The organism is Streptomyces sp. CA-111067 (genome assembly GCF_050956065.1).
Taxonomy (GTDB): Bacteria; Actinomycetota; Actinomycetes; order Streptomycetales; family Streptomycetaceae; genus Actinacidiphila.
Map to the genome: position 1 here is coordinate 1,249,981 of NZ_CP192103.1, position 114,239 is coordinate 1,364,219.

Consider the following 114,239-nt stretch of genomic DNA (forward strand, 5'->3'; position numbering starts at 1 on the left):
GCCTGCTGCTCGACGGCCCGCAGGGGCGGTTCCTCGTCCCGCGTGCCGACGTGGCCGGAACCGTACGGCACGGCTGGGCGATCACCGGCCACCAGGCGGCCGGTGCCCGCTGGCCGGCCGTGGTGGTGGTCGTCCCGGGCGACGCGGGCCCGCTGCTGACCCGCTCGTGGGTCTACAGCGCGTTCGCGCGTGGCGAACGTCACCTGTCGGTGGTCCAGGGCGCGGACCAGGCGCTGGCCGCGGCGGTGGCCGGCGCGCCGGCCAAGGAGCGCACGACCCGGCTGACTTCGGTCCTGAAGGAGCTGGCCGCCGACTCCTGAGGGCCGGCGAAAGGCCCCGCGCGCCAGCGCAAGGGGGCCGGGGGCGGGCCCTCAAGCCCCTCCCCCGGCCCACGCCGCCCACCGGCCGCCCCGCTCAGTCGGGATCGAGCACGCCCAGCTCGTCGTCGAAGACCGCGCTCACGTCGAAGCGGCACACCACCAGCTGCGGGTCGGCCTGTTCGAAGGGCGCGTCCAGCCACTCCCCCGCCTCGGCCGGCTCCGCCGCGGTCACCCACAGCGTGGAGTCGCCCTCCTCCAGGCCGAACTCCTTGTGCCGCTGGGCGATCTCATCGGGCTCGTACTCCCCGAAGATCACCCCGACCGCCGAGTTGACGGTGCTGCCCACCGGCACCTCGTCCGCCTCACTGGCCCGCCTGGCCTGGGCGAACAGCCGCTCGGGCGAGACGATCGTGTAGTCGCGGCGGATCAGCACGCTGATCGCCTCGGGGTCCTCGGGCCCCGCGTACTCGGGCAGCTTGTCGCCGGCCGGCACCTCGAACGGGGTGACCTCGTCGTAGGTGTCGTACAGCAACTCGTCGTAGGACTCGGCCGCCGCGGCCAGTTCCTCGAAGGCCGCGAAGACGGCGGGGTCGTCCTCGCCGGTACGGTTCTCGATCGCCTCAAGGTGCCGGTCCAGGGCGGCCTTGACCGCCTCTACGGCGGCACGGACCTCGGCAACGGTGGGCTGCACGTCATCAGACATGAGGCAGACGCTATCCGCACCGGGGCGCTGCCCGCACAGTAGATACGCATCTGATCCGTCAGCAGTGTGGCGGGAGGGCCCGGGGAAGCGCGCCGGGGCCGTCGCGGCGGGGCGGAGGACCCCGGGGCGGTGCGGCCGGAACCTGCCGTCGGCGAGCCTGTGACCTGGGTGTTGATTTCCCAGGATCGTTGCCGCGCCGGGGTGTTGCCCGCACAATGGGAGGCGATGGCGGAATACGAATTCAGAGAGATGTATGTGGCCCGCGGGGTGTCCCGCAAGGACGCGACGCGGCTGCTGACCGACGAGGCGGAGTACGGGCACTGGGAGCTCGACCGGGTCCGGCTGTTCGCCGACGGCAGCCGCCGGGTGCGGCTGCGCCGGCGGATCATCCGCCAGGTGCGCGCCACCTGGTGACCGCGGGACGGTGGCCGGCGACGGCCCCGCCCCGCGGAGCGGTTCAGCGCGCGGAGCGCCGGGCGCGCCGGTAGAGCACGGTGCCGCCGAGCAGCAGCGCCCCGGAGGCGGGTGCCAGCAGGCCGACACCGCCGGCGCCGGTGTGCGCGAGCGTCTCGGTGCCGGTTCCAGGCGTGCCGGCCGCGGGTGTCACCGCGGAGTGGCCGGTGCTGGGCGTGGCCGCGCGCGGCGCCGCCGGGCTGCCGGCGGTCGCCGGGTGGCCGGAGCCGCCCGGGTTGCCCGACCGGCCGGGGGTGCCGCCGCCGGGGTGCGCCGGGTGGCCCGGTGTCGTCGGCGGGCAGGGCTTGGTCGGCGGGGCCGGGTGGGTCGGCGGCGCCGGATGGGTCGGCGGGGCCGGGTGGGTCGGCGGTACGACCATTTCCGAGCACTTGTTGCCGATCGCCGGGTTCAGCGCGCCGACGACATTGACCGTGTTCCCGCACAGGTTGACCGGCACGTGCACCGGCACCTGGACGGTGTTGCCCGAGCCGACGCCCGGCGAGTGCGAGCTGCCGCCGGTGGCGCCGGAGCCGCCGCGGGGGCCCGCGGTGCTGCCGGAACGGGCGCCGGGGCCCGAGACGTTCGCACACCGGTTGCCGATCGCCGGGTTCAAAGCGCCGACGACGTTGACGGTGTTCCCGCACGCGTTGACCGGCACGTGCACCGGCACCTGGACGGTGTTGCCCGAGCCGACGCCCGGCGAGTCCGCGGCCGTGCCCGCGGCGCCCGCGTCGGCGTGGGCCAGACCGCCGCCCGCGGCGATCACCCCGCCGGTGGCCACCACGGTGAGCAGGCCCTTGGCTGCGACCTGTCGCATCACTTCCCCCAAACTTCCCCTGCCCGCAGGGGCTCAAGAAACGGAGAGCGGCCCCGGAGTGCGTGTCGCACCCGGGGCCGGCCCGGCCCTAGACCGCCGGGAGTCGGCGGTCAGCCAGGGATCACTGGTTGACGCAGGTGTTGCCGAAGGCAGGGTTGAGGAGCCCGATCACCGACACGGTGTTCCCGCACAGGTTCACCGGGATGTGCACGGGCACCTGGATGACGTTGCCGGACAGCACGCCGGGCGACTGCACGGCCGCACCCTGGGCACCGGCATCGGCGGTGGCCAGCCCGGCGCCGGCGAGCACCAGACCACCGGCGGTGGCGGCGACAGCTGCGATCTTCTTGATCATTTTCTTCCTCCTCATCGACAAACGCGGTCCCAAACCCCGGACCACACCCGTCGTAACGACGCTGGAGGAATAGAGCTACGAAAGCACCGGGCCGTTCACCCGTACCGGCGAAATCGAGCGCCGGTACGGGTACACACGGCCGATCCGTCAGCTGTGTTCGATGAAGCGGTCGAGCACCCGCACGCCGAACCGCAGGCCGTCCACCGGCACCCGCTCGTCAACTCCGTGGAACATCCCGGCGAAGTCCAGCTCGGGCGGCAGCCGCAGCGGGGCGAACCCGAAGCAGCGGATGCCCAGGTCGTCGAACGACTTCGCGTCGGTGCCGCCGGAGAGCATGTACGGCACCGCGCGGGCGCCCGGGTCCTCGGCGACCAGCGCGGTCTGCATGGCGTCCACCAGCGCGCCGTCGAAGTCGGTCTCCAGCGCCTTGTCCGAGTGCAGCGTCTCGCGCTTGACCTTCGGGCCGAGGATCCGGTCGAGGTCGGCGAGGAACTCGTCCTCGTAGCCGGGCAGGAAGCGGCCGTCGACATGGGCGGTGGCCTGGCCGGGGATCACGTTGACCTTGTAGCCGGCGCCGAGCATCGTGGGCGCGGCGGTGTTGCGCAGCGTGGTGCCGATCATCTTGGCGATGCCGCCGAGCTTGACGAGGGTGGCCTCCATGTCCTCCGGGTCGAGGTCGGCGCCGTACGCGTCGCCGAGCTCGTCCAGGAAGCCGCGCACCGACTTGGTGACCCGGACCGGGAACTCGTGCCGGCCGAGCCGTCCGACCGCCTCGCACAGCTCGGTGATCGCGTTGTCCTTGTTGGTCATCGAGCCGTGCCCGGCGGTGCCGTCCACGGTGAGCCGCATCCAGTGCATGCCCTTCTGGGCGGTCTCGATCAGATACAGCCGCAGATCGTCGTTGACGGTCAGCGAGAAGCCGCCGACCTCGCCGATCGCCTCGGTGACGCCCTCGAAGAGCTCGGGGTGCTTGTCCACCAGGTAGCGGGCGCCGTAGATGCCGCCCGCCTCCTCGTCGGCGAGGAACGCCAGCACGATGTCGCGCGGCGGCTTGCGGCCGCTGCGCAGCCGGTCGCGGACGACGGCGAGCGTCATCGCGTCCATGTCCTTCATGTCGACGGCGCCGCGGCCCCACACGCAGTCGTCGGCGACCTCGCCGGAGAACGGGTGCCTGGTCCAGTCGTCGGCGTTGGCCGGCACCACGTCGGTGTGCCCGTGGATGAGCAGCGCCGGCCGCGACCGGTCCTCGCCCTCGATCCGGGCGACGGTGGAGGCCCGGCCCTTGTGCGACTCGAAGATCCGCGGTTCGAGACCGACCTCGGCCAGCTTCTCCGCGACGTACTCGGCCGCGGCGCGCTCGCCGGGCCCCGAGTGGTCGCCGTAGTTGCTGCTGTCGATCCGGATCAGCTCACTGCACAGATCGACGACCTCGTCCTCGCCGCTCACCGCCGCGCCACCCGCCCTGCCCACCGACTCAACCACGCTGTTCTCCTCCTGATCACCCTGCCGGACCCCCGGCCCCGCCACCTGCCGCGCCGCGGCGGGAGCCCCAGGTCCCCCATACTCCCCCGGCCACCCCCGCGGCTCCAAGGCTCCATCCCCCTGACCTCGCGGCTGACCTGCCGGAGGCCGCGCGGTGACCTGCCGCGGGCCGCCGAAAGGGCGTGACCGGGCACCTTGGATCTTTGCTATGGTTTACCTCGTCGCCACGGCCCTGAGGCCGCGGTGACACACCCGGTCCGGGTGGCGGAATGGCAGACGCGCTAGCTTGAGGTGCTAGTGCCCTTTATCGGGCGTGGGGGTTCAAGTCCCCCCTCGGACACCAGCAGATAACCCCTCTGAGCAGGGGTTTTTCTGTTTTCAGGGGTCCGCGTGAACAAAACGGCGGCGGCCACACGATGCCGCCGGCGCGGCGACCGGGCCCGGAAGGGGACGAGCCGGTGCGAGGTGCGGGGCGACGGGTGCCGCTGCCGTTGGCCGCGGACAGCGAGCGCTGGCGCAGCGTCTTCGCCGAGCGCACCGTCCTCGCCGTGGCGCACAACGTCACCTCGGCCACCCGGCTGCTCGACCTGCTCGCGCTCTTCGAGGGCGACCGGCGGGTCGAGACCGTCTTCACCTGCACCGGCTCCTCGGCCATGGACAACGGCACGGCGGAGCTGTTCCAGGCGCGGGGCGCGCTGTTCGTCCCGTGGTCAGAGGCGATCCGGCGGAAGTTCGACCTCGCCATCGCCACCAGCCGCGGCGGCGACCTGTTCAACCTGCACGCGCCTTTGATCTGCACGCCGCACGGAGCCGGCTACAACAAGGTGCTGGACGGGGGTCCGGGCGCGTTCGGGCTCACCGAGCAGTCGCTGATGCACGACGGGCGGGTGGTGCCGTCCGCGATCGTGCTGTCGCACGAGGAGCAGCGGGCCCGACTGGCGGTGAGCTGCCCGGACGCGGTGCCCGTCAGCCGGGTCGCGGGCGATCCGTGCTTCGACGAGCTGGTGGCGAGCCGGCCGTTCCGGCAGGACTACCGGCACGCGCTGGGCCTGCGCCGCGGCCAGCGACTCGTGGTGGTCTCCTCCACCTGGGGCAGGGACTCGGTGCTCGACGCCGCCGGTCCCGAGCGGGACACCCTGCGCCGCGCGCTGGCGGAGCTGCCCGCCGACGCGCACCGGGTGGTGGCCCTGGTCCACCCCAACGCGTATTACGGCCATGGCGCCTGGCAGCTGCACACCTGGCTGGCGCCGCTGCTCGCCCGCGGGCTGATGCTGCCCCGGCCGGACGCGGAGACCTGGAAGGCCGCGCTGGTCGCGGCGGACTCGCTGTGCGGCGACGGCGGGTCGGTCACGCAGTACGGGGTGTCGCTCGGCGTCCCCACCGTGCTCGGCTCGTTCGCCGCGGACCGGGCGGCGGCCGGCTCGCCGATGGCGCTGCTGGCGGAGGTGCTGCCCCGGCTCTCGGCGCACCGGCCGCTGCTCGCGCAGTTGCGGGACGCCGACCGCCGGCAGTGCGACGACCCCGGCCTCGGGCGGCTGCGCTCGCTGGTCACCTCGTGTCCGGGGCAGGCCGCCGCCCGGCTGCGCGCGCTGTTCTACGAGCGGCTGGCGCTGCCCGAGCCCGCGGCGCCGACCGGCGTCCGCACCGTCCCCGTACCGGTGGCCGAGGCGGTCTCAGGGCAGCCCGCGCCCGGGCGTTCTCCCGTCGTGCCGCCGATGTACGTGACGGTCGGTGCCGAGGGCGGGCCGCTGACCGTCAGCCGCTATCACGCCGCCCTCCAGCGGCCCAGCCAGGAGGAGCACCTGGCGGGCGCGCATCTCGTCGCCGACATCGACGACCCCGACACGCAGTGGCCGCGCGCGGCCGACGTGCTGCTGGTGCGGCTGCGTCCCGGCGACGGCCCCGTCGGCACCGCCGGGCGCGCGGAGCGCGAGGCGGACGCCGGCGGCTACCCGGGCTGCTCGCTGATCGCCACCGAGACACCGGACGACGGCTGCGTGGCGCTGCTGCCGCGCCTCGGCGTACGAGTGTCGGCACGGTGGTCGGGGCCGCGCCCGTGGTGGGTGTCGGCCGCGTTCGCCGCCTCGGTCCTGTACGACCGGCTGCTGTGCCTACCGCCGGACGATCCTGACGCCGACGGCTCTGACCAGCGGCTCTCGCGGTTCAGCGTGACCATCGGCGCGGACGCGGAACCGGCGCTCCTGGTCGTCACCGCGCTGTGAACCGGTACGCCCGGGCGCGGCCGGCTGCCGGGGGTGGACGGCCCGGGCGCAGGCTTCTCCACCCCTGATTCCACCCGTGGGTCCAGGTGTCGAAAGCCCTGCGACAGCAGGCTTGGGGGCATGACAACAAGCGAGTGGATCACCGACATCGCCCTCCTCCTCGTCGTCTTCCGGCAGCTGCGGGAAGGCCGGCTCGACCTCAAGACCTTCCTGATCCCGCTGGGGATCGTGGCCTTCGTGGCCCATACGTATCTGGACTCCGTTCCGACCGCCGGCAACGACATGGTGCTGATCGGGACGCTCGTGGGCATCGGCGCCGTGCTCGGCATCGCAGGCGGCGTGTACACCCGGGTCAGGACGCTCGACGGGCACGTGCTGATCAAGGCCGGGGCCGTCTCGGCGGCCCTGTGGGTGATCGGCATGGGCGCCCGGATGGGTTTCCAGCTGTGGACCGAGCACGGCGGCGGTGCCGACAACGTCGCCAGGTTCAGCGTCGCCCACCACATCACCAGCGACCAGGCGTGGGTGTCGGCGTTCGTCCTGATGGCGCTCACCGAGGTCGTCACCCGGCTGGCCACCATCTTCATCCGCAGCCGGATGCTGACCGACGGGCAGCCGGCGACGGCGTCGCACCGTGTCGCGGTCCGGCCGTGAGTTATGGTCTGGCCGTGCCCACCGCGGAGACCGACCCCTCGCCCGGGCCGGTCCCGCCGGGGCCGGCCCGGCTGGTGCCGGGCCGGGACACCCGGGTGTGGTGGCTGCTGCCGGTGGCCGCCATCGTCGTGGGGACCGTGACGATCCGGCCGATGGGCGTCAGCGGGCGGGGCCTGGCGGTCGCCGTCCTGTTCGTACTCAACTGCGCGGTGCTGCTGATCCGGGGCGTGCCCGAGGACCGGATCCCCGAGCGCCTCACCGTCGTCTGGCTGTCCTTCGGGGTCCTGGTGGCGGCGGCGCTGATCGGCGTCAGCCGCGAGGGAACGGGCTACCTCTTCGCCTTCTTCCTCGCCGGGCACATCGGATACCGGCTCCCGACGAAACCGGCCGTCGTCCTCGCGGCGGCCTGCAGCCTGCTCTGCGGCGCCGTCCTCTACTTCCACCTCGGGCCCGGCCACCACCTGCTGCCCTGGGTCCTCGGCCTGGCCACCGGAGCGCCCGTCGTGATCGGGATCCTCAACCGGGCGCAGCACCAGGCCGTGCGGTCCACGATCTCCGCGGCGCAGTCCGCGGAGCGGGCCGCCCGGGCCGAGGCGCAGACCGCCGTACTGACCGAACGCAGCCGGATCGCCCGGGACGTGCACGACGTCCTGGCGCACTCGCTGGCCGGGATCAACATGCAGCTGGAGCTGGCAGACGCGCTGATCGACACCGGCGACCTGGAAAAGGTGCGCGAGGCCAACGACAAGGCGCACAGCCTGGTCAAGGAGAGCCTGAAGCAGGCGCAGTGGACCGTGCACGCGCTCCGCGAGGACTCGCTGCCGCTGGTGGAGAGCCTGACCGCGATGCTCGAGTCGTCCGGCCACCGGAACGTGCTCACCGTCTCCGGCACCGTTGGGGACGTGCCGGCGCGGGTGGTCCAGAACCTGCTGCGGATCGCCCAGGAGGCGCTGACCAACGCGGCCCGGCACGCGCCGGGCGGCGGGGTCGCCGCGGAGCTGGAGCTCACCGCCGCGTCGGTCTCGCTGCGGATCCGCAACCGGCCCGCGACCCGCCCGGTGCAGCCGGGTGTCGGCAGCGGGATGGGACTGATCGGAATGCGCGAACGCGTCGCCCTGCTGGGCGGCACCCTCACCGCCGGCCCGGTCGTCGAGGGACCTGACCAGGGCGGCTGGCAAGTGGAGGCAGTGATCCCGGTATGACAGAACCGACCGACAACCCCAGGCCGTTGCGGGTGATCGTCGCCGACGACCAGGCCGCCGTACGGGAACCGCTGGCCGCGGTGCTCGGACTGGCCGACGGCATCGAGGTCGTCGCGGCCGCGGCGGACGGCAGCGAGGTGCTGGCCGCCGTCGCCGCCGGGCCGGTGGACGTGGTGCTGATGGACCTGCGGATGCCCGTGCTCGACGGGATAGACGCCACCCGCAGGCTGAGCGAGGAGCACCCCGAGGTGGCCGTCGTCGTCCTCACCACGTTCGCCGACGACGACTCGATCCTGGCCGCGCTGAGCGCCGGCGCCCGCGGCTACCTGACGAAGAACGCCGGCCGGCAGGACATCATCCGGGCGATCAGGGCCGCCGCCGCGGGCCAGTCCGTGCTCGACCGCGAGGTGCAGGACCGGCTGCTCGCCACCGTCCGCGCCGCCCCGGCGGCCTCGGCTCCCGGGCAGCCGCTGCCCGGTGACCTGACGCCCCGCGAGCGCGAGGTGCTGACGCTGATCGGCCGCGGCCTGCCCAACCGGGCCATCGCCGAGAAGCTCTTCATCAGCGAGGCGACCGTGAAGACGCACATCAACAACCTGTTCGCGAAGGCGGACATCCGCGACCGGGCGGACGCGGTGCGCCGGGCGATTGCGGCGGGACTGGCCTGACCGGGTCTCCGCGCGGCCACCGGGGGGCGGCTTCGGCAGGGGCGCGGGTGGCGGGCGCGCGGCCCAGGACGTGGCCGGCCGGCGAGTGTGAGGCCGCCGGCGCGACGCTTCCGGCAGGCGGACGGTGGCGCGGACGGGGTCGGCGCCACCGCTGGGCGGCCGCTACCGGTCGGCGCCGCCGGGTGACGCCGGGCCCGGGTCCGGGCGGTCAGGGCCGGCCGTCAGGCGGCGCTCCGCGTCCCCCACCCGCTCGCTGCCCGCCGCGCGGAAGAGCTCGGCCGCGGTGCTCCAGTCCGTCCGCGCCCGGCCCGACTCCCCTTGGGCGTGCAGCAGATCCCCCCTGGACAGCAGGATCTGGGCCCGCTGGTAGCCGTGCCGCGGCTTGCTCAGGCCGGCCACGGCCTCGTCGAACGCGGTGAGCGCCTCGGCCGTACGCCCAGCCGCCCACCGGACCTCGCCGTAACGGGCGCTCGCCTTCGCCGCGTTGAAGGCGTCGGGCGGTGTCAGCGCGAGGAAGTCCGCGCGGGCGGCCACCAGTACGGCGTCGGCCTCGTCGAAGCGCAGCAGCTTCCTCAGTACCGGCCCGCGGTGCAGGGCGATCAGCGCCTTGCCGCGCGGGTGGTCGACGCCGTCGAGCGCGGACAGCGCCTCGTCGAAGCGGACGAGGGCCAGTTCGGAGTCGCCGAGCCGGTTCTCCAGCAGGCCCATCCCTTCGAGCACGCTGGACCAGGTGCGCCGCCATCCCTCGGTCTCCTGCGCGGACGCGTCCTCGCGGCGCAGCGCCGGGCCGACGAGTTCGAGGGTCCGCTCGAACTGCTCGCGCGCGGCGGCCGGATCGGCCCGCGCCCACCGGTCGAGGTGGGCGAAGCCGCTCCCGTAGTGCATACGGGCCAGGGCCAGCAGGTCGCCGCACTCCAGCGCGGCCGCGCAGGCCAGGCCGTACACCTCGATCCAGTCGGCGTGGAAGCCGCAGCGCAGGTAGAACGTCCACAGGCCCTGCGCCAGCCGCCAGGTGGCGTCGTAGTACCACTCGGCCTCGGTGCCGGCCGTCTCGGTGCCGGCCTCATGGGCGGCGCGCACCACGGCCTTGAGGATCTGCCGGCGGCGTACCAGTTCCTCGACCATGACGTCCTGGGCATCGGCCGGCAGCAGCCCGTACCGGGTGTAGCCGCCCGCCGGGTCGTGCCGGTGGCGCGGTGAGAGGCTCGCGTCGAACCGCTCGACGAGGTCCACGTAGTAGTTGACGCAGCGCCGCCGCAGCGATGCGCGCTCCTGCGCGGTGAGGCCGGCGCGGGCGCACTCGGCGGCGTGGGCGTGGACGAGTCCGCTGATCAGCCGGTACAGCCCGCCCCCGGTCCGCTCGACCAGGCTGGCGTCCATCAGGGTACGGATGGCCCTGCCGCGGGCGCCGCCGTCGAGGCCGGGTGCCATCGCCGCCACCACGTCCTCGTCGAACTCCCCGGTGGGGTGCGTGCCCAGGCAGCGGTAGACCTCGGCGGCGTCGGGTGCGCGCCGGCACAGGTCGCGGTAGCCCGCGTCGAAGATCTCGGCGCCGGAGCGCTCGTCCATGTCGAAGGCCCCCAGCCTGGTCCCGGGGCTGCGGTCGGCGAGCGCGGTGACGAACTCGCCGATGCTGTACGGCTGGTCGAAGAGCATCTGCGCGCCGGCGATCCGTACGAGCAGCGGATTGCCCGCGCAGGCGCCCACCGCCGTGTCGATCGCCGCCCCGTGCGATGCCGCGTACTGCGCCAGCCGGCCGGAGCGGATGAGCAGCCTCTTGCTGTGCTCCGGCGGCAGCGGCTCGATCCTGAACGGCGTCGCGTGCAGCTCGGCGGCGAGACTGCGCGGGAGCTGCCGGCTGGTGACCAGGACGACGCTCTGCGCCGACGCGGGCAGGAAGTGCTTGACCTGGGAGGCCAGCGCCACGTCTTCGAGCAGAACGAACACCGGCCCGGAGGCGGTGAGTTGGGCGAACTTGGCCATCTTCCCCGGCAGGTCGGCCGGCACCTCGCCGGCGGGCACGTGCAGCAGCCTGAACCAACCGTCGAGCACCGCCTCCGCGTCGGGGAGCCGGCCGTCGGCGTCCCTGGCCAGGACGGCGGAGAGTTCGGGGCCGGCGCCGAACTCGTCGCGGTGCTTGATGAGGAACTGCCGGGCGAGGGTGGTCAGTCCGATGCCGCGCGGACCGTAGGCCACCAGCACGGTGGGCCCCGGCCTGTCGCGCCCCGCCGCCAAGGCCCCATCCATGGCGGAGAGTTCGGCGTCGTGGTTCTCGAAGTCGTCCATGGCGGAGATCGCGATACGGGCGAGCGGCCTGGCCGGTGCGGCGGCCGTCGTCGCCGCGAGCAGTTCCCTCATCTCCGAGACCAGGGAGGTCTGTTCGGCGGCGATGGCGTCGAGCACCGGACGCAGCAGGCCCTCGATCTGCCTGCGGGCCTCGTCCTGGTCCCCCGTCCCGGCGGTGGCCCGCGCCTCCTCCAGCTCGCCGAGCACGCTCTCGTCCTGCCGTCTGCCCCGCAGCCGCAGCAGGACGGCGAGCCGCGGCCTTACCGCCGTCCACGCGTCGCCGAGGATCTGCCCGGCCAGGTTCGACAGCAGCGAAGCGATCTCGGCTTCCAGCACGCCAACTCCTCCGTTCCGCCCCGCCCGTGACCGGCTGCGGGTGCACCGTCACCGTACGGTCTCACCCCACCGGCATCCAGAAGGCGTGAACACCCGGACGGCCGGGTCGCATCCCGGCGGCCCGGTGCCGTTCAGCGGCGGCTGTGCTTCACGAGGCGTTGCTGCATCTCGGGGTACGGGGTGGCGGCCGGGGGTGTGCGGCCGTCGCGGAGGCTGGTGGCGACGTGGACGGCGGCGTCGAGGGCGGCCCGGTAGGGCAGCGAGCCGGTGCTGACCCGACGGATTCCGAGGCCGCCCAACTCCTCGACGGTGAGGGCGGGATGGGCGAGGACGTTGACCGGCAGGCCGACCCCTTCGGCCAGTGCGGTCAGGTCGGCGGGCTCGGTGGCGCCGGGGACGAAGATCCCGTCGGCTCCGGCGGCGGCGTAGGCACGGGCGCGCTCCAGAGTGTCCGCGACGTTGGCGTGCCGGCCGAGCCAGTAGGTGTCGACACGTGCGTTCACGAAGAGACCCGGAGCGCGCTCCTTGATCGCGGCGACCTTGGCCGCGTGCCGCGCCGGGTCGATGAGCTGCTCGTCCGAGCTGTCCTCGATGTTGACGCCGTCGATGCCCAGGCTCTCCGCGTAAGCCGCGACCTCCGCCGGATCGTCGCCGTAGCCGTCCTCGATGTCGGCGGAGACGTAGACGGGCAGGTCAGCGAGCCGGCGGACGAGAGCGCGGGTGGCCTCCTTGGAGGCGCGCCCGCCGTCTGGGCTGCCCGCCGCCGCGGCGACACCGAAGCTGGTGGTGCCGATCGCGGGGAACCCGGCCTCGACGAAGGCGAGCGCCGAGGCGACATCCCAGGCGTTGGGCAGCAGCAGCGGGAGCCCGTCGCGGCGGTGCAGCTCTTGGAACGTCATGGGTGTCGGCCTTTCTGTCGGCGAGACGGCGGGGAGCGGCGCGGAGCGGCGGTGTCAGCCATCCCGGCACCGCCCGTACGTGGACCGTTCTCCGTATGCGGGAACGGTCTACGCGGATTCCATCAGCTCCTTGAGCCGGGCCAGGTCGGCGGCCACCGCGTCGGCGTCCCGCTGGAGGTCGGCCGCACTCATCTGCGGCTGCCGGCGGAGCGTGAACACCACCTCGCTGCCCTGCCCGTCCTGCCCGTCCGCGATCACCCGGACCGGGTTGTAACCGGTCTGCCCCGACGGCAGCGTGACGTCGTGGTCGAGCACGCCCAGCTCGTTGCGCGCCGCGAAAGCGACCGTGACGCGGCCCAGGCCGGTGGATTCGGCGATCCACACGTCGCCGCTGCGCTCGACGGAGCCGCTGAGGCCGTGCGCCCACGCGGGCAGGTTGACCGGGTTCGAGGCGTAGTCGTAGACCTCCGCGACGGGCCGGTCGATGAAGACGCTGACGTGCCGGGACTCCTTGCCGGTGCCGGCTGTGCCGGCTGTGCCGGCCGTGCCAGCCGTGCTGTCGGTGCGGTCTGTGCTGTCCATGTCCGCGACCGTACCGGGCGGCCGCCGCCGTTCTCTTGAACGAATCGGCCATGAGCCCGGCGAGCGGCGTATACCGGCATCTTTCGCTGCGCCGCCGACCGTCCCGTTGCTAGCCTCTTCAACCAATGGGGTGGGGGAGGAACGGATGGGGCCACGGCTGGTGTTCGTCCATGGGATCGGCGGAATCCGCGATCCCGCACACGAGGTGGCCGAGTGGTCGGGGGCGCTGGCGTCCGGCATGCGGGCCGCGGGCCATTCCGCACTCGCCGCCCAACTGACCGCCGCAGACTCCGAGTTGTGCTCCTTCGCCTACTACGCCGACCTCTTCTCGCCCCCGCAGGCCCAAGGCGGCGGCGAGCTGCTGCCGGAGGAGGAGACGGAGGGCGAGATCCTGGGCGCCCTGCTCGTGGAGTTAGTGGACGCCCTCGCCGCCGAGCACGCCGAGGGCGACGCGCCGAGGGACGACGCCTGGCGGGCCCGGAGCAGGGTGCTGGCCCATGCCGCTGCCGAGGCCGCTCCGGACGGGCAGGCCCAAGGCGGCCTCGCGGTGGTGCGCCGCGCGCTGAACGTGGCGACCACCCTGATGGCGCTGCCGCCCTGGGGCGGCATGGCACGCTGGGCGGCTCCCAAACTGCTGGTCGCGGACCTTGCGCAGGTGGCGCGGTACCTGGCCCGCGGGGAGCGCGACGCGTCCGGCCGGCCCCTCGACGAACGGATCAGGCAGCGGCTGCACGCGGCCCTCGGCGGCGAACCCGCGGTGGTCGTCGCGCACTCGCTGGGAACGGTCGTCGCCCTGGAGGCCCTGCACGACCACCCGGCCGGCACACCGCTGCTGGTCACCCTGGGCTCGCCCCTGTCGATGCGTACGGTCGTCCGGCCGAGGCTGCGCCCGCAGCCGCCGAGCACCCCTGAGGGGGTCGTGCGCTGGCTGAACTTCTGGGACCGGGACGACGTCATCGCCGTCCGCCCCCGGCTGGAGGCCGACATCCGGCCGAACGCGGCGGGCGTCGCCGCGTGCAGCCGGCGGACCGACTCCGACGGGGTGTGGGCGCACTCCGCGGTGAAGTACCTGGCGCAGCCCGGCGTCGCGGGACCCGTCGCCGAGGCCCTGTCCGGTGCCGCGCGGCAACCCGCGCCGCGGCCCGATCCCGCCCGCGGGCCCGCCCCGCGGTCCGATCCCGCCGACCGGCCCGCGCCATGACCGGCGACGGCCGCCGCCACCTGCTGGTGGTGGCTCCGCAGTGCGCGTCCATGAGGCACCTCGACCGTCTCAAGGAGGCCGCGACCGCGCTGCACGGCGCCCTGATCGACAGCAGGCTCGGCGGCTGCGAGCCGGGGCTGCCCCACGGCGAGTCCCTCATCACGGGCGACGACCTGACGGACGGCTTGATCAGGGCGGCGGTGAGCGCCGCGATCCGGGGCGCGGCCGAGCACCGCGCGACGCTCGTCCTGGCGCTGCTGGGACACGGTTTCGTGCCCGGCAGCACCAGCACGCTGTACCTGATGGGCCGGGACTCCACGGACGGTGCGACCGACCGGGCGGTCAACGTCGGGGAGCTGCTGGCTGCCGCGGCGAACAACTTCGACATCCCCGGCGTCGTCGGCATCATCGACACCTGCCACGCGGCCGGCGCGCTGCCGCAGGCCCAGGATCTGACGGCCGGGCCGCGCAACGGGCGCAGCCGCCTCGCCTTGCTGACGGCCTCATCGGTGAACCAGCAGGCCAAGGATCTCTCCTTCTCCAGGGCTCTGGCGGGCGTGATCCGCGCGGGACTGCCCGGCGCGGGAGCGGTGCTGGGTGTACGGGAGGTGCTGGGCGCCCTGCGGGGGACGATCGCCGGGCAGGACGTGACCGGGGACGACCACGACGGTGACCCGTTCGGCACCGGACCGCTCTGGATCGCCCGCAACGCCGGCCATCACGAGAGCGTCCCCGGCAGCCTCCTCGGTCCGCTGGCGAAGGAGGAACTCGCCGCGGCCTTCGGCGCGCTCCCGCCCGCGGAGGCAGCCGGGCCCGGCGAACCGGCGGAGGAGCCGCCCTTCGACCTGGAGTCGGCGCGGGAAAGCCTCAACCGCCTGAAGCTGCTCGCCCGTTCACCGGCCGCGAACCGGGCGATGGTCGCCGTGGACTACACGCTGATCGCCCTGCGCACCGTCGAGTTCCTCCGCGAGCACCTGGGCAGCAAGCTGACCACCGCCCGGCTGCGCCGCGCGTTGCGCGCCCAACTCGCCGCGGAGCAGCGCACTCTCACGCCGGCCCCGGCGTTCACCGACGTCGCGATCATCGACCGGCTGGTCTTCGACCACCCCATGAGCCGCGACGGCTGCCGCCCGTCGGTGGCCGAGTTCGTGGTGCGGCTGGTCAAGGACGCCGGCCAGGATCCCGGCTCCCCCGAACTCCGGGCGTGGGCGCAGTCGGTCACCGCGCAGCAGGAGGTCAACGACGCCGTGGAGCGGGCGGCGGAGGGCGGCGACGACAGCCGGCTGCGGCTGGTCATCAGCTTCGCCTCCTCGCTCTCCGGCGGCTGGCCGGAGACCGTGAACTGCTGGCTGTTCCAGGACGATGTGCTGCTGGAACGCCGGGACGCCGACTGCCCCACGGTGGACCGGCGGGGCGGCGAGGCCGCCGTCGAGGACGCGGTGGCGTGGGCACTGGAGCACGCCGAATCGCTCGACGTGACGCTGCGGCGGCTCGACATCGCGCTGCCGAGCGGCCTGCTGCTCGACTGGCGGCCGGAGGAGGCGGGGGACGACGCCCGTTACGGGGTGCAGTACGACGTGGTGCTGCACTGGAGCCGCCGGCTCACACCCGACCCGGTCCTGCGGCGCATCCAGGGAACCGTGCAGGAGCGCTGGCGGCGGATCGACGCGACCACCTCCGAGGTGCCGGTGGACTGGCTGGCGGAGGGCGACACGGCGGCCCGGGACGTCCTGCACGAGAGCCTGCGCAACGGCCGCTACCGGCGCGGGATCGGGCTGATCCACCACGCGGGGCTCGACGACCAGCTGCTGGAGATCCTGCTCACCCACACGCCCGTCCTGCTGTGGCCGCGAGGCGCGAAGGACTTCCTCCGCGAGCGGCACGACTGCCTGAGCACGCACTGGTGGACCATGCCGGAGAGCCTCGGCCACGTCTACCGGCTGCGCTGGCGCGGTGAGGAGGCCGGTGACTTCGCCGATCTGCGTGCCGTGTGGGACGACGGCGACTGGCTGCGCTTCTGCCGGGTCGTGCGGACCGCGATCCCCCCTGTACAGAGCGACTGAGAGCGCTGACCGAGACCCCGACCCAGACCCCTGAATGAGGATGGCCGATGACCTGGAACCCGTACTACCGAGGGGACGGCGTGGTGAGGGACGACGTGCGGCTGCCCGATCCCCCGCCGTGGCGGCGCTTTCCCCGGTCCTCGGCGGCCGAGGAGTTCCACCCGCCCGAGGGCCTTGTCGACGCGGTGAACGCCGCGCTCGCGCTGCGCCGTCCGCTGCTGATCACCGGAAGTCCCGGCACCGGCAAGTCCACGGTGATCGAGCAGGTGGCGGCGGAGCTGGCGCTCGGCCCGGTGCTGCGCTGGCACGTCACCTCGCGCAGCACGCTCGCCGACGCCCTCTACCGCTATGACGTGCTCGGCCGCATCCACGCCCACCGGTTGCAGCAGGAGAAGGCCCGCGCGGGGGAACCGGGCGCCGAGATCGCCGAGGACGACATCTCGGCGTTCATGACGCTGGGGCCGCTGGGCACCGCGCTGCTGCCCTCGCCCCGGCCGCGCGCGCTGCTGATCGACGAGATCGACAAGGCCGACCTGGACCTGCCGGGCGACCTGCTCGACGTGCTGGAGCGCGGCGAGTTCCTGGTGGAGGAACTGCGGCGGGAGGGCCAGGAGGTCGCCCGCCTGCGCATATCCGGCGAGGACAGCACCCATGTGGTCGAGCGCGGCCATGTGCAGTGCACGGAGTTCCCGTTCATCGTGATGACGAGCAACGGCGAGCAGGAGCTGCCGGCCCCGTTCCTGCGCCGCTGCCTGCGGTTCTCGATGCCGCGCCCGACGTCCGCGCTGGTCCGCGAGGTGGTGCGCAAGCACCTGCGGATGGACGTCCCCGAGGACGGCCCGGTCGCCGAGCTGGTGGAGGACTTCGTGCGCCGCGTCCGCGGCGGCGAGAGCATCGCGATCGACCAGCTGCTGAGCACGATCCATCTGCTCGACGGGCCGCCGCGGTCGCCGTCCACCGCGCAGTTGGGAGAGGTGGAGCGCGGCAAGCTGGTCCGGCTGCTGATGAAGGACCTCTCCGGTGCCTGACGAGCCCGTCCGCGCAACGGAGTTGGGCGCGGTGGTCGACGCGCTGCTCGGCCTCGGCCGGGAGCTGGACGCCGTGTCGATCGCGGAGATCCTGTGGCTGGCCGGCCGCGGTGACGGCTTCTCGCCGGTCGGCGCGGAGACGGACGAGGACTCCGGCCTGTCCGCCGGCTCCGGGCCCGAGCAGGAGACGGGGGCGCCGCGGGAGGAGCCCGGCCGGGCGGCCGAACCGCGGACACCGCTGCACGAACCCTGGCAGGCCGGAGCCGGCCTGCCGGGACGGCGGGTCTCGCTCCCCCGGGCCGCGGCCCTGCCCAGGGGGCGGGACCTCGCGCGGGCGCTCAAGCCGCTCAAACGCCCCTGGCGGCACGGGCGCCGGCAGCGTCTGGACATCGCGGCGACGGTGTCGGACTACACCCGCAGCGGCGAGCTCATCCCGGTGTTCTCCGACGCGCCCGAGCGCTGGTTCGACGCGACGCTGGTCATCGACGGATCGCCGACCATGGCGGTGTGGACGGACACCGCCGAGGAGTTGCAGCGGGTGATCTCGCGCACCGGCGTCTTCCGCACGATGCGGGTCCGCGAGCTGTACACCAGCGAAACCCCGGGCAGGGGACCGAAGTTGCACGGTCCGCTGGGGCAGCCGACGGCCGAGGGCGGCCTGCGGTCCGCCGGGCCGCGCAGCCTGATGCTCGTCCTGTCGGACTGCGCGTCGGCCGGCTGGCGGGACGGCACGCAGTGGCAGCGGCTGCGGACCTGGGCGGACTCCACGCCGACGGCTCTGATCAACCCCCTTCCATCGAAGATGTGGCGGCACGCCGGCCTCGACCTGCCGGCCGCCCGGGTCACCTCACCGGGCGTACCGGGGGCGGCCAACGCCCGACTGCGGTACAGCGCGACGCTGTTGCTGGACGAGGCGTTCCCGGCGGCGGACCGGCGCGGCTGGCTGCCGGTGCCCGTACTGTCGCTGTCGCCGTACGCCTTCGGCAGTTGGGCCCGCACCCTCATGCGATCCGATCCCGCCGGGTGCGAGGCGGTACTCGTCCCGGCGCCCGGCCCGGGCGGGCAGGCGCCGGTGACCGGCGGAGTCGAACCCCCGGACGACCGGACGCTGACGGACGCCTACCTGCTGCGCGCCTCGCCGGCCGCGGTGCGGCTGGCCATGCTCTGCTCGATGTACCCGCAGGTGAACCTGGACGTGCTCAGGCTCGTCCAGCGGGAGCTGGTGCCTGACGCCTCCCCCGCCGATCTGGCCGAGTTCGTGGTCGGCGGCCTGGTCACCGTCACGGAGCGCGGCACGCGGCGCGGCCACCCGGTGCTGCGGTTCCGGGAGGGCGCCCGCGAACTGCTGATGGGCCGGCTCGGCGCGCGGGACGCGCACCGCGTGGAGGACGCGGTGGACGGGTTCATGCAGGCCAACTCGGCGTCTCCTGACCGCTTTCCGGCTGTCGTCGGCGGCGGCGCGGACGGCACGGGGGTCTCGGCGAGCCGGGATCCCTTCGCGGCCGTGTCGGCGGGCACGCTTCGCGCCCAGGGGATGGCGGTCGACGCCCCCGGCCTGCCGCGGAAGAAGGCGGCCCCGCCGCCGCGGCGCGTCACCACCCGGCCCCGCACAGCCCGCACGGCCGCCGGCCGGCCGTACTTCTTCCTGAGCTACGCGCACACGCCGATCGCCGACCCGGACGTGCCCGACCCCGACCTGTGGGTGACCCGGCTCTACCAGGACCTCTCCGCGCGCGTGCTGTCCCTCACCGACCTCGCCGCGGACACACCGGCCGGGTTCATGGACCGGGACATCCGCACAGGTGGCCAGGACTGGTCGGAGCAGCTGTCCGACGCGCTCGGGAACTGCCGGGTGTTCGTCCCGCTGATGTCGCCGCGGTACTTCGCCAGCGAGATGTGCGGCAAGGAGTGGTCCGCCTTCGCACAGCGGCAGGTGCGCCCGTACACCAGGAGCGTGCTGATGGACCGGGCGATCGTGCCTGCCTGGTGGGTGCCGGTGCCGTCCACCCGGCTGCCCACGGTGGCCGCACAGCTCCAGTTCGACCATGCCCGGCTCGGCGAACCGTACGTCAAGGAGGGCCTGTACGGGCTGATGAAGCTCAACCGCTTCCGCGGCGCCTACGAGACGGCGGTCCACGAACTCGCCAAGCGCGTCGTCACGGTGGCGGAGAGCCTCAGCGTCGAACCCGGGCGGCCGGTGGACCACCGGCGGATTCCCAGCGCCTTCAGCGCTCCGCGGGTCAGCCGCCGGCTGCGCGTCATCGTGGCCGCGGCCACTCTGGGCGAGCTCCCCGAGGGACGCAATGCCGACTACTACGGGCCGCGAGCGGAGGACTGGAACCCCTTCCACCCGGACTCCGCCGTCCCGCTGGCCCGTTTCACCGCCGATCTGCTGCACGATTCCGCCTACGTCGTGGAGATCCGGTCCTTCCCCACCGGGTCGTGGCCGGCCGACGACATCGCCGCCAGCCGCGCCGGGGGGCCGATCTCAGAGATCGTGCTGGTGGACCGCTGGACGGTGAACGCGCCCGGGTGGCGCAGACGACTGGCCGAGTTCGCGGCCGTCCGGCCCTGGGCTCAGTGGGTCGTGGCGTGGAATCCGGCGGACCCTCAGAGCGGGGCCAAGCAGCGCGAACTGGACCTGCGCGCCGATGAGACGCTGCCGGAAGCGGCCCTTCACGGACCGCCGGTCATCCGGGCTGCGTACCGCCAAGTGCACAGCCTGCTCGAATTGGTGGACAACTTGCCGTCGATGGTGGAGTCGTCGGCACAGGAGCACGCCAGACACGCGCCCCCCGCCCCGCAGTCGGAGGGCGGCTGGTGAGCCCGCGCTCCGCTCGCCGTCCGACCGCCCCGGCATGACGCCGGCCCCGGAGCAGTTGCTCCGGGGCCGGCGTCACAGGTCCGCCGTCAGGCGTCCCGCGTCATGACGTGCTCGTCGTCAGACCGGCAGCACCGTCCGGTCCTCGGCCGGTGCCTTCGCCGGCCGCCGCCAGGCCGCCGGTACGTGCGAGCGCAGCACCTGGTCGAGGGCGGCCGTGCCGGGGCCGTGGAAGACGAGCAGCAGCAGCGCCCAGCAGAAGAAGACGGACGCTTCACCACCGTTCTCGATCGGGAGCAGCGCGCGGTGCTGGTGGACGTCGAAATACGCGAACGCCATCGCGCCCGAGCCGAGGAACGCGGCCGTCCTGGTGCCGAGGCCGACCAGCACGAGCGTGCCGGCCACCAGCTCGATGACTCCCGCGTACCAGTCTGGCCAGGACCCGGCGGAGAGCTCCTCGCCGCCGAACCAGCCGAACAGCGAACCCGCGCCGTGGCAGGCGAAGAGCAGCCCGACGACGATCCGGAAGAGGCCGAGCACGTGCGGCTGGGCCCGGTCGATGCGTGTCTTCATCATGAGCGCCTGCCTCCTTGTCAGCTGTAGACGCCGAACTCGTAGAGGGAGTAGCCGTATCCGGAGCCGCGCTGGGTGCCCTGGATGCGGACGTACCGGCCCGTTCCGTTGACGTCGAGGTCGTCGATGTCGCCGTTGCCGTCCGTCACGGACTTCACCGTGGTCCAGTTGACCGCGTCGTCCGAGGTCTGGATGTCGTAGGACTTGGCGTAGGCCGGGTCCCAGGCCAGCTGGACGTGCTTGAACGTGGTGCTGGTGCCCAGGTCGACCTGGAGCCACTGCGGATCGCTCCAGTCGCTGGCCCACCGGGTGCCGAAGTTGCCGTCCACCGCCTTGGCGGCCTCGCAGGGGCAGCCGCCGGTCGGGTCGGTCTGGAAGGACGAGGCGGTGGCGGGCTTGCCCTGCGAGACGTTGGTGCCGTCCACCTTCGGCGGCACCACCCGCAGCGACTTCGAGCCGATGCCGACGTTGCCGTGGTTGTCGGTCGCCTTGATGTAGACCTTGTAGACGCCGACCTTGTCGGGTGCCTTGACGGTCAGCGAGCCGTCGCCGTTGGTGGTGCTGTCGGCGGGGGTGAGCGCTCCGTTGTTGTCGATGTAGATGCTGCTGAACAGCGCCTGGTAGGTGATCGGGTCGTTCTCCGGGTCGGTGGTGTGGCTGCTGATCGTCACGCTGCCGCCGGCCGGCACGCCGGTGGTGGCGTCGGCGACGTTCATGTCGGTGACCTGCGGCGGCATGTTGTCGCCGCTGGTGTCACCGCCGTACGCCTTCTTCACCGCGTAGTACGACGGCCGCTTCAGGCCGTCGGGCACCAGGTTGAACCAGATGCCGCCGAAGTCGTCCTCGTTCCCGTAGTGGAAGAGGGTGGCGCCGAGCGACACGCCCTGGTGGCCGGTGACGCAGCCCCACGCGTTGGTGTAGCCGTCGGCCTTCTGCTGGTCGGTGGGCTCGTCCGGGACGCCGTTGGCGTCGTTCGGGACCTCCCACGATCCGGCCGGGCCGCCCTCGGTGACGATGTACGGCTTGTCGTAACCGCCGGCCTCCCAGGCGGACTTGACGTTGCAGACGTCCTTGTAGGAGTTGACGGCGTACAGGTCCAGGTCCGGCGCGTTCTTCTTGTAGTACGGCCAGGCGCCGGTCCACGCGTCGGTCGAGGTGACCGGGTGGTTGGGGTCGATCGAGTGGATCTTCTTGGCGATGTCGTTGACGAAGGTGGTGTAGGCGTTGCGCTGCTGCTCCAACTCGTCGCCGCTGTAGCAGTTCTGGAGTCCGAGCACCGACTCGTTGCCGACGTCCCACATCAGCACGCCCGGGTTGTCCTTGTAGGCGTCCACCCACTTGGGGAACTCGTTGAGCATGTCGTTCTTGTAGGTGTCGTCGGTCAGGTAGTTGACGCAGCCGCCCGAGCCGGGGCCGCCGCCGGGCTGCAGCCAGAAGCCGGCGATGACCTTGATGCCGTTGGCCGCGGCGGCGTCGAGCAGCGGGGCGGTGGTGGCGTCGGTGCCCCAGGTGCGGATGGTGTTGACGCCCATCTTGGCCACGTCGGGCAGGTCCTTGGCGGCGTCACCGGGCGGCGGACCCCAGGTCAGGCCCTTGACCTCGTACGGGGCGCCGTCCACGGACAGCTGCCAGGCGCCCTGCGATCCGGTCACCTTGACCACGCTGCCTGCCGCGTGCGCGGCGGGCGCCTGGAGTCCGACCAGGGCGCCGGTGAGCAGTGCCGCCGCGGCGGCGGGAGCGAGTACCTTCTTCGCCGTTCGTGTGGGGGGGTGGTGCATACGGCTCTCCTTCGAGCAGTTTCGAGCGGTGGGGGAACGCACTGTGCGTGGGGGGAGTTGGGGGGAGGTCGGCTGCCTACGGGTAGCTGACCAGGTAGGAGATCCCGGTGTTGGTGTTGTTCACCGGGTCGCCTGCGTCGTTGATGACGTGGCTGATCGTGCCGTCGTTGCCGAGCGAGACGGTGACCAGGTCGTGGAACCGCACACCGGACGTGTCGGGCACGGAGAAGGCGCGGTCGGCGACCACCGACGGGTCGGCCAGGAACAGGCAGTAGCTGCCCACGCCCCACGCCTCGTGCGAGCTGACGGAGTCGGCCACCTGGTAGGCGGCGTAGCCGTTGCCGGCGCCGTCCTTCCAGGCCGCCTGGTTCGGCGGGTCGTAGGGCATCTCGTTCTGGAAGAAGTACGTCCGGCCGCCGTCGCCGTTCCAGACCACCTCGGCCTTCTGGTGGTGCTCGACGAACAGCCCGTACATCACCACGCCGGCGCCGTTGACGACCAGTCCGCTGTCACTGGTGTTCACGTCCCAGCCGACACCGGTGCCGTGGTCGGCCCGCCACAGCCACAGGTTGTCGCCGATGACGTCGGCGCTGTTGATCTCCACGCTGACGCCGGCCTTGCCCGCCTGGGCGCCGCCGATCCGTACGAAGACGTCCTGGAGCAGGGTCGGGTCGGCGGTGTGCCGGGCGGTGGCGCCCTTCGGGCCGACCTGCACCAGCACATCGGAGCTCGCCGAACCGGCGTCCACCAGCAGACCGGAGATCTTGACGCCGTCCACGTCGGCCACCGACAGCGCGGTGACGCCGCCGTTCGGGACCAGGGTGGCGATGCCGAGGCCGAGGACGACGGTGCCGGCCCTGGTCACCTGGATCGTGTCGTCCAGCTGGTACACGCCGGGGGTGACGAGCAGGTGCTTGCCCGCCGCCAGCGCGGAGTTGATGGTCGCCGCCGAGTCGCCCTCGTGGGCGATGTAGAAGTCGGACAGCGGGATCGAGTCGCCCTTGGCGCCGCCGCTCCAGGTCACACCGCGCGCGCCGGTCTGCAGCGCGGGGACGAACACCTGGAAGGCGCCGGACCCGTCCACGTACAGGAACGGCTTCTCGCGGATCACCGGGGCCTGGTCGACCACGGTGTAGGAGGGGTTGGGGAAGTTCTGCGCGGGCGCGCCGTCCACCCCGACGAAGACCATGTTCCAGACCGAGCCGGCCCATTCGCCGAGCGTGCTGTTGCGGGTCAGCCACTGCTGCTGCGAGCCCGAGACCACCCGGCCGTCGACCTTGCAGTCGGCCATGAAGCCGCCGCTGGCCCAGCCGTCGTAGCCGTTCCACAGCGGGACCTCGCCGCGGATGTGCACCCGGCGCAGCGGAGCGGCCTGCGAGACCGCCCAGCGGTTGGTCCCGTCGGTCGGGGTCACCGACAGGTTCTCCGCGCTGCGCCAGAAGTTCTGCGTGGCGTTGCCCTGCATCCAGTCGGCCTCGACGTGCACCAGGCCGTGGATGTCCACGTCGTCGGGCGACAGGCCGAGGCCCGCGACATGGGTGTAGAAGCCGACGTTGACGTCGAGGCCCTGGTAGGTGCCCGGCTTGAAGAGCAGCGCGTACCGCTCGGTGCCGAACTGGTTGGACTCCTGCGTACCGAAGACCTGGCTGACCTTGGCCTGGATGTCGGCGACCGGCATCGAGGGGTCGAAGACCAGGACGTTGGGGCCGAAGTCGGGGTCGGCCGCGGGGGACGCGGCCCGGCCGGCGGCGGAGCCGCCGGTACGTGTCCCGGCGCCGGGGGCCGCGGCTGCGGCCCGGCCGGCCAGGACGGGTGCGGCGGCCAGTGCCACCAGCCCGCCGAGAGCCGCGCGTCGGGAGAAATTGTGGGGGTGAGCAGAATCTGTGGGGGTCATGGTTCACCTGTGAAGGAAGTGGGAGGATCCATGGGAGAGCGCTCTCCCGGGTAGCCGAAAAACAACCCGGGACCCAGGGGTCGCGGGTTACTGGATCAGCTGGTAGTTCCCGTCGAGCACCGCGCCCTTGTCGGGGTGCTCCTGGTCATAGCCGTGGTCGTCGCACTGCAGGCCACCGTTGATGCAGTGGGTGACCATCGCGGACTGGGTGGCTGTGTCCCAGTCGGCGAAGAAGTCGTAGTGGAAGGAGAAGCCGGCGCCGCTGGCCAGGTGCACCTGCGACATGTCGCCGTTGACCGGCCAGGCCATCTTGAACTCGATCATCGGCAGGGCGACCGGGTGGTCGGCCGGGCAGACGTTCTGGTTCGCCCCGCTGGGGATGGGGTAAGCCATGTGGCTCTTGTGATCCGGGGTGTCCAGGTGGATCCCGTCCCAGCAGCTCGGCGCCTGGAGGCGGATGTTGAGCTGCGTGTCAGGGCTGGTCGGGCAGGTCGCGGGGAAGTTGAAGTTCTTGTAGCTCGTCCCGCACTCCCAGCCCTCGACGGTTCCCTTGAGGTTCTTGAACTCGTCCTGGGTCTGCATCGGGCTGCCGACCACGAAGCGCAGGCCCTTGGGGAACGGGCGCACGCTGGTGTAGTCGTTGACGCCCGTCTTGTAGTAGATCGTCTGCGGGCCGATCGGCAGGATCTTCTGGTCGCCGTTGAACAGGCTCGGCATCCAGTACGCGGACTTGTCGCCGACCGCGTTGCACGAGGTCCCGCTCGCCGCCTCCAGGGAGGCGGTGGTGGAGTTCGCGTTGGTGCTGAGGTTGCCCATGAACGTGTGGTCGTGCGACGCACCGGGCTGGCCGGGGAAGACGATCGGGTCGTCGGGGGCGGTGTGGTTGGGCGCGCACTTGGCCTGGAACTCGTGGAAGTACGCGTGCGGCGGGTCGTACGTGGACGGCGTCACACCGGTGACCGGCGGGTTCGCCATGATGTAGCCGTCACCGTCCGGGTCGTCGCCCGAGGCGTTCGGGGCGGCGGCCGGATCGGCCATGTTCGCCATGCCGGCCATGTTCGCCATGCCGGCCATGTTCGCCGACGTGTGTCCCGCCTGCGCGGCGGTGGCCGACGACGGCGGTGCTGCGGACGCGGTCTGCGAGGTGGCGACCCCGCTGAGACTCACCGTGGTCAGGGCCATTGCGCTGAACAAGAGAAGTCCTGAGACCACTCTCGACCTCCGTGGCATGGAGACCTCCTGCTGCTGCTTCGAAGCGGATGGATGGTCCGGCCGGCCGCCGGGACAGTCGATCGGCTCGACGGCCGGAGAGTCGGGAGAGCGCTCTCCCAGCTCCGGAGTGTTCCGCTCCAAACAAGAGCATGTCAATACTTTGTTAACGCCTGGGGCGCGGCGGGGCGTTGGATGACTCCTGTGAAACGTGGTGTGGCCTGCGGCGACCTGGCGACCGGGAACGTTTCAAAGAAGTGCCGCCGACGGCGCTCGCCGCGAGGCGACTGCCGGCCCCTTCCCCAAGTCCCTCCTTCTACGCCTCCCCGCTACTACCGCCCGAGCCCGTCCGGCAGTTCGGCGACTCCCGGGGCCGATACGTGCAGCATGTCGTACCGGTCCCCACCAGCCTCTTCCGCCGGGACACCGTCCTGCCACAGCACGAATCTGACCAGCCGCCAGCCACGGGGATCGAGCGCGAGCGCCGCCGTGTGCACCCCCGCCCGCCCGGCCAGGGCGCGCAGTTCGGCCAGCTCGCGCTGCACCAGGGAGGCCAGGGCGAGGCCGTCGTCGTCGAAGCCGGGGCCGGGGCCGGGGCCGGGGCCGAGTGTGCGTATCTGACGGGTGGCCATCCTCGGGGCGGTGCCGCGCGCGGGTCCCGGCAAGGCCGCGATGCCGGTCCAGTGGTCGACGGCCGGGCGGCCGAACGCCCGGATGATGTTCTGGAACCGGCCGCTGCCGGTGAAGAGGAAGTCCGCCATCGCCCGGGTGTCGTCCCACAGGTAGAAGCAGGCGTATTCGTTGACCGGGGAGCCCGCGACTCCGCGTTCTCGGAAGAGGTACGCCTTCAGTCCGAGGCCGGGCAGGTCGTCCAGGGTGTGCATGGCCGCGCCGACCCGTTCGCGCAGGTGCGGCAGGTCGTAGTCGGCCGGCAGGGTCATCGCGTATTGCATGGCGTACATGAGGTGGTGACTGCCTTTCAGTGGACGGTCGGTGGCTGCTGCGCCCAACTGTACCTACTAGTACGTACACTCGTGCATCCGCCATACGGGTGATCAGATCCGGCCCGCCGGCCGGGTCCGCGGACCGGTAATCCGATTGAGCCCGGCCCGGTCTCCCGACTAGCGTCGCCGGGCATGATCGAACCTCCCGCCGACTGGCGCGCCGTGAACCTCGCGAACTGGGACGAGCGGGTCCCGATCCACCTCGCGGGCGGCCACTACGACGTGGCCGGCTTCGTCGCCGGGCAGACCCGGCTCAGGGAGTTCGAGTTCGACGAGGTCGGCGACGTCACCGGCAGGACGCTGCTGCACCTCCAGTGCCATATCGGCCTCGACACGCTGTCGTGGGCCCGGCGCGGCGCCACCGTCACCGGCCTCGACTTCTCCGCCTCCGCGGTGGACGCGGCCCGTTCGATCGCCGAGCGGATCGGCGCCGACTCGGCGCGCTTCGTGACGTCCGACGTGTACGACGCCGTCGCCGCGCTCGACGGCCAGACCTTCGACGTCGTCTACACCGGCATCGGCGCGCTGTGCTGGCTGCCGGACATGGAAAGCTGGGCGCGGACGGCCGCGGCTCTCGTCGCGCCCGGCGGCTTCCTCTACCTGGCGGAGTTCCATCCGTTCGCCGATGTCCTGGGCGAGGACGGCCGCAGCGTCGAGGAGGACTACTTCGATCGCGGACCGCATGCGTGGGATCTGCCCGGCACGTACGCCGACCGGGACGCCCCGATGAAGGCGACCATGACCGTCGACTGGCAGCACGGCATCGGCGAGGTGGTCAGCGCCCTGACGGCGGCGGGCCTGCGGCTGGAGTTCCTGCACGAGCACGACACCACGTTCTTCCCGCGCTTCGCCGTCCTCGAGGAGGACCGCGGCAGCTACCGCTTCCCGGCCGGGCAGCCGCGCGTCCCGCTGGTCTACTCGCTGCGGGCGGCCAAGGAGCGGCGGTAGGCCGTTTCGGCCATGGTTCCGGCGATCGCCGCAGGCCCGGGGCAGTGGCGACACGGCGGGCGGTGACTCCGTCAAGACGGACATCTGGCGCATAATGCGCTGACAGGTGCCGTCGGGCGCCGCTTCGCCGCTCCGGAGTGGAGGTCGCCCATGGCCCGCCTCTCCCCCGGTGACGGCAAGGGCGGCAGCGCGGACGGCGATCCGAACGGCCGCACCACGGACGGCGGCGCCACGGACGGCGGCGCCACGGACGGCGGCGCCACGGACGGTGGCGCCACGAAGGCCGGCCGTACGGACGGCGGCGGCACGGACGGCGACACGTGGCTGGCGCGCCGCAAGGCCCAGGGGGTGCGGCTGCGCGGGATCGCGGAGCAGCGGTTCCCGGTGATCACCACGCTCACCGCGCGGATGCTCTCGGTGAACCTGCTCGACGCGGGCACCCGGCTGGCGGCGCAGCTGTTCCTGACGGCCGTTCCGCTGCTGTTCGTGGTGGCGGCGGTGGCGCCGGACACCGTGCAGGACCAGCTGGTCGCCTCCGCGCGGAACGTGTTCGGGCTGACCGGGGCCTCCGAGGAGCAGCTGAAGCAGGTCTACGGCGGCAACGGCGAGAACCTCCAGCAGACCACCGGCGTGATCGGCGCGCTGATGGCCCTGCTCTCGGCCACCGCGTGCAGCCGGGCGATGGCCCGGGTCTGCGAGCGGGCCTGGCAGTTGCCGAGGGCGGCCACCCGGGTCGCGATCTGGCGGTGGTTCGCCTGGATCGTGGCCTGGTCGGCCGTGCTCATCCTGCAAGGCCCGCTGCACGACGGCTTCGGCGTCGGCCGCTGGCTCGGCCTGCCGCTGACCTTCCTGGCGGACGTGGCCGTCTGGTGGTGGACGCAGCGGCTGCTGCTGAGCAAACGGGTCGCGTGGCTGCCGCTGCTGCCGGGCGCGGTGCTGACGGCCGCCGCGATGACCGCGCTGTCGGTGACCGCCCGCCTGTACATGCCGCACGCGCTCAACCGCAGCCTGGCGACGTACGGTTCGCTGGGCTCGGTGTTCACCCTGCTGTCCTGGCTGATCGCCACCTGCGCGGCGCTCACCTGCACCATCACGGTGGGCGCGGTGCTGGCGACGGAACCGCCGCTCGCCGCCCTGCTGAACCGGCCGGCGGCGGACGGCGCCGATCGGGACCGCACGGATCGGGCCGGCACGGATCGGGAGAGCGACGGCTGACGGCGGCGGCCGCCGGCCGGGGCGCCGGATCCCCGGCCGGCGGTCATTGAGCGGTGCTTACCTCAGCTGTGCCTGCCTCAGCGGTCCTTGCCGAGGAAGCTGCCGACCAGGCGGCGGACCACCTCGGCGGCGATCAGGGCGGGCACGGTCGGCACCGGCCCCTGGATGACGATCTCGACGTGCGGCGCGATCCGCGCGCTCACGACGGCCGTCCCGATCAGCATGACGACGACCCACCTCACCCGCGTTCCTCGTCGGGGCGGCGGGCCGGGTTCACAGGGTTCGTGCGAATCGCCTCCGGAAATCGGCAAGCGGTGGCCACCTCCTGGCTCATTGCCACTCGTTCACCCCTGAATCGTCGGCCGGAGGTTTGCAGCCCCCCGCCCCGGGGTTATTGAGCAGAATGACGGCCGCGGGCGTGGCCGGTCCAGCGGAAATGCCGAGGTCGGACGCGTTCCACGGCGGAAGGAACGTTATCCGGCCATGATCGCGGCAACCCCTCCGAGCTGGCCGTTCCCGTGCCGCACCACCCGTCACATTGCCTGCTCAGCGGGGCAGTCGGGGTCCTGCCGGCGGAATTGGCGGTGAATTCAGCTTGCCGGGGATTTACGTCTCCGGGGGCTTGCGCAAAGCGAAAGGATCTGCTGACATAGTCGAAGTGCCACCACAGGGCGGATGCACACCAAAGCGGGTGGAGGGAATCCCCCGCAGGGCCCGTCAGGGTGATGGCGGCGAACTAATTTGGCCGACCTCAGGCCGTTGTCGTCCGGCACGGCCGGCACTCGCCGGCATCACCTGAAGCTCTTGCCACTCGTAGCAGTCGCCGCTCCCGTACGGCGGGCGGTACCGGCCGCACCCCCGTTGCAGCGGGGACGGCCGTCGCGCGAGCATGGCCCCCATGACCGACTTCCTGGTGATCGGCGAGTGCGTCGCGGACATCGTCCGCTCCCCCGCCGGCCCCGATGTGACGCACCCCGGCGGCAGCCCCGCCAACGTCGCCTACGGCCTGGCCCGGCTCGGCCACCGCGCGGCGCTGCTCACCCAGCTCGGCGACGACCCGTCGGGCGAGCTGATCGGCGCCCATCTGCGGTCCGCCGGGGTGGAGTTGCTCTCCGACGGGCAGCAGGGGGTGGCCACTCCCACGGCGGTGGTGACGCTGGACGATCAGGGCAGGGCGTCCTACGACTTCGACATCCACTGGACGCTGCGGCCGACCGGGGCGCCGACCGGGATCGGGCACGTGCACATCGGGTCGATCGCGGCGGTCACCGAGCCGGGCGCGTCGGCGGTGTCGGCGCTGGCCGCGGAGCTGCGGTCGACCGCCACGGTGAGCTACGACCCCAACGTGCGGGCCGACCTGCTGGGCGACCACGGGGCGGCGGTGGCCAAGGTAGAGGAGTGCGTGGCGCTCGCCGACGTGGTCAAGGCCAGCGACGAGGACCTGGAGTGGCTCTACCCCGGCGAGCCGCCGGCGGACGCGGCCAGGCGCTGGCTGGCGCTCGGCCCGTCAGTGGTGTTCGTGACCCTCGGCGGGGACGGCGCGCTGGCGTTCACCGGCGCGGGCGAGGTCCGCGGCGAGCCGGTGCGGACGGAGGTCGCGGACACGGTGGGGGCGGGGGATTCGTTCATGTCGGCGATGCTTGATGCTCTGGCCGAGCGGGGGTTGGTCGGCGCGGGGGCGCGGCCGGCGCTCGGTGCTCTCGGGGCGGGCGAACTCGCCGCGGTGCTGCGGCATGCCGGGACGGCGGCTGCCGTGACCGTCTCCCGGGCCGGCGCCCGGCCGCCGGACGTGGCGGAGCTGCGCGCCGCGCTCGCCGGCTGACCGCCGGTTTCCCGGACCGGAGGGGTTGTTGCGGCCGTTCCCGGCCCGCAGGCCGGTGGGGGCTGATCGCGCAGTTCCCCGCGCCCCTGGTGATGCCGGGTAAGTCGCGCCCACGCGGCGGCAGCCGCAGGATCAAGAACAGCCCCACGCCCCCGGGGATGCCGGGGTAAGTCGCGCCCACGCGGCGGAGCCGCACATGCACACTTCGCGCCTCGCCCCTGCGGGGCTCGTTTCGGGGGGAATCCGGGTTTGTCGGTCACCTCGGGGGGCTGCCGCGCGTGAATACAGTGAACGGATCACGCGGTGAACGAGGAACGGAGCTAAGCCGTGGCCACAGTCCCGGTACACACGCTTAATGACGGTACGACGAGCCCGGCCATCGGGCTGGGGACGTATCCGATGGATGACGCGGAGGCGGAGCAGGCGGTTCGGTCCGCGGTGGAGGCGGGTTATCGACTGGTCGATACGGCGACCAACTATGGGAACGAGACGGGGACCGGACGGGGCGTGCGGAGCGCGGGGGTGGCGCGGGAGGAGATCGTCGTCACCACCAAGCTGCCCGGGCGGCACCACGGGTATCAGGAGACGCTGGACTCGTTCGAAGAGTCCCGCAGGCGCCTCGGGCTCGACTATGTCGATCTGTACCTCATCCACTGGCCGCTGCCGCGGGTCGACCGCTACGTGGAGTCGTGGAAGGCCATGATCAAGCTCCGCGAGGAGGGCCTCGTGCGCTCCATCGGTGTGTCCAACTTCACGGCGGAGCACATCGACCGGCTGGAGCGGGAGACGGGCGTGCTGCCGTCGGTCGACCAGATCGAGATGCACCCGCTGCTCGGGCAGGAGGAGCTGCGCGGCCGGCTCGCCGCCAAGGGGGTGCTCGCCGAGAGCTGGAGCCCGCTCGGCCGGGGCAGCGACCTGCTGTCGGATCCGGCGGTCGCGAAGGTCGCCGAGGCGCACGGGCGCACCCCTGGCCAGGTGATCCTGCGCTGGCACGTCCAGCTGGGGGTGGTGCCGATCCCCAAGTCGGGCAACCCGGAGCGGCAGCGGGAGAATCTTGACGTCTTCGAATTCACCCTGGATCAGGCGGAGTTGGCGGCGATCAGCGATCGTGCCGAGCGCCGGCTCGGCGGCGATCCCGACCGGCACGAGGAGTTCTGAACGGCCGCCGCGCCGGCCCGGGTCCCGCCGCCGGGAGCGGGGTCCGGGGAAGTCGCCCTCTTTTACCGTGACAGCGCCCTCTTCTAGCCTCCCATTGGTGTGATGATCGCGCGTTACCCAAGGGGGAGAGACCGTGGATGCGTCCGCGTACCGCATGGTCGTCTGGACCGAGCAGGACTATGTGACGGCCGCCGCGGACGCGGACCGGCTGGTCACGGAGTGGCTGACCGACAGCAGGGGGTACACCGTCGCGGCGCTGCGCGACGGGCGCAACGAGATCGGCCGGCACGTCACGCTCGACCGGGACAGCGGCTCCGGACGGCAGGGCGCGCACACCAGGTGGCGGCTGCGGGAGAACCCGCCACCGCACCGGGGCACCTGGCAGTCGACCCTGATCATCAGGAACGACACGGCCGATCCGGGGCGCACCTGGTTACAGCTCGACGTCGAGCACCGGCCGGACTCCCCCGAGATACCGCAGCTCAGGGCGGCCAAGCCGGCGCTGGCCGACGCGCTGCTCGACACGCTCGACGCGCACAGCGGGCTGGCCGAGATCCGGGCCAGGGCCAGTGTGATCCATGTCAGTGACGTACCGGAGGTGATCGAGGAGCTGGTGGACCAGGAGCGGCGGCTGCCGATCGTGGTGGCGAGCGTGCCGTACGGCAGCGACGCGGACCGGTGGCTGGAGCGGGTGGTGGACCGGGCGTTCACCCAGCTGGTGGGCCGGGCGGTGCTGTACGTGCTGACCAGGGAGGCGCAGCCGGCGTTCAACAAGGCGCTGGAGCACCATCCGGTGTTCGGCGGCGGTATCCGCACGTACATGCCGGGGGTGGATCCGGCGTGGCCGGCGGACGGGCAGCGGCATCCGGTGATGTCGCGGGCCACCGTGGAGGCCGATCCGGTCAGGGCGGCCAGCGTGCTGACGGCGCTGCCGCGCAACCAGGCGGCCCGCACCCCGCTGCCGCAGCCGCTGGCCCGGCTGCACGCCCAGCGCCCGCTGCCGCCGGCCACCGAGCACGGTGACGAGCTGGCCCGGCTCAAGGCCGACCACGAGAGCCTGATCCAGCTGCTCGACGAGGCCGCGGAGGCGGAGGCGGCCCGGTACAAGCAGGTCCGCGAGCTCCAGCACGACCTGGCGGACGCGAACTGGCTGGCCGAGGAGTTCTACGCCGAGCGGCGGGCCGCCCAGGCACAGGTGCGGGCGCTCCAGGCGCGCTTGCAGCAGGCGGGTGCGTACGCGGCGGCGTTCGCACCGGTCGAGGACGACGAGTCGCTGCCCGGCAGCTTCACCGAACTGCACGCGCGCCTCGGGCAGTTCGGCGCGCTGCGGTTCACCGGGGACGCGAAGGTGCTGATCGGCCTCGACGACCGCTCGAAGCCGAACTGGGTCAACGTCTGCTGGGAGGCGCTCCAGGCGCTGGAGGACTTCGCCACGGAATCGGCGGCCGGCCGGGCGAAGGGCGACTTCCGGGCCTGGTGCCAGGACCTGCCGCTGGGCTGCCATCCGTTCCCGGCGGGCAAGGTGATGATGAAGGAGTCGGACACGGTGTGGCGGAACCTGGCCTGGCGCAAGGAGCGGATGCTGCCGGTGCCGGCGGAGGTGGACCCGTCGGGCAGCGTCTACATGGAGGCGCATCTGCGGGTCGGCGGCGGCAGCACGATCTCGCCCCGGCTGCACTTCTACGACGACACCGCGGGCACCGGCCTCGTCTACATCGGCCACATAGGCCCGCACCTGACGAACACCCGCACCTCGTAGCGCGGGACGCCGGACGGGACGCCAGACGGGTCGCCCGCGCGGCGGCCGGTTCGCGGTAGTTTTCGCAAACCGGCGGTCCGACGGGCCCGCCGTCGGGCGGAGCGTGCGGGGGACACAGCGGATGGCGGCGACGAGGGATCAGCTGGACGGTCCCGGCGGCGGTCCGCCGGGCGGCGGGCGTACGACGCTGGCCGGGATCGCCCGGCAGGCCGGGGTGTCGGTCTCCACCGTCTCCAAGGTGCTGCACGAGCGGTCCGACGTGGCGGCCACCACCCGGGCGAGGGTGCAGCGGCTGCTGGAGCAGCACGGCTACCTGGCCCGGCAGCGCCCGGCCGGCACCGCGCTCGCGGCCGGCGGCCTGATCGACTTCGTGATCAGCGAGCTGGACGGCCAGTGGGCGATGGAGCTGGTCCGGGGTGCGGAGGAGGCGGTGCACAGCGCGGGGCTCGGCCTGGTGGTGTCCGCGACGCACGGCCGGGCCAGGACCGCCGGGCAGTGGCTCGACGGTCTGGCCGCCCGGCGCACGCGCGGCGCGATCCTGGTCGTACCGGAGCTGACCGGCGGGCAGCACGAGGAGCTGCGGCGGCTCGGCATCCCGTTCGCGCTGATCGCGCCGGTCGAGGAGCCGGCACCGGGCGTGCCCTGGGTGGGCGCCACCAACTGGCCGGGCGGTCTGGCCGCCACCCGCCATCTGACCGGCCTCGGCCACCGCAGGATCGCGGTGATCGGCGGCCCGCCGCGCCGGCTGGCCTCCCGCGCCCGGGTGGACGGCTACCGCTCGGCGCTGGAGGAGGCCGGGCTGCCGTTCGACCCGGAGCTGGTGCGCTACGGCGACTTCACCCCGGAGCCCGCCTTCCGGCACGCGCTCGACCTGCTGCGGCTGCCCGACCGGCCGACCGCCGTCTTCGCCGGCAGCGACCAGCAGGCGCTGAGCACCTACCGGGCCGCGGCGACGCTGGGCCTGCGGGTGCCGGACGACGTGAGCGTGGTCGGCTTCGACGACCTGCCGTTCGCCGACTGGGTGACACCGCGGCTGACCACGGTCAGGACCCCGCTGGCCGAGATGGCCGCGCTCGCCGCCCGGATGGTGCTGCGGCTGCTGGGCGGCGAGCAGCCGGAGACGACCCGGGTGGAGGTCGCCGTCGAGCTGGTGGTGCGGGAGAGCAGCCGCCCGCCGCGCTGACCCGGGGCCGGGCGGTCAGTCCTGTCCGGCGGCGGCCGCGTCCAGGGAGAAGACCTCCCAGTGGTGGCCGTCCAGGTCGTAGAAGCTGCGGGTGTACATCACGTCCTGGTCCTCGGTGGTCTGGGCCCGCACGCCGCCGGCGGCGAGGGCCGCGTCGGCCACCCGGTCCACGTCCTGCCTGCTGCCGAGGCCGAGGGCAACGATCGCCTCGGTCGAGACGGCGGTGTCGGGGACCGGCCGGCCGGTGAAGGAGCGGAAGTACGGCTCGGTGAGCAGCATGACGAAGTTGTCCTCGCCGACCACCAGGCAGCCGGCCTTGTCGTCGGTGAACTGCGGGTTGAACGCGAAGCCGAGCGCGGTGAAGAACGCGATGGACTTCTCGAGGTCGCTGACGGGGAGGTTGACGAACATCTTGGTGCTCATGGCGCCTCTTCTCGGTGTGATGGTCTGCTCACCCGGGTAGACCGGCCGGCGCCGCCGGACTCATCGGTCCGCGGACCACCGGGCTGCTCGGGGCCGCGAGCCACCCCGCTCTCAGCGCGTCAGCAGAGCGTCCACCGCGCGCCCGAAGACCAGGCCGCCGGTGCGGGCGGTGAGGCCGTCGGCCAGTCGCGGCAGGCCGCGCACCCGCAGCGCCTCGCGCCACCGCACCCGGGAGCCGGTGCCGTACGGGCTGACGTCGATCTCGGCCCAGCCGGTGACCCGCCGGCCGGTCTTCACCAGCCGGCAGTGGCCACTGCCGCGCTCCCCCTCCGGCGGCTGCCAGACGGTGACCCGCATCGGATCGGCGAACGCGGCGGGCCCGAGGCCGGTACGCGCCACGAAGGCGGTGCCGACACCGGACGGCGGCTCGGTCAGCACGGTGATCCGGGTCAGCGGCACGGTGGCGGTGTGCCGCTCCCAGTCGGTCATCCGCTGCCAGGCCTCCACGACCGTCAGCAGGCTCGCACGCTCCACCAGAAACGGGGTCACGCTGCCAGCGTACGGCCCCTACGGGGCCCGGCACATCCTCGGCGGAATGGGCGCCCCGGCATCAACAGGGGCGCGGGGAACTGCGCGACCAGCCAGGACGAACCCGCACAAGACCACCGGGGAAGCCGTTGCGGTCGGGGGCCGGCCCGGCCGGTGGGGGCCCGGGTCACGCCCACCCCGTGCGCTCGGTCAGCCAGCGCAGCGCCGCCGCGCCCTGCGCCGCCTGGAAGGCGCGCAGCGTGGGCAGGCCCGGCGGGGCCGGCTCGCGGGCGTGGCCCAGCAGGTAGCCGGTGAAGCCGGCCAGCGCGGCGCTGACGGCCGCCGGGTCCGCGCCGGCGGCGGCCGGGTGGTGGTCGAAGATCTCCGCCGGGCGCGGCCCGCCCTGCATGGCCACGCTGGGCAGCAGGAGCAGCAGGTCGAACCACGGCGCCGCCCGGCAGGCCCACGGCCAGTCCACGACGACGACCCGCCCGTCGTCGGTGAGCAGCAGGTTGTCGGCGCGCAGGTCGCTGTGCGCGAGGGTGTCGCCGGCCGCACCCGCCGCCCAGTCCGCCTCGGCCGCCGCGAGCCGGGAGAGGTTCCGGACGGCCCACGGGTCGAGCCCGGCCAGGTCGTCGGCGCCCGCCGCGTGGTCTGCGGCGATCCGCCGCCAGCCGGCGAAGTCCTCGCCCAGCCGTTCGGCGGCCGGCGGTACGGGCAGCGGTTCTGGGACGGTCAGCGCCGCCAGTTCCGCGACGGTGGTGAGCACCCGGTCGAGTTCGGCGGGCTGCCAGGGCTGCGCGGGCGTCCGCCCCTCGACGTCCTCGAAGAGCAGCACCACCCAGCCGTCCCGGTCGAACGAGCCGAGCAGCCGCGGCGCGGGCACCGCGGCGGGCAGCGCGCCCGCGATCCGTGCCTCGGAGCGGTGGATGCCGGGGCTCTCCGGGTTGGCGGCGGCGCTGACCGCCTTCACGAACGCCCGCCGCCCGCCGGCCAGCCGCAGCCGGGCCGCCACGCCGGGCGAGAATCCGCCGCTCTGCGTCTCGGCGGCCAGCACGGCCGCCCCGAGCCGCGCCTCGACCGCCGCGCGCAACTCCGCCGGTACGGCCTCCCAGGGCGCCCGCACTCCGGAGGCGGCCGGGGCGGGGACGGTCCCGGACTTCGTCTGTTCGCTCATCCGCCCATGCTCCCGGCGGCCGGCGGAAGCGGCCACGCATTTTCGCCCGGGCGGGCACGCCGGGGCAGGCGCGCCGGGGCCGCGGACCCGGGGCCACCAGGGAGCCGGGGCCGCCGGGGCCGGAGCCGCCAAGGGGCCGGGGCTACCAGGCCGAGGGCGCGTAGTCCTTGAGGAAGCAGCCGAACAGGTCTTCGCCCAGCTCGCCGCGCACGATCGGGTCGTAGACCCGGGCCGCGCCGTCGACCAGGTCCAGCGGGGCGTGGAAGCCCTCCGCGGCGAGCCTGACCTTGTCGGGGTGCGGGCGCTCGTCGGTGATCCAGCCGGTGTCCACCGCGGTCATCAGGATGCCGTCGCGCTCCAGCATCTCCTGCGCGCTGGTGCGGGTGAGCATGTTCAGCGACGCCTTGGCCATGTTGGTGTGCGGGTGGCCCGGCCCCTTGTAGCCGCGGCTGAACTGGCCCTCCATCGCGGACACGTTGACCACGTACTTGCGGCGCGCCGCCGCCGCGGCCATCGCCGGGCGCAGCCTGCTGATCAGCACGAAGGGCGCGGTGACGTTGCAGAGCTGCACTTCGAGCAGCTCGACCGGGTCGACCTCGCCGACGGTCTGCACCCAGGTGTTGGTGTCGTCCAGGTCGGGCACCAGGCCGCCCGCGTCGATCGCGGTGCCCGCCTCGATCCTGGCGAGCGAGGCGGAGCCGCTGACCAGGGCGAGTTCGGTGATGTCCTGCGCGGTGAGCGACTCGCCGCGCGGCGAGGGCAGCGCTGCGGCCGTTCTGGCGCCGGAGTTGAACGCGCCGAACACCTCGCTGGCCGGCAGCTCGCCCGTCGGCAGCGGGGCGGACTCGGCGGCGACCAGCTCGCTGTAGGCGCGCGGTGAGCGGCGGACGGTCTGCGCCGCGTTGTTGATCAGGATGTCGAGCGGGCCCTGCGCGGCGACGGAGTCGGCGAGCGCGACGACCTGCGCCGGGTCGCGCAGGTCGATGCCGACCACCTTGAGCCGGTGGATCCACTGGTCGCTGTCCGGCATCGCCTTGAAGCGGCGCACGGCGTCGTTGGGGAACCGGGTGGTGATGGTGGTGTGCGCGCCGTCGCGCAGCAGCCGCAGCGCGATGTACATGCCGATCTTGGCCCGGCCGCCGGTGAGCAGCGCGCGCCGCCCGGTCAGGTCGGCGCGGGCGTCCCGCCTGGCCCGGTTCTCGGCGGCGCAGGTCGGGCAGAGCTGGTGGTAGAAGGCGTCCACGGTGGTGTACCGGGTCTTGCAGACGTAGCAGGACCTGGGGCGCTCCAGGATGCCGGCGATCTCCGAGCTGACCGACGTGGTGAGCTGGATGCCCAGCGTCTCGTCGTCGATGCGGTCGGCGGCGCCGGTGGCGGTGGCCTCGGTGACGGCCTTGTCGTTGGCGGTCTTGGCGGCCCGGCGCTCCTGGCGGCGGCGCTGCTTGACCATCCGGTAGATGCCCGCGGTGGCGAGGCGGACGGCGATGGCGTCGGGGTGGTCCACCGGGATGCCGTCGAGCTCGGCGAGTACGTCGAGGCAGACGGCGAGCCGGGCCGGGTCGATGCCCGGCGCCTCCGGCGCGGTCGCCTGGTCCGCGGCACCGGCCGCGCGGCCGGTCGGCCCGTCGACGGGCAAGCCGGCCCCCGTCGGACCGCCGACGGACAGGCCGTCTCCCGTCGAACCGCCGGCGGGCAGGCCGTCTCCCGTCGAACCGCCGACGAACAGGCCGTCTCCCGTCCGGCCGCCGACGGACAGGCCGTCTTCCGTCGGACCGCCGGCGAGCAGGTTCTCGCCGCTCGGCGCCGCGCCGGACGTGCCTGTGCCGGCCCGGCCGTCCGCGGGCAGGCCCTCGCCGCCGGGGGCCGGGTCGGGCCCGGGGCCGTGAAGGTCCTGCGTGGTCGCCGTCATGAAAACCGCTGCTCTCCGTGTGATCCCCGTGGGTTGCCGGGCCCCGCTCCGCGCCCGGTCATGGGCCGAACTTTACGTTTCGGGTGCGGACAGCTCCAAACCCGGACAGCTCCGAACCCGGCCGCGGGCGCCCGGCGGTACTCTCGGGGCGTTTGCATGATCACCGCCAGCTCGTGGAGGTCCGTTGAGCGCCGCCGGCCCGTTCGAGGTCCCCCCGGACACGCTGTACGGCGTGCACAACCTGCCGTACGGCGTCTTCAGCACATCAGGCGACCCCCGGCGGCGGATCGGCATCCGCTACGGCGACCACGTACTGGACGCCGCTGCCGCCGCCCGCGCGACCGGTGCGCCCGCCGACCTCGCCGAGCTGCTGGCCGCGCCGTCGCTGAACCCGCTGCTCGCCGCCGGCCGGCCGGTGTGGACCCGGGTGCGTACAGCGGTCACCGAGTGGCTGACGCGGGAGCGGCACCGGCCGGCCGTGGCGCCCTGCCTGGTGCCGTACCGGGACACCGCCGCGCACCTGCCGTTCGAGGTCGCCGACTACGTGGACTTCTACGCCTCGGAGCACCACGCCGCCAACCTCGGCCGGATCTTCCGCCCGGGCGGCGAGGCGCTGCCGCCGAACTGGAAGCACCTGCCGATCGGCTACCACGGCCGGGCCGGCACCGTCGTGGTGTCGGGCACCGGAGTCGTACGGCCCTGCGGGCAGCGCCGGGAGCCGGGCGAGCAGCTGCCGTCCTACGGTCCCTCGGTCCGGCTGGACATCGAGGCCGAGGTCGGGTTCGTCGTCGGGCCGCCCTCCGCGCGCGGCGACCGGGTGGCGCTGGCCGACGCCGACGAGCACGTCTTCGGGGTCTGCCTGGTCAACGACTGGTCGGCGCGCGACCTCCAGGCGTGGGAGTACGTGCCGCTCGGCCCGTTCCTCGGCAAGTCGTTCGCGACCTCGGTCTCGCCCTGGATCGTGCCGCTCGACGCGCTCGCGCACGCCCGGGTGGCGCCGCCGGCCCGCGACACCGAGCCGCTGCCGTACCTGGACGACCGGCGGGCGGCGGTCCCGTCAGGACTCGACCTGGCGCTGGAGGTACGGCTCAACGGCCGACTGATCGCCCGGCCGCCGTTCGCCGCCATGTACTGGACCTACGCCCAGATGCTGGCGCACCTGACGGTGAACGGGGCCGGGCTGCGGACCGGCGACCTGTTCGCCTCCGGCACGGTCAGCGGCCCCGGGCCCGACACCAGGGGCGCGCTGATCGAGCTCACCTGGAACGGTGAGCGGCCGCTCGAACTGCCCGACGGCACCTCGCGCGGCTTCCTCCAGGACGGCGACGAGGTGGTGATCAGCGCCACCGCGCCCGGCCCCGGAGGCGCCAGGATCGGCCTCGGCGAGGTGGCGGGCCGGATCGAACCGGCCCGCTGACCTTCCGCGGGCCGCCGCGGCCGGTCAGTTGTTCCACGGGGCTATCGGGAACCACAGATAGCCGACCCGGCCGAGCACTTTCAGTTCCCAGTAGACGAGCGTGAAGACTCCGGCGATCACGAAAGCGCTCGCGGTCACCGTCGCGGTCCGGCCCGCCTTGCCGGCCAGCCAATCGCGCAGCCGGCCGCCGGCCACGTAGGAGAGCAGCAGGAACAGCAGCGACATCACCACGATGTTGCCGACCGACTGGAGAACGAAAGCCGCCGCTCCGTAGAACGGATTGTGGGTGGTGGCGGCGTGCCGGAAGAGATCGCGGAACAGCGGATAGGGGCGGCCGACCAGGAATCCGGCGACCAGGATTCCCATCAGCACCAGCGGCGCCTGCGGAAAGCGCCGGGAAATACCGGCCAGCGGGTCGGGTATCACGCCGACCGCGGCCAGTCCGAGGACCACCATGACGAGGCCGACCAGGCCGAAGGCGATCATCGACTGCACGGCCCTCGGCGTCAGGCCGCTGCCCGCCGTGGTGGAGAACTGCGGCATGTGGGTGCCGACGATTCCCACCAGCGCGCCGTAGACGGCGGCCACCGGGACCAGGCCGACCGCCATCCAGCCGATCGGCTTGAGCGTCTGCGCCAGCCGGGCCCGCCGGGTCTTGTTCTGGCCGACCAGCGGGGCGACCGCGCCGAAGACCGCGATGTTGCACGCGGTGAACGAGCCGGCCAGGCCGGTGACCAGGGCGAACAGTATTCCGGTGGCGATGCTGCTGATGGGCGTGGTGTTCGCGTCGTGCCCGAGTACGGCACTGGCGGTGTTCATTCCGATGTCGTCGTCGACCAGTTGCGCCGACCAGGCGTAGGCGATGAGGACACCGGCGATCAGGCTCAGCACGAGGATCAGCGCGCGGCGGCGCGGAAAGTCCCCACTGACGAAAAGGGACGAGGTCGATGGTTCCGGTAAGACGGGGGGCGGGGCGGTCTCTGTCTCGCTCACGGGGCAACCCTCCAGTGGCGGGCCGTGCGGACGGCTTCATGATGGGCGGCCGGAGAGCGGTGCCGCTTCTCCGCTGTTGCCGTGAAAGCGGGCATTCTGGAAGTAGTACGGGGGCCGGTCGGCCGGAAGAATTCAGCACTTGGGGCCTTCTTGGCCTGGCCTTTCGGGCCCGGAGCCTTAGGGCTCCCGGGACTTGGCGGATTCGACGGACCGGTGGGAGACACGATGGCCGGCACTCTGCGCGCGCTGCGGCGCCGCCTGCTGACTCCGAACACATCCGCGGCGCTGCTCGCCAACCGCGGATTCCACGAAAAGGATCCGGCCACCCGGGAGTTGCTGGAAACCATCGGCGAGATCTTCCTCACCGGCTACGGGTATGTGATGGAGGCGCGCACACCGGCCGCCGCGGAACCCCGGCTGGAGCGGATACCGGAGCGGTTCCGCGGCTTCGGCTACGAGGGTGCCGCGATGGCGTGCGCGATGCTCGACGGGCTCACGCCGGGGCGGCGCAGCCGGGTGGCCGAGTTCCTCGACCTGAGCGGCCGGCAGCACAGTTACATGATCCACGTCGGGGTCGGCTGGGCGATGGCCCGGCTGCCCGGGCCGCGCCGCCGCGCGGTGGCGCCCGCCGATCCGCTGCTGCGCTGGCTGGCGCTCGACGGATACGGCTTCCACCAGGCGTATTTCCACACCGACGAGTACGTGTACCGGCACCGCCGGGACGCGATGCTGCCGTGGCCCGGCGGTGAGTGCGGGCACTACGCGGCCCGGGCCGTCGACCAGGGCGTCGGCCGCGCGGTGTGGTTCGCCGCGGGCGCCGATCCCGCGCTGGCCACCGACCTCGTCGAGCGCTTCCCGGCCGACCGGCGGCCCGATCTGTACAGCGGCCTCGGCCTGGCCGCCACGTATGCGGGCGGCGCGGACGAGACGGAGCTGAAGGACCTCTGGGAGCGGGTCGCCGACCACCGGCCGCAGTTCGCGCAGGGCGCGGCCTTCGGGGCCACCGCCCGCGCCGAGGCGGGCCTGACGGGCCCGCACACCGAGGCGGCCACCCGGCTGTTCTGCGGCATGGAGCCGGACGGCGCGATGCGCCTGTGCGCCAGGTCCCGCCCGGCGCCGGTGATCGACAGGGAGCTGCCCGGCTACGAGACCTGGCGGACGACGATCGCCACGGCGCTCACCGACGGCGGGCTGCCCGGGGCTTGTTGACCCGACGGGGGCCGGGGCACAGGACGGCCGCGGGCCCGCGACGCAGCCCGGTTCGCCGGGGGCTGCCGGTCGGCTGCCGGCCGGGCTCGGCCGGAATCAGCGGGTGCCGTCCGCCGGGGTCGCCGACAGGTAGGGCAGCAGTGCCTTGCGCAGTGACGGGGGGACACGGGTCGGGCGGGTCTCGGTGTTCGGGCCGCGCATGCAGGCCACCCGCTGCCTGCCGCGGGCGGCAAGGGTCTCGCCGCCGTCCGGGTGCAGCCGGACGTAGTCGAAGCTGAACGCGCACTGCGTCTGGGTGAGTTCGTCGAGCCGCATCCGGACCGACAGCTCGTCGAAGGCGCTGAGTTCGGCCAGGAACTCGCAGTCCACCTTCATGGTGAACAGCTTCAGGTCGTCCCGGATCTCGTCCAGCACCTCGGGCGCCCGCTCACGCAGGAAGAGCTCCCGGCAACGGCCCTGCCAGCGCAGGTAGTTCACGTAGTACACGTTCCCGACGAGGTTGGTCTCCTCGAACCCGACGAGGTGCCGGTACTCGTAGTACGGGGCTGTGCTCGTCATCGTCATCGTCCCTCGTCTCCTCGGGTGGTCACGGCGAACACCACGGGCGCCTCGGTCCCGGCCAGCGCGGTGACGAAGGTCGCGATCGGCACGTCGCCGCAGCGCAGCACGGCCCAACCGGCCCCGCCCGCCGCCCCGTTCGCGGCCGGCTCGCCGAGCGTCAGCGGCACCGTGGCCCGGCCCAGCTTGCGCATGCACTCCACCGCGCCCCAGACCCGGGTGGCCGCGCTCGACAGCTCCTCCGACCGTTCCGCCGCGAGCAGCCGGCCCAGCGCCAGGCCGTCGGCGCCGAGCAGTTCGCCCCACTGCTCCGCCGAGCGGCTGCCGACCGGCTGCACGTCGCAGGCCACCGGGCCCGCGCCCAGCACCGCCAGCGTGACGCCGGCTCCGTGTGAGGCGGACAGCCGCGGGCCGCCGGCCACCTCGGGCCTGCCGTCGGGGCGGTAGCGCACCTCCGCGGGCCTGCCGAGCGCCCAGCTCGCCGCGGCGGCGGTACGGGAACGGCGGTCCGCCGCCGTGTCGCCGCCCGCCGGTACGGGGTCGGGCAGGACGACGCAGCGCACCGCCGCGCCGAGCGCCGCCTCCACCCGGCGTTCCAGGTAGCCGCCGAGCAGTGCGGGCAGCCAGGGTCCGGAGCCGTCCGCCTTGCGTACCGCCCGCAGGCACAGCCCCTGCCACCGCTCGACCAGGGCGCCGGCCTCGTCCCGCACGTCGAGGTCGTAGACGTAGGTGTCGCCGGTCCTCGACCGTTCGACCGCGTGCAGGGCCAACAGCCCGCCTGTGGAGGGCCTGTTCGGGTCGGCCAGGTGCAGGCGCTCGACGCTCACCGGGAGCAGGGTGGCGTCCGGGACGCACGCCTGGATCGCGTGCATCATCGCGTCACGCGCGCCGGGGTCGGCGAGCACCAGGTCGGCGGGCAGGTATCCGGCGAACCAGGGGGCGGCGCCGCTGCCGGCGATCTGCGCGACACAGCCGTACGCGCTCAACGCCCGGTAGCCCCGCAGCCGTTGGAACCGCGCGCCCTGGAAGAGCACCGGGCCGTAGAGCTCGGCGGCCGGGTCGAGCGGCAGCCGGGGCGCGTCGGCCGGCACCGGGCGCGGCGGCCCGTCGTCCAGCGGGCGGCCGTACCGGGCGGTGGCCCTGAAGTGGTCGACCTGGAAGCCGGTCTCGCTGCTGCGGATCACCGTCCGCACCGAGCCGTCCCGGCCGACCAGGGCGGCCACCCGGATGGTGGTCTCGCCCGCAGGCGGCACGACGATGGGCCGCAGGAACTCCAGGCCGTCAAGCGCGGGCGGCCCGGTGCGGCCGGTGAGTGCCGCGGCGGCCTGCGCCATCGCCTCCATGCCGAGCACGGCGGGGAACAGCAGGGCCCCGTCGAGCTGGTGATCGGCGAGGTAGGGGTCGCCGGCCGCCGACAGGACGGAGTCGGCGACGAGTTCGATGCCCGGGTAGTGCGCCCTGACGGTGTCGGCGAAGCGCAGCAGCGGGAGTTCCGAGGGTTCGAGGGTGAGCGTCGGCAGGCCCCCGGCCCGGCCCATGACCACCGGCGCGGAGGGCGCCAGCGGGTCCGCGAGCAGCCGGCGCAGCATCGCCACGCCCTCGCCAGCGGGGATCGGGTCGATGCCCTCGCGGATCAACGACTCCAGGACGCCGAGGCGTTCGCCCATCCCGCTGCCCGACCACACCGACCACTCCAGCGCCAGGCACCGGCAGCCGGCCCCGTACTCCTCCTGAATCCGCAGGGTGAGGTCGGTGAGCCAGTCGTTGGCGGTGGCGTAGTCGGCCTCGCCGCGCAGGCCGGCCCGGCCGATGATGCTGCCGAAGGTGACGAGCAGCCGCAGCGCGGCGGCGTCGGTGGCCGCCAGCACGGTTTCCAGGCCGGCCACCTTAGTCGCCAGGGTGCGGCGGAAACCGGCCTCGTCCAGGTCGGCGAGCGCCCGCGGTTCGTTGCGGCCCGCGCCGTGCAGGACGGCCGTGACCGGGCCGAGGGCCGAACGGACCTCGCTGACGGCGGACTTGACCTCGTCCACGGAGGTGAGGTCGGCCCGGATGTAGCGGAAGGTGACGCCGGCGGCCGTCATCCGCTCCAGATTGGCGGCCAGTTCGGGATCGGCGGCCGGGTCGGAGCGGCCGAGCAGGGCGAGCGCGGCACCTGTCTCGGCGCCGAGCATGAGGGCGCACTCCGCCGTGATGCCCTTGCCGCCGCCGGTGACCAGGACGACGTCGTCACGGCCGAGCGACGGGGCACCGGGCGCGGAACCCGGCTCGGAGCCCGGCGCGGAAGCCGGTTCGGAGCCCTGCCCGGAGCACGGCTCGTGACCCGTCCCGGCCGGCACCGGGCGCAGCACCGGCACCCGGCGGATACCATCCCGCCCGTAGTGCACTTCGCTGAAGCCGTCGGTGGCCGCCACGTCGGCAGCGATCCTTCCGGTCAGCTCGCGGGCCTGGTCCTGCGGCAGTTGGGGCGGCACCGGCAGCGTGACCACTGTGGTGACGACCTGCGGGGCCTCCAGGTGCAGCGTCTTGGCCAGTCCCGCGGCGCCGCGCCGGTCGCCGACCGCGACGAAGTGAACGGGCTTGTCACCGGCGGGCGTTGCCACCGCCAGTGCCTCCTTCGCGGCGGCCAGCATCAGCCCGACGTGGCTGTCGTCGCAGTCCGCGGGCAGGCACAGCAGCACGCCGTCGCCGAGCCGCGCGCCCTCCAGCGCCTCCGCGAGTGCCGTGGCGAAGGGGTGCCGGTCGTCCGCGAACAGCCGCCATCGGCCGTCGACCGGTGCGTGCACCGCCCGGCCGGGGCCGGCCGGCAGCAGTTCGACGCTGAACGCCCGTACCCAGGGCGCCACTCCAGGCGGCACCGCGGGCGCGGCGGGCCGCTCCGCGCCGGCCGCCAACTCGTCCAGTAGCTCGGCCAGTTCGGCCAGCGTCGAGGTGGCGAACGCGGTGGTCACGGCCGGTGCGTCAAGGCCCAGTTCCTGGCACGCCTGGTTCATCAGGTCGCCCACGGTGATCGAGCTCAGGTGCAGGTCGTCCAGCGGTTTGGTGTGCGGATCGATCGCCGAGGCGGGCAACTCGGCCCGCTCCGCGGCCAGTCGCAGCAGCAGTGTGAGGCTGTCCGCGGTGTCGTCGGCCGAGCCCGACGCGTCCGCGCCGGCCGCCTCGGGCTCCGCGATGCCCCCCTCGGGCGCGCGGGCCGGTGTGTCCGCGCCCGCCGCGGCCCCGGGAGCGGAAGCAGCGGCGGGCACGGGGTTCGTGGCGTCGGCGGGGGCCTCCTCGCAGGGGCTGGCCAGGAAGCTCAGCTCCTTGTCCAGCGGGAAGGGGCGGGTGAAGCGGTCGGCGAACAGGGCGCGGTGGCGCAGCGGGGCGCCCAGGGCGAAGCAGGCCGCGGCGGCGTTGAGCAGGCCGGCCAGCGAGTCGCTGTCGGTGTCGATCGAGAGGGCCGGGACCGTCGGCGCGATCTCGGCGGCCAGGGTGCGCAGGACGCTGCCGGGGCCCACTTCGAGCAGCAGGTCGGTGTCCGCGGACAGCGCGCGGACCGCGTCGGTGAAGCGGACCGGCTGGAGCATCTGCCGGGTGAGCAGCGCGGTCAGATCCGTTTCGGGCGGCAGCAGTTCGCCGGTGACGCTCGACACCATGGCCCGCCGCGGGGAGCGCAGCGACTCACCCGCCAGGTAGCGCGCGAAGGACTCGGCGGCCGGGGCGACCGCCCGGGAGTGGAAGGCGTGCGAGACGCGCAACTGCGTGCTGCCCACGTCCTGCGCGGCCGCCGCGGCGCAGACCCGGCGGACCGCGGCCACTGGTCCGGAAACCACGGTCCGCCGGGGGCTGTTGTAGCCGGCTATCACCACCGGCTCGTGCAGCAGCAGCGGTTCGACGCGGGCCGGCGGCGCGCTGATCGCGGCCATCGTGCCGTCGCTCTCGCCGGTCTCGGCCATGATCCGGCCGCGGGCGGCGGCGATCCGCAGCAGCGCGGCCTCGTCCATGGCGCCCGCCCAGTGCAGCGCGGTGAGTTCGCCGAGGCTGTGCCCGGTGGCGGCCACCGGCTCAATGCCGAGTGCCGCCAGCATCCGCAGGGCTCCGGCGGAGCCGGCGACGATCCTGGGCTGGGCGACGGAGGTGGCGACGGGGTCCGCGCCGGCCGGCAGCGCGAGGGCGCCGTACAGCTCGTCCACCAGCGGGAAGCGGCGGCGCAGCGCCCCGTCCCCGGACCGGTGGCCGGTGCCCTGGCCGGGGAAGAGCAGGCCGATCCGGGGCGCCCGGCCGCGCCCGCCGCCGAGGAACACCCCGCCGGCGTCGTCCAGGCACCGGCCCGTGCCGTCGTCCAGGAGCCGCGCCAGCCGGTCGAGCCGCTGCTCGGCCTGGTCCGGTGAGGCGGCGACGACCGCGGCCCGCACCGGGCGGTCGGCCAGTTCGCGTTGCAGGGTCGCGGCCAGGTCGCCGATCTCCGCGTAGCTGAGCCGGCCCGCGAGCGCCGCCAACCGGGCGGCAGAGAACCGCAGTTCGGCCGGGCTGTCGGCGTCGAGCAGCAGCAGCTCGACGTCCTGCCGGGAGGCGACGAGGCCCCGGGTGGTGTCGCCGACCTCGGTCCTGCGGCCGTCGCCTGCCTGCTGCACCACCACGTGCGCGTTGATGCCGCCGAAGCCCATCGAGGACACCCCGGCTCGTACGGGGGCCTCGGGCGGCCACAGCTCGGCCCGGGCCGGCACCCGCAACACGGCCTGCTCGCCGAGGAGTTCGGGGTGCGGGTCGCGGTGGCCGGTGCCCGGCGGTATCACCTGGTGGCGTACCGCGAGCACCGCCTTGAGCAGCCCGGCGGCGCCGGCCGCCGCCTTGGTGTGGCCGAGGTTGCCCTTCACCGTGCTGATCGCGGCCGGGCCGGCGCCGGGCCCCGCCGCGCGGCGGGACTCGGAGAAGGCCCGCAGCTCGGTCGCGTCGCCCACCGCCGTGCCGGTGCCGTGGCCTTCGAAGTAGCCGACGGTCTCCATGCCGAAGCCGGCCCTGTCGTAGGCGCGGGCCATCGCCAGCCGGTGGCCGGTCGCCTCGGGGCGGGTGATGCCGCCGGCGCCGTCCGACGAGTAGCCCCAGCCGGCGATCTCGGCGTACCGGAACCGGCCCTGCGCGACGGCGTCCGCGCTGCGCATCAGCACCAGCATCCCGCAGCCCTCACCGGGCCAGAAGCCGTTGGATCCCCGGTCGTAGACCCGCATCTCGTGCTCGGCGAGCGCGCCGGTCTTGGCGAAGCCGATCAGCTCGAACGGGTCGATGCTCAGGTCCACTCCGCCGGCCAGGGCGACGTCCAGCCGGCCGGCGGCCAGCGCGTCGCAGGCGGTGGTGACCGACAGCAGCGAGGAGGAGCAGGCGCCGTCCACGGTGAAGCCGCCGCCGCCCAGGTCGAAGTGGTTGCAGATCCGGCCGGCGATGGTGTTGCTGAGCCCGCCGGCCAGGCTGTCCTCGCCGACCGGCGGGAAGGGCGCCTTGTAGCGCTCTTCGAGACCTTGCAGGAACGGTGCCAGGTCGGCGTCCTCCCAGCCCTGGTCGCGCAGTGCGGCGGTCACCGTGCGGCGTACGTACGGCCAGCGCAGCCGCATCGCGTTGGCCCGGGAGAACTCGCCGGTCAGGGTGTTGCCGATGATGACGCCGGTGGCGGCCGCCGGCAGCCCGGCGCCGTCCGGGAAGCCGGCGTCCTCCAGCGCCCGGGCGGCGGTGTCCAGGGCCAGCCAGTGCGTCATGTCGGTGGCGCGGAAGGTGCTGCCGGGCACCCGGTGGCGGACCCGGTCGAAGGCGAAGCCCTCCAGCACGGCCGCCTTCATCGCGTAGGTGCGGTCGGGCGCGGCCCGGTCGGCGGACCAGTAGTCCTCGGCGCGCAGCCGCTCGTCCGGCAGCCGGCGGAAGGCGCGCCGCCCGGCGAGCACGTTCTGCCACAGCTCCTCGGGGCTGTCGGCGTCGGGGTAGCGGCAGGCGATGCCGACGACGGCGACCGCGTCGGAGCCGGAAGACGGGCCGGAAGAGGGGCCGGAAGACGGGCCGGAAGACGGGCTGGAAGCCGCGCCGGGAGCCGGACCGGGATCGAGAACCGGACCGGTGCCGGGCGTCGGCGCGGGCGTGCTCAAGCGGCCACCGCCTCGGTACCGGCCTGCTTGCCGAGCTCGGCGCCCGTACCGGCCTCGCCGCCCTCGGCGCGCCGGTCGCGGCGGCGCTGGTAGAGGTGAACGGCCCACCAGCCCATGCCGCGCAGCGCGCAGACGATGACCACGGCGAAGAACAGCGTGTAGACGACGTTGAAGAGCATCAGCACCCCGTAGGTCGTCGCCGTGCCCGCGCCGAACACGAACTGCGCGCGCGGCTTGAACGGTGTGGTGCCGGGGTCGCTGATCATGTAGTTGGTGAACAGTACGAACGCCACCCCGGTCATCGCGCCGAGCGCGCCGTACAGCGCCACGTGCCAGATGAAGTGCCGCAGCAGCGCCTGGATCACGAAGCCGCCGAGCCAGCCGATGATCAGCGGCATCTTCTTGGTGAGCACCGCGTTGATCACGGTGCCGGAGGTGGCGAGCACCAGCGGGATGGCCACCCGGTAGAGGGTGTTGGCGTTCTCGGTGAACTCGTACGGCGGCGCGATCGACACCCAGGAGCTGAAGCACAGCAGGGTGACGACGATGCCGAAGTTCGACGGGTTCATGAAGTGCCGCATCCGGCCGGCGATCGGCGCCTGGAGTACGTGCTTGCCGGCCACGCCGACGAAGACGCCGAAGAGCATCGCCAGCAGCTGGTTGTTGACGTAGATGAGCATGTTCACCGCCAGCGCGGTGATGTGGGCGGGCAGCAGGAACTCGTACATTCCGCGCGGTCCGCGGCCGGCGAACCGCAGCGGCCTGCGGTTGGCCCAGGCGCTGAGGTACTCGAGCGACAGCTCGGTGGCGTAGGCGGCGAGCACCGCCAGGATCGGCCACAGCCAGGGCTGTTCGAAGCCGAGCAGGGTGTAGCCGAGGACGTTGAACGCCGTGATGGACAGGGCGAAGTTGCGCAGCGCGAGATAGCGCGGGTCGCGGGCCGGCTTCTGCGCGGGCTTTGCGGCCTTGTCTGCCTGCGGCGCCGCCTGGCGGTCCTTCTGGTCGGTGGCCGGGGGTGTCATCGGCTGGAGACCTCCTGGGCCTGGGTGGTGAGCATGAGCGAATGGGAGCCGGGCGTCAGCGACTTGGTCTGCTGGTGCAGCCCGCCGTTCGCGTCCCGCCAGGTCAGGTGTGCGGTCACCGGGCCCGCGTAGGAGCCAAGACCGAAGTGCACGTCGAAGCTGCGGAAGCCGCCGTGGCCGCCACCGCCGTCGAGTTGGGAGATCTGCCTGCCCTCGGGGGTGGTGATCGACACGGTCGCCCCGTAGGCGGGCGCGCCTGTCCCGGCCAGACCGCCGGCGCTCGTTCCGGCAGCGCTCGAACCGCCCACCGCGGGCCGGTACAGGTGCAGGTCCAGCACGTTGCCCAGGTGCGGGGCCTTGTTGGCGTAGAACGCGGGCGGCCCCCACTGCCTGGCCACCGCGAAGTCGAGGGTGCCGGTGCCGGTGGTGTCTGCGGTGGCGATGCCGCGGGTCGGGGTGGGCACCGCGAGCCCCAACTGCTTGCTGACGTTGGCGTACTTGCCGCTCGACGTCTTCGCGTAGAACGCCAGCGACTGGTGGCCCGCGATGTCGTCACCGGGGCCGACGTGCGGCCACATCGCCGGGTTCGCCAGCAGGTCGTCGTTGGTCATGGCCAGTTCCTGGAGCCACGGCCAGCGGTTGGTCTTGCCCTTCACGAAGCCGTCGGCCTGGATCACCGACTGGTCCCCGTTGTTGAGGAAGTCGGCCATCTTGGTGTCCCAGCACCAGCCGGTCCAGGCCAGGCCCATCTGCTGGGCCTCCTGGGTGAACGGCGCCTCGCCCTTGCTGAGCTTGGCGCGCATGTCCGCCTGGTTCTTCGCCTTGTTGATCCAGACGAAGTTGCTCTCCTCCAGGCCCCACGGGACGGTGATGTTGCCGACCATCATGTCGAAGCTGCCGTTGTTGTTGATGTCGGCGAAGTCCACGCCCATGCCCTTGAACGACCCCTTGCCGAGGACGAACGACTTGGGCGTCATCGGGGTCCGTACGCCGGTGGCCTCGGTGAACCTGATCCGGCCGGGTGTGGAGCGGTTGTAGAGCAGGTGGGCGTGGCCGAAGTCGTTGGCGATGTAGACGTCCGGCAGCCCGGAGCCGGTCAGGTCGGCGCCCGAGATCGCCAGCGTCCAGCCGGTGGAGGCGTCGAACGGGATGGCGTCCTTGTCCTCGACGAAGCTCGCGTCCGGCTTGTCACCGGCGGTGCTGGAGAACCAGCGCAGTACGTGGTCGCCGCCGGCGTTCTCGGAATGCGACAGCGAGTCGTTCATCCGGACGTTGTTCTGGCCGTGCGGGTCGAGGACGTCGGAGTCGGGGAAGTAGTTGCCGATCATGATCGACGGGTGCCCGCTGCCGTCCAGATCGGCGACGTACGCGGCATCGGTGTTCCACCGCGGGCCGTGGTACTTGCCGTCGATCGACTGTGCCGGGACGACCTCCCTGGGCAGGTAGGCCGACGAAGTGAGCGTGGTGGCACTCGACTTGGCCATGAACAGCAGCGGGGTGCGCCCCCAGTAGGTGACCAGCAGGTCGGTCCGGCCGTCACCGTTGAAGTCGCCGGGCGTGCAGCCGGTCGGCGCCATCGTGTCGTCCATCGGCAGCGGGGCCGCGTCCAGGACGAACGGGGTGAAGCGGTCGGCCGGCGCGGCGGTCGGGGTGTACGTCACCACCACGTCATTGGTGCGGGTGTCCACGACGCACATTCCGTCGGCGACCCCGTGGCCGGTGAGATCGTTGATGGCGATACTCGCGCCGACCGAGGAGACCCAGGACCGAATCTTCTGGTAGGCCGGGTTCACTTTCCTGACGGTGTTCATGTGCTGCGAGTTGTAGCCGGGCGGCATGGCGATCGACATCTGCTGGAACTTGTACTGGGCCGCCGCCTCATCACCACCCGCCACCGCGACCGACGTCCGAACGACGAAGAAAACAGACGCGGCCACAATGATCGTCACCAGACCGGGAATCATCTTGCGGACACGTTCGGCGTAGACCACGGCATTCCTCTCTGTGAACTCGGCCCGCGCCGCGCGCAGGGCCGGCGCTGTTCAGGGGCCGGGTTTTTGAGCATGCGACAGGACGGGACCGGCTGCTTCTCTCATGTTGCCCACCGGCCGCCGGGCGGGCCGTTTCCCGAGGGCCGTCAGCGGTTTCGGCCATGGTGGCCGGTGATCACGGCAATCTCGGAGACGGCCGCCGGCCGCACTCTTTGCGACCATCGGAGCCGTGACGAACGAGGACGGTTCCACTCCGCATCCGGCCCGGGTTATCGACTGCCTGCTCGGCGGCTCGGCCCATGACGCGGCCGACCGGTCGGCGGCCGGGCGCGCGGCGGCGGCATGGCCGGGCGGCGACCTGCCGGGGGCCGCGCGGACGGCCCGGGCGACGCTGGGCCGGATGGTCAGGCACCAGATGCGCGAGCTGGACATCAGGCAGTTGCTCGACGTCGGCGCCGGGCTGCCGACCCGGGACAACACCCATACGGTGGCCCGCCGTACGGCCGCCGGAGCGCACCCCGGTGCGAGCGTCGTCTACGTCGACCGCGACCCCGAGGTGCTCGGCCGGGCGCGCGAGCTGCTGGCCGCCGAGGGGGCCGCCGACACCAGCTATCTGTACGGTGACCTGGACGATCCCGACGCGATCATACGGGCGGCGGCCACCGTACTGGACCTGTCGCAGCCGGTCGGGCTGCTGCTCTTCGGCGTGCTGCACCGGGTGTCGGACGACGCGGAGGCGGCCGAGCGGGTGCGGGCGATGACCGACCTGCTGGCGCCCGGCAGCTGCCTGTCCTTCGCGCATCCCGGTCCGCACGAGGCGGCCGAAGCCGAGGACGAGGCCCTGGAGCTGATCGAACCGGGGTGGCGGCAGCACACCGTGCGGCGCGGCCCGACGCGGGTCGAGGCGATCTTCCTGCCCGATCTGGAGCCGGTCGCTCCGGGCCTGGTCGAACTGCCCGACTGGCGCCCGGAACCCGGCGGGAAAGCGCGGCTGCCGTCGCCCGTGTGGTGCGGCATGGGGCTCAAGACGATCACCGCGGGGATGTGAACCTCCGGTGTCGGAACGGGTGAGGCCGCGTGTTCAGCTGTCCGATCTGCTTCCCGAGGTGTTGTGACCATGAAGGGCCGCTGTTAGGCTCACGCAGATCGAATTGGTAATGTGCACAGCCGTTTTTCCCGCCGGGGCGGGTTCATTCGGCACACGCAAAGTGGGCGACGCCGCTTGTGTGCCACTCGCGGTCTTCTGCTCACTGCATCTACTTCTGCGCAGGATGGGAGATGCCGTGCAAGCTGCTGTCGAACGTGCCATCACAACCATGTGGGACCGGTACGGTGAACCGCTGACCCTGGATGACATTGCGGATACCGCGATCCTCAGCAAGTTCTACTTCTCGCGGGTTTTCCGGACGCTGACCGGGACTTCACCTGGACGGTTCTTATCCGTCATAAGGCTGTATCAGGCCAAACTCCTGCTCCTCAAGACGCCGTTGAGCGTCACCGAGATTTCCTACGCCGTCGGCTACAACAGCCTGGGCACCTTTACCAGCCGGTTCACCCGGAGCGTGGGCATCTCGCCGACGCGGTTCAGGGCGCTGGCGCTGTCGGGGTACCCGGCGATGACCGGGCCGCCGCCCGCGCCGGTCGCGATGCCCCAACTGGGCGTCGTCCAGGGCTGCGTGAGCGTGCCGGAGCCCGACGTGCCGAGCCGGATCTACGTCGCGGCGTTCAAGGACCCGATCGTGCAGGGCTGGCCGGTGGCCTGCGACGTCCTGGAGTCGCCCGGCGACTACACGCTGCACGGGCTGCCGGAGAGCACCTGGCATCTGCGGGTGGCGGTGGTCGCGGTCGGTGACGTGGATCCGCGGCCGTGGCTGCGGCAGCCGCTGTCGGTCGGCGCCAGCCAGCCGCTGTCGGTGCGCAAGGGCCAGACGCTCGATGTGGACCTGCGGACCAGGAAGTTCTGCCCGTTCGACCTGCCGATCCTGCTGGCGCTGCCCGAACTCGACAGCTGGGAGATGCCGCAGCGCTCGCTGGCGGTGCAGGCCGCCGGTCAGTAACGGGGCAGGCCGCCGGCCTCGTTTCACCGGGCCGGCGGTCCGTGCCTTCCGGAACGTTCGGACGAGTGTCGCGGTCCGTCGGGCGCCACGGTCGGACGTGTGTCGCGGTCAGTTGGGCGTCGCGGTCAGCAACTCCGCGGAGATGTCCTCCAGTTCGCGGCCCTTGGTCTCCGGGCCGACCCACAGGAAGACCACCGCGGCGAGCAGCAGCGGCACCGCTCCGATGACCGCGGTGGTACTGATCGACGGCACGGTGGTCGCGGCCACGGTCAGTGCCAGGATCAGCACCCCGCCGGCCTTGGTCAGCCCGGCGGCCAGGCCGGTGCCGCGGGACCGCACCAGCGTGGGATAGACCTCGGCCGCGTACCCCGCCACCACCGCGACCACCGAGCTGACTCCAGAGAGCGGCACCACCAGCAGCAGCGAGAGCAGCAGGTGGTTGTGCGCGAGCGAGTCGCCGGCGATCACGAAGCCGATCAGGGTGAGCCCGGTCAGGCCGCTGACCGTGACGATGGTCTTGCGGCTGCCCCACACCCCGTACATCCACGCGGTGACCACGGTCAGCGGCAGGCCGAGCAGCGCCGCGTTGCGCACCACGTAGTCGGAGTTCACCGCCGAGTAGCCCAGCGCCTGGACGTTGGTCGGCACCCACAGCTGGAAGCCGTACGTCATCAGGCCGGCGCCGATGCCGAGCACGGAGATCGCCAGCGTCGGCGCGAGCAGCGGGCGGCGCAGCAGCGTGAGGTAGCCGCTCCTGCCGATGCCGGCGTCCGACCGCGCCACCGCGGGATCGCCGCTCTCGACCGCGGCCCCGTAGCGGGCCATCACCTCCGCCGCCTCCTGGTTCCGGCCGCGGGCCAGCAGGAAGCGCGGCGACTCGGGGATCCACCGGTTCATCGCGATGAACAGCAGCCCGGTCGGCAGCCCGATCAGCCACAGGATCCGCCAGCTGTAGGTGGGCACGAGCCAGCCGGACAGCCAGCTGGTGATCGCGTAGGCGCCGGCGATGTCGCCGCCGATCAGCACCATCAGCCAGCCGCGGTGCCGGGCCGGGATCGTCTCCGCCAGCAGGGTGAAGGTGATCGGCAGCATGCCGCCGGCGCCGATCCCCATCACCAGGCACATCATCAGGTTCCAGCCGAAGCCCGGCATCGCCCCGCAGATGGAGGTGGACACGAACAGCATGCCGGCCAGGATGATCGAGGCGCGGCGGCCGATCCGGTCGCCGAGCCAGCCCCAGAGCCAGGAGCCGATCACGGTGCCGGTGATGCCGACCAGCGGCAGCCAGGACACCGGGATGTGGCCGTGCGGGTTGGCCGGCGACTTCAGCCCGTACTCGGCGGCGACGCCGGGGGCGACGAAGGACAGCGCGGTCGGCTTCATCACGTCGATGGTCACCGCGACGGCCATGGCGACCAGCAGCGCCACATGCCGGCGGCTGATCGGGGTGTCGTCCAGCGCGCGGACCCTGATCCGGCCGGCGTTGCGGCCGATCTCGCCGACCCCGGCCGGTATCAGCCCGTAGCAGCACAGCGCGAGGCCGGCCACGATCAGCGCCATGCCGGTGATCATCGGCGCGTCCGGTGTCATGCCCTTGAGGTGGTAGCCCATGTCCCGGGCCCCGATGTACATCGGCAGGTGCAGGACGACTCCGGCGGTGCAGGCGACCACCCCGGCCCAGAAGGCCGCCGGGTGCTCGAAGCCGCTGCCGCGGGCGCTGTCCGAACCGACTCCTGGCGTGGCCATGGGGGGATCCTCTGGTCGTCCGACGAGGCGTCCACCGAGGGTAACCACGCCTGCACGGCCCGCACTTCTCCGCAATTGCCCGGAACGGGCCGCGGACGGGCGGGAATCGGACCGGAGACGGACGGGAGACGGAGCGGGTCCGGTCGGTACCGGGCAGGAAAGGTGGTCAGACCAACCCGAGCAGCCGGCTGCACCGCAGGACCGCCTCGGGATCGCCGGTCAGGGTCAGCGCCCCGGTGGCCACCGCCTCGAAAGGGGTGACGAGGCCGCCGCCGATGGTCACGAAGGTCCGCGAGTCGGTGGTGGCGACCATCGCCGGGTCCTGCGCCGGGCCGGTCAGCAGCTCCGCCTTCTCGTCGGCCACCCGCAGATGGAACGTCAGGTCGTCGATGCGGAACTCGTAGGACTCGGTCTCCTTGCCGACCGGACGGCCGCGCATCATCGCCTCGACGGCGAGCAGGCTCCAGTGGGCGCGGGCCTCGGCCTGCTCGTCCGGCTCCATCCTGGCCATGCCCCACCGGCCGAGCTGCAGCAGCGGTTCGCGCAACTCCTCGCCGAGCGGGGTGAGCCGGTACTGCCGGGCGCGCTTGTCGCCGGTGAGCAGCACGGGTTCGAGCACGCCGGCCGCGGTGAGGGTCTGGAGGCGCTCGGAGAGCAGGTTCGGGCCCATGCCGGTGAGGTTCGCCAGCAGTTCGCCGAACCGCTGCGGCCCGGCCAGCAGTTCACGGACCAGGAGCAGCGTCCAGCGCTCGCCCAGCAGGTCGAGTGCCGAGGCGATACCGCACAGCTGTCCGTACGTCCTTCGTGCCATCTCGCTCCGCCTCTGCCGCTCCCCTGCCGTTCAGTTTAATCTCCGATAGCAACCGCAGGACCTGACGCGCCGCCCGGCGGGCCGGGCAACCGCACCGGCGGGCCGGACGGCGTACGGCCGCCCGGGGCGCCGGCCGCTGGGGCGGGCGCTCCCGGACGGCCGGGGCCGCGGGTGACGGGTCACACGGCGGCGATCTTCTCGGCCGTGATGTACCCGCCCATGGTGAAGCGCAGGCTGGTCACGTAGGCGACCGGCGAGTCCTCCAGGTGGCGGCTGTCGTGCAGCGGCAGCATCCGGTAGATCTGCCCCTTGCCGGGCGAGCCGGCCGGCGGGATCGACCGCACGTCGTCGATCGTCAGGATGATCGGCTCCTTGTTGATCAGCTTCATGCCCAGCTTGGGCATGTCGAAGATCGCGCCGACCGCCATCCGGCAGGCCTTGGCCGAGGGGCCCTCGCCCGCGTACGGGTCGAACGGCGTCCTGATCTGCCCGGTGGACAGGCACTCGGGGTTGAGCGTGACGGTGATCCGCCCCAGCTCCTCCGACTCCCCGACCATCTTCATCTCGATCAGGTTGGTGTAGACCTCGGCGTTCACCCACTCCTTGGAGGTGGGCTCGGAGCGCACCACCCGCACGAAGCCGTCGAACGGCACGGTGTACTCACCGACGCCGGGGACGGCGAACGTGTCGATGGAGGAGATGCCCAGGTTGTCGATGCCCGGGATCGGGGGCACCCACTGGGTGACGCTGGTGCCCTCGTAGAGGTTGGGCACCCCTTCGGTGGTGACCGGCCGGCCGTAGACGGTGGCCGGCTGAGGTGTCGTGGTCATCGCATTCCTTTCGTGTGTGCGCGGCGGTGGTCCTGGGGTGCTACTTCTGGTGGGTCGTCCAGTCGCAGCAGGTGCGGCCGGCCTGGTCGGGGATGCCGTCCTGGTCGGTGTCGATCTCGCCCTCCGCGGTGGAGTACACGTCGCGCGAGTTGAGGTCGATGACCCCGTCGCCGTCCCAGTCGTTGAGCTTGCCCTTGAAGGTGCCCAGGATGAACGCGTTGGTCATCGGGCCGACCTCGGGGTCGTGCAGGGTGGACAGCACGCCGTTGCCGGGCACCAGGATCTCTTCGAGCGGGCGGCCCGCGATGCGGTTGAGGTTGACGTGGCCCCAGCCCTGGAAGCGGCCGCGCACGTAGCGGATGGCCGGCTCCTCGTGCACCTCGAACTTCGGCTCCAGGTGCCAGGTGCCGTACCGGGCGAAGCCGATGTCGGCCTCCCTGACGCCCTGCGACGGGTCGTCGGCCTGGCCGGACTTGAAGAACGGCCGCGGCACCAGCGACTCGAAGAAGAAGCTGCCGCGGTCCCGGCGGGTGCGGTCGGTGAAGCCGCGGAACAGGTAGTTGTCCACGTGCGGCGAACCGTCGGCGTGCAGCCCGGAGATCGTCTTGGCGATCACCAACTGCCGTTCCCTGGTGGCCACGTTGGGGCAGGCGTGCGCCTGTCCGTAGATCCGGGCGAGGCCCTGCGGGGCGAGCGAGATCTTGCCCCAGTGCTGGTTGGAGTCGTCCAGCCGCACGTAGAGGTCGCAGTGGATCAGCAGGAAGATCGTCTCGTCGAAGGTGCGGCCGGGGGTGTACTTGCCCTCCCGGTCGTCGAACGCCGGGTCACCGGTCTGGAGTTCGCTGATGAACAGCTTCGACCACTCGGCGATCTCCGGGTCGGGGTCGGCCAGGAACTGCTGCAGGGCGATGATCGCCTCGGCGCCGCCGAGCTTCTCGATCGCCCACAGGGCGTCCCAGCGGACCTGCCGGTCGGAGTCCTGCCTGATGGCCTGGCTGAGCAGCTCGATCGCGTCCGCGTGGTCGCGGTCGGCGTACTCGAACAGGGCCTGTTCGCGCATCGCGGGGTCGGGGTGCTCGAGCGCCGCCTTGCGCAGCTGCTCGTTGGTCCGGTTGTCGAGCCGGACCGCCACCCGGTCGAGCGCGTAGCCGAAGTCACTGGCCCAGGCCGCCGGGTCGCCGGCCACGAAACGCGGATCGACGTTGCTGAGAGTGGTGCGGTACGCGAAGTTGAGGGCCTCGCGCTGCTCGGTGCCCAGGTCCTCGAGCAGCACCGCGTCGTCGGGCACCGCGTCGCTCCACGCCGGGCCCTTGCCGTCTGCGAGATCCGCCGGGGACTTCCGGCACAAGTCGATGGCCATACCAGTCCTTCCTATCCTGTAGTCGGCTGGTCGCTATGTATAAATTAAGCAACCTTGCGCGAGGACTCTTCTCCGAGATTGGCGAGCTGCGCTCGGGCCCGGTCAGGGCGCCGGGGCGGCGGGCTCGGGGAAGCCGCGGTCGCCGGCACCGGTCACGACGAGGGCGGCGGCCCGGCCGGGGCCCGGGGGCCGGCGCAGCATCGCGAGCAGGGCGTCCATCCCCGGGCGCAGCGGCACCGGCGGCATGCCCATCTGGGCCGCGTCCTTGACCACGCCCATCCGGTGCGCCTCGCCCGCGCCGCTCCACAGCGACCACTCGGCGACCACCACCGCGCAGCCCGGCAGCCGGGCCGCCGAGCGCAGCGTCTCGCGCCGCAGCACCTCGTTGGCCAGCGCGTAGCCGCCCATCCCGGAGTGCGCGCGGCGGGAGATCACCGAGCCGAAGGCGACGATCTGCCGCAGCGCGCCGCGGTCGGTGGCGCGCAGGACGTTGCGCAGACCGTCGGTCTTGACCGCCCGCAGCCTGGCCAGGTCGGCGGGGTGCAGCCCGTCCAGGCGGCCGCCCTCGATCAGCCCCGCGCAGTGCACGACGGTGGCCGGCGGGCCGCCGGTCGCCTTGGCCAGCGCCTCCGCGACCGCCGCCGGATCGGTGACGTCGGCGGCCAGCACCTCGGCCCCGCCCGGCCCGGACCGCACCCGTTCGAGCACCCGCCGCTCCCTGGAGGTTAGTTCCCCCGGATCACGCACGTCGAGCAGCAGCACCCGCGCCCCGGTGACGGCCCCGACAACAGCGGCAGCCCGCAGCCCGAGCCCGCCGAGACCCCCGGTGACCAACACGGGGCCGACCGGTCGGCCGCCGCGCGGGTCGTACGGCACGGGGCCCGGCCGGCTGGACGACCCCGCGGGCATCGACAGGTCGGACGGTACGGCAGCCGGCCAGGCGTACGGCCCCGTGGGCATCGACCGGCCGGACGGAACGGCGCCCGGCCACGCGTACGGCCCCGCGGGCGTCGACAGGTCGGACGGAACGCCGCCGCCTGGCAGGTGGCCGGCCGCCGGTTCCGCGTCCGTCAACGGCCCCTCCCCCGGCGGGAGTTCGAGGCGGCGCCAGTGGCCGGTCACCGAGCGGCCCTGGCCGTCGATCAGCACCTCGCCGCGCTGGGCCGGGCCGCCGAGGCGGTCGGTGAGCAGGGCCGCTGCCGCCGCGGCCGGGGCGGCGGCCAGGGCGGACGGGGTGCGGGCGGCGATCTGGACCGAGGCGAAGCGCAGCGCGCGGTCTTCAGACCCCGCCGCGCGCAGCAGGCTGATCCCGCCCGCGCCCTCATGCAGCAGGGCCAGCGGCAGCCCGTCCGCGCGGGCCCTGGCGACGGCGTCGAGCAGCAACGCGTCATCCGCCGGGCGGTAGTCCGTGCCGAGCACCACCGCGAGCGCGGCCGGGCCGGTTCGGACGGAGCCGGCCCGCACCGCGCGGGCCAGCGGCGAGCGGGTGCGCCCGGTCACCGTCCAGCAGCGCGGCGGCACCGCCGGCAGCGCGAAGGGACGCGGGAACTCCTGGTGTACGGCGAGCTGTTCCAACGCGGCCTCCTGCGATGGGCGGCGGGCGCGGCGCCCGCCCGCGGGTGTCGTCACGGTGTCGGTCTTCCGGGTCCGCCATGCGGGGCGTGGTGTGCGGGACCCGGCATGCGGGGCGCCAGCTATCGGGCTCGGCGGGCCGGGTCCGAGGCCCCTGGTCCGGCGGGCCGGGTCCGGCGCGCGATCCCGGGCCGGGAGGACGGGCACGGCCCGTCGCCCCGATCCGCCCCGCGCGGTGCGGGTCAGTACCGGTTGAGCGCCACCAGCAGCGTGGGAATCGCCTCGCCCTGGAAGTCCACGTTCACGTCGAAGTCGTTGATCATGCCTTCGAGCACCAGCAGCGACATCAGCGGGAAGACGAACTCCGGTGCCGCCGCCACCCCCGACCTGCGCTGGATGTCGAACAGCCGGGTGGCGAAAGGCGCCAGCCGGAACTGCCCGGCGGTCCTGCCGGTGGACTCCTCGACCAACTTCTCGATGTCCGCGCGGAATCCGTCCAGGTCGCAGCCCGGCGGGATGTGCTCGGCGCTGTCCAGCACGTTCTGCGCGCACTCCTCGGCCCGCCCGAGCGAGAGGTTCATGAAGAACTTCGCGAACAGCAGCCGCACTTCGGGATCGAGTTGCACGACGAACCCGGCGTCGAGCAGCACCAGCGTGCCGTCGGCGTCCAGGTAGAGGTTGCCCGGGTGCATGTCGCAGTGCACGAGGCCGTCGATGAACAGCATCCGGTAGACGCACTGGAGTACGTTCCTGACGATCTGCCGCCGCGGTTCGCGCTTGAAGTCGCGGGGCTCGAACCGTTCGAGGGGTTCGAGGAACTCCATGACCAGCGCGCCCTCGCCGCAGGCCGCGGGCACCGGGCCGGGGATCCTGACGAACGTCATGTCGGCGAGGTTCGTGCGCAGCAGGTCGAGCGAGACGGCCTCCTGGCCGAGGTCGAGCTGCCGCAGCAGCGCGGCGCCGAGCTGCTCCACGATCCGCACGGCGGGCACCTTGCGCATGGCCGGGATGCGCTGCATCCAGCGGGCGCCCATGCTCAGGATCGCGAAGTCGGCCCGCATCACGGCCTGGATGCCGGGGCGGCGCATCTTGACCGCGACCGTGCTGCCGTCGTGCAGGGTGGCCCGGTAGACGCAGGCGATGCTGCCGCTGGCCGCCGGGGTGCGGTCGAAGGAGGCGAACGGGGTCGGCCGCCCGGAGGGATAGGCGAGCTCCAGTGCCAGGTCGAGCTGGGCGTCCGTCATGGGGGCCACCTGGTCGTGCAGCCGGCCGAGCGCCGTGCAGATCTTCACCGGCAGCAGGTCCTTGCGGGTGCTGAGCAGTTGGGCGCCCTTGACGTAGGTGGGCCCGAGATCGGTGACCATCCGGGACCACCGGGATTCGGCCGGACGGCCGCGGCCCACTCCCGGCAGCGATCTGGCGGCGGCTCCGGCGGCGTGCCGTCCCACGGTGCCGGCGACCGAGAACAGCCGGCCGGTCAGGTGCGGGGGTCGTATCGGCGCCTTGGGTGCGACGCTTGCGGATTCCACATCGTGCGTTGCTGTCATCGGCACTCCCGAGGCGGCCGGCGTAGCGTTGACACTTGGGTTTCGCTATACGAATCTATAGTTATATCGCACTGGTCCGAGTTCTACCTCAGACTGGAGTCGCTGTGAACAGTGGAGTGCCCAGGCAGTCCGAATCCCTTCCGAGCGTCGATCTCGACGCGCCACCGGAGGCGGTCTGGGCGGCGGTCACCGAACCCGAGCAGGTGGCCCGCTGGTTCGGCACGCTGAGCGCGCCGCTGCGGACCGGCCTCGACAACCGACTCGACTTCGGGGACGGCGACTTCTTCACCCTGCGGCCGACCAGGATCGAGCCGCCGGTCTCGCTCAGCTACGAGTGGCGCTTCCTCGGCATCGAGGACCCGGCGCTGGTCGAGTGGACGCTCACCCCGCGGGCCGGCGGCGGCACCCGGGTCGTGGTGCGACACCTTGAGGCGGACGGCTCCGCGACCACCAGGCCCGAACTCCTCGACGGCTGGCGGGACTTCCTCTCCCGGCTGGTCCGCTACCTCAGCAGCGGAAGCAGCAGCCGCTACCTGCTGCGGGACAGCATCGACGGTTCGGTGACGCTGCCGGCGGGCTCGTTCCGGCCGCTGCGCGAACCGGAGCTGTTCGGCTGGCTGCCGGTGGCCATCGACGGCTTCGTGCCGCGCTGGTTCTTCATCATCGACGACGAGGGACCGCGCCGGTTCGCCATCGGCGACTGGCGGTTGACCCCTGACGTGGGCCTGAGCTGCCGGATCGAGATCCCCGGCGCGGACCGGCCGACGGCCTGCTCGGTCTCGGCCCGCGGCGGAGCGAGCGGGCTGCGGCTGGACTTCGTGCACGAGGGCTGGACCAGGCTCGGGCTGCCCGACCGCTCCAGCACCCTGCTGCGCCGCCGGTTCGCCGCGACCTGGATCGCCTCGCTGCGCTCGGCCCGCGACCTGGCGGGCTCCCCCGCGGGCCCGGCCGGCCCTCCGGGCGGTGCGGCGTGACGGTCGCCGGCTCCGCCGCCGATCCGGCCGCGGCCTCCCAACTGGCCGCGGTGGAACGCGCGGTGACCCGGATGCGGGACAACCTCGCGGACCAGCAGTACCTGATCGACCACGCCGAGGCGGGCCTGTTCAGCCCGTTCCACTTCCACCGGGTCTTCCGCAGCATCACCTCGGTGACGCCGGCCCGGTTCCTGGCCGCGCTGCGGATGGCCGAGGCGCAGCGGCTGATCATCCGCGAGTCGCCCAGGATCATCGACGTCTGCACGGCGGTCGGCTACTCCAGCCTCGGCACGTTCACCACCCAGTTCACCCGGCTGGTCGGCCTCTCGCCGCGCCGCTACCAGACCATGGTCGAGGAGTACGGCCAGTGCCCGGTGGCCGACCTGCTGCCGGTCGCCGCACCCGGGGACCACCTGGACCGCGCAGACCGCGCCGACCGGGGCGACCGGGGCGACCAGGGCGAACGCACAGACCGCACAGACCGCACAGACCGCACAGACCGCACAGACCGCACAGACCGCACCGGAATCGTCGGCCACATCATCGGCCCGCCCACCGCCGAGTGGGCCGCCGCCCCCGACGGCCTGTGCCTGACCGGGATGTTCCCCTACGGCGTCCCGCAGCAGGCCCCGCTCAGCTGCACCATGACCAGCGGCCTGGGAAGAGTCCTGCTGCCGTCGCCGCAGGCGCCGGGCCGCCCCCAGGACCGCTGCCGGATCCTCGCCGTCTGGTTCCCGGCCGACCTGCGGGTGGTCGACCTGCTGGACGACAGCGCCGGGCAGCACCGCCGGGTGGGCAGCACCACCGCGCCGCCGCAGGCCGCCGCCGGACGCACGGCCCCGTTCCGGGTGTTCCTGCACCGCCCGCTGCCCAGCGACCCGCCGATGGTCTACGCGCTGCCGCTGCTGCTTGCGGGCCACCGGCTGCCGCTGGCCACCTGAGAGAGATCCGCCGCTCCGGCCCCGGCCGGTCACCGGCGCCGGGCCGCCGCCGGGGCGTACGCTCGGTAGCGGTGGACCCGCGCCGCGCGAGGACGCGCGGCAGCTGCCTGGCGCGAGTGGAGGACCGGGAAATGAGTGAGGACTTCAAGGGCACCCTGGTCTGCGAGGGCGTCGGCGCCTGGACCTACGTGCCGGTGCCGGCCGAGGTCGCGGAGAAGCTCGGCGGCAAGGCCCGCATCCCGGTGTCGGCGGAGGTCAACGGCGTCGCCTTCACCGGCTCGGTGATGAGCGGTCCGCAGGACAGTCGCTATCTGGTCGTGAACCAGTCGGTACGCGACCAGGCCGGCGTGACGGCCGGCGACACCGTGTCGGTCAAGGTCAAGCCGGACACCGCGCCGCGGGTGGTGGAGGTCCCCGACGACCTGGCGCGGGCGCTCGCCGACGCCCCGAAGGCGCAGGAGACGTTCGACGGCTTCTCGTACTCCCGCCGCAAGGAGTACGTGACGTGGATCGAGTCCGCCAAGCGCGAGGAGACCAGGACCCGGCGAGTGGGCCAGGCCGTGGAGATGCTGGCCGAGGGCCGCACCCTGAAGTGACCAGAGCAGGCTGTCGGACCAGCGGAAACGGCCCCCGGCCGGCCTCCTGCGGCCGGTCGGGCACGGCCTGATCGCCGTCCGCCCGTAAGCGGCAACCTGCGAGAAGCAGCGGTTCCCGGCCGCCCGTAGCGTGAAGCACGCACAGCCCGCCCGGCTCGCTGAGCCGGCCCCTATCACTGCCCAGGGGGTTGTCCGTGACCGCTGAGACCGAGAGCCCCGGCGCCGTTCCGCCGGCCGACACCTGGCCGGACTTCGCCGATCTGGAGCCTGCCCGCGCACGGCAGGTCTTTCCCACCTACAACAGCGCGCCCGCCCGGTCGATCGTGCAGGACCGCTGGGAGCGCATCGTCGCCCGCATCGAGATCCCGGAACCGCCCGACCGCGTCTGGGAGGCGCTCACCACGCCGGAGGCGCTGCCGCACTGGCTCGGCGTCTGCCGAGGACCGCTGGCGGTCAAGGGCGCCGACTACGTCCTGGACTTCGAGGACGGCGAGTTCTTCCAGTGCCGTACCGAGGAGGTGCGGCCGCCCGACGGCTCCGGCCACGCGCTGTTCCGCCACCTGTGGCGGTGGGCCGGCGTCGGACCGGCGACCCGGGTCTACTGGGAGCTGGCCGCGACCGACGGCGGCACTCAACTGACCGCCACCGAGGAGGCGCTCAACTCCCCCTCGGACTGGCGCTCCTGGAACGGCAACGGCTGGCCCGGCATCCTCGACCAGCTCGCCTCCTACCTCAGGACCGGCACCACCTGGCGCTGGCCCTGGCGCCGGATGGGCCCGTACGTCCAGATCGAGCTGGCCGCCGCCCCGTACGACGCCTGGGACGCGCTGACCCGCCCCGAGGCGCTGCGCTACTGGCTGCAGCGGCGGTACGGCGACTTCACCACCGGCTCCAAGCTCACCCTGATGATGGGCGACGCCAGCGGCATGGTGGAGATGAACGTGCACCGCCACGTGGAGCCGAACCAGGAGTTCCCCTCGTACCTGCCGTGGCTGGAGTTCGGCCTGCGCCGGGCGTCCTGGCCGGTGGAACTGGGCGGCAAGCTCTATATCGAGCCGGCCGGAATGGACCGCAGCCTGTTCCAGATATTCGTGGACAACTGGGAGAACATCCCGGCAGCGGTCCAGCGCGAGGAACGGCTCATCATCGCGGCCTTCTTCCGCGACTCGATGGTCAGGGCACAGAACCTGGTCGGCCCGATTCCGACGTCCTCCCATCCGCACGGCTGGTCCTGACCGCCGAGCTGTCCCCCGCGACGAGCAGCCGGAAGGCCCTCATGTCCCTACAGGAAAGCAGCGAAACGGCCGCGGAGCAGCGGCAGCCGGACGTACTGGAACAGCTGATGTTCCCGCCGGCCTCCCTCGACCCCTATCCGCTCTACCGCCGGCTGCGCGAGGAGTCCCCGGTCTATCCGAGCCGGTTCGGCGCGCACCTGATCAGCCGGCACGCCGACGTCAACCACGTGCTCAAGCACCATGAGCTCTTCCCCGGGGTGCCCGAGGAGGACATGGCCAGGATGTTCCCGCAGGGCGTCGGCCACGAGGCCTACCAGGTGCTGGTGACCTCGCTGGTGGGCAGCAACCCGCCCAAGCACACCCGGCTGCGCGGCCTGGTGGGCAGTGAGTTCACCTTCCGCCGAGTGGACGGCCTGCGGGCCGGCGTCACCGAACTCGCCGACAGGCTGGTCGCGGACCTCGCCGAGCGGCTGCGGTCGGGCGAGACCGTGGACCTGCACAGGTCGGTGTCCATCCCGATGCCGCTGCACATGATCTCCGACCTGCTCGGCGTGCCACAGGACGAGCGGCAGCGGCTGTCCGTGCTGGTGCCGGCCATGATGAACGTGGTGGACCCGGCGGCGCCGCCGGACGCGGTCGCCGCGGCGGACGCGGCCTTCCGCGAACTGGGCTCCTTCTTCGACGCGTTGATCGAGGAGCGGCGCCGGCGGCCGGCCGACGACCTGGTCTCCGACCTCGTCTCGGTGCACGACGGCGACATGGACCGGCTGGCCGAGGACGAGCTGCGCACGCTGCTCTTCACGCTGTGGTCGGCCGGCTTCGAGACCACCGCCACCGGCATCGACAACGCGGTGCTCGCGCTGGCCGAGCAGCCCGACCACCGGCGGTGGCTGGCCGGCGACGACAAGCAAGTGCGGGCGTTCGTCGACGAGACGCTGCGGCACGACCCGTCCGTGCAGGTGGCGCCCGGTATCCGGGTGGCCGCGCAGGACACGGAGCTGAGCGGCTGCAAGATCCCGGCGGGCACCCACGTACGGCTGATGCTCGGCGCGGCGAGCCGCGACCCGGAGGCGTACCCCGATCCGGACCGCTTCGACCCGGGCCGGACCGGCACGCCCGCGCTGAGTTTCGGCGCCGGGATCCACTACTGCCTGGGCGCGGGTCTGACCCGGCTTGAGATGTCGGTACTGCTGCCCCGGCTGCACCAGGCGCTGCCCACGCTGGCGCTGGCCGGGCCGCCCGGGCGGCGCCGCTCGGTGCCGCTGCGGGACTTCGACTCGCTGCTGGTCAGGCTGGACGGCTGAACGCGGGGGTGCGCGCGCCGGGCGCGCGCACCCGTCCGTGCGCGCCGCCGCGGGCTGCCGTGGCTGCCGCCTTCAGAAGAAAAGCTTCACATTCCGATAGAGACTGCTAGGTTGCTGGCTGTGACTGAATCGATACTCGTCCAAGGGCTGGTCAAACGGCTCGGGAAGAAACAGGCGCTCGACGGAGTCTCGATGTCCGCCGGCGAAGGCACGGTGCTGGCCCTGCTCGGGCCCAACGGCGCCGGCAAGACCACCACCGTGCGGGTGCTGTCCACCCTGATCCGTCCGGACGCCGGGCATGTGGAGGTGTGCGGGATCGACGTCACGGCGCAGCCGCGCCGGGTGCGCGGACTGATCGGCCTGACCGGGCAGTTCGCCGCCGTGGACGAGATACTCACCGGCCGGGAGAACCTGGAGCTGGTCGGCCGGCTGCACCGGATCGGCCGCACCGAGGCCCGGCGCAGGGCCGACGACCTGCTGGAGCGGATGGGCCTGAGTGAGGCCGCCAACCAGCGGGTCAAGACCTACTCCGGCGGCATGCGGCGGCGCCTGGACCTCACGGCGAGCCTGCTGATCCGGCCCCGGGTGCTGTTCCTCGACGAGCCCACCACGGGGCTCGACCTGCGGTCCAGGCTGGACCTGTGGTCGGAGATCGAGCTGCTGGTCAGGGACGGCACCACGTTGCTGCTGACCACCCAGTACCTGGAGGAGGCCGACCGGCTGGCCGACTCGGTCACCGTGATCGACCGCGGCAAGGTGGTGGCGCAGGGCACGCCGAGCGAGCTCAAGCAGCAGGTCGGCGACGAGCGGGTCACCTTCACACTGGCAGATCCTGCCGAACTCGACCGGGCCCACGAGGCGTTGCGCGGGCACGGCGACGAGAACCCGTTCCACGACCGCGCCCGGGCCCAGTTGACGCTTCGTCTGGACGGCGGCATCGAGACGGTCACCGCGATGGTCCGCGACCTGTCGGACGCCGGCATCACCCCGGTCACCCACGAGGTCCGCCGGCCCTCACTCGACGACGTCTTCCTGACGCTGACCGGCAGCACCGCCACCGAGGCGGCGCACGAGGCGGAGCAGGACAAGGCCACGTCCGGACGGCGCGGCAAGGCGTCGGCCCGCGACCGGAACGGAGCCACCCGATGACCGCCACCACCGACTCCCCCACCACCGCCGCTCCCCCGCCGCCGCCCAGCGGCGCGCTGTGGAGCGTCAGCGACGCCTGGCTGCTGGCCGGCCGCAACATGCGGCACATCCAGCGCCGCCCCGACCAGTTGATGGCCGCGGTGCTGCAACCGATCATGTTCTTCGTGCTGTTCGCGTACGTCTTCGGCGGCGCGATCCAGGTGCCGGGCGGCGACTACAAGCAGTTCCTGCTGCCCGGGGTGTTCGGGCAGGTCATCGTGTTCGGCGGGATGGCCGGGATGTGCGTGGGCATCGCCGAGGACATGCGCAACGGGATGATGGACCGGTTCCGCTCGCTGCCGCTGAGCCACGCCTCGGTGCTGGTCGGCCGCACCCTGTCGGAGGTGGTGCGGAACATCATCGCGCTGATCGTCACCGGCGCGGTCGGCTTCGCGTTCGGCTTCCGCTTCCACGGCGGGGTGCTGCACGCGCTGGCCGGCGCCGGGGTGCTGCTGCTGTTCGGCTTCGCGCTGTCCTGGGTGCTGGCCTGCATCGGCATCACCGCAAGCAGCGCGGAGGCGGCGCAGACCACGTCGATGCCCTGGCTGTTCCTGCTCGGCTTCGTGAGTTCGGCGTTCGTCCCCACCCACGCCATGCCCGGCTGGCTGCGGGTCTTCGCCGACCACACCCCGGTCACGCTGACCATCGACTCCGCCAGGGCCTGGTTCAACGGCGGCACGCCCGGCTCGGAGGCCTGGCAGTCGATCGTCTGGTCGGCGGGGCTGCTCGTGGTGTTCGTACCGCTGGCCACCCGGCTGTTCCGGCGGGCGGTGGCCGCCTAGCCGACGACCCGGCCGGAGCCGATCCGGCCGGTCCCTGATCCGTCCCCGATCCGGAGGGTCCGCGCGATGGAGGTCATCGGAGCGGGGCTGGGCCGAACCGGCACCACCTCGCTGAAGAAGGCACTGGAGATTCTCGGCCTCGGCCCCACTTATCACACCCGGGAGATATTCCGGGATCCCGACCGGCTGGCCGACTGGGAGAACGCGGTGAACGGCGGGGAAACGGATTGGGACGCCGTTTTCGACGGCTACCGGTCCACCGTCGACTGGCCGGCCGCCGCGTTCTGGAAAGAACTCGCCGAGCATTATCCCGACGCCCGGGTCATTCTCACCGTGCGGGATCCGCAGGAGTGGTACACCAGTTGCGCGCGGACGATTTTCATATCGTACCGGCCGGGTGTGCACTGGACGGTGCTGCGCGGCCTGATGCGTATTCCGCTGATGGCCGCGGACAAGCGGCTGCGCAATTTCCGGCAGGTCTTCGACGGCGTGTTCCGCCGGCACTTCGGGGACCGGCCGATCAGCAGCCGGGAGGCCGCCGTTGAGGTGTTCGACGAGCACCTGGCCGCGGTCCGCGCCGGCGTTCCGGCGCGGCGGCTGCTGGAGTACCGGGTCACCGAGGGCTGGGAGCCGCTGTGCGCGTTCCTCGAACTGCCGGTGCCCGAGCAGCCGTTCCCCTACGAGAACGACCGCAGGACGTGGCAGCGGTTCACCCGCCGGCAGGTCTTCCGCGGTATGCGGCGGCTCGCCCTGCATCCCGGGAGCGCCGGGCAGGCGGCCCGCGCCGCTCAGCGCGCCAACTCCGCGCCGCCCGCGCCCGCCAAGCCCGCGCCCCCCGCCAACCCCGCACAGGAGGAGCCGGCACCGTGATCGATCTGATGGGTTATGCCGACCGGGTCTGGACCGGGCAGGAGGATCTGCGCCCCTACTTCTCCGGCGCGCTGCGCGAGGACGGCCTGCTGCCGGTCGCGGACGGCGTGTGGATGTGGGCCGCCACCGGCAACGTGTACGTGTTCCGCACCGCCGGCGGGCTGCTGCTCTTCGACACCGGCGATCGGCACACCTCCCGCGCGCTGCACACCGCGGTACGGGCGGTGACCCAGGACCCGCTGCACATCGCCGTGTTCTCGCACGGCCATGTCGACCACGTGCTGGGCATGGACCCGTTCGACCAGGAGGCGGCCGAACGCGGGCTGCCCCGGCCCGAGGTGATCGCGCACCGGCACGTGCCCCGCCGGTTCGAGCGCTATGTGCTCACCGCGGGCTACAACTCGGCGGTCAACGGGCGCCAGTTCCGGGCCCCCGGCCTCAAGTGGCCGACGGTCTACCGGCAGCCGGACACCCTCTACGACCAGCAGCTCGACCTGCGCGAGGCCGACACCCAGGTACTGCTGCGGCACGGGATGGGCGAGACCGACGACGCCACCATGGCCTGGCTGCCCGACCGGCGCATCCTGTGCTGCGGCGACTTCTACGCGTGGAACGCGCCCAACGCCGGCAACCCGCAGAAGGTGCAGCGGTTCGTCGCGGAGTGGTCGCAGGCGCTGCACTGGATGGCCGGACTCGGCGCCGAACTGCTGCTGCCCGGGCACGGGGTGCCGATCGCCGGCGCCGAGCGGATCCGCCAGACGCTGCTGTCGTCCGCCGCGCTGCTCGACCACCTCCAGCAGTCCGTCCTGGAGCTGATGAACGGCGGGCTCACCCTCGACGAGGTGCTGCACCGGGTGCGGGTGCCGGCGGAGATGCTGAGCAAGCCGTATCTGCGGCCGACCTACGACGAGCCGGAGTTCATCGTCCGCAACCTGTGGCGGCGCTACGGCGGTTGGTACGACGGCGACCCGGCGGCGCTGCGCCCGGCGCCGCGGGCCGAACTGGCCGCCGAGGTGGCCGAGCTGGCCGGCGGCCCGCAGGCACTGGCCCGGCGGGCGCTGCTGCTCGCCAAGGACGGCGACCTGCGACTGGCGGGCCACCTCGCGGAGTTCGCGGCGCTGGCCGCGGCGCCCGGCAGTGCGGAGCACGCCGAGGCGCACCAGGCGAGGGCCCAGGTGATGGAGTCGCTGGCGGCCGACTCGCCGTCCTTCATGGCCAAGTCGATCTACGGCTGGGCCGCTTCGCAGTCGCAGGCCGCCAGCCGCGGCGAGGAGCCTGGCAAGGAGGAGGCGGGCTGGGCCCCGTAGGACCGGAGCCGGTAGCCAAGGGGGCCGGTGGGAACCGGCCCCGCGGGACTGGAAGTGGGCGGGTGCCGGGGCGTGGACTCCCGGTCACCCGCCCACGGTCTCGGCGGCATCCGCTGTGGGACGGTCAGCCCTTGTCGTCGGGCTCCTGCACGACCAGCAGGTGGTTGCCGTCGGGGTCGTTGACCGAGAAGAAGTGGCCCCACGGGGCCTCCATCAGGCCCCCGTTGGAATCCACTCCCTGCTCGGCGAGCGTGGCGTGCAGTCCTTCGACGTCCTCGGCCGCGAGCGAGAACTGCTGCATTCCCGGCTTGATGCCGCCGACGTCCCAGGTGACCAGGACGATGTCGCAGCTGCCGTCCGGCGTGGCGAGCTGGAGCCACCGCAGTCCGGGCTCGGGCGGCATCTCCTCAGGGGTCATCTCATGGTCGTTGACGACATGGAAGCCCAGCTTCTCGTAGAAGCTCTTCGCCGCCTCCTGATCGGTCACCGGTACCGAAAGCAGGGTGATTTTCGTGATTCCCATTGCGCGGTGTCACCTCATTGTTCGATCGATTGACTACCGGCTTTCCACCGTAGCGGAGTCGAAAGCTGCGTACACGCGCCTGAGCAGAAATTCACCGGCGGGCCGACACCCGGTCCTGGCGTCGGCCCGCCGGTGAATTCGGGGGCACTATTGCCCGTCAGTCCGCTATCCCGGCGGCCTGTGCCTCGGTGCCGCTGAGGTCGCATACCCGCACCAGGGTGTCGTACGCCACCAGCGCGCCGCGGACCACCTCGTTGTAGAGGTCCTGGGCGGCCAGCGCGAGGTCGCGCATCGGCTGCATGAAGAGCAGGAAGAACGAGCCGAAGTCGTAGCGGGCCAGGATGTCCCGGCCGTACGACTCCATGTTCTGCAGCAGCTGCACCCGCACCCGCAGTTTGCGCAGCCGGGCGATCCGCTCCTGCGTCATGCCGGCGAAGCCGCCCTCGCCGAGCTGGCGCAGGGTGTTCTCGTAGCACTCGTCGCGTCCGTTGGCCAGCGCCGCCGCGGCGTACGCCTGGAGGTTGGTGTACTCGCCGACCGCGGTGTCGATCAGCGCGACCGTGCCGTCCAGCGCGCGGAAGCACGTGTCGTAGGTGGAGTCGACGTACTTCATCTTCTCGCCCACCGCGCCGACGTCCACCGAGCCGTCGGGGCCGACCGCCGTTCCGGACGCCTCGACGACGTAGCGCACGGTGTCGTCGAGCGCGGCCAGCGCCTCCATCGCGTCACGGACGGTCCGCAGGGTCGCCGAGGTGGCCACCGCGTCCGACACCAGCCCCTTGGAGATCTCCGCGGCTTCGGCCGTCGCGTAGTTGTTGGGGGGACATTCATTGTGCAGACCCAGTACGCCCACTGCCTTCTCCTGTCACCCGGTTGTCGAGGTTGTCTCGACGATAGGCAGGGCCGCGGCGGGGGCTCTACTTCCAGGTTGCGTCGGTACGGGCGCCTTCGTGCGGTGCGGTCAACGGCCCTGCCGACAGGGCCTGTTCGCCGCTCACCGGGGGCTGCGGCCGGCGCCGGTGCAGCAACCTCCGAGAAGGCCGGGGCCGTTGCCGTGGGCAAGAATCGAACCGTCCCCGCCAGCCTGCCGGAAGGCGCCGTCCATGGACCACGGAGCATCACGTCCCGCCCAGCGACCGGAAGTCACCGACGTCTTCGAGCGCGCCGCCGGCTCGTACGACCAGACCGGCGTGCGCTTCTACGGCCCGCTGGGCCGCCGGCTGGTGGACAGCGCGGGGCTGACCCCCGGCATGGAGGTGCTCGACGTCGGCTGCGGGCGCGGCGCCTGCACCTTCCCCGCCGCTGAGGCCGTCGGGCCCGGCGGCTCGGTGACCGGGATCGACGCGGCGCACGCGATGATCGAGGCGGCTCGCCGGACGGCCGCCGAACTCCCGCTGAACAACGTCACCTTGGCGATCGGCGACGCTGTCAGGCCCGACCTGCCGCCGGAGTCGTTCGACGCCGTGCTGGCCGGGCTGGTGGTCTTCCTGCTGCCCGACCCGGCCACCGCGCTACGCTCCTACCACGGCCTGCTGCGGCCGGGCGGGCGGCTGGCGATGAGCTCCTTCGGCGTGGTGGACCCGCGGTTCTTCCAGGTCACCGATGTGATGCTGCGCTTCCTGCCGGAGCCGCCGACCAGCATTCCCGGGCAGGGCGACAGCGCCTTCGGCAGCCAGGAGCGGCTGGCCGCGCTGGTCGCCGACGCCGGCTTCGAGGACGTCAAGGTGACGGACAGCTACCTGGACCTGGAGTTCGCCGACACCGGGCAGTGGTGGGACTGGCTCTGGCAGACCGCCGGCCGGATGATCCTGGAGTCGGTGCCGGAGGACCGGCTGCCCGAGGCGCGCGAGGCGGCGATGGAACGGATGGAGGAGGTCAGGGACGAGCACGGCAGGCTGTCGATCCGCTGGAACGTGTGGCTGACCAACGCCTCGAAGGCGCAAGCCGGTCCGGCCGACCGCTGACAGGTGCAGGCCCGTCCGCTCTCCGTAGCGGCTCTCGAAGGGATCACCGCTGATGGCTCCGACAACTCCCCCGCAGGCCCCGGCCGCGCTGCCGGTGCTCGGGCACGCCCCGGCCTTCGTCCGCGACCCGCTGGCCGTGGTCAGCGCCGGACGGCAGGCGCACGGCCCGGTGTTCACACTGCGCCTCGGCCCGAAGCGGGCCGCGGTGGTGGTCGGGGTGGACGAGAGCCGCGCGGCCATCAACGAGCCCGAGACCACCCTGGCGGTGGCCCCGGTCTACCAGTGGCTGCGGCCGATGTTCGGCGCGGTGATGCAGGCCGCCGACCACGCGGACTACCTGGTGCAGCGGGCCGCGCTGCTGCCGGTCTTCCGCGGCCGGCAGGTCGCCGACCACACCGCGGCGGTGACCGAGGACGTGTCCGGCTGGATCGACGGCCTCGGGCCGTCCGGCACCTTCGACGCGGGCCGCGACCTGGAGCGGCTGACCCTGGACATCGCGACCCGGCTGGTGCTCGGCAAGGACTTCAGGGAGCGGCACGGCGACACCTTCCGCCCGCTGTTCCGCGACGTGGCGGCCGGCATGGAGTTCGTCCTGCCGTCCTGGACGCCGACCCCGCGGCTGCTGCGCCGCAACCGGGCCCGAAAGCGGCTGTTCGCGCTGCTCGCCCCGCAGGTCCGGCGGGCCAGGACCGACCCGGACCCGGCCGGGCAGGGCTTCCTCGCCCATCTCGCGGCGAGCACGGCCGCCGACGGGGCCCCGTTCGACGACGACACGGTGACCGGCCTGGCGCTGGTCCTCGTCTACGCCGCCTACGAGACGACGGCGGCCCAACTCGCCTGGTCGGTGCTGCTGTTGCTGCAACACCAGGGCGAACTGGCCGCCACCGCCAAGGAGATCCACACCGAGCTCGCCGACGCCGACCCCACGCCCGGCACCCTGCACCGGCTCACCCGGCTCGGCTGGTGCCTCCAGGAGGCGCAGCGGCTGCGCCCGGTCACCACGATGCTGACCCGGCAGGTGGCCGCGCCCTTCGAGGTGGCCGGGTTCACCGTGCCGAAGGGCTGGACCACGCTCTTCTGCCCGCCGGTCACCCATCGCGACCCGGACCGCTATCCGGACCCGGAGCGCTTCGACCCGGAGCGCTTCTCCACCGCCCGCGACCCGGACGGCCGGGCCGCCGCCGGGCTGCTGAACATGGGCGGCGGCGGCCACGCCTGCCTCGGCGGCCGGGTCGCGGACATCGAGATGAAGCTGATCATCGCGCTGCTGCTGCGGCGCTACGAGCTGACCCTGTCAGGGCCGGCCCCCGAGCCGACCCGCAAGCCGGGCATCTCCCGTCCTGCGGGCCCGTGCCCGGTGGCGTACCGACAACTGCCGCAGTAGGCGGTGCAGTTCACCCCCAGGGCAGTCGGAGAGGCGGGACGGGCGGTAGCTCAGTGGTAGAGGTCCACGATCACCCGGTTCGGCCCGGTCAGGTGCGAGACCGCGTAGTGCGAGTACGAGTCCAGGCTGAGCCCGAACTGCACCTCGCCCTCGTAGGCGTAGTCGAGCTCCACGCCCTTGAGCGAGGGCAGCGCCACCGGCAGGGTGTGCGGGCTGGTGTACGTGTCGTGGCCCTGGTCGTCGTAGGTGGCGGCCGAGCCGAGCGTGACGAACAGGTAGGACTGGCCGGGTATGTCGACCTGTACGGCCTTGTCGCTCGCCGGGTAGAAGACGCCGGTCGTCGAGGCGGCGGCGGTCACGGTCGGCAGCGTCCCGGAGCTGAGGTCGAGCACCAGCCGGTCGTAGTCGGGGTGCGCCCCGGTGCGGGCGTCCAGTACGCAGATCGAGGAGCAGGTCGAGGTGGTGGCGCCGGCCGCCGAGGCCGTCGCGGGCAGGAGTCCGACGAGCGCGATCGAGACGGCCGCGGCGGCGGTCACCGCGACCCGGCGGGCACGGGAGATGGCAGTCATGATGTGGTCCGTTCTGTCCGTGAAAGGAATTCACCCGAAGCCGCCGGTTCGTGTTTTCGGACAGTCATGATTCGCCGATTCCCCACTCCCCCGCAGGCAGCGCACTGAATGTACCCGGGCGCGCCCCGACTGGCAACGACAGGCTCCCAGCGGGGAAGAACGGCGAACACCGGGGTTCGTGAAAAGAGACCACGCCATCGGAGCGATGGCGTGGTAATTTGAAACACATATCACTTCTCAGTGGCATCGCATTGGTTCAGATGTCCACCACCAGCTCGGGCGAACGCGACCTGCTGCAGCAGAGCGTCACCGCGGTGTTGGCGCGCTGCTGGGCCGGCGACTGGAAGACGTCACGGTGGTCGGGGTCGCCGCCGAGCACCCGGGTCAGGCAGGTGCCGCACACTCCGGTCTCGCAGGACGTGCGCACCTGCACGCCGTGCTCGCGCAGGGTGTCGGCGATGGTGCGGTCCGCCTCGACCAGCGCGGTCACCTTGCTGCGGGCCGCGACCACCGTGAACGGGGTGCCGGTGAGGTCAACGTCGTTGGCGAAGTTCTCCTCGTGCACCCGGTCCTCGGGTGCCCCGGCCCGCCAGGCGGCCTCCTCCACGTGGTCCATGAACCCGCGCGGGCCGCATACGTAGACGTGGGCGGCCGGTCCCGCCCGCCGGATCACGTCCTCCGCGTCGAAGGCCCGGCCGTGCGAGCCGTCCCCGCCCCGCGTGACGTCGTCGTCGGTGTACCAGGTCAGCCGGTCGCGCCCGGCCAGTTCGAGCAACTCGTCGGCGAACGCCAGCCGTTCCCGGTTCCTGACCCGGTAGTGCACCTCGAACGACCGTCCAAGCCGGGCCAGTTCGCGGGCCATCGCCAGCAGCGGGGTGATGCCGATGCCGCCGGCGAACAGCACGGTGTGGCCGGCGTCCACCTGCAGCGGGAAGTTGTTCTTCGGCGGGCTCATCAGCAGGAAGAGGCCCTCGCGGATGCGGGTGTGCACCCGCAGCGAACCGCCCCGCGAGTCGGCCGTACGCAGGATGCCGAGCCGGTAGCGGGAGGTGTCGGCCGGGTCCCCGCACAGCGAGTACTGCCGTACCTTCCCGTCGCCCAGGTGCAGGTCCACATGGCTGCCGGGGGCGAACGGCGGCAGCGCGGCACCGTCGATCCTGGCCAGTTCGAGGGCGAGCACGCCCTCGGCGACGGGCCGCCGCGCGGTCACCACCACTTCGAGCAGCCCGCCGTCGCCGTCGAGTCCGGCCAGGCCGTCCGGCCGGGCCGGGCCGCGCGCCTCGGAGGTGTCGCCCGCGGTGCGGGCTTGGACGGTCACTCGGCACCTCCGCTCGCGGCCGATCCGGGCACCAGACGTACCCGCTCGGCCGGGATGGTCAGCCGCACGTCGCTGCCGTCGGACAGCGCCCGGTGCCGTTCCGCGTGGCACTCCATGGTCAGCTTGCCCACCTTGACCTGGTGGCGGACCCGCTCGCCCTCGAACGCGGTCGCGGTGATCACTCCGGTGAAGGTGTTGCGCTCCTCCGGGTCGGCGCTCTCCTCGGCCGCGGTGATGATGAAGTCCTCCGGCCGCATCAACACCCTTACCTCGTCGCCGAGTTGCCAGGTGCAGCGGTCCACCGCGATGGTGCCGGCCTCCGACGCGATCCGCGCCGCGCCGTCGGCGAGGTGTTCCACCACCCCGGTCAGCAGGTTCGGCGCGCCGACGAACTCGGCGACGAACAGCGAACCGGGCTGGTCGTAGACCTCCTCGGGGGACGCGCTCTGCTCGATGCCGCCCTGCGACATGACGGTGACCACGTCGGACAGCGCCAGCGCCTCCGACTGGTCGTGGGTGACGTAGACCATGGTCACCCCGGTCTCCCGCTGGAGCCGCTTCAGTTCGAACCGCATCGACTCGCGCAGCCGGGCGTCCAGGTTCGACAGCGGCTCGTCCAGCAGGACCAGTGCGGGCCGGGTCACCAGCGCCCGGGCCACCGCGAGCCGCTGCTGCTGGCCGCCGGACAGGTTGGTCGCCTGGCGGCCGGCGTAGTCGGCCAGGCCGACGGCGGCGAGCGCCTCCTCTACCCGGTCGCGCTGCTCGGCCCTGGTCAGCTTCGCGCCGGTGCGGCCGGGCCTGCGCACGGTGAGCGGGAACGCCACGTTCTTGAAGACGTCCATGTGCGGCCAGATCGCGTACGACTGGAACACCATGCCGAGGCCGCGCCGGTCGGGCGAGACGTCGATCCCCTGGTCGGAGGAGAACATGGTGGTGCCGGACAGGGTGATGGTGCCGGTGTCGGGGCGTTCGAGCCCGGCGATGGAGCGCAGCAGGGTGGTCTTGCCGCAGCCCGACGGGCCGAGCAGGGTGTGGAACTGGCCCCGGCCGACCTCCAGGTCGATGCCGCGCAGCGCGGGCGCCGAGACGTCCACCGGGCTCTTGGGTCTGCGGCCGCCCTCGGCGGCGTAGTTCTTGGTGACCTTCGCTATCGACAGCACGACTGTCTCCCGTCAGAGATGCGCTTCATGAGGGACGTACGGCGGTGGAGGTACGGCGGCGCGGATACGCCGCGGGACGTACGGGGCCGGCCCGCCAGGGCCCGGTTCACTGCAGCCGCACCCCCTTCCGGCCGCCGATGATCGTCGCGAGGCCGACGAAGACGGAGAGCACCAGCACCATCAGCACGCCGATCGCGGCCACCGACGACAGGCCGCCGTCCTGGTACTTCTCCCAGACCACGACCGAGATGGTCTCCTTGCCCGGGCTGTACAGCAGGATCGTGCTCTGCAACTCCCTGAAGCTCACGATGAGCACGTAGATGAAGCCGGCCACCATGCCCGGGCTGGTCAGCGGCAGCAGGACCCGGCGGATCGTGGTCAGCCAGCCCGCGCCCGAGACGTACGCCGACTCCTCCAGCTCCGGCGAGATCGACTTCATCGCCGAGGACGCGTACCGCATCCCGTACGGCAGGAAGCGGGTCAGATACGCGATCAGGATGATCCACAGCGTGGCGTAGATCGGCAGTCTGACGTGCAGGTAGACGAAGCTGATCGCCAGGCCGAGCACCAGGCCCGGCACGATCACCGGTGAGAACGCCAGGGTGTCGAGCAGCCCCCGGCCGCGGGCCTTGGTGCGGACCACGAACCAGGACGTGACAGCCGACAGGATCATCACCCCGAGCGCGGCGCCCACCGCGACGAAGACCGTGTTCTTGAAGGCGGTCATCACCGCCGGGTCGTTCAGCACGGTGGTGTAGTTGTCCAGGGACATCTGCGAGAACGCGTGCGCGCTGGGCGTCTGGTAGTACGGCAGCAGCGAGGCGTAGAGCAGGATCGCCAGCGGCAGCACCACGACCATCAGGAAGTACAGGACGATGAACGCCCCGGCCCACGGCCTGCCGCGGCGCAGCGGCACCCGGCGGGGCCGGAACGCCTTGCCCGACACGGTGGCCGTCTGCTTGAGCGAGCCGCCCGCCCGGTTGACCACCAGCACCCCGACCGACGCGACAACCAGCAGCAGCACGCCGAGCGCGCCCACCGCGTGGAAGTCGATCGGGTAGGTCTGGAACAGCTGGTAGATCTGGCTGGTCACCACGTTGATGTGGGCCGGCATGCCGAGCAGCGCCGGGATCTCGAAGACCTCAAGGCTCTGCACGAACAGGATCAGTCCGGCGCTCGCGAGGGCCGGCTTGGCCAGCGGTCCCGTCACCCTCGCCAGTACCGTCCAGCGGCCCGCGCCCGAGGTGCGGGCCGCCTCCTCCAGCGACGGATCGCTGTTGCGGAAGGCGGAGTTCATGAACAGGAAGGCGATCGGGGCCACATGCAGTCCCTGCACCCACACCATGCCGCCCATGCTGTAGATGTCGAACGGGCGGGCGCCGAACAGCCGGTCGGTGATCTCGTTGAACAGCCCGATGTCCTTGCTGGTGAGGAACACCCACGCCGGGGCGTAGAGGATGCTCGGCACGATCAGCGGGATGACCGAGGACGCCTGCACCAGCCGGCCGAACGGCGCGTCGGTGCGGGTGGCGAGGTAGGCGAGCACCGAGCCGAGCACCAGCCCGAGTGCGGCCGAACCGGCCGCGAACAGCAGGGTGTTGCCGAGCGTCGCGCCGATCCCGCTCTCGCCGAACGCGCGGCGGAACCCGGCGAAGGACAGCCCGGTGCCGTCGTCGGTGAAGGCGTCCCGCAGCAGGTAGACCAGCGGCGCGCCCACCAGGTAGAGGACGACGACCGCGGTGGCGAGCAGTACCAGGGTGCGCGGCCGGGGCATGCGCGGCGTGCGGGGGCGGCGGGCGGGCCGCGCCGGTGGGCTTCCGGCGCTCTCGCGGCGGGTTTCTGTGAGGGTCATGACGCTCCCTTGGGGAGGACGGGCCCCTTGCCGGCGAGCAGGTTCGCGTAGGCGGCCGACCAGGCGGGTCCGGACTTCAGCAGCGTGCGCCAGTCCTCGACGACCTCGTCGTCCTTGGCCAGTGGCGCGTGGTAGCCGGGTATGGCCGAGGGGTTGGTGGGGATTCCGCTGACGTTGTTCAGCAGCGGCTGCGCGTCGGAGAGATAGAAGTCGGACCACAGCGTGGCGGCGGCCGGGTGCTTGGCGCCGACCATCGGCACCGCGCCGAGCACCTGGAGGTTGACCGGGCCGACCGCGGGCTTGTAGTCCACCGCTCCCGGGTCCTGCCCGGTGACGTAGTGCAGGAAGTCGGTGACGAACACCGAGTACTCGCCGGACTTCAGCAGGTCGTGCGAGGTCAGATGGCCGTTGACCGGGCGGGCGTTGGCGGCGATCTTCTTCATCATGGCGGTGAAGTCGGCGTCGCTGGTGCCGTGGTCGTGGAAGTAGCGGTAGACGCTGAGGTACCAGTTGTCGTCGTTCTGCTCCAGCGCGAGCTTGCCCTTCCACCGCGGATCGGCCAGGTCGGCCAGCGACGTGGGTGCGCCGGCCTCCTTGACCAGCCGGCTGTTGTGCACCGGCAGCGTCGCGATGAAGTACGCGCCGGTCATGAACGGCAGCTTGGCCCGGGCGTCGACGCCGGGCACGTCAGGGTGGTAACTGCCCAGCAGGTGCTTCTGGTTGAGGATCGCCATCTCGATGTCGCTGGTCTCCACGACGTCGTTGAGCGGCCGGCCGGCGTCGGCCTCCTGGAGGATCCGCTGCCGCAGCGTCTCGGTGGTCGCCCGGTAGACGGAGACGGTGATGCCGTACTTCTTCTCGAAGGCGGGGGCGATGGTGGTGGAGACGGCGTCGCTGGTGGTGTAGACGATGACGCTGCCCTCCTTCTTCGCCTCGTCGACCAGCTCGTCGTGCCTGCTCTGCCCGGACATCGCGTTGAACTTCGCGTAGGCCGCGGAGTTGTCGATCGGGTCGAGCGAGGACGGCCGCCCGCACGACACGGTGAGCGCGGCGGCGGCGAGCACGCACAGCAGTCCGGTGATCCGGTTGCGCATGGCGTCAGCCCGCTGCGCTGAGCTGGTTCTTGACGACCTGCCAGGCGGAGAGCGCCAGCAGCGGGTGGGCGCCGAGCTCGACCAGCCGGTCGAAGCCGTCGGCGGCCAGGGCCTCGCGTTCCGCCTCGGACAGGCCGCTGCCGGCGATGGCGGCGTCCCGGTCCTTCACGAAGGCCGAACGGGCGTCGGCCCGGGTGATGATCTGCCGCAGGAACCGGTTGAGCGGCAGGCTGCTCGGCTCGGGGAAGCGGTAGTAGACGTAGTCGTCCTGGGTGAACTCGTGGCCGCCGTACCGGGGCAGCAACTCCGGCTGCCCGGCGCCGGTTCCGGCGGCCGGCGCGAGCGGCGGCACGAACTGGATCACCCCGTGGCCGTGATGGGACAGCTCCTGGTACGACAGCAGGCTGCCGGGCAGTTCGCCGCCGGTCATGCCGAGCAGCACGCACCAGGTGAGCAGTTCGCTCTCGCCGACCTCGTCGAGGTTGACGCCGGTCAGCCCGAGCAGGTCCTCGTAGCGGCCGGCCGCGGTCTCCTGGATCAGCCACTTGTCGAACGCGTAGTTGGGGGCGGTGTAGCGGGCGGTGCCGGGGAAGTGCGACATGCCGCCGCTGGCGATCACCGCGATCCGCTCCGGCCGGTCCGCCAGCGCCCTGGCGATCGCCTTGCCGAGCGCGAAGCAGCGGCGGGGGCTGGGGACCGGCGGCAGGTAGGTGTTGACCAGCAGCGGGATGACCGGGATCTCGCTGTCGCCGAGTATGTGCTCGAACGGAGTGAGGAAGGCGTGCCCGAGCTCGGCCTCCTGCGAGTAGGTCAGGTCGAAGTCCTGTGCGACGACGCCCTTGAGCAGGTCCACCGCCAGCGAGGTGTGCACCTTCTTCCGCCGCCGCCACTGGGTGTAGGCGGCCTCGCACTCCTCGGAGATCACCAGCGTGAAGGTGGGCACTGCCTCCAGCCAGAACGTCTCCAGGTGGTCGATGCCGACGACGAGCACGGCGTCCGGCCGCGCGTCCTTCAGCACCTGGCCGAAGGCGTGCAGGGCGTCGGTGCTGTTGTCGAGCTTGTCCATCTCCTCGTACGGCGGGCGGCTGAGCAGCTGCGGTGCGTGCACGGCGGCAGCGGCGGCGACGATCTCGGCCATCTCACTACTCCTCTTCGTTGAGGTCTTTCGAGGTATCGAGGTCTTGCGCGGTTCGGCGGTGTGACGAGGTCTCCTCGACGTAGCGCACGCCGAGGGCGGCGAGCTGGTCGCGCAGTCCGTACATGTCGAGGCCGAGCGTTCCGGCCCGCAACTGGGCGCGCTTGCCCTCCTCCAGCTCCTCGCGGCGCGCGGACGCCTCGACGGTGCGGGCGAGTTCGGCGTACGGCACGACGACCACCCCGTCGTCGTCGGCCAGCACCACGTCGGCCGGGCGCACCGGGCGGCCGGCGACGGTCACGGGGACGTTCACCGAGCCGGGGGTGGCCTTCACGGTGCCCTGCGCGGACACCGCCCTCGACCAGACGGGGAAGTCCATGGCGTTCAGCTCCGCGACGTCGCGGACGCCCGCGTCGGTGACCAGCCCCGCCACGCCCCGGCTGCGCATCGAGGTGGCCAGCAGCTCGCCGAACATCCCGTCGGTGGACGGCGAGGTGGTGGCCACCACCACGACGTCGCCCTCCTGGCACTGCTCCACGGCGGCGTGCAGCATCAGGTTGTCCCCGGGGTGGCTGAGCACCGTGACCGCGGGACCGCACAGCCGGGCGCCTGGCCTGATGCCGTGCAGCTGCGGCAGCATCAGCCCGCGGCGGCCCATCGCCTCGTGGACGGTGGCCACCCCGAACCCGGCGAGCCTGCCGACGAGTTCGGCGGGCGGCCGGCGGCGGACCCGGACGACGACGTGGTTCATATCAGCTCCCGGGCGGTGACCGGGAAGACCCGCTGGTACGCCTCGGCGTGCCGCACGCCCTTCTCGCCGCCGTTTCGCACGTACTGCACGCCGCGCCGCCTGGCCAGGTCGGTGTAGTAGTCCACGAGGTGGCCCTGCGCGCCCATGATCCGCATCGCCTCCAGCTTCACGTCGGCCACCGGCGAGATGTCCAGCAGCAGTTGCGGCACGAAGCCGCACTGCTCGGGCTGGTGCGGCTCGAACAGCAGCACCTGCGGGGCACCGATCGGCGGGTGCGGCGAGGGGTGGCCCGCGGCCTGCGCGATCATCCGGCAGCGCAGCACGAACTCGTGGGTGAACTGGTGGTCGAGGTTGTACGGGTCGCGGGCGGCGTGGGTGAGGATGATGTCCGGCTGCAGCGCCCGCATGTCCTCCACCAGCTGCTCCTGGAGCCGCGCCGAGTCCGCCAGCGGGTAGTCGCCCGCGTCGTAGAAGTCGATGCCGGCGCCGAGCGCGGCCGCCGCCTGCGAGGACTCCTCGCGCCTGGTCCGCCGTACGGTCTCGATGTCCATCCCCGGCTGCTTCCACAGCCCCTGGGACTCGCCGCGCTCGCCGAAGCTGAGGCAGCGCACGTGCACGGCGTGCCCGTTCTTGGCGTAGAGGGCGGCGGCGCCGCCGGCCCGCCACACGAAGTCGGCGGCGTGCGCGCTGACGATCAGTACGGTCTTGTCGGTGCGGGTGTCGCCGGCCGGGCGGTCGGGTTGGTCGGTCACCGGGCTTCCTTTCAACGGAGCGGTCACAGGTCGTGGGTGCGGTCGGCGAACAGCTCGGCGGGCGCGACCGGGCGCTGGGTCAGGCCCTGTTCGTGGGCGTAGCGGCAGAGCGTGCCGAGCATGTGCTGCTGGCCGGCGACGCCGCTGGGCCACGGGTCGGTGCCGGCCAGGGCGCCGGCCGTCTCGGCGGCGCCCGGCAGGACGGCCGTCCAGGGGGCGAGCGCGGCGCGGGCCCGGTCGGTGACGAGCTGCTTGGCCCGCTCGAAGGCGGCGTAGAGGTTGAGCACCAACCAGGGGTGCGCGTCGGCCAGTTCCGAGCGGACGACCACGCAGTGGGTGGCGTGCCTGAACCCGGTGGCGCGCAGGTAGCGCTCGGCCTCGGCCCGCGGGTCGAAGAGCCGGCGGATCCGGCCGCCGAGGGTGTCCCGGCCGGGGGAACGGTCGATGAGGTTGGCGTCGGACAGGTACAGCAGCGACGCGTCGAGTTCGCCGCCGGCCAGCAGCGAGCCGATGCTCTCCGACGGCGGGATCGGCGTCACCCTGACGCCCTGCGGCGGTCGGAAGCCGGTGCCGGACGCGTGGCTGGTGGCGCCGCCGCGTTCCATCAGCCAGTCCACGTCCTGCGGCCTGACCCCGTACTCGTCGGCGAGCACGCCCCGGCTCCACACCGCCGAGGTCTGCTGGTACTCCGGCACCCCCACCCGGCGTCCGGCGAGGTCGGCGGGCGAGGTGATGCCGGCGTCGGCGCGCACGATGATGTCGGTGTGGCACACATGGCGGGTGGTGAACACCGGCAGCCCCAGCCAGGTCCGGTCCCCCTTGGCGACGGACTGGATCAGCGAGGACAGCGACATCTCGGAGACGTCGAAGTCGCCGAAGTGCAGCTGCCGCCAGAACATCTCGGACGGGTGCAGCGCGGTGGCGGCCCAGTTGACGCCCTCGGCGGTGATCTCGCCGTCGAGCAGCGGCCGGGTCAGCGGGCCCGGGTTCAGCGCCAGGGACACGTTCAGATCGGGCACGGTCAGGTCAGCTCCCGGTCGAGGAGGATCAGGAAGTAACCCGTGGTGGACGAGTTGTAGATGATCGGACGGGTGTCGCGGTACGTCCAGCCCTGCGCGGACGCCTCGTTGAGCGCCTGCTCCAGGTCGGCCCCCACCGCCTCCGGTGCCCTGCCGGTCGCCCGTACGTCGACGACCTTGTACTCCAGCATGTGTCTCTCCTCAGCTGCTGCTCTACGGTGTTCGCCCTGCTCAGAAGCGCGCCTGCCGCACGTCCTCGGACATCTGGCGCCAGTCGTCGTCCTCGCCCATCAGCAGGTCGCCGGCCCGCATGGCGCGGTGCTCGGCGGGGGCGCTGCCGCGCGGCGGCCGGTCGGCGGCCACGTCGTCGGTGGCTTCGAGGAGCAGCCGGCGGGCGGTGGAGATGGCCATGTCGGTGCTGCCGAGGGCCTCCCGGCTGCGGTCCACGATCCGGCCCATGCCCGTCTGGATGGCGTAGTCCTGGGTGTTGACGCCCTCGATGCCGGTGAAGGTCCGGGTGCGCTGCACCTCGCGGTCGATCAGGAAGTCGTTCTCGGGGGTGCGCCTGAGCCAGTGGGTGCCCTCGGTGAAGTGCCGCTCGCCGCGGCCCATCTCGTCCTCGTGCTCGGTGAACCAGCCCGGTTCCATGGGCTGTCCGGGGTCGGCGGAGTACGCGAAGTTGAAGATCGCGGTGTTCTCGTCGTCGATCGGCACCCATACGTGCCCGTGCAGCACCGGGTAGGCGGCGGGCTCGCCCTGCCAGGTGATGAGGCCGCCGCGGAACTGCATGAACGGCATCGCGAACTGGTAGGTGCGCAGGTAGATCCGGCCGCCGCCGACCCGGCGCAGGCTCGCGTAGGTGAACCCGTGGCCGGCCACGTCCACTTCGAGCCGGGGGTGGGTGTCCAGCGCCCGCAGGTGCGAGGTGTTGCTGAGGTCGTTGTTGTGCGCGAACGACGAGTGGGCGGTGTCGATGCCGCCCTCGACGGCCTGGAGGTAGTTGCAGGGCTCGTTGCTCTGCGAGACCCCGAGGTGGGTGGCCGGCGCGCGCAGCCACTCGTAGTCCGGCGGATCGGGCATCCGGTCCGCGGGACCCATGTAGGTCCAGATGATGCCGCCGGCCTCGTGCGTCGGGTAGGACAGGGTGCCGACCCGGAAGCGGAACTGCGACTCGGGCGGCTCGGAGGGGGCGTCCACGCAGTTGCCGTGCACGTCGAACTTCCAGCCGTGGTAGACGCAGCGCAGTCCGCACTCCTCGTTCCGGCCGAAGAACAGCGGGGCGCGGCGGTGCGGGCAGTGCGCGTCGAGCAGCCCGACGTCGCCGGCGGAGTCGCGGAAGGCGACCAGGTCCTCGCCGAGCAGCCTGACCCGGACCGGCGGGCTGTCCGGTTCGGCGATGTCGGCGGCGAGCAGCGCCGGTATCCAGTAGCGGCGGAAGACCTCGCCCATCGGTGTGCCGGCGCCGACGCGGGTGAGCCGTTCGTTCATCTCCGTCGTGATGCGCATGGTGCCCCTTTCCGGGTGTTGCGGTTTCCGGATGCTGTGTTTCGCGGGTGCGGGTGGCGTGTTCTGCTGCGTCGACAGGGGCCGTTCAGTCCGGCAGGCCGTGCCAGGGCAGCACGGTGGCGTGGATGACCTCGCCTCCCGACTCCCCCGCGGTGGCGAGGATCGCCTCGTGCACCCCGTCGAGGCCGACGGTCAGCGAGGACATCTCCTGGACCGGGTAGCGGCCCGAGGCCATCAGCGCGAGGGCGTGCTCGACCGCCTGGTAGCTGTGCCCGCGCACCCCGCGCACCGTCAGGTACTTGCGGGAGAGCAGCCCGAAGTCCACGCCGTCCAGCGGCACTCCGGCGCTGACCGCGCTGACCAGCGTGCCGCGCTTGCGGGCCAGCGCGATCGACTGGTTGACGACGGCGGCGCTGCCCGCGGCCGTGTCGATCACCAGGTCGGCCATCGCGCCGCCGGTGATCGCGGCGACCTCGTCGACCAGGTCGGTGTCGTCCACGCACACGGTGTGGGTGGCGCCGAGCCGGCGGGCCACCTCAAGGCGGTGGCGGTCCCCGCGCCGTCCGGCGGCCACGATGACCGGCGCGCCGGCCGCGTGCGCGCCGATCACGCAGCCCAGGCCCTGCTGGCCCGGGCCGATCACGACCACGGCCTTGCCGGGTCCGGCGCCGCCCTCGCGGTAGGCCCACTCGTAGCCGTTGGCGATCGGCAGCGCCATCGCCGCGTGCGGGTCGGGCACCGCGTCGGGCACGGCGTGCAGCACCGAGCGCTCGTGCAGCCGCAGGTACTGGCTGAAGCCGCCCCACAGGCCGGGCGCCCTGGCCAGCGCGGTGGTGCCGTAGCGCAGCGCGTCCGGGTCGTGCGAGGGGTCGGAGCCGAGGCAGAGCCGGAACTCCGAGCCGCGGCAGAAGTGGCAGTGCCCGCAGGGCAGATACTCCTCCACCACCACCCGGTCGCCGACCGCCACACCCCACCGGCGGGCGGCGACCTCGCCGAGCGCGGCGATCCGGCCGACGTTCTCGTGGCCCATGACCCGCTCGGGCAGCCCCTCCTTGTCATACGCCACCACGTCGGAGCCGCACACGCCGGCCGCGTCGACCCGCAGCAGACCCTCGTTGGCGCCGACCGGCGGGACCGGCAGGGTGCGCAGTTCGGTGCGCCGCCGTCCGGTGGTGACGGCGGCGAGGGTCGCGGTAGGGACGTCAGAGTTCATCGGCGCGTGCTCTCCACTGGAGTGCGGGTCACCCCTGAGCGGGGCTGGCCTCGGGCACGCTAATCGTTAACGATTTTGTCGTCAAGAAGAAAAACAGGAACAGTTCCCACTTCAACCATGCACTGCTTTGCCCGATCTTACGGCCTTTATACGGTGATTCGGACGGTGTTGTGGCCTGGACAACCGCTCGCAAGATTGGCAACAATGTGGTGCGCACGATGATCCATGAGGTCTGTCGAAGGGATGCGGCTGTGAAATACGTGTTGGTCTCCGGCGCCTGGCACGGCGGTTGGTGCTGGGAGCGGGTCGCGCCCCTGCTGCGTGCCGCCGGACACGAGGTGTACGCCCCCACGCTGACCGGAGTCAGCGACCGGGCGCACACCCTCACCCCGCAGGTGGGCCTCGGCACCCACATCGAGGACGTGGTGCGGCTGCTCGACACCTACGACCTCACCGGCGTACGGCTGGTCGGCCACAGTTACGCCGGCCAGGTCGTCGCGGGCGTCGCCGAACTGCGGCCGGAACGGCTCTCGATGCGGGTGCACCTGGACGCGTTCGTCCCCGAGGACGGCGAGGCCGCCATCGACCTGCTGCCCGCCGAAGTCGCCGGCCACTACCGGGAGTCGGTGCAGGGCGCGGGGTTCGGCTGGCTGATACCGCCGCGCTCGCTCACCGTCCTGGGGGTGACGGAGGAGGCCGACACCTCATGGCTGACCCCGCGGCTGACCCCGCACCCCTGGCTCAGCTACACCGAGCCGGTGCGGACCGGGGCGCGGGCCGCCGCCGTGCCGGCGCGCTACCTGGACTGCACGGACTGGATGGGCGTTTTCGCGCCACACGCCGAACGGGCCCGCAAGGCGGGCTGGGACGTCAGGCCGCTGGCCACCGGGCACGAGGCCATGGTGACCGCGCCCCGGGAGCTGGCGGACCTGCTGCTCGCGGACTGAACGTCCCCCCTGCGCCGCCTGCCTGCGGCGCGCCCGGCCCGGGCCCGAACGCTTCGACAGACAAGGACTCCTCTATGGAATGGCTAGTGCACACGCACAACCGGCTGCCGGCGCAGACCCCCGCCGCCGAGCGCGAGCGGCTGCGCGTCGCCGAGCGCGAGCGGGCCATGGAGTTGCGGGCCCAAGGAGTGCTCAGAAAGCTCTGGCGAACACCTGGCAGTGCGGGCACAGTTGCTCTCTACGAGTGCCGGGACGCGACGCACCTGCACGAGGCGCTGTCATCGCTGCCGATGTTCCCCTGGCTCGAGGTGAGCGTCGAGCCGCTGGCCGACCACCCGCAGGAGACGCAGGCGGCGGCGCTCGCCGCGGTGCGCGGCGGTTCCCTCGACCACAGCGAAGGGTACGATGACCAGCCCGTCTGAACAGGCCAAGACCTCCGTCGATCTCGTCGACCGGGTACGGCTCGCCATCGCACACGGCGAACTCCTGCCGGGGCAGCACCTGGTGGAGACCGACCTCGCCGCCATGTTCGCCGTCTCGCGCGGCGCGGTGCGCTCGGCGCTGACCGTCCTCGACTCCGACGGCCTGATCACCCGCACCCCCAACCGCGGTGCCAAGGTGCGGCCGATCTCGCTCGCCGAGGCCGTGGAGATCACCGAGTTGCGGGCCGTCATCGAGGGGCTGTGCGCGGCGAAGGCGGCGCAGCGGGCCACCGCGCAGGAGCGGGCCGACCTGCGGCGGATCGACAGCCAGATGCGCGCCGCCGTCGACACCGGCGACTCCGCGCAGTACAGCAGGCTGAGCGAGACCGTGCACGAGCACATCAGGCAGATCGCCGCCCAGGCGTCGGCGATCGACGTCCTCGACCGGCTGCGATACCGCAGCGTGCGCTACCAGTTCAGCGTGGCGCGGCTGCCCGGCCGGCCCCGGCAGGGCGCCGAGGAGCACTCGGCGATCGTGCACGCCGTGGTGGCGGGCAAGCCGGACGACGCGGAGCGGGAGATGCGCTCGCATTTGCAGAGCGTGATCGGCGCGCTGTACGACCTCCAGGCGCAGGGCGGCCTGTACGCCGTCCCCGTACCCCGGCCGCAGGCGGCGTCCACGGCCCGGACCTGAGGCCGTCGGCTTCTCGGGCGCGGCAGAAGGGGGTGCTGTTCCCTTGAGCGGGAACAGCACCCCCTCCGTTCGACCCGCCACCGGGGCGGCGCCGTACCGCCTACGGGGTGACGGCGATGTTGGTCAGGCCCTGGCCGCCGGATGAGGTGTTGGAGCTGTGGACGACGTTCTGGTCGCCGGCGTCGCACTTCTTGTTGTTGGTGACGTTGATGCCGTAGCCGTCGGAGGCGGTGATGGTGAACGTGTTGCCCGCGAAGGTGTTGCCGCAGCCGTAGGGCGCCTGCGCGGTGTGGGTCTGGAACCCGTCGAGGTAGGGGTCGGAGACCTTGTTGTCGTCGATCCGGTAGTTGTCGCCCTTGGCGTCGATGGTGGAGTCGGCGGAGTTCTGGTTCTGCTCGCCGGTGCCGTTGAAGGTGTTGCCGGTGACGACGCCGTTCTTGGTGCCCTCCTTGATGTCCAGGCCCTCCGCGGCGACGTTCGGGCCGATGGTGTTGTCGAGCACCTGCACGTTGTCGGAGGCGTCCACGCCGCTGGAGCCCGCGTAGCAGGCCCAGTTGCTCTTCGCCGAGCCGATGTAGACGCCCTCGCCGTAGTCCGGCTGGTTCTGCCCGGTGTCGTGGACGTTCGAGTTCTTGATGACGCCGTCGGCGCTGCCCTTGCGGAAGTGCACGCCCTCGTCACCGATGTTGCGCACCTCGACGCGGTCGATGGTCACATGCGGGGCGGCGTCCATGACGATGCCCTTGCTCGCGGTGTCCACGGTGAAGCCGGTCAGGTTCCAGTAGCCGGCGCCGTTGAGGTAGAGCCCGTAGCCGACCCCGCCGGTGGGGCAGGACGCGGCCGGGTTCGCGGCGGCGCCGGAGGCCGCGCGGACCGCTGACGGGCCGTCGTACTCCGAGCTGTGCAGGATCGCCTTGGAGCTGCCGGTCAGGGTGATCGGCTTGGCCGAGGTGCCGGCCTTGGTGGCGACGAACTTGCCGGTGTACGAGCCGTCGGCGAGGTGGATCGTGTCGCCGGGCTGGGCGCCGGACAGCGCGGAGGTGAGCTGCGCCGCGGTCGAGACGTCGATCGTGCTGCCCGGAGGCGGCGAGGTCGGCGGTGTGGTGGGGGGCGTCGTGGGGGGTGTCGTCGGCGGCGTGGTGGGGGGTGTGGTGGCCGCGGTGCCGAAGACCTCGAACTCGTTGACGGTGAAGGTGCCGGCACCGGGGGCGTCGTGCTCGTTGTAGAGCTCGATCCAGCGGGTGCTGACGGGTTCGGGGAGCGCGACGGTCTCGGTGCCGCCGGTGCCGTCGGTCACCTGGGTCTGGGTGTGCCAGCTGGTGCCGTTGGACGAGGTGCGGATCTTGAAGGTGGTGGCGTAGCCGCTGCCCCAGGCGACGGTGACGTGGTCGACGGTGGCGGCGGCTCCGAGGTCGACCTTGAGCTCCTGCGGGGCGGCCGTACCGCTCTGCCACCCGGTGCCGGTGTCGCAGTCGGTGGCGTCGGCGGGGCTGCCGCTGGTGGAGCTGGTGGCGGACGCGGTGGACGCGCAGGCCAGGTCGCCGGTGATGGTCGCGGCGGCGCTGGTGCCCGCCGAGGCCAGGCTGATTCCGGCGGCCACGACGAGGGCGCCGACCGCGGCCGCGCCGCCGGCCGCGAGCCCGCGTCGTCGAACTCCTTCTTGGTGCCGGGTGTGACGTACCGGCCGTGTGAGGGGGGCCATTTCACTCCTTCGTCAGGGTGTGGCGACGGCTGATGTGTGCCGATGTCCGTTGACAAAAATTCATGTACCTGAACTCTGATCATGGATACAGACACCGTCTCGAGTGCCGAAAGTAGGCCGGACACGACGGGGCGTCAAGGCATCGGACGGGATGAACCCACCGCCCGGACCTGGTCTGCCGTCCGACCGTCCGGCCAAGATGCGTCCAACCTCTTGACCCGGCCCAGCGGCCGACCTAAAGTCCGCTGCTATTCCTGGATGTGGACCAGGTTCAAATAGGTGAACCTGAACTAGACAAACCGGAGTTGGGCCATGAGCACACGCCGCAACAGACACCCGCGCCGGGTGGCCGCACTCGCCGCCGCCCTCGTCACCGCGTCCCTCGCCCTGACCGCGTGCGGCGGTTCCGGCAGCGGGTCGGGCAAGGCGTCAGGGCCGCTCAAGGTCTGGGTGCGCGGGGCGGGCGACTCGCAGAAGGCCTACCAGATGGTCTTCGACGGCTACACCAAGAAGACCGGCGTCAAGGTCGAACTGTTCATGACCAACACCGACTTCGAGACCAAGCTCAACGCGGCGGCGGCCGCGCACAAGCTGCCCGACGTGGTCATCGACGACGGCTCCCAGCTCGGCACGTTCAAGAAGCAGGGCATCATCACCGAGGTCGACAAGGCCAAGATCACCGGCGCCGCCCAGGTCAGCGACACCGCCTGGAAGTCGGTCGGCGACGACAAGGGCGCCACCTACGGCGTGCCGTTCTCCGCCCAGGCCAGCGTGCTGCTGATCCGCACCGACTGGCTGAAGAAGGTCGGCATGCAACCGCCCACCACCTGGGACCAGATGGAGGCGGTGGCCAAGGCGTTCACCACCCGGGACCCGGACGGCAACGGCAAGAACGACACCTACGGCCTGGACGTCCCCGGCTCCACCCAGCGCGGCTACCTGTCCTGGTACTGGTCGAACTTCCTCTACGAGGCCGGCGGCAACTTCCTCACCCCCACCGGCTCCGGCGGCTTCACCTCCACGATCGGCTCGTCGGCCGCCGTCACCGCCGCCGACTACCTCAAGAAGCTGTACTGCACCGACAAGGTCGTCCAGCCCGGCGCGCTCAACAACGTCACCACCGACACCAACAAGGCGTTCCAGACCGGAGTCGCCGGGATGTACCTGACCGGCCCCTACGCCTACGCCACCACCGACGCCACCGCCGTCAAGGGCAAGTACACCGCCGTCGCCCCGCCGGCCGGCCCCGGCGGGGTCAACGCGCTCGCCGAGGGCACCACCGTCTACGCCATGGCCGGCTCCAAGCGGTCCGCCGACTTCGACACCCTGGCCTCGTACATGGTCTCCCCCGCGGCCCAGACCCTCGGGATGACCGGCGTGCCCACCGCGACCATCGTCCGGCTGCCGATCAACACCGCGGTGGACACCGCCAAGGTGCACGGCGGCGACCCGCGCTGGCAGCTCGCCCAGGACATCTACCAGAAGAGCTCCACCTACGAGCCGGTGAGCGCCCCCGACTGGCAGACGTACCGCAACGACGCCTCGGAGACCCTCAACAAGCTGCTGTCCGGCTGCGGTGACAGCAAGCAGGCGCTGACCGGGCTCAACTCCCAGTACGAGTCGCTGCTCAAGAAGTGACCAGATTCCGCTGGGCCACACCCTGGCTCTTCCTCGCACCCGTCCTCGCCCTCTTCGGCGTGTTCAAGTTCTGGCCGACCGTGTGGGGGATGTACCTCAGCTTCTTCGAGGTACGCCCCTACCTGGGCAACAGGTGGATCGGCTGGGACAACTTCAGCACCGCGCTGCACGATCCGCTGCTGCGCTCGGCGGTGGAGCACACCGTCATCGACGCGGGCGTGACCGTCGCCGCCTCCGCGCTGCTCGGCTTCGGCCTCGCGCTGCTGCTCGAAGGCCCGGCCCGGTACCTGCGGATCCTGCGGACGGCCGCCTTCCTGCCGGTGGTCACCGCCATGGTCGCGGTGGCCGAGCTGTGGAACACGCTGCTGTACCCCGGTGGCACCGGCACCGTCAACACCCTGCTGTCGCACTTCGGCCTGGGCACCCAGCCCTTCCTGTCGTCCCCGCACTCCTCGCTCGCCTCGGTGATGCTGGTGCAGATCTGGAAGAGCGCGCCCTACGACATGGTGATCTTCGTGGCGGGCCTGGCCGGCATCGACCGGCAGCTGTACGAGGCCGCGGCCATCGACGGCGCAGGCGCCTGGCACCGGCTGCGGCACGTGACGCTGCCCTCGCTGCGGCCGGTCACCACCATCGTGCTGACCCTCGGCATCATCCGCGGCCTGCGGGTCTTCACCGAGATCTACGTGCTGACCGGCGGCGGCCCGGCCGGCTCCACCGAGACCATCGTCACGTACACCTACAAGCAGGGCATCCAGAACAACACCCTCGGCCTGGCCTCCGCCGTGTCCACCGTGCTGTTCCTGGTCACCGTCCTGCTGACCTGCCTCACCCTGTGGTGGCGCAGGCGGAAGGAGGCCTGATCCCGTGAGCGTCCCCACCACCGCGCTCGGCCTGCGGATGCCGCGGCGGACGACGACCAGGACCGCCGTACGGCTGGTGCTCTACGCCCTGGTGCTGTTCGTCTTCGTGATGCCGCTGTGGACGATGCTGGCCACCGTCTTCAGCGGCGGCCAGCCGAAGACCGGTCAGATGTCGCTCTTCCCCGGGCACTTCACCTTCGCCAACATCCGCACCGCCTTCCACTACGGGGTGGGCCGCGGACTGCTCAACTCGGTGATCGTCACCGGCGTCGGTCTCTTCCTCCAGGTCACCGTCAGCGCGTTCGCCGCGTACGCGCTGGCCCGCAAGAAGTTCCGCGGCCAGGCCGTGGTGCTGCTGGCGATCCTGTCGACGATGATGATGCCGGAGGAGGTCATCGCGATCCCGCTCTACCTCGTCCTCGGCAAGGTCCCCGACCCGCTCGGCGGCAGCGACCTGCTCAACTCCTACTCCGGGCTGATCCTGCCGGTCGTCGGCTGGGCGCTGCCGATCTACGTGCTGACCGGCTTCATGAAGACCATCCCGCTGGAGCTGGAGGAGGCCGCCCGGATGGACGGCGCCCGGGACCTGCGGATCTTCTTCCAGATCGTGCTGCCGCTGTGCCGGCCCGCGCTCGGCACCTGCGCGGTGTTCGGCTTCCTGATGATCTGGGACCAGTACCTGCTGCCGCTGCTGGTCGCGTCGACTCCGCACATGTACACGATGACGCTCGTGGTGACGAGCCTGTCCTCCAGCCAGGAGCAGACCGAGGGTGTGCGGATGGCCGCGTCGCTGATGCTGATGATCCCCAGCGTCCTGGTCTACCTCGGGCTGCAGCGGCTCTTCGAACGCGGCATGCTCAGCGGCTCGCTCAAGGGATGAACCGCCCACCGGACCGGGAGAAGACGATGTTGACAACCCATGGCGGCCATCCGGTGCGGGACAGCGGCACGCGGAGCATCCGGATCAGCTCGGTGACCGTCACGCCGGTCGCGTTCCGCGATCCGCCGCTGCTGAACGCGAGCGGTGTCCACCAGCCGTACGCGCTGCGGGCCATCGTGGAGGTCGGCACCGACGCCGGCCTGCACGGCGTCGGCGAGACCTACGCCACCACCGGCCATCTGGCCCGGCTCGAAGCGGCGGCCCGCGTGCTGGTCGGCATGGACGTCAGGGCGCTGAACGCGATGCACGCCCGGCTGGCGGCGCTGCTGGCCGCCGAGGGCCGCCGGGCGGCTTTCGGGCCGACCGGCGCGAGCACCGCGGAGAGCACGGTGGACCGGGTCTTCGCGCCGTTCGAGGTGGCCTGCCTGGACATCCAGGGCAAGGCGGCCGGCTGCCCCGTCTCCGATCTGCTCGGCGGCGCGGTACGGGACTCGGTGCCGTTCAGCGCGTACCTCTTCTACAAGTGGGCCGGGCACCCGGGCGCGGAGCCCGACGCCTGGGGCGCCGCCCTGGACACCGAGGGCATCGTCAGCCAGGCCCGGCGGATGCTCGACGCGTACGGCTTCACCGCGATCAAACTCAAGGGCGGCGTGCTGCCGCCCGACCAGGAGATCGAGACGATGCGGGCGCTGTACGGGGAGTTCCCCGGAGTTCCGCTGCGGCTGGACCCCAACACGTCCTGGAGCGTGCCGACTTCCCTCAAGGTGGCGCGCGAACTCGACGGCGTCGTGGAGTACCTGGAGGATCCGACGCCGGGCCTGGACGGCATGGCGGAGGTCGCCGCGCACGCTCCGATGCCGCTGGCCACCAACATGTGCGTGGTGGCCTTCGAGCAGCTGGCCCCGTCCATCGCGCGCGACGCGGTGCAGGTGGTGCTGTCCGACCACCACTACTGGGGCGGCCTGCACCGCTCGAAACTGCTGTCCGGGATCTGCGAGACATTCGGCCTGGGCCTGTCGATGCACTCCAACTCGCACTTGGGCGTGAGCCTGGCCGCGATGACCCAACTGGCCGCCGCGACGCCGCACCTGACCTACGCGTGCGACACCCACTGGCCGTGGAAGGACGAGCAGGAAGACGTGATCTCCCCCGGCGTCCTCAGCTTCAACGAGGGCTCGATAGCGGTCCCCCGCACCCCCGGCCTGGGCGTGCACCTCGACCCCGACCGCCTCGCCCGCCTCCACGAGCAGTACCTGACCTGCGGCATCCGCGACCGCGACGACACGGCCTACATGCGCACGGTCAACCCGGCCTACGAGCGGCTCCGCCCGCGGTGGTGAGGAAAGGTGATGAGCCTGCGAAAGGACGCAGGCGTTCTGGCAGGCCGGCGCCGGTTCGGTCGGTTCTGGGTTTGCCCGCGGAGCTGGGGGATCACGATCACGAGGGCCATCCGGGCTGGCGGATCGACCAGTTGGACGCCAACATCGTCAACTGGCTGAACGCCACCGACCCGCGCACGATCCTGCTGCACATCCGCACCGACCCCACGCGGCGGCGAACGCCGACAGCCCCGTCACCGGGGCTCCGTCAGGCAGGTGCCTCACCCCGGCGGGAGCGGCCGGCCTCGACCGGCTGTGCGTCACGAGCGGCGAAGCAGCATGATGACGACGACGATGACGAGTATCACGACGATCGTGCCGAGTCCGATGTACATGGGGTGCTCCCTCTCGTAGAAAACCGTTTGCCGGACGGCTCCCAGGCACTGCGCCTGCTGCCGTCCACAGAGCGGCTACCCCGGTCGGCCGGGTTCAACGGCAAGAAGAAATCACGCATGCACCCGCCGTGACGGGGCAGTTGGTGCGGCCGGGCCGCGCCGGCCCCGCGGCGGTGACGGCCGCGCCGGACCGGCTACCGGGCGGCCGGCGGGATCCGGAGGACGGCTGTTCCGGCCTCCAGGTCCACCACCGTCCGGTGCGGCGGGGCGCCGTCCTCGTCGTCGTCCCGCAGGATGAGCGCCGACTGGCGCTCCTTCAGCTCGTTCTGCTTGCCCGGCGAGAAGCTGGCGTGCAGCTGCTCGAAGCCGGTGGCCGAGATCTGGCCCTGCCTGGTGCTGCCGCGCCACGGCAGCAGCCTGGCCCGGCCCGCGCGCAGCAGGAGCTGATCGGCGAAGGCCACGACGGTCAGCACGATGACCAGCCCGGGCAGAGTCATGAAGACGGCGAATCCCATGTCCCCATTATCCGACCGGCCGGCAGCGCGGTCACCGGGTGCGGCCGCGGGGTTTCAAGGGGGTCGGGGGAAGGGCGGGGGCCTGGAGCGGGGGGCCGGCGTAGCCGTGCACCTCGCCGAAGCGGGTGCCGGTGGTCCAGTCCTCGCGGGCGGTGGCGATCTCCTCGTGGGATCGCGCCACGAAGTTCCACCACATACCACGTGTCTCTGGAATCTTCCCAGCTCAGGAGGGTGATCCATCCTCAGCGGTCAGCAAAACGTCAGCACTGGACCGCAAGGAGCCGCACCGCGATGACCACCAAAGCATTGCCCCATGGAATGGGCTCGTACTTCAAGGAGTGCGAGCACGCCGCCTCGCGCTGGCCGAAGTGCCCGCACGCTTACAAGATCCGGTGCCGCGACGCCGTCGGGAAGCAGGTCGAAGAGTCCGGCTTCACCACACAGGACGCCGCCGTCGAGCGGCTCACTGAGATCTACCGCGCCAAGAAGGCTCAGGCTCGGAACCAGGGCAAGGCTGAGCGAATACGCAAGTACGGACCCATGCGCTTCGAGGACTTCGTCGCTGAGTGGCGCGCCGGCCAACGCCACCTCGCCGTCGCCTCCCTGCGGCACTTGGACTCCCTCCTCGAACACCACCTGCTCCCTGCGTTCGGGAGTCGCCGGATGAGCAGCTTCGACCACAAAGTCGTGGACCTGTTCATCCAATCCATGGAGCGCAGCGGCGTAGGTCTGGCGACGCAGGCGAACACATTCGACAAGCTGAAGGCGATCCTCCTCGACGCCCACCGACTGGGCCTCTACGACGACAATCCCTTGAACGGCGTCAAGCCGCCCCAGTATCACCCGAGTCGTGCGGTAATCCCCTCGCTCGCTCAGCTCGGCAGTCTCCGTACGGCGGGCGACGAGGCCTTCTGTCTCATCGTCGAACTCATGAGTGGCTGCGGTCTGCGCAACGGTGAGGCGGCGGCCGTCCACCTCGACAACATCGTCGCCAACGACACCTACCGGGTACACGAACAGGTCAACCAGACCACCAACACCTACGCGCGGCTCAAGCATCGCAAGGCCGACGAGTACCGGGACGTCCCGCTGCCTGCCCGCGTCCGCGAATGCATCCTGCAGTACGCGGACGCTCATGGAACCGTGGGCGGCGGGTATTTGCTGCGGAACCCCCGCAACCCCGAGCAGCCGTATCCCGCCTACTGCCTGTCCAACCAGTGGGTGTGCGTCAAGAGGTCGAGGACCGTCGAAATCCCCGACGGCATGACCCTCTACGGCTTCCGCCACTTCTTCGCCTCAAACTGCCTGTCCCACGGCATACCCATCACCGACGTCGCCGAGTGGATGGGGCACAGGAGCCTTGACATCACCTTCAGGGTCTACCGGCACCTGATGCCCGGCTCCATCAACAAGGCCGCCAAGGTCCTGGACCTCGGGCTTACAACCTGACCGTTGGCGGGTTCTCCCTTTCCAGATACGTAGAGGGAGAACCCGCAGGCCGGACCATCAGCCAGCCAACCGCCTTTGCCTGGCCCAGGCTTGCACCTCGCTGACCTTGAACTGGATCTTCGCATTACTCCCCCTCCCAAACTTGTACGGCACCAGCCCCACGCGTGGGGCCTCGCGATACACCCATTGAACCGACATGTTCAGGTACTCGGCCGTCTCCCTGACGTCCATGAACTGCGCCGCCGACACGAAGAGCCCCCTTTGACTTGCGAAGTGCACCGAGCGGAATCGCTCAGACGGCAGAACCATGGATGGTGTCGGCAGATTTGGACGAACCGATAGTTGCTGATAGCAGGTGCTCTTGCCGAACTTGTCGGCCGCGAGCCGAGTATCTGCTAAAGACTCACGGCGTCAGCATGTCGCGACCACGTCCTTCCTCCCGAGCCCGCAGCCGAAGGCAGTGGCCAGCGCTCCACCTTGGCTGCGGAGTCGTCCGGGTGTGCCGCAGATGCCCCAATTTCGGCCGTCGCCGTGCGAGCTGAAAGGTACGCGCGGCGCCTGCGGTTGCGTCCTCGGGACCGGGTTACCTCCGCTCGCGCGGAGAGCACGCCATGCCCGGCTCCACCATCACCGGCATCAACGGGTTACCTCCGCTCGCGCGGAGAGCACGCGGTACCGCCACCGGCACGGATCCGCTGCGTCGGGTTACCTCCGCTCGCGCGGAGAGCACCGGATCTGCACCGTCATCTTCGACGGATCGACCGGGTTACCTCCGCTCGCGCGGAGAGCACCGCAGCCAGGCGTACCGGTCCACGAGCTGGCGCGGGTTACCTCCGCTGGCGCGGAGAGCACGGCCGGCCGCTCGCAGAAATAGCCGGGAAGGGCGGGTTACCTCCGCTCGCGCGGAGAGCACCCCGGACTGCCCGAGTTCGACATCTGGGAGGGCGGGTTACCTCCGCTCGCGCGGAGAGCACGCTCACCGCGGCCATCACCGCTGCCGAGCCGGCGGGTTACCTCCGCTCGCGCGGAGAGCACGGCATGATGCCGCGGCCGACCGGGGTCTACGTCGGGTTACCTCCGCTCGCGCGGAGAGCACCGGTGCCGTCATCGGCTCGCAGAACGGTGACGCGGGTTACCTCCGCTCGCGCGGAGAGCACCTGAAGGTGATCACCGCCACCGCGGCGGAGACCGGGTTACCTCCGCTCGCGCGGAGAGCACGTCTCTTCGCCGGCAATGCGGTAGCTGAAGGTCGGGTTACCTCCCCTCGCGCGGAGAGCACGCCAGCCGCACCAACGTCAGCCACGCCCGGTACGGGTTACCTCCGCTCGCGCGGAGAGCACCGGTTCAGCGGCGCCGCGGCCGGCACGTACGGCGGGTTACCTCCGCTCGCGCGGAGAGCACCCGTAGCCAGCGGCCGAACGCGACCGCGGTGGCGGGTTACCTGCGCTCGCGCGGAGAGCACCTCTGCCGTCACCGACACCACGACGGCCAGCCCGGGTTACCTCCGCTCGCGCGGAGAGCACGGCGCCCATCAACCCGCCTGCGTCCGCTGACCCGGGTTACCTCCGCTCGCGCGGAGAGCACTCCCGGCGGGTGATGGCGGCCACCAGGTCGGCCGGGTTACCTCCGCTCGCGCGGAGAGCACTTCGCGGTTGGACCACAGCACCTCGACGCGGGCGGGTTACCTCCGCTCGCGCGGAGAGCACCCCGGTGATCTGGTCGCACTGCTGGGGCGATCCGGGTTACCTCCGCTCGCGCGGAGAGCACCAGCGAGCACACACACTGGCCAAGCGCCCCGACGGGTTACCTCCGCTCGCGCGGAGAGCACGAATACGTCGCCATGTGGGTGGGCAACCTGTTCGGGTTACCTCCGCTCGCGCGGAGAGCACGTGCTGCGTTCGACCAAGACCGCAACGCTCGTCGGGTTACCTCCGCTCGCGCGGAGAGCACTTCGCGGTTGGACCACAGCACCTCGACGCGGGCGGGTTACCTCCGCTCGCGCGGAGAGCACGGCGCTGGGCTGGTCCCAGGCGGCGATGACGTCGGGTTACCTCCGCTCGCGCGGAGAGCACTGGGTGAGCGAGGCCAGGAGGCGGCGGATGGTCGGGTTACCTCCGCTCGCGCGGAGAGCACCGGGCGCTTGCATTGAAGCCCGGCGCGGGTAACGGGTTACCTCCGCTCGCGCGGAGAGCACTTCGGGCCCAGATCGTCGAGCACATCGAGACCCGGGTTACCTCCGCTCGCGCGGAGAGCACGACGGAGATCCGGGCATGGCCCCGGGTCAGACCGGGTTACCTCCGCTCGCGCGGAGAGCACTAGATGTCGAGGGGCGGCACCTCGGCGGCCATCGGGTTACCTCCGCTCGCGCGGAGAGCACTCCTCCTGTCAAGATGCCTCCAGACAGGAAATCGGGTTACCTCCGCTCGCGCGGAGAGCACGGCGACTACCCGCCCGGCGCCGCGGCCACGGCCGGGTTACCTCCGCTCGCGCGGAGAGCACCAGACCGGTGCGTCGACCAGCACCGAGCGGACCGGGTTACCTCCGCTCGCGCGGAGAGCACTCCAGCTACGACGAACGCAGCCGCACCGGGGACGGGTTACCTCCGCTCGCGCGGAGAGCACGAGCACACCTACGCGCTGCCCGGCAGCCGTCACGGGTTACCTCCGCTCGCGCGGAGAGCACGGCGAGTACCTGCTCGCTGTCGTAGTAGGGCTGGGGTTACCTCCGCTCGCGCGGAGAGCACACGATCGCGACGGCCGCGACCGCCTTGCCGGCCGGGTTACCTCCGCTCGCGCGGAGAGCACTCCGGCACCGGGCCGCGAGCGGGGGCGGTCTGCGGGTTACCTCCGCTCGCGCGGAGAGCACATGCAGCGCACCGGCGACGGATCGCCCGTCTCCGGGTTACCTCCGCTCGCGCGGAGAGCACGATTCGTCGCAGCCGAGGCGTTCGCCGATCTGCGGGTTACCTCCGCTCGCGCGGAGAGCACCCTTGGGCGAAGAACCGGCCGAGGCCGACCTCCGGGTTACCTCCGCTCGCGCGGAGAGCACCCGCGCCGCGCATCTGGTCCTGGGGCACTACCACGGGTTACCTCCGCTCGCGCGGAGAGCACTCGATGTCGAGCGGCACATATCCGAACAGGATCGGGTTACCTCCGCTCGCGCGGAGAGCACATCGCCGGCGTCATCCAGTTCGTCGCCGCGTTCGGGTTACCTCCGCTCGCGCGGAGAGCACTTCCTGACCTGCGACGTCAGAGTGGCTTTGCCGTTTCTTGGCTTTCTCTGCGGAAGCCGATCAGTGTCATGCCCTCGAAGTCGAGCGGTTCGCGGCGGTGGCTGCCGGCGGTGTAGAGGGTGAAGCCTTGCTCGTTGTCGGCGGGGTGGATGAGGACGGCTGTGCCGTCGCCGGTGGAGGCGGCGACGGAGGTCCAGAGTTCGTCGCGGACTTTGGCGGAGACGGTGCCGACGTAGAGGTCGGGGGTTACTTCGAGGAGCCAGCGGGTGAGGGCGCCGCGGAGGTGGTCGGGGACGGCGGTTGCGGAGATGGCGATCATCGAGGGCACTGGTGGCCTCCGGTGGTGGGGGTCATGAGGGTGCTGCGTGGTTGGTGCCGCCGGGGATGGTGCCGGCGATCGGGTCCCAGAGGTCGACGAGTTGTTCTTCCGGGTCGGGGATGTCGAGGCTGGTCTCCGGGTCCAGGAGGTGCTGAATGTCGGTGACGATGCGCGGGAGGAGCTTGAACAGGCGAAGGCCGTCGCGGAAGGAGCGGCGCGCTTCCGCTTCGGGGTTGGTGGAGGCGTGCAGGGAGAACGCGAGCGGGATGGTGAGGTGGGCTTTGTAGAGGTCGGCGATGTCGTAGACGAATGCCTGCTGGTTGCCGCTGTGGACGTAGCCGAGGGCGGGTGAGCAGCCCAGCGCGAGGATCGCGGCGTGGACGATGCCGTACAGGCAGGTGTTGGCGGCGGACAGGGCGAGGTTGACGGGGTCCTGGGTGTCCCAGGAAGCGGGGTCGTAGGCGCGGCGGAAGCGGTCGATCTTGTATTGCCGGGCCAGGAGTTGGTAGTGGGCCCGGACGCGTTGGCCTTCGTATCCGCGGAGTTGTTCGAGGGTGGAGCCGGCGGGGACGGTGCCGTGGCCGAAGCGGTGTTCGTACATGGCGGTGGCGACCGCCAGGCGCCGGGCGTCGTCGGCCCAGGCGCGGGCTTGGCGCTCGAGCCAGCCGGTGGTGAGGGAGTCCGGGAGGGTGGCGGCGTAGCAGCGCACGCCGCCCGAGCCGGTGATGAGGACGGTGGTTCCGTGGCGGGCGAAGGTGGCCAGCGCGCGGGAGGTGATGGAGGTGCCGGGGCCGAGCAGGACGCAGGCCAGTGCGGCGGTGGGGAGGTAGACGGTCTCGGTTCCCCGGCGTTCGCTGGTGATTTCGGCGCAGACGCCGGTGTCGTCCTGGTGGATGCGGACGATGTCGAGATAGAGGAACGACAGGGAGTCGGCGATGCGCGGGAGCATGGCGACGGTGGGGGCGGCGAGCCGTCGCCGGGCCTCTGCGGGGGTGCGTTGCTTACGGGGTGGTGGTGGGGTCATCCGGTGGTCCGGGCGGGGGCGACGCTGAGCAGGCCGCAGCCGTATGCCTTGCCGCGGCCGATGCCTTCGCTGATTTTCGCGCGCAGCAGGTCGGGGTCGATGATGGCGGCGGTGCCGTCGAACTGGGTTCGGGCATGGCGGAGTTGCTGCTCGGCGGCGGGGCCGTGGGTGCCGCGCCGCCCGCGGACGGCGTCCAGCGGCTGGGATTGCACGGTGAGGGGTTTGAGGCCGGCGGCTTCGGCCTGCCGTGACCACCATTCGTCCGCGGGCGCCCCGCGGAGCGCGACGACGGCGGGCAGACCGTACAGTTCGCGGGTGGTGGCGCCGGGTTTGCGGACGGCGTTGGCCACGCAGCGGTAGCGGATGGTCAGTCCGGCAGCCAGCGCGTCCAGGAGCGGGTCGAGCGGCCGGCTCAGGGCGGTGCCGTAGGCGGCCGGGAGGCGGGCCGGATCGGGCCGGTGGCTGCTCTGGAGCAGGATCTGGGTTCCGGCGGCGCTGTCCTCGGTGCGGAAGAGGACACCGAGCTGGGCCCGCGCGTCGGGGCCGACGTCGTCCGGGAACAGGGCCATCAGCCGGCGGTGCAGGTTGACCGCCGCGCCGGTGCCCTCGGTGTCGCGGCGGGCGTCGCGGGAGCGGGGGTCGGGGACGATGCGGGTCAGCCAGACGGTCATCGCAGGCTCCCTTCGGGGGCGTTCAGGTAGGTGCCGAGCCTGGTGAGGCCGTCGGTGCCGAGGCCGGCGTACTGGGTGGGCGGCAGGTGGACGGCGCGGCGGTAGAGCGGCCGGGCGCGGTGGGTGCGGTGGCTGGGGTGGAAGGAGATCGGGTCGTCGTTGATGTCGCCGGAGCTGTGGGTGCCGTCGTCGCTGTTTTCGGCGTTGAGGTGGCTCGGCGCGGGCAGCCGGTCCAGTGGCCGGTCGGACAGGAACTCCACCGGCCGCGGTGCGCCGCGCGGTGCCCGCCCGGCCAGTGGCAGGTGGACGAGGTGGTGCAGGGCGTCGCTGGTGCGTCCGAGCAGGAGCGGACCCTCCGGCGGGCAGGAGCGGCGTCCGAGGAAAAGTGGCCACTGCGGCGACCGCAGAGCCTGCGCATACCGGCCCAAGAGGGCCTCCCCATGCCCGGCATCGGCACCGGCACCGGCTTCGGCATCGGCCGGAAAGGTGAGGGCGACGGTGAAGGTCGCGTCGGCGAGGTAGTAGCGGTGGCTGAGCAGCGTGCCGGTGTCGCCGGTGCGCTTCTTGCCCTCGGCCGTGGTGACGGTGGCTTTGGCGGTCAGCCCTCCCCCGACGGTGTGCAGGTCGCGCAGGACCACGCCGGGCCGGTCCACCCGAACGGTCAGGGACAGCCTGGTCAGGTCGTCCACCGGCGCCTCGCGTCCTCGACCGAGTGCGGCAGCCAGCAGGCCCAGGACTCCGGATCGGGTGGGAAATCCGGCGGTGTCCCGCTCGTTGAAGTGGCTGAGCTCTCCCCAGGACTGGAGGGGGCCGGCCAGCCGCAGCAGCAGGCCGGGTTCGGCGCGGGCGTGGGCATCCGTCGTGCTCATACGGCGGTTCCGGCGGACTGCTGGCCGAGCGCGGTGTCCAGTGCGTGGGTGATCAACTCGTCGAAGGAGTCGCGGCGGGTGCCCAGGCCGGTCAGTTTCTGCACCTGAACGGACGTCCAGCCGGAGGCGAGGATACGGCCGCTGCCCAGCAGTTTGTTGGCGGCCTGGGCGTAGGTGTCCAGTTGGCGGATCGAGCCGTCCATGAAGCCGCCCTCGGCGGCGCCGCGGACGGGCCTTTCGAATGCTGCCGCGAAGGACAGCGGGCGATCGCTGCGAACCGACAGGTGCACGAGGTCCGGGATGGTATGCGGGGCGGTGGAGTTCTTCTTGGCCTGCGGCAGCGACTCGATGAACGCGGAGAGGAACGCACCCACCAGCTCCCATGCGGCATCGGTGTCATCACCGATGTTCGCGGCGAGGTCGCGCAGGTCGACGGTGGCGTAGCGGTAGAAGGTGCCCGCGCTGAACTCGGTGTGGCCCATGTGGCCGCTGCCGGTGGAGTCCTGCCAGGCGGCGGTGATGTCGTCGACCGCGGAGAAGTAGTCGAGTTCGACGTCGGTCTGGTGGGTGGTGAGGGCGTGGGCGACCTGGACGGAGCCGTCCACGCCGGCGTCGTCGACCTCGGCGAGCATCCGACCGAAGAGGTTGATCACGCCGTTGCGGGAGCGCAGTACCTGCTCGATGCGGTCTTTGGGCAGGACGCTCTTGTCGGCCGGCTTCTTGATGTCACCGGCCGCTGCCAGCGCGGCCTGGTGTTCGTCGGCCAGGTCGGCGAGTTCGGCGACGGCGGACTCGGGCACGTAGACCATGGCGTTGGTGAGCACCTTGTTGGGGACGATCTGCGCCGGGTCGTCCTTCTTCTTGGCCAATTCGAACTTGATGCTGCTGCCGGCCGCGATGTGCCCGCCGGCCCGTTGGGCGAGCGCCGCGGACCAGCCCCGGCCCTCCAACTCGGCGGTGACGCGCTCGCCGATCCGCCGGGTCCGCAGGGCGGCGTAGCCGATGCGCTCCTGGAAGACCTCGCGCGCGGCGCGCTTCCACGACTGGCTGCTGACCCGGGTGCGCAGCGTGTTGCCGTACTGCACGGTCTTCACCGAGTTGGTGTCGTCGCGGTTCAGGTTGGCGAAGGGGACGGACTGCAGAATGTGGATGTCGATGAAGCGGGCGGGGGTGCTGTTCATGAGGGTTCTCCGTGTGGAGTCGGGTCTACGACGAGCGGGACGGCGTGGGGCCGGGGCGGGTGGAGGTGGGGTGCAGGCCGGTCACTGCGGCGGATCGGATGCCTCTTGCGCGGCCTCCTCGTCGTCGGTCTTGGCCGCCTTGACCTGGTCCTGCTGGGCGCACATCCAGTAGAAGTCCTGGAGCCAGCGGCGGGAGATCTGGCCCGAGCGGGTCGGCCAGGCGATCAGATCGGCCAGCAGCCGCGCCCAGTCCACCGGCACGTCGAGATTGCGCAGGTAGCCGACGCTGGCGGGCAGATGCCGGTGCAGACCGTCAAGGCTCTGCCGGGTGAGCAGGTTCAGGCGGCTCTCCGCGGTCGACAGCCGCATCTCCCGTTCCCGGCCCGGCGACAGGACGACGGCGCTTGCGAACGCGATACCGAGACTGCTGCCGGAGCGGCGGGGGCGGCGTGCCGGGCCGGCCTCGGCGGGCGGCACCGGAGCCGTCGTGTCGGTAGCGGCGGCCACCGGCACGGATTCGCCGTCGCCGGCTTGGTCCGCGTCGTCCTCGGTCTCGGCGGCGGTGAAACTGTGCCGGGGCTGGGCGGCGATCAGCGCGGCTACCGTGAAGTACGCCCGCTGCTCGGTCTCAACGGTTTCCGTGCCCTGGGGCAGCCAGGGCGTGATGAGGCGGTGCATGCCGCGGGTGTGCGCCACGTCGTCGAGGCCGCGCCGTAGCCCTTTGCGCAGGGCTATGCGGGCTCCCGGGTCGGTGCGGCAGAGGTCTTCGATCCGTCGGATGTACCTCTGGTGCAAGGTGGGTCGGACCGCGGAGCGGTCGCTCGGCTCGGTCTGGTCGGTCATACAGGGCCTTCTGTCGATCGGAGATGAGCAGGGTGCTGATCCGTGGCCGGGAGCGGCAGCGTGCCTAGCGGTTGCGGCGGCGCCCGCCGTACAACTCGATCCGCGCTTCGGACACCGCCTTCGCACCGCGCAGCGTCCGCGTCACCGACGCGGTGACCGTGTCGTACGACGCCTCGGCCAGCCGCAGGAACGCCGAGCGGGTGGCGTCCAGGTCCAGGCCCCCGCCCAGTGCCCTGCTGGTGCGATCCAGCCGCCTGAAGCGGGCCCAGAACTCGGCCTCCGCACCCGGCCAGTAGCGGGCCGCGGCCTCGGCGGACCACGTACCGGCATCGGCCTTCGCGTCATCGAGATACGCCGCCCACGCCCGCTTCACCGCACGGTCGAGCCGCCGCCCGTACAACTCTCCGTACTGCCGCAGCCGCGCCACCGCCGGGCGGGTGGACGCCTTCAACTCCTCGGCGTGCCCCAGTACCGGGGGTGTGGACCCCTCGACGAACTGGGTGTCCTTGGCCTGGCCCTCCTGCTCGAAGCCCAGCGCCCGCACCCGCAGCGGCCACTCCCCCAGTTCCTCAGCCGAGTCGAAGACCGGCGGCCGCTGCGGGCCGTCGTCCTCGGCCATGCGGTGCAGCAGCAGCGCGTCCAGGTCGCGCCACAAGGCCCGTCGGGAGTCGGCGGGGCGCGGATAGCGGTTGCCCTGCTTGCTGATCTGCCAGATCAGGTAGGCGTCGTCACGTTCGATACGGCCGCTGCGGTAGGCCCAGGTGATGAAGGCGTCCTGGACCAGTTCGCCGCGCTCACCGCCTGGTACTAGCAGCAGGGCGTGCTGCGAACAGGCGGTCAACCGGGCGCAGGGGCCGGCCGGCGGCGTGGGGAGCTTCTCCGGGTCGGGCAGGTCGTCCGTTTCCCACGGGCACCGGTCCTCGGTTCGGCGCACCGCGACCTTGGGCGGGACGAGGCCGGCCAGCAGCGTCTCGAACAGCGTGGCGCCTTCGGGGTGGTAGGACAGCGCGGTGCGCAGCGGGCCGGCTGTGGTGCTGGCGCTCTTGATCCCGTTCACCTCGCGGGCCGAGCAGCGGCCGGACGGCCCGTAGTAGTGCCATACCAGGAGGTTGAGCACGGCTTCGGGGGCTGCCGGCAGATCCGGCCGGGCATCGCTGCCGTGCCGGAACCAGGCGTGGTTGTTTCCCGAAGATCGGGTCACGATCAGCTTGTTGACGCCCGCGGTGTTGTCGGGGTCGCACTGATGGGCCAGCCGGCTGTCCTGCATCCACGGACGCCCGCCGTCGGGGTCGTAGAGGAAGAAGCGGCCGGCGAGCGGCTCGAAGTACGCGTCGATGCCCTCCGCGGGGAGCCGGCCCGTGTCCGCTATCGCCTCCCGGCGCCGGTACCAACTGCCGGGGCCCGCCTCGTCCAGGCCCGTCACGCGGGCAGTGAGGGCATACAGGATCCTCAACAGCGCTGCCTGGGCAGGCGGTTCAGCGATGGCAAGGCCCTCGATGTCCTGGCTGCGGAGCAGGGCTTCGCGTAAGCCGACCCGGCCGGGCGGCTCACCGTCGTGGGAACCGGGCACCCACCGCACGGGTATCCAGGGTTCGTCGAGCAGGTTGTACATGCTGGTCACTGGGGGTCGGTTTCCTTCGATGGGTCACAATGAAGGTGAGGGTCTCCGCGGAGGCGGAGGTGAGCCATGCGTCGCTCGTAGGAAGCGGGCTCAGATTCCCCCGTGCTCGCGCAGGCGGGCGGTACCGCCCCGGCGTGACGTGGGTCAATCGGAGAACTGACCACGCCGGGGCGGCACTTGATGACTGTACTCAAGAAGTGCGTTGCTCGTAGACGATCCATCACATCAGTTGGCGACCTCCAGGCCGAGGTCCGAGATCGTGATCGTCCGGCCGCCGTGCCGCCCGCGCCAGACGCCCGCGCCATCGGGCCGCATCCGCAGCGGGACCAGGTCCCGCAGCATCGATCGTTCCTCCCAACTCCGCGGGGTGAGGCCGGTCTCGCCCTCCCCCAGGAGCCACTTGCCGGGTACGGGTGCCGTGTGGGCCATGATCTGCGCGAGTTCGGCCCGGGATGGAGAGTGCCGACCGCCCTTGGGGAGGGCCGTCCTGCCGTCCTCGTCGAGGGTGAGGGTTGTCCCGTCGGGCTGCTCGTACAGGCACAACAGGCGGCCGGAGTCAGCGCCGAGGCGGGTGGTGAGCAGTTCCTCGGTGGTGCCGGGCTCGCGACGGCTGAGCTGGTGCAGGTCGTCGTTCACGTCCGCGGGGCCGTCGATCCCGACGACGGTGGCGAAGTGCTTGGCGGCGGACTCGTTCGCCTGGCGTTCGGCGTCCATCTGGCGGAGTTCGCGTTGGGAGGCGGCGTCGAGAAGGTCGACGAAGTCTTCGGCATAGACGAAATCGACCAGCTCCTGGACGTCGCCCGGCACAGCGATGCCCGCCGCCGGGGTGGCGTGCAGGAGACCGGCGGTGCGGGTCAGCAGACTCCGGTCGTAGACGGGTCCCCAGGTGCGCGGGCAGTCGGTTTTGCCGTCCGCGGTCACCGGTTCGAGCACCACCAGCCGGGGTCGGTCTTCCACAGCGGCCCATGCGGGGCGGCCGTTCGGTCCGCGGGCGTGCCGACGGGCGCGGCCTGCTCGCTGGAGGAGTTGGGCCAGCGGGGCGAGGTCGCTGACGATCAGGTCGAAGTCAAAGTCCAATGACTGCTCGACCACCTGGGTGGCTACCAGGATGGAGGCGGGCCGCGGCCCGGACATGTCCTGTGCCGTGCGCGGTTTTCCGTACGCTGCCTGGCACTCATCGGTGATGCGCTGTCGGACGTCGGCCGGATAGCGCGAATGCAGCAGCCGCAACCCGCCCTCTGTAGTGGCCAGTTCAGGGAAGGCCGCTCTCAAGTCCCGGTAGGTGGCTTGTGCTTCGGCGACCGTGGTGCAGCACACCAGTGCCGTACCGCCATCGTCGACGACCGGACGCAATGCCTCCCGCAGGGCCCGGCGGCGGCCATTCCTGCGCAGCGGGGCCTGCGGCGCGTCGCCGGCGTCCCAAGTGACCTGACGTACCGGCACTTCGAGGACCCGCGCACGCTCGGTGCCGGTGGCGCGAGGCTGGGAGACCTCTCCCGTCGCGCCGTCGACGAAGAGCCAGCCCGGATAGCAGGGTTCGACCGCCGACGGCTCCAGGAATCCCGCGCCGCGCCGGTAGGCATCCACCAGTGAGCCGGCGGTGCGACCAGTGAGCGTTGCTGACAGCAGGACGACCGGCGCGCGGAAGGCACCCAGCCACTCCAGAAGGATGGTGAGCAGTTTGTGCATCCACGGCCCGTACGCGTGCGCCTCGTCCACGACGAGGACCTTGTCGGACAGGGCGAACAGGCGCAGGGCGTTGTGAGTCAGTGGCAGCACTGCGGCGAGCGCCTGGTCGATGGTGCCGACTCCAAGAGGCGCGAGCAGTCCGCGTTTCGCGCCGCGCAGCCATGCGTCGGCTTCCAGGGCCGTGGCGCTATCGGCGCTGATCGCGCTGCTTCCCCCGTCGCCGTCCAGATCCTCGCCCGCATAAACGGGGCTGAGCCACGCCATGGAGTGGAGGAGCGTCAGGGCGCGCTCACCGCCCAGCGCCTTGTCCGCGAAGTCCACCACCCGGGGATACATGCCGTTGGCGGTCGCCATAGTGGGCAGCGCGAAGTACACCCCGCGCGCGCCTGCCGCCCGGCCGAGTAACGACGCCGCGAACAGCGCCGCCTCGGTCTTGCCATCGCCAGTCGGCGCGGTGACGAGTACCAGGCCCGCACCACGCTCGGCCACCAACTCCGGCAGATGGGCAGTGAGGTCACACTGGAGGGCATTGGGCGCGAAGGGGAACATCGACCCGAAGTCGTCCGTGCGGAAAGCGACGCGGCCGAGGCGGGCGTCCTTCACCCGTCCTGCGGCTGCCGCCCGGGTTCGCTGCCAGTGAGCGTCGGTCTCCGTCGGAGTGCCCTCCCAGCCGGCCGGCGGCATCAACGGCACGATCGCCTCCGTCTGACTGGCCAGCCAGTCAGACACCACCACCAATCCGCTCACCACCACGGCGAGTTCGGCGGGAAGACCGGCCTTCGGCACGGCACCGCCGCCCGTCACCCTCCGCAGCTCCGCGAAGTGCGCCCGACGCTGCTCAGCCCACCCCTCCTCCCCCAGCCCCGCTTGGTACTCACTGGCCAGTGCCAGCTCCCTCGCTTTGAGTACCTCACCGAAGCGACCGTGATGGCCCCCCAGCAACTGCGCGATCCGCTGGCTCACCGCCCCCCGCAGCGACCTGGCACCCCCGCCCGGATAGCCGGCCTCGGCGAACAGCCCCGCCAGCGCCCAGTGCGTGCCCATCTCATGCCGGAACTGCCGCTCCTTCTCCGCCCCCGGCACGAACCAGTACGCCTCCTCCGCCCGCACGCCCGCGAACAACGCCGGCACCTGCGCCTGAAACGGCGGAGTGATCTTCCCCAGGTCGTGCAGCCCCGCCCAGAACGCCAGGACGGCCCGCGTGTCCGCCGCCCCCAACCCCAGCGCCCGGCCGACCCGCTCGCGCGTCCCGGCCCCGACCAGCCCGTCCCACAGAACCAGGAACACAGCTGCCGTATCCAGCATGTGACGCACCACCGGATACGCTCCGGGAAGGTTCTTCTCTTTCCCCCACATACGGCAGTCCACCCGGCCAACCAGCGCCGCCCCACCATCTCCAGTCTCCATGCCCCAGGGATAGCAGGCACCACCGACAACCACCCCCGGACGAGCGATCCCCGCTCTCGCCCAACTCCCGGGTTCTACACTCCTGTTCGTGCTGGCGGCAGGTGCGGTCCGGGAACTCGCCGCAGGGGACCTTCGGGTGGGTAAAGAAAATGCAATGCCCCTGTAGACCCGCAGGTCGGGAAGAGTGCTCTCCGCGCGAGCGGAGGTGAACCGTCCATCCGGGTCTTCCCCGGCGTCCGCCTCAAGTGCTCTCCGCGCGAGCGGAGGTGAACCGGCCGTCGGGGCGCTGTCCGGGGTCCTGGTGCCGTGCTCTCCGCGCGAGCGGAGGTGAACCGTGCAGCGGCCAGTCCTGGACTGGGTCGCCACCGTGCTCTCCGCGCGAGCGGAGGTGAACCGATCAGCCCCGGTCTCGGCGGCGCGCAGAAGACGTGCTCTCCGCGCGAGCGGAGGTGAACCGCCCAAGGCCGCGATGGACGACCTCCAGCACTAGTGCTCTCCGCGCGAGCGGAGGTGAACCGTCGGCCATGCGTTCGGCGCGGTCGGCGCGGGAGTGCTCTCCGCGCGAGCGGAGGTGAACCGAAGGGGGAACCCTTCTTCCATATGCCGATGTAGTGCTCTCCGCGCGAGCGGAGGTGAACCGTAGTAGAGCTGTCCGTCAGTGCCGACTTCGATGTGCTCTCCGCGCGAGCGGAGGTGAACCGGGCGCCGACGGTGAGCACGCCGCCGGCACCCCGTGCTCTCCGCGCGAGCGGAGGTGAACCGGTCCAGGGGCAGATCGGTCCGATCAGCTCGGTGTGCTCTCCGCGCGAGCGGAGGTGAACCGTAGAGCCGCCCATCCAGCAGTTCAGCGACGCTGTGCTCTCCGCGCGAGCGGAGGTGAACCGCCCTCGGCCTCGACATCGAGACCACCTGGGTCGTGCTCTCCGCGCGAGCGGAGGTGAACCGTCCTCGTCGGCGGGGTGCTCCCCCCGTGTCTCGTGCTCTCCGCGCGAGCGGAGGTGAACCGGTTGAGACCGTGAGCGACGCCCTGAGCATGGCGTGCTCTCCGCGCGAGCGGAGGTGAACCGTACAGCGCGCGCGACTGCGAGTTCGAGATCGAGTGCTCTCCGCGCGAGCGGAGGTGAACCGACCGGCAGCGCCGGCCTCGCTCGCTTCACCGCGTGCTCTCCGCGCGAGCGGAGGTGAACCCACGCCAGCGTGTACAAATCTGCCAACTGAGGTGTGCTCTCCGCGCGAGCGGAGGTGAACCGGCGCGGTGGCAGAGCGGAGACCCCGAGGAGCTGTGCTCTCCGCGCGAGCGGAGGTGAACCGTTGGCCGAGGTGATCAGCCGCACCGCGGAGGGGTGCTCTCCGCGCGAGCGGAGGTGAACCGGATGACGCCATGACGATTTATGGACATGACGCGTGCTCTCCGCGCGAGCGGAGGTGAACCGGGTGCGAGCGGCGCCGCGCAGGCGCCGCAGATGTGCTCTCCGCGCGAGCGGAGGTGAACCGGCAACGCTCTCCGTATTCGGATTGGTGACGAGGTGCTCTCCGCGCGAGCGGAGGTGAACCGGTGGCCGCCCTGGAGGCCATCGCCGGGCCGTAGTGCTCTCCGCGCGAGCGGAGGTGAACCGGTGGCCGCCCTGGAGGCCATCGCCGGGCCGTAGTGCTCTCCGCGCGAGCGGAGGTGAACCGGACGCGGGCAACGCCCTGTTCGGCCGGCGCGCGTGCTCTCCGCGCGAGCGGAGGTGAACCGACGGCTGAGCAGAGCCTCGCCGACGCACAGCGGTGCTCTCCGCGCGAGCGGAGGTGAACCGGGTCCGCGGCCACCGCATGGGTGCTGCCCGGGGTGCTCTCCGCGCGAGCGGAGGTGAACCGACCGCAGCGCCGCCCGTCTCGGCTACGTTCCCGTGCTCTCCGCGCGAGCGGAGGTGAACCGGCGACCGAGCAGGCCGCGCTGGCCAACAAGCAGTGCTCTCCGCGCGAGCGGAGGTGAACCGTTCAGCCCCGCCGTGCCGAACCTGACCTGGTCGTGCTCTCCGCGCGAGCGGAGGTGAACCAGCGGGTCAGCCCGGGGCGGCCGGTGTCGGGGAGGTGCTCTCCGCGCGAGCGGAGGTGAACCGGCGGTCGGCTACAAGGTCACCACTCTGCCGAAGTGCTCTCCGCGCGAGCGGAGGTGAACCGTGCTGCTCGGCTGCCCGTAGCAGCCCCCGAAAGTGCTCTCCGCGCGAGCGGAGGTGAACCGGTCACCTCAACCGGGTCGGGCCTCGTGACGGCGTGCTCTCCGCGCGAGCGGAGGTGGACCGGACGACGAGGAGACCGGCGACCTCCAGTTCGGGTGCTCTCCGCGCGAGCGGAGGTGAACCGCTCGTCAATCGGCTCTTCGGGAGTGGGGGGCTGTGCTCTCCGCGCGAGCGGAGGTGAACCGAGGCCGAGATGACCGCCACCGCCGAAACCGCCGTGCTCTCCGCGCGAGCGGAGGTGAACCGACCGCATCCGCCCGGCCTACGCCGCGCTCGTCGTGCTCTCCGCGCGAGCGGAGGTGAACCGTAAGAAAGGAGAACCGCATGTCCACTGTCGAGGTGCTCTCCGCGCGAGCGGAGGTGAACCGGGGTCCAAGAGCCGGCCCCGCGCGGGGGCCGTGTGCTCTCCGCGCGAGCGGAGGTGAACCGCCGCCCTCATCCGCGAGCGCCTGGACGCTGAGGTGCTCTCCGCGCGAGCGGAGGTGAACCGACGACGACTGACCCCCCAGCTCAGCACTCCTGGTGCTCTCCGCGCGAGCGGAGGTGAACCGGACCGTTCCTGGGTGACGAACCAACTGGCGCTGTGCTCTCCGCGCGAGCGGAGGTGAACCGGTGCGGGCCCGCGCCCGCGCTGAAGGCGGTCAGTGCTCTCCGCGCGAGCGGAGGTGAACCGACGCAGAGGCACGCCTGCTGGCCTACTACCGCGTGCTCTCCGCGCGAGCGGAGGTGAACCGTCACGCTGAGCCTGCGGCAGGTGGATGGCGTCGTGCTCTCCGCGCGAGCGGAGGTGAACCGCACTACCTCTCCGGCGGCGCCTTCCTCGCCGGGGGCTCTCCGCGCAAGCGGAGGTGAACTCCAGAGGGGGTGCTTCCTCATGCTTACCTCATGCCCACAACGCCAAGCTGTGGGGGGACCGACCCAAGTGGCGTTTTTAGCCTCCTGTGATCCGGAATACGAGATCATCCGTATGGATTAGCTCCCCTGTAGTAATCACGGGAGGAGGCG

At 72.0% G+C, this 114,239-nt stretch carries 94 protein-coding genes, 1 tRNA gene and 2 CRISPR repeat arrays (1 of these 97 running past the window's edge); of the genes, 41 read left to right on the plus strand and 54 right to left on the minus strand.

Going from position 1 to position 114,239, the window contains the following annotated elements:
• On the plus strand, positions 1-320 hold the 3' end of the coding sequence (locus ACQPW6_RS05400; RefSeq protein WP_433894432.1) for an AAA family ATPase. Its footprint begins 2,005 nt before the window's first position; only the last 320 of its 2,325 coding nucleotides appear in the window; its start codon lies beyond the left edge, outside the window; it ends in the stop codon at positions 318-320.
• A 94-nt stretch (positions 321-414) separates the two neighbouring features.
• Here ACQPW6_RS05400 and ACQPW6_RS05405 read toward each other — a convergent pair whose 3' ends face one another.
• Positions 415-1,023: a hypothetical protein gene (locus ACQPW6_RS05405; RefSeq protein WP_433888379.1), complete on the minus strand. Its 609-nt coding sequence runs from the start codon at positions 1,021-1,023 to the stop codon at positions 415-417.
• 225 nt (positions 1,024-1,248) lie between these two features.
• On the opposite strand from ACQPW6_RS05405, the gene ACQPW6_RS05410 reads away from it, so the two are divergent.
• Positions 1,249-1,437, plus strand: a complete 189-nt coding sequence (locus ACQPW6_RS05410) for a DUF5703 family protein (protein WP_433888380.1) — start codon at positions 1,249-1,251, stop codon at positions 1,435-1,437.
• Between the two features lie 43 nt (positions 1,438-1,480).
• Here ACQPW6_RS05410 and ACQPW6_RS05415 read toward each other — a convergent pair whose 3' ends face one another.
• From ACQPW6_RS05415 to ACQPW6_RS05425, 3 genes are all read right to left on the minus strand, one after another.
• Entirely contained in the window at positions 1,481-2,293 is an 813-nt protein-coding gene (locus ACQPW6_RS05415; protein WP_433888381.1) for a chaplin, read from the minus strand.
• 121 nt (positions 2,294-2,414) lie between these two features.
• A complete protein-coding gene (locus tag ACQPW6_RS05420) occupies positions 2,415-2,648 on the minus strand; it encodes a chaplin (RefSeq protein WP_433888382.1) in 234 nt (77 codons plus the stop codon).
• 147 nt (positions 2,649-2,795) lie between these two features.
• The gene (locus ACQPW6_RS05425; protein WP_433888383.1) at positions 2,796-4,130 is read right to left on the minus strand and encodes a M20/M25/M40 family metallo-hydrolase; all 1,335 of its coding nucleotides are present in this window, start codon (positions 4,128-4,130) and stop codon (positions 2,796-2,798) included.
• A gap of 255 nt (positions 4,131-4,385) precedes the next feature.
• On the opposite strand from ACQPW6_RS05425, the gene ACQPW6_RS05430 reads away from it, so the two are divergent.
• The 5 genes from ACQPW6_RS05430 (at position 4,386) to ACQPW6_RS05450 (ending at position 8,876) form a co-directional block, all read left to right on the plus strand.
• A tRNA-Leu gene (locus ACQPW6_RS05430) sits at positions 4,386-4,473 on the plus strand.
• Between the two features lie 136 nt (positions 4,474-4,609).
• A complete protein-coding gene (locus ACQPW6_RS05435) occupies positions 4,610-6,352 on the plus strand; it encodes a hypothetical protein (RefSeq protein WP_433888384.1) in 1,743 nt (580 codons plus the stop codon).
• A 120-nt stretch (positions 6,353-6,472) separates the two neighbouring features.
• Positions 6,473-7,006, plus strand: coding sequence for a hypothetical protein (locus tag ACQPW6_RS05440; protein ID WP_433888385.1), 534 nt, complete (start codon positions 6,473-6,475; stop codon positions 7,004-7,006).
• A gap of 152 nt (positions 7,007-7,158) precedes the next feature.
• Complete coding sequence (locus ACQPW6_RS05445; protein ID WP_433894433.1) at positions 7,159-8,208, plus strand: sensor histidine kinase; 1,050 nt, start codon at positions 7,159-7,161, stop codon at positions 8,206-8,208.
• On the plus strand, positions 8,205-8,876 hold the full coding sequence (locus ACQPW6_RS05450) for a response regulator transcription factor (protein ID WP_433888386.1): 672 nt from the start codon (positions 8,205-8,207) through the stop codon (positions 8,874-8,876). Before ACQPW6_RS05445 ends, ACQPW6_RS05450 begins: the two co-directional genes overlap by 4 nt.
• 162 nt (positions 8,877-9,038) lie before the next feature.
• Here ACQPW6_RS05450 and ACQPW6_RS05455 read toward each other — a convergent pair whose 3' ends face one another.
• From ACQPW6_RS05455 to ACQPW6_RS05465, 3 genes are all read right to left on the minus strand, one after another.
• Positions 9,039-11,498, minus strand: coding sequence for a hypothetical protein (locus tag ACQPW6_RS05455; protein WP_433888387.1), 2,460 nt, complete (start codon positions 11,496-11,498; stop codon positions 9,039-9,041).
• A gap of 131 nt (positions 11,499-11,629) precedes the next feature.
• Positions 11,630-12,397 (minus strand): isocitrate lyase/PEP mutase family protein, encoded by a 768-nt coding sequence (locus tag ACQPW6_RS05460; RefSeq protein WP_433888388.1) that lies wholly within the window; start codon positions 12,395-12,397, stop codon positions 11,630-11,632.
• 108 nt (positions 12,398-12,505) lie between these two features.
• Positions 12,506-12,979, minus strand: coding sequence for an SRPBCC family protein (locus ACQPW6_RS05465; RefSeq protein WP_433888389.1), 474 nt, complete (start codon positions 12,977-12,979; stop codon positions 12,506-12,508).
• Positions 12,980-13,124: 145 nt separating this feature from the next.
• Between ACQPW6_RS05465 and ACQPW6_RS05470 the strand changes: the two genes are divergently transcribed.
• From ACQPW6_RS05470 to ACQPW6_RS05485, 4 genes are read left to right on the plus strand one after another with little or no spacing between them, the layout of a single operon-like run.
• Positions 13,125-14,180, plus strand: coding sequence for a hypothetical protein (locus ACQPW6_RS05470; protein ID WP_433888390.1), 1,056 nt, complete (start codon positions 13,125-13,127; stop codon positions 14,178-14,180).
• A complete protein-coding gene (locus ACQPW6_RS05475) occupies positions 14,177-16,243 on the plus strand; it encodes a hypothetical protein (RefSeq protein ID WP_433888391.1) in 2,067 nt (688 codons plus the stop codon). The genes ACQPW6_RS05470 and ACQPW6_RS05475 overlap by 4 nt, the downstream gene beginning before the upstream one ends.
• A gap of 47 nt (positions 16,244-16,290) precedes the next feature.
• Entirely contained in the window at positions 16,291-17,271 is a 981-nt protein-coding gene (locus ACQPW6_RS05480; RefSeq protein WP_433888392.1) for an AAA family ATPase, read from the plus strand.
• On the plus strand, positions 17,264-20,095 hold the full coding sequence (locus tag ACQPW6_RS05485; RefSeq protein WP_433888393.1) for a TIR-like protein FxsC: 2,832 nt from the start codon (positions 17,264-17,266) through the stop codon (positions 20,093-20,095). The genes ACQPW6_RS05480 and ACQPW6_RS05485 overlap by 8 nt, the downstream gene beginning before the upstream one ends.
• A 117-nt stretch (positions 20,096-20,212) precedes the next feature.
• On the opposite strand, the gene ACQPW6_RS05490 is transcribed toward ACQPW6_RS05485, so the two are convergent.
• The 5 genes from ACQPW6_RS05490 to ACQPW6_RS05510 form a co-directional block, all read right to left on the minus strand.
• Positions 20,213-20,665: a DoxX family protein gene (locus tag ACQPW6_RS05490; RefSeq protein ID WP_433894434.1), complete on the minus strand. Its 453-nt coding sequence runs from the start codon at positions 20,663-20,665 to the stop codon at positions 20,213-20,215.
• Between the two features lie 20 nt (positions 20,666-20,685).
• Positions 20,686-22,443, minus strand: coding sequence for a discoidin domain-containing protein (locus ACQPW6_RS05495; protein WP_433888394.1), 1,758 nt, complete (start codon positions 22,441-22,443; stop codon positions 20,686-20,688).
• A gap of 76 nt (positions 22,444-22,519) precedes the next feature.
• Positions 22,520-24,337, minus strand: coding sequence for an adenylyl cyclase (locus ACQPW6_RS05500; protein WP_433888395.1), 1,818 nt, complete (start codon positions 24,335-24,337; stop codon positions 22,520-22,522).
• A gap of 87 nt (positions 24,338-24,424) precedes the next feature.
• Positions 24,425-25,531, minus strand: coding sequence for a DUF1996 domain-containing protein (locus ACQPW6_RS05505; RefSeq protein ID WP_433888396.1), 1,107 nt, complete (start codon positions 25,529-25,531; stop codon positions 24,425-24,427).
• Between the two features lie 347 nt (positions 25,532-25,878).
• Positions 25,879-26,508, minus strand: a complete 630-nt coding sequence (locus tag ACQPW6_RS05510; protein ID WP_433888397.1) for a DUF4865 family protein — start codon at positions 26,506-26,508, stop codon at positions 25,879-25,881.
• 174 nt (positions 26,509-26,682) lie between these two features.
• Between ACQPW6_RS05510 and ACQPW6_RS05515 the strand changes: the two genes are divergently transcribed.
• A complete protein-coding gene (locus ACQPW6_RS05515) occupies positions 26,683-27,498 on the plus strand; it encodes a class I SAM-dependent methyltransferase (RefSeq protein ID WP_433888398.1) in 816 nt (271 codons plus the stop codon).
• Between the two features lie 150 nt (positions 27,499-27,648).
• Positions 27,649-28,713 (plus strand): YhjD/YihY/BrkB family envelope integrity protein, encoded by a 1,065-nt coding sequence (locus tag ACQPW6_RS05520; RefSeq protein WP_433888399.1) that lies wholly within the window; start codon positions 27,649-27,651, stop codon positions 28,711-28,713.
• 77 nt (positions 28,714-28,790) lie between these two features.
• Here the strand turns inward: ACQPW6_RS05520 and ACQPW6_RS05525 are convergent, their stop codons facing one another.
• The gene (locus ACQPW6_RS05525) at positions 28,791-28,937 is read right to left on the minus strand and encodes a hypothetical protein (RefSeq protein WP_433888400.1); all 147 of its coding nucleotides are present in this window, start codon (positions 28,935-28,937) and stop codon (positions 28,791-28,793) included.
• A 665-nt stretch (positions 28,938-29,602) separates the two neighbouring features.
• Between ACQPW6_RS05525 and ACQPW6_RS05530 the strand changes: the two genes are divergently transcribed.
• The 4 genes from ACQPW6_RS05530 to ACQPW6_RS05545 all read left to right on the plus strand — a co-directional run bounded on the left by ACQPW6_RS05530 (position 29,603) and on the right by ACQPW6_RS05545 (position 34,635).
• Entirely contained in the window at positions 29,603-30,535 is a 933-nt protein-coding gene (locus ACQPW6_RS05530; RefSeq protein ID WP_433888401.1) for a carbohydrate kinase family protein, read from the plus strand.
• A 327-nt stretch (positions 30,536-30,862) separates the two neighbouring features.
• Positions 30,863-31,693 (plus strand): aldo/keto reductase, encoded by an 831-nt coding sequence (locus ACQPW6_RS05535; RefSeq protein WP_433888402.1) that lies wholly within the window; start codon positions 30,863-30,865, stop codon positions 31,691-31,693.
• Positions 31,694-31,826: 133 nt separating this feature from the next.
• On the plus strand, positions 31,827-33,452 hold the full coding sequence (locus ACQPW6_RS05540; RefSeq protein WP_433888403.1) for a hypothetical protein: 1,626 nt from the start codon (positions 31,827-31,829) through the stop codon (positions 33,450-33,452).
• A gap of 121 nt (positions 33,453-33,573) precedes the next feature.
• Positions 33,574-34,635, plus strand: coding sequence for a LacI family DNA-binding transcriptional regulator (locus tag ACQPW6_RS05545; RefSeq protein WP_433888404.1), 1,062 nt, complete (start codon positions 33,574-33,576; stop codon positions 34,633-34,635).
• Between the two features lie 15 nt (positions 34,636-34,650).
• On the opposite strand, the gene ACQPW6_RS05550 is transcribed toward ACQPW6_RS05545, so the two are convergent.
• From ACQPW6_RS05550 to ACQPW6_RS05565, 4 genes are all read right to left on the minus strand, one after another.
• Positions 34,651-35,058 carry a VOC family protein gene (locus tag ACQPW6_RS05550; protein WP_433888405.1) on the minus strand — a complete coding sequence of 136 codons (408 nt, stop codon included), beginning with the start codon at positions 35,056-35,058 and terminating at the stop codon, positions 34,651-34,653.
• A gap of 111 nt (positions 35,059-35,169) precedes the next feature.
• Complete coding sequence (locus tag ACQPW6_RS05555; RefSeq protein ID WP_433888406.1) at positions 35,170-35,607, minus strand: SRPBCC family protein; 438 nt, start codon at positions 35,605-35,607, stop codon at positions 35,170-35,172.
• A 166-nt stretch (positions 35,608-35,773) separates the two neighbouring features.
• The gene (locus tag ACQPW6_RS05560) at positions 35,774-36,763 is read right to left on the minus strand and encodes an aminoglycoside phosphotransferase family protein (RefSeq protein WP_433888407.1); all 990 of its coding nucleotides are present in this window, start codon (positions 36,761-36,763) and stop codon (positions 35,774-35,776) included.
• 142 nt (positions 36,764-36,905) lie between these two features.
• On the minus strand, positions 36,906-38,672 hold the full coding sequence (locus tag ACQPW6_RS05565) for an SDR family NAD(P)-dependent oxidoreductase (protein WP_433888408.1): 1,767 nt from the start codon (positions 38,670-38,672) through the stop codon (positions 36,906-36,908).
• A 184-nt stretch (positions 38,673-38,856) separates the two neighbouring features.
• On the opposite strand from ACQPW6_RS05565, the gene fahA reads away from it, so the two are divergent.
• On the plus strand, positions 38,857-40,089 hold the full coding sequence (gene fahA, locus ACQPW6_RS05570) for a fumarylacetoacetase (protein WP_433888409.1): 1,233 nt from the start codon (positions 38,857-38,859) through the stop codon (positions 40,087-40,089).
• A 24-nt stretch (positions 40,090-40,113) separates the two neighbouring features.
• On the opposite strand, the gene ACQPW6_RS05575 is transcribed toward fahA, so the two are convergent.
• A complete protein-coding gene (locus tag ACQPW6_RS05575) occupies positions 40,114-41,082 on the minus strand; it encodes a hypothetical protein (protein ID WP_433888410.1) in 969 nt (322 codons plus the stop codon).
• A gap of 225 nt (positions 41,083-41,307) precedes the next feature.
• On the opposite strand from ACQPW6_RS05575, the gene ACQPW6_RS05580 reads away from it, so the two are divergent.
• Positions 41,308-42,291, plus strand: a complete 984-nt coding sequence (locus ACQPW6_RS05580) for a DUF1702 family protein (RefSeq protein WP_433888411.1) — start codon at positions 41,308-41,310, stop codon at positions 42,289-42,291.
• A 96-nt stretch (positions 42,292-42,387) separates the two neighbouring features.
• Here ACQPW6_RS05580 and ACQPW6_RS05585 read toward each other — a convergent pair whose 3' ends face one another.
• Genes ACQPW6_RS05585 through ACQPW6_RS05600 form a run of 4 tightly spaced genes read right to left on the minus strand, consistent with a single transcriptional unit; the run spans position 42,388 to position 51,942 of the window.
• Entirely contained in the window at positions 42,388-42,849 is a 462-nt protein-coding gene (locus tag ACQPW6_RS05585; protein ID WP_433894435.1) for an acyl-CoA thioesterase, read from the minus strand.
• Positions 42,850-42,851: 2 nt separating this feature from the next.
• On the minus strand, positions 42,852-48,956 hold the full coding sequence (locus ACQPW6_RS05590; RefSeq protein ID WP_433888412.1) for an SDR family NAD(P)-dependent oxidoreductase: 6,105 nt from the start codon (positions 48,954-48,956) through the stop codon (positions 42,852-42,854).
• Positions 48,953-49,978, minus strand: coding sequence for an enediyne biosynthesis protein (locus ACQPW6_RS05595; protein ID WP_433888413.1), 1,026 nt, complete (start codon positions 49,976-49,978; stop codon positions 48,953-48,955). The genes ACQPW6_RS05590 and ACQPW6_RS05595 overlap by 4 nt, the downstream gene beginning before the upstream one ends.
• Positions 49,975-51,942, minus strand: a complete 1,968-nt coding sequence (locus ACQPW6_RS05600; protein WP_433894436.1) for a CRTAC1 family protein — start codon at positions 51,940-51,942, stop codon at positions 49,975-49,977. The genes ACQPW6_RS05595 and ACQPW6_RS05600 overlap by 4 nt, the downstream gene beginning before the upstream one ends.
• A 256-nt stretch (positions 51,943-52,198) precedes the next feature.
• Between ACQPW6_RS05600 and ACQPW6_RS05605 the strand changes: the two genes are divergently transcribed.
• Positions 52,199-53,017, plus strand: coding sequence for an SAM-dependent methyltransferase (locus ACQPW6_RS05605; protein ID WP_433888414.1), 819 nt, complete (start codon positions 52,199-52,201; stop codon positions 53,015-53,017).
• A gap of 268 nt (positions 53,018-53,285) precedes the next feature.
• On the plus strand, positions 53,286-54,026 hold the full coding sequence (locus ACQPW6_RS05610; RefSeq protein ID WP_433888415.1) for a helix-turn-helix transcriptional regulator: 741 nt from the start codon (positions 53,286-53,288) through the stop codon (positions 54,024-54,026).
• Positions 54,027-54,134: 108 nt separating this feature from the next.
• Here the strand turns inward: ACQPW6_RS05610 and ACQPW6_RS05615 are convergent, their stop codons facing one another.
• The 6 genes from ACQPW6_RS05615 to ACQPW6_RS05640 form a co-directional block, all read right to left on the minus strand.
• The gene (locus ACQPW6_RS05615; RefSeq protein ID WP_433888416.1) at positions 54,135-55,772 is read right to left on the minus strand and encodes an MFS transporter; all 1,638 of its coding nucleotides are present in this window, start codon (positions 55,770-55,772) and stop codon (positions 54,135-54,137) included.
• 166 nt (positions 55,773-55,938) lie between these two features.
• Positions 55,939-56,583, minus strand: coding sequence for a winged helix-turn-helix transcriptional regulator (locus tag ACQPW6_RS05620; RefSeq protein ID WP_433888417.1), 645 nt, complete (start codon positions 56,581-56,583; stop codon positions 55,939-55,941).
• Between the two features lie 179 nt (positions 56,584-56,762).
• Positions 56,763-57,413, minus strand: a complete 651-nt coding sequence (locus ACQPW6_RS05625; protein ID WP_433888418.1) for a DUF6073 family protein — start codon at positions 57,411-57,413, stop codon at positions 56,763-56,765.
• Positions 57,414-57,453: 40 nt separating this feature from the next.
• Complete coding sequence (locus tag ACQPW6_RS05630) at positions 57,454-58,773, minus strand: HEAT repeat domain-containing protein (protein ID WP_433888419.1); 1,320 nt, start codon at positions 58,771-58,773, stop codon at positions 57,454-57,456.
• A 102-nt stretch (positions 58,774-58,875) separates the two neighbouring features.
• Positions 58,876-60,348 (minus strand): KR domain-containing protein, encoded by a 1,473-nt coding sequence (locus ACQPW6_RS05635; protein WP_433888420.1) that lies wholly within the window; start codon positions 60,346-60,348, stop codon positions 58,876-58,878.
• 239 nt (positions 60,349-60,587) lie between these two features.
• Positions 60,588-61,892: an ABC1 kinase family protein gene (locus tag ACQPW6_RS05640; RefSeq protein WP_433888421.1), complete on the minus strand. Its 1,305-nt coding sequence runs from the start codon at positions 61,890-61,892 to the stop codon at positions 60,588-60,590.
• A gap of 104 nt (positions 61,893-61,996) precedes the next feature.
• On the opposite strand from ACQPW6_RS05640, the gene ACQPW6_RS05645 reads away from it, so the two are divergent.
• The 9 genes from ACQPW6_RS05645 to ACQPW6_RS05685 all read left to right on the plus strand — a co-directional run bounded on the left by ACQPW6_RS05645 (position 61,997) and on the right by ACQPW6_RS05685 (position 71,089).
• A complete protein-coding gene (locus tag ACQPW6_RS05645; protein WP_433888422.1) occupies positions 61,997-62,866 on the plus strand; it encodes an SRPBCC family protein in 870 nt (289 codons plus the stop codon).
• A complete protein-coding gene (locus tag ACQPW6_RS05650) occupies positions 62,863-63,807 on the plus strand; it encodes a helix-turn-helix transcriptional regulator (protein WP_433888423.1) in 945 nt (314 codons plus the stop codon). Before ACQPW6_RS05645 ends, ACQPW6_RS05650 begins: the two co-directional genes overlap by 4 nt.
• A gap of 131 nt (positions 63,808-63,938) precedes the next feature.
• Entirely contained in the window at positions 63,939-64,403 is a 465-nt protein-coding gene (locus ACQPW6_RS05655; RefSeq protein WP_433888424.1) for a YdeI/OmpD-associated family protein, read from the plus strand.
• A 194-nt stretch (positions 64,404-64,597) separates the two neighbouring features.
• Positions 64,598-65,638 carry an SRPBCC family protein gene (locus tag ACQPW6_RS05660; RefSeq protein WP_433888425.1) on the plus strand — a complete coding sequence of 347 codons (1,041 nt, stop codon included), beginning with the start codon at positions 64,598-64,600 and terminating at the stop codon, positions 65,636-65,638.
• Between the two features lie 41 nt (positions 65,639-65,679).
• Complete coding sequence (locus ACQPW6_RS05665) at positions 65,680-66,942, plus strand: cytochrome P450 (protein WP_433888426.1); 1,263 nt, start codon at positions 65,680-65,682, stop codon at positions 66,940-66,942.
• Between the two features lie 120 nt (positions 66,943-67,062).
• Positions 67,063-68,091 carry an ATP-binding cassette domain-containing protein gene (locus ACQPW6_RS05670; RefSeq protein ID WP_433888427.1) on the plus strand — a complete coding sequence of 343 codons (1,029 nt, stop codon included), beginning with the start codon at positions 67,063-67,065 and terminating at the stop codon, positions 68,089-68,091.
• Positions 68,088-68,912 (plus strand): ABC transporter permease, encoded by an 825-nt coding sequence (locus ACQPW6_RS05675; RefSeq protein WP_433888428.1) that lies wholly within the window; start codon positions 68,088-68,090, stop codon positions 68,910-68,912. The genes ACQPW6_RS05670 and ACQPW6_RS05675 overlap by 4 nt, the downstream gene beginning before the upstream one ends.
• 66 nt (positions 68,913-68,978) lie before the next feature.
• Positions 68,979-69,782, plus strand: coding sequence for a sulfotransferase family protein (locus ACQPW6_RS05680; RefSeq protein WP_433888429.1), 804 nt, complete (start codon positions 68,979-68,981; stop codon positions 69,780-69,782).
• Positions 69,779-71,089, plus strand: a complete 1,311-nt coding sequence (locus ACQPW6_RS05685; protein ID WP_433888430.1) for an alkyl sulfatase dimerization domain-containing protein — start codon at positions 69,779-69,781, stop codon at positions 71,087-71,089. The genes ACQPW6_RS05680 and ACQPW6_RS05685 overlap by 4 nt, the downstream gene beginning before the upstream one ends.
• Before the next feature lie 124 nt (positions 71,090-71,213).
• On the opposite strand, the gene ACQPW6_RS05690 is transcribed toward ACQPW6_RS05685, so the two are convergent.
• On the minus strand, positions 71,214-71,612 hold the full coding sequence (locus tag ACQPW6_RS05690) for a VOC family protein (RefSeq protein WP_433888431.1): 399 nt from the start codon (positions 71,610-71,612) through the stop codon (positions 71,214-71,216).
• Between the two features lie 157 nt (positions 71,613-71,769).
• Complete coding sequence (locus tag ACQPW6_RS05695) at positions 71,770-72,465, minus strand: hypothetical protein (protein WP_433888432.1); 696 nt, start codon at positions 72,463-72,465, stop codon at positions 71,770-71,772.
• A gap of 250 nt (positions 72,466-72,715) precedes the next feature.
• Here ACQPW6_RS05695 and ACQPW6_RS05700 point away from each other — a divergent pair, with 250 nt between their 5' ends.
• On the plus strand, positions 72,716-73,576 hold the full coding sequence (locus ACQPW6_RS05700; RefSeq protein WP_433888433.1) for a class I SAM-dependent methyltransferase: 861 nt from the start codon (positions 72,716-72,718) through the stop codon (positions 73,574-73,576).
• Positions 73,577-73,628: 52 nt separating this feature from the next.
• Complete coding sequence (locus ACQPW6_RS05705) at positions 73,629-74,960, plus strand: cytochrome P450 (RefSeq protein ID WP_433888434.1); 1,332 nt, start codon at positions 73,629-73,631, stop codon at positions 74,958-74,960.
• Between the two features lie 50 nt (positions 74,961-75,010).
• Here ACQPW6_RS05705 and ACQPW6_RS05710 read toward each other — a convergent pair whose 3' ends face one another.
• The 12 genes from ACQPW6_RS05710 to ACQPW6_RS05765 all read right to left on the minus strand — a co-directional run bounded on the left by ACQPW6_RS05710 (position 75,011) and on the right by ACQPW6_RS05765 (position 87,329).
• Positions 75,011-75,529 carry an AMIN-like domain-containing (lipo)protein gene (locus ACQPW6_RS05710; protein ID WP_433888435.1) on the minus strand — a complete coding sequence of 173 codons (519 nt, stop codon included), beginning with the start codon at positions 75,527-75,529 and terminating at the stop codon, positions 75,011-75,013.
• Positions 75,530-75,785: 256 nt separating this feature from the next.
• Entirely contained in the window at positions 75,786-76,847 is a 1,062-nt protein-coding gene (locus ACQPW6_RS05715; RefSeq protein WP_433888436.1) for a PDR/VanB family oxidoreductase, read from the minus strand.
• Complete coding sequence (locus ACQPW6_RS05720; RefSeq protein ID WP_433888437.1) at positions 76,844-78,007, minus strand: ABC transporter ATP-binding protein; 1,164 nt, start codon at positions 78,005-78,007, stop codon at positions 76,844-76,846. The genes ACQPW6_RS05715 and ACQPW6_RS05720 overlap by 4 nt, the downstream gene beginning before the upstream one ends.
• A gap of 106 nt (positions 78,008-78,113) precedes the next feature.
• Positions 78,114-79,859 (minus strand): ABC transporter permease, encoded by a 1,746-nt coding sequence (locus tag ACQPW6_RS05725; protein WP_433888438.1) that lies wholly within the window; start codon positions 79,857-79,859, stop codon positions 78,114-78,116.
• The gene (locus tag ACQPW6_RS05730) at positions 79,856-80,953 is read right to left on the minus strand and encodes an ABC transporter substrate-binding protein (protein ID WP_433888439.1); all 1,098 of its coding nucleotides are present in this window, start codon (positions 80,951-80,953) and stop codon (positions 79,856-79,858) included. Before ACQPW6_RS05730 ends, ACQPW6_RS05725 begins: the two co-directional genes overlap by 4 nt.
• Before the next feature lie 4 nt (positions 80,954-80,957).
• Positions 80,958-82,091 (minus strand): hypothetical protein, encoded by a 1,134-nt coding sequence (locus tag ACQPW6_RS05735; protein ID WP_433888440.1) that lies wholly within the window; start codon positions 82,089-82,091, stop codon positions 80,958-80,960.
• A gap of 4 nt (positions 82,092-82,095) precedes the next feature.
• Positions 82,096-82,839 carry a 4-carboxy-4-hydroxy-2-oxoadipate aldolase/oxaloacetate decarboxylase gene (locus ACQPW6_RS05740; protein WP_433888441.1) on the minus strand — a complete coding sequence of 248 codons (744 nt, stop codon included), beginning with the start codon at positions 82,837-82,839 and terminating at the stop codon, positions 82,096-82,098.
• On the minus strand, positions 82,836-83,591 hold the full coding sequence (locus tag ACQPW6_RS05745; protein WP_433888442.1) for a PIG-L deacetylase family protein: 756 nt from the start codon (positions 83,589-83,591) through the stop codon (positions 82,836-82,838). Before ACQPW6_RS05745 ends, ACQPW6_RS05740 begins: the two co-directional genes overlap by 4 nt.
• A gap of 23 nt (positions 83,592-83,614) precedes the next feature.
• The gene (locus ACQPW6_RS05750; protein WP_433888443.1) at positions 83,615-84,610 is read right to left on the minus strand and encodes an ABC transporter substrate-binding protein; all 996 of its coding nucleotides are present in this window, start codon (positions 84,608-84,610) and stop codon (positions 83,615-83,617) included.
• 2 nt (positions 84,611-84,612) lie between these two features.
• Positions 84,613-84,801 (minus strand): hypothetical protein, encoded by a 189-nt coding sequence (locus tag ACQPW6_RS05755; protein ID WP_433888444.1) that lies wholly within the window; start codon positions 84,799-84,801, stop codon positions 84,613-84,615.
• Positions 84,802-84,841: 40 nt separating this feature from the next.
• The gene (locus ACQPW6_RS05760) at positions 84,842-86,116 is read right to left on the minus strand and encodes a Rieske 2Fe-2S domain-containing protein (RefSeq protein ID WP_433888445.1); all 1,275 of its coding nucleotides are present in this window, start codon (positions 86,114-86,116) and stop codon (positions 84,842-84,844) included.
• An 85-nt stretch (positions 86,117-86,201) separates the two neighbouring features.
• The gene (locus ACQPW6_RS05765) at positions 86,202-87,329 is read right to left on the minus strand and encodes a zinc-dependent alcohol dehydrogenase (RefSeq protein ID WP_433888446.1); all 1,128 of its coding nucleotides are present in this window, start codon (positions 87,327-87,329) and stop codon (positions 86,202-86,204) included.
• 251 nt (positions 87,330-87,580) lie between these two features.
• Here ACQPW6_RS05765 and ACQPW6_RS05770 point away from each other — a divergent pair, with 251 nt between their 5' ends.
• The 3 genes from ACQPW6_RS05770 (at position 87,581) to ACQPW6_RS05780 (ending at position 89,392) form a co-directional block, all read left to right on the plus strand.
• Positions 87,581-88,276, plus strand: a complete 696-nt coding sequence (locus tag ACQPW6_RS05770; RefSeq protein ID WP_433888447.1) for an alpha/beta fold hydrolase — start codon at positions 87,581-87,583, stop codon at positions 88,274-88,276.
• 74 nt (positions 88,277-88,350) lie between these two features.
• Positions 88,351-88,698, plus strand: coding sequence for a muconolactone Delta-isomerase (locus tag ACQPW6_RS05775; protein WP_433888448.1), 348 nt, complete (start codon positions 88,351-88,353; stop codon positions 88,696-88,698).
• Complete coding sequence (locus ACQPW6_RS05780) at positions 88,682-89,392, plus strand: GntR family transcriptional regulator (protein WP_433888449.1); 711 nt, start codon at positions 88,682-88,684, stop codon at positions 89,390-89,392. Before ACQPW6_RS05775 ends, ACQPW6_RS05780 begins: the two co-directional genes overlap by 17 nt.
• Positions 89,393-89,492: 100 nt before the next feature.
• Here the strand turns inward: ACQPW6_RS05780 and ACQPW6_RS05785 are convergent, their stop codons facing one another.
• Complete coding sequence (locus ACQPW6_RS05785; RefSeq protein WP_433888450.1) at positions 89,493-91,094, minus strand: discoidin domain-containing protein; 1,602 nt, start codon at positions 91,092-91,094, stop codon at positions 89,493-89,495.
• A 312-nt stretch (positions 91,095-91,406) separates the two neighbouring features.
• Here ACQPW6_RS05785 and ACQPW6_RS05790 point away from each other — a divergent pair, with 312 nt between their 5' ends.
• The 5 genes from ACQPW6_RS05790 to ACQPW6_RS05810 all read left to right on the plus strand — a co-directional run bounded on the left by ACQPW6_RS05790 (position 91,407) and on the right by ACQPW6_RS05810 (position 96,321).
• Entirely contained in the window at positions 91,407-92,732 is a 1,326-nt protein-coding gene (locus ACQPW6_RS05790; protein WP_433888451.1) for an ABC transporter substrate-binding protein, read from the plus strand.
• On the plus strand, positions 92,729-93,595 hold the full coding sequence (locus ACQPW6_RS05795) for a carbohydrate ABC transporter permease (protein ID WP_433888452.1): 867 nt from the start codon (positions 92,729-92,731) through the stop codon (positions 93,593-93,595). Before ACQPW6_RS05790 ends, ACQPW6_RS05795 begins: the two co-directional genes overlap by 4 nt.
• Positions 93,596-93,599: 4 nt before the next feature.
• Positions 93,600-94,475 (plus strand): carbohydrate ABC transporter permease, encoded by an 876-nt coding sequence (locus ACQPW6_RS05800; RefSeq protein WP_433888453.1) that lies wholly within the window; start codon positions 93,600-93,602, stop codon positions 94,473-94,475.
• A gap of 26 nt (positions 94,476-94,501) precedes the next feature.
• On the plus strand, positions 94,502-95,815 hold the full coding sequence (locus tag ACQPW6_RS05805) for a glucarate dehydratase family protein (RefSeq protein WP_433888454.1): 1,314 nt from the start codon (positions 94,502-94,504) through the stop codon (positions 95,813-95,815).
• 71 nt (positions 95,816-95,886) lie between these two features.
• Positions 95,887-96,321, plus strand: coding sequence for a hypothetical protein (locus ACQPW6_RS05810; protein ID WP_433888455.1), 435 nt, complete (start codon positions 95,887-95,889; stop codon positions 96,319-96,321).
• A gap of 62 nt (positions 96,322-96,383) precedes the next feature.
• On the opposite strand, the gene ACQPW6_RS05815 is transcribed toward ACQPW6_RS05810, so the two are convergent.
• A complete protein-coding gene (locus ACQPW6_RS05815; RefSeq protein WP_433888456.1) occupies positions 96,384-96,704 on the minus strand; it encodes a DUF6191 domain-containing protein in 321 nt (106 codons plus the stop codon).
• A gap of 31 nt (positions 96,705-96,735) precedes the next feature.
• Positions 96,736-96,918: a pirin-like C-terminal cupin domain-containing protein gene (locus ACQPW6_RS05820; RefSeq protein ID WP_433894437.1), complete on the minus strand. Its 183-nt coding sequence runs from the start codon at positions 96,916-96,918 to the stop codon at positions 96,736-96,738.
• Positions 96,919-96,995: 77 nt separating this feature from the next.
• Here ACQPW6_RS05820 and ACQPW6_RS05825 point away from each other — a divergent pair, with 77 nt between their 5' ends.
• Positions 96,996-98,153 (plus strand): tyrosine-type recombinase/integrase, encoded by a 1,158-nt coding sequence (locus ACQPW6_RS05825; protein WP_433888457.1) that lies wholly within the window; start codon positions 96,996-96,998, stop codon positions 98,151-98,153.
• Between the two features lie 57 nt (positions 98,154-98,210).
• Here the strand turns inward: ACQPW6_RS05825 and ACQPW6_RS05830 are convergent, their stop codons facing one another.
• The 9 genes from ACQPW6_RS05830 to cas3 form a co-directional block, all read right to left on the minus strand.
• Entirely contained in the window at positions 98,211-98,402 is a 192-nt protein-coding gene (locus ACQPW6_RS05830; RefSeq protein WP_433888458.1) for a helix-turn-helix domain-containing protein, read from the minus strand.
• A gap of 330 nt (positions 98,403-98,732) precedes the next feature.
• A CRISPR array of direct repeats spans positions 98,733-101,385; the repeat unit is 29 nt; unit sequence CGGGTTACCTCCGCTCGCGCGGAGAGCAC.
• 16 nt (positions 101,386-101,401) lie between these two features.
• On the minus strand, positions 101,402-101,713 hold the full coding sequence (gene cas2e / locus ACQPW6_RS05835) for a type I-E CRISPR-associated endoribonuclease Cas2e (protein ID WP_433888459.1): 312 nt from the start codon (positions 101,711-101,713) through the stop codon (positions 101,402-101,404).
• Positions 101,714-101,735: 22 nt separating this feature from the next.
• Positions 101,736-102,728 (minus strand): type I-E CRISPR-associated endonuclease Cas1e, encoded by a 993-nt coding sequence (cas1e, locus tag ACQPW6_RS05840; RefSeq protein WP_433888460.1) that lies wholly within the window; start codon positions 102,726-102,728, stop codon positions 101,736-101,738.
• Positions 102,725-103,399, minus strand: a complete 675-nt coding sequence (cas6e, locus tag ACQPW6_RS05845; protein WP_433888461.1) for a type I-E CRISPR-associated protein Cas6/Cse3/CasE — start codon at positions 103,397-103,399, stop codon at positions 102,725-102,727. Before cas6e ends, cas1e begins: the two co-directional genes overlap by 4 nt.
• Positions 103,396-104,268 (minus strand): type I-E CRISPR-associated protein Cas5/CasD, encoded by an 873-nt coding sequence (gene cas5e / locus ACQPW6_RS05850; RefSeq protein WP_433888462.1) that lies wholly within the window; start codon positions 104,266-104,268, stop codon positions 103,396-103,398. Before cas5e ends, cas6e begins: the two co-directional genes overlap by 4 nt.
• Entirely contained in the window at positions 104,265-105,449 is a 1,185-nt protein-coding gene (gene cas7e, locus ACQPW6_RS05855; RefSeq protein WP_433888463.1) for a type I-E CRISPR-associated protein Cas7/Cse4/CasC, read from the minus strand. Before cas7e ends, cas5e begins: the two co-directional genes overlap by 4 nt.
• A gap of 81 nt (positions 105,450-105,530) precedes the next feature.
• Positions 105,531-106,292 carry a type I-E CRISPR-associated protein Cse2/CasB gene (casB, locus tag ACQPW6_RS05860; protein ID WP_433888464.1) on the minus strand — a complete coding sequence of 254 codons (762 nt, stop codon included), beginning with the start codon at positions 106,290-106,292 and terminating at the stop codon, positions 105,531-105,533.
• A 64-nt stretch (positions 106,293-106,356) separates the two neighbouring features.
• Positions 106,357-107,904, minus strand: coding sequence for a type I-E CRISPR-associated protein Cse1/CasA (casA, locus tag ACQPW6_RS05865; RefSeq protein ID WP_433894438.1), 1,548 nt, complete (start codon positions 107,902-107,904; stop codon positions 106,357-106,359).
• 234 nt (positions 107,905-108,138) lie between these two features.
• Positions 108,139-111,009, minus strand: coding sequence for a CRISPR-associated helicase Cas3' (gene cas3 / locus ACQPW6_RS05870; protein WP_433888465.1), 2,871 nt, complete (start codon positions 111,007-111,009; stop codon positions 108,139-108,141).
• Positions 111,010-111,193: 184 nt separating this feature from the next.
• A CRISPR array of direct repeats spans positions 111,194-114,090; the repeat unit is 29 nt; unit sequence GTGCTCTCCGCGCGAGCGGAGGTGAACCG.
• Positions 114,091-114,239 lie beyond the last annotated feature (149 nt).

Excerpts from the sequence above, each read along its gene's own strand:
- ACQPW6_RS05610 (WP_433888415.1), top strand. The coding sequence starts at position 53,286 with ATGTGGGACCGGTACGGTGAACCGCTGACCCTGGATGACATTGCGGAT.
- ACQPW6_RS05825 (WP_433888457.1), top strand. The coding sequence starts at position 96,996 with ATGACCACCAAAGCATTGCCCCATGGAATGGGCTCGTACTTCAAGGAG.
- ACQPW6_RS05450 (WP_433888386.1), top strand. The coding sequence starts at position 8,205 with ATGACAGAACCGACCGACAACCCCAGGCCGTTGCGGGTGATCGTCGCC.
- ACQPW6_RS05460 (WP_433888388.1), bottom strand. The coding sequence starts at position 12,397 with ATGACGTTCCAAGAGCTGCACCGCCGCGACGGGCTCCCGCTGCTGCTG.
- ACQPW6_RS05515 (WP_433888398.1), top strand. The coding sequence starts at position 26,683 with ATGATCGAACCTCCCGCCGACTGGCGCGCCGTGAACCTCGCGAACTGG.
- ACQPW6_RS05815 (WP_433888456.1), bottom strand. The coding sequence starts at position 96,704 with ATGGGATTCGCCGTCTTCATGACTCTGCCCGGGCTGGTCATCGTGCTG.
- ACQPW6_RS05445 (WP_433894433.1), top strand. The coding sequence starts at position 7,159 with ATGGGCGTCAGCGGGCGGGGCCTGGCGGTCGCCGTCCTGTTCGTACTC.
- cas5e (WP_433888462.1), bottom strand. The coding sequence starts at position 104,268 with ATGAGCACGACGGATGCCCACGCCCGCGCCGAACCCGGCCTGCTGCTG.
- casA (WP_433894438.1), bottom strand. The coding sequence starts at position 107,904 with ATGTACAACCTGCTCGACGAACCCTGGATACCCGTGCGGTGGGTGCCC.
- ACQPW6_RS05625 (WP_433888418.1), bottom strand. The coding sequence starts at position 57,413 with ATGACCACGACACCTCAGCCGGCCACCGTCTACGGCCGGCCGGTCACC.
- ACQPW6_RS05500 (WP_433888395.1), bottom strand. The coding sequence starts at position 24,337 with ATGACCCCCACAGATTCTGCTCACCCCCACAATTTCTCCCGACGCGCG.
- ACQPW6_RS05730 (WP_433888439.1), bottom strand. The coding sequence starts at position 80,953 with ATGCGCAACCGGATCACCGGACTGCTGTGCGTGCTCGCCGCCGCCGCG.
- ACQPW6_RS05580 (WP_433888411.1), top strand. The coding sequence starts at position 41,308 with ATGGCCGGCACTCTGCGCGCGCTGCGGCGCCGCCTGCTGACTCCGAAC.
- cas3 (WP_433888465.1), bottom strand. The coding sequence starts at position 111,009 with ATGGAGACTGGAGATGGTGGGGCGGCGCTGGTTGGCCGGGTGGACTGC.
- ACQPW6_RS05805 (WP_433888454.1), top strand. The coding sequence starts at position 94,502 with ATGTTGACAACCCATGGCGGCCATCCGGTGCGGGACAGCGGCACGCGG.
- cas7e (WP_433888463.1), bottom strand. The coding sequence starts at position 105,449 with ATGAACAGCACCCCCGCCCGCTTCATCGACATCCACATTCTGCAGTCC.
- ACQPW6_RS05760 (WP_433888445.1), bottom strand. The coding sequence starts at position 86,116 with ATGCGCATCACGACGGAGATGAACGAACGGCTCACCCGCGTCGGCGCC.
- ACQPW6_RS05525 (WP_433888400.1), bottom strand. The coding sequence starts at position 28,937 with ATGCTGATCGGGACGGCCGTCGTGAGCGCGCGGATCGCGCCGCACGTC.
- ACQPW6_RS05490 (WP_433894434.1), bottom strand. The coding sequence starts at position 20,665 with ATGAAGACACGCATCGACCGGGCCCAGCCGCACGTGCTCGGCCTCTTC.
- ACQPW6_RS05780 (WP_433888449.1), top strand. The coding sequence starts at position 88,682 with ATGACCAGCCCGTCTGAACAGGCCAAGACCTCCGTCGATCTCGTCGAC.
- ACQPW6_RS05520 (WP_433888399.1), top strand. The coding sequence starts at position 27,649 with ATGGCCCGCCTCTCCCCCGGTGACGGCAAGGGCGGCAGCGCGGACGGC.
- ACQPW6_RS05775 (WP_433888448.1), top strand. The coding sequence starts at position 88,351 with ATGGAATGGCTAGTGCACACGCACAACCGGCTGCCGGCGCAGACCCCC.
- ACQPW6_RS05690 (WP_433888431.1), bottom strand. The coding sequence starts at position 71,612 with ATGGGAATCACGAAAATCACCCTGCTTTCGGTACCGGTGACCGATCAG.
- ACQPW6_RS05470 (WP_433888390.1), top strand. The coding sequence starts at position 13,125 with ATGGGGCCACGGCTGGTGTTCGTCCATGGGATCGGCGGAATCCGCGAT.
- ACQPW6_RS05785 (WP_433888450.1), bottom strand. The coding sequence starts at position 91,094 with ATGGCCCCCCTCACACGGCCGGTACGTCACACCCGGCACCAAGAAGGA.
- cas1e (WP_433888460.1), bottom strand. The coding sequence starts at position 102,728 with ATGACCCCACCACCACCCCGTAAGCAACGCACCCCCGCAGAGGCCCGG.
- ACQPW6_RS05510 (WP_433888397.1), bottom strand. The coding sequence starts at position 26,508 with ATGTACGCCATGCAATACGCGATGACCCTGCCGGCCGACTACGACCTG.
- ACQPW6_RS05410 (WP_433888380.1), top strand. The coding sequence starts at position 1,249 with ATGGCGGAATACGAATTCAGAGAGATGTATGTGGCCCGCGGGGTGTCC.
- ACQPW6_RS05765 (WP_433888446.1), bottom strand. The coding sequence starts at position 87,329 with ATGAACTCTGACGTCCCTACCGCGACCCTCGCCGCCGTCACCACCGGA.
- ACQPW6_RS05530 (WP_433888401.1), top strand. The coding sequence starts at position 29,603 with ATGGCCCCCATGACCGACTTCCTGGTGATCGGCGAGTGCGTCGCGGAC.
- ACQPW6_RS05495 (WP_433888394.1), bottom strand. The coding sequence starts at position 22,443 with ATGCACCACCCCCCCACACGAACGGCGAAGAAGGTACTCGCTCCCGCC.
- ACQPW6_RS05415 (WP_433888381.1), bottom strand. The coding sequence starts at position 2,293 with ATGCGACAGGTCGCAGCCAAGGGCCTGCTCACCGTGGTGGCCACCGGC.
- ACQPW6_RS05475 (WP_433888391.1), top strand. The coding sequence starts at position 14,177 with ATGACCGGCGACGGCCGCCGCCACCTGCTGGTGGTGGCTCCGCAGTGC.
- ACQPW6_RS05480 (WP_433888392.1), top strand. The coding sequence starts at position 16,291 with ATGACCTGGAACCCGTACTACCGAGGGGACGGCGTGGTGAGGGACGAC.
- ACQPW6_RS05735 (WP_433888440.1), bottom strand. The coding sequence starts at position 82,091 with ATGGCCGAGATCGTCGCCGCCGCTGCCGCCGTGCACGCACCGCAGCTG.
- casB (WP_433888464.1), bottom strand. The coding sequence starts at position 106,292 with ATGACCGACCAGACCGAGCCGAGCGACCGCTCCGCGGTCCGACCCACC.
- cas6e (WP_433888461.1), bottom strand. The coding sequence starts at position 103,399 with ATGACCGTCTGGCTGACCCGCATCGTCCCCGACCCCCGCTCCCGCGAC.
- ACQPW6_RS05550 (WP_433888405.1), bottom strand. The coding sequence starts at position 35,058 with ATGAGCACCAAGATGTTCGTCAACCTCCCCGTCAGCGACCTCGAGAAG.
- ACQPW6_RS05705 (WP_433888434.1), top strand. The coding sequence starts at position 73,629 with ATGGCTCCGACAACTCCCCCGCAGGCCCCGGCCGCGCTGCCGGTGCTC.
- ACQPW6_RS05725 (WP_433888438.1), bottom strand. The coding sequence starts at position 79,859 with ATGACCCTCACAGAAACCCGCCGCGAGAGCGCCGGAAGCCCACCGGCG.
- ACQPW6_RS05615 (WP_433888416.1), bottom strand. The coding sequence starts at position 55,772 with ATGGCCACGCCAGGAGTCGGTTCGGACAGCGCCCGCGGCAGCGGCTTC.
- ACQPW6_RS05565 (WP_433888408.1), bottom strand. The coding sequence starts at position 38,672 with ATGACGGCGACCACGCAGGACCTTCACGGCCCCGGGCCCGACCCGGCC.
- ACQPW6_RS05600 (WP_433894436.1), bottom strand. The coding sequence starts at position 51,942 with ATGATTCCCGGTCTGGTGACGATCATTGTGGCCGCGTCTGTTTTCTTC.
- ACQPW6_RS05560 (WP_433888407.1), bottom strand. The coding sequence starts at position 36,763 with ATGAGCGAACAGACGAAGTCCGGGACCGTCCCCGCCCCGGCCGCCTCC.
- ACQPW6_RS05405 (WP_433888379.1), bottom strand. The coding sequence starts at position 1,023 with ATGTCTGATGACGTGCAGCCCACCGTTGCCGAGGTCCGTGCCGCCGTA.
- ACQPW6_RS05640 (WP_433888421.1), bottom strand. The coding sequence starts at position 61,892 with ATGACAGCAACGCACGATGTGGAATCCGCAAGCGTCGCACCCAAGGCG.
- ACQPW6_RS05790 (WP_433888451.1), top strand. The coding sequence starts at position 91,407 with ATGAGCACACGCCGCAACAGACACCCGCGCCGGGTGGCCGCACTCGCC.
- ACQPW6_RS05585 (WP_433894435.1), bottom strand. The coding sequence starts at position 42,849 with ATGACGAGCACAGCCCCGTACTACGAGTACCGGCACCTCGTCGGGTTC.
- ACQPW6_RS05710 (WP_433888435.1), bottom strand. The coding sequence starts at position 75,529 with ATGACTGCCATCTCCCGTGCCCGCCGGGTCGCGGTGACCGCCGCCGCG.
- ACQPW6_RS05545 (WP_433888404.1), top strand. The coding sequence starts at position 33,574 with ATGGCGGCGACGAGGGATCAGCTGGACGGTCCCGGCGGCGGTCCGCCG.
- ACQPW6_RS05700 (WP_433888433.1), top strand. The coding sequence starts at position 72,716 with ATGGACCACGGAGCATCACGTCCCGCCCAGCGACCGGAAGTCACCGAC.
- ACQPW6_RS05440 (WP_433888385.1), top strand. The coding sequence starts at position 6,473 with ATGACAACAAGCGAGTGGATCACCGACATCGCCCTCCTCCTCGTCGTC.
- ACQPW6_RS05655 (WP_433888424.1), top strand. The coding sequence starts at position 63,939 with ATGAGTGAGGACTTCAAGGGCACCCTGGTCTGCGAGGGCGTCGGCGCC.
- ACQPW6_RS05420 (WP_433888382.1), bottom strand. The coding sequence starts at position 2,648 with ATGATCAAGAAGATCGCAGCTGTCGCCGCCACCGCCGGTGGTCTGGTG.
- ACQPW6_RS05630 (WP_433888419.1), bottom strand. The coding sequence starts at position 58,773 with ATGGCCATCGACTTGTGCCGGAAGTCCCCGGCGGATCTCGCAGACGGC.
- ACQPW6_RS05595 (WP_433888413.1), bottom strand. The coding sequence starts at position 49,978 with ATGACACCCCCGGCCACCGACCAGAAGGACCGCCAGGCGGCGCCGCAG.
- ACQPW6_RS05465 (WP_433888389.1), bottom strand. The coding sequence starts at position 12,979 with ATGGACAGCACAGACCGCACCGACAGCACGGCTGGCACGGCCGGCACA.
- ACQPW6_RS05665 (WP_433888426.1), top strand. The coding sequence starts at position 65,680 with ATGTCCCTACAGGAAAGCAGCGAAACGGCCGCGGAGCAGCGGCAGCCG.
- ACQPW6_RS05675 (WP_433888428.1), top strand. The coding sequence starts at position 68,088 with ATGACCGCCACCACCGACTCCCCCACCACCGCCGCTCCCCCGCCGCCG.
- ACQPW6_RS05740 (WP_433888441.1), bottom strand. The coding sequence starts at position 82,839 with ATGAACCACGTCGTCGTCCGGGTCCGCCGCCGGCCGCCCGCCGAACTC.
- ACQPW6_RS05620 (WP_433888417.1), bottom strand. The coding sequence starts at position 56,583 with ATGGCACGAAGGACGTACGGACAGCTGTGCGGTATCGCCTCGGCACTC.
- ACQPW6_RS05755 (WP_433888444.1), bottom strand. The coding sequence starts at position 84,801 with ATGCTGGAGTACAAGGTCGTCGACGTACGGGCGACCGGCAGGGCACCG.
- ACQPW6_RS05680 (WP_433888429.1), top strand. The coding sequence starts at position 68,979 with ATGGAGGTCATCGGAGCGGGGCTGGGCCGAACCGGCACCACCTCGCTG.